This window comes from Dokdonella ginsengisoli (assembly GCF_042652785.1).
Lineage (GTDB): Bacteria > Pseudomonadota > Gammaproteobacteria > Xanthomonadales > Rhodanobacteraceae > Dokdonella_A > Dokdonella_A ginsengisoli.
Window position 1 is genome coordinate 677,067 of the sequence record NZ_JBHSHD010000010.1, and the last position, 115,343, is coordinate 792,409.

The 115,343-nt window shown below is 69.6% G+C and carries 81 protein-coding genes, 6 tRNA genes and 1 riboswitch (2 of these 88 cut by a window edge); of the genes, 55 read left to right on the forward strand and 32 right to left on the reverse strand.

Going from position 1 to position 115,343, the window contains the following annotated elements:
• The 3 genes in view from ACFO6Q_RS15230 to ACFO6Q_RS15240 are tightly spaced (at most 58 nt apart) and all read left to right on the forward strand, a layout consistent with a single transcriptional unit that may run on beyond the window.
• Positions 1-511, forward strand: partial view of a winged helix-turn-helix domain-containing protein gene (locus ACFO6Q_RS15230; protein WP_380021960.1) — the final stretch only. The gene continues 752 nt to the left of window position 1, outside the view; 511 of the gene's 1,263 nt are visible here — the last part of the coding sequence; its start codon lies off the left edge, out of view; its stop codon occupies positions 509-511.
• 58 nt (positions 512-569) lie between these two features.
• The gene (locus tag ACFO6Q_RS15235; protein WP_380021961.1) at positions 570-1,058 is read left to right on the forward strand and encodes an MgtC/SapB family protein; all 489 of its coding nucleotides are present in this window, start codon (positions 570-572) and stop codon (positions 1,056-1,058) included.
• A gap of 11 nt (positions 1,059-1,069) precedes the next feature.
• Positions 1,070-1,672 (forward strand): ParB-like protein, encoded by a 603-nt coding sequence (locus tag ACFO6Q_RS15240; RefSeq protein ID WP_380021962.1) that lies wholly within the window; start codon positions 1,070-1,072, stop codon positions 1,670-1,672.
• 22 nt (positions 1,673-1,694) lie between these two features.
• On the opposite strand, the gene ACFO6Q_RS15245 is transcribed toward ACFO6Q_RS15240, so the two are convergent.
• On the reverse strand, positions 1,695-3,005 hold the full coding sequence (locus ACFO6Q_RS15245; protein ID WP_380021963.1) for a DEAD/DEAH box helicase: 1,311 nt from the start codon (positions 3,003-3,005) through the stop codon (positions 1,695-1,697).
• A gap of 407 nt (positions 3,006-3,412) precedes the next feature.
• Here ACFO6Q_RS15245 and sugE point away from each other — a divergent pair, with 407 nt between their 5' ends.
• Positions 3,413-3,754 carry a quaternary ammonium compound efflux SMR transporter SugE gene (sugE, locus tag ACFO6Q_RS15250; protein ID WP_380021964.1) on the forward strand — a complete coding sequence of 114 codons (342 nt, stop codon included), beginning with the start codon at positions 3,413-3,415 and terminating at the stop codon, positions 3,752-3,754.
• Between the two features lie 39 nt (positions 3,755-3,793).
• Positions 3,794-4,213 (forward strand): RNA-binding S4 domain-containing protein, encoded by a 420-nt coding sequence (locus ACFO6Q_RS15255; RefSeq protein WP_380021965.1) that lies wholly within the window; start codon positions 3,794-3,796, stop codon positions 4,211-4,213.
• A gap of 43 nt (positions 4,214-4,256) precedes the next feature.
• Here ACFO6Q_RS15255 and ACFO6Q_RS15260 read toward each other — a convergent pair whose 3' ends face one another.
• From ACFO6Q_RS15260 to ACFO6Q_RS15280, 5 genes are all read right to left on the reverse strand, one after another.
• A complete protein-coding gene (locus tag ACFO6Q_RS15260; RefSeq protein WP_380021966.1) occupies positions 4,257-5,708 on the reverse strand; it encodes a catalase in 1,452 nt (483 codons plus the stop codon).
• A 143-nt stretch (positions 5,709-5,851) separates the two neighbouring features.
• Positions 5,852-6,844 (reverse strand): alpha/beta fold hydrolase, encoded by a 993-nt coding sequence (locus tag ACFO6Q_RS15265; protein WP_380021967.1) that lies wholly within the window; start codon positions 6,842-6,844, stop codon positions 5,852-5,854.
• Between the two features lie 10 nt (positions 6,845-6,854).
• Positions 6,855-7,739 carry a metal-dependent hydrolase gene (locus tag ACFO6Q_RS15270; protein WP_380021968.1) on the reverse strand — a complete coding sequence of 295 codons (885 nt, stop codon included), beginning with the start codon at positions 7,737-7,739 and terminating at the stop codon, positions 6,855-6,857.
• A gap of 79 nt (positions 7,740-7,818) precedes the next feature.
• Entirely contained in the window at positions 7,819-8,718 is a 900-nt protein-coding gene (locus tag ACFO6Q_RS15275; RefSeq protein WP_380021969.1) for an SDR family NAD(P)-dependent oxidoreductase, read from the reverse strand.
• Positions 8,715-10,214: a flavin-containing monooxygenase gene (locus ACFO6Q_RS15280; protein WP_380021970.1), complete on the reverse strand. Its 1,500-nt coding sequence runs from the start codon at positions 10,212-10,214 to the stop codon at positions 8,715-8,717. The genes ACFO6Q_RS15275 and ACFO6Q_RS15280 overlap by 4 nt, the downstream gene beginning before the upstream one ends.
• A gap of 93 nt (positions 10,215-10,307) precedes the next feature.
• Here ACFO6Q_RS15280 and ACFO6Q_RS15285 point away from each other — a divergent pair, with 93 nt between their 5' ends.
• Positions 10,308-11,354: an AraC family transcriptional regulator gene (locus ACFO6Q_RS15285; RefSeq protein ID WP_380021971.1), complete on the forward strand. Its 1,047-nt coding sequence runs from the start codon at positions 10,308-10,310 to the stop codon at positions 11,352-11,354.
• Here ACFO6Q_RS15285 and bla read toward each other — a convergent pair.
• The gene (bla, locus tag ACFO6Q_RS15290; RefSeq protein ID WP_380021972.1) at positions 11,351-12,301 is read right to left on the reverse strand and encodes a subclass B3 metallo-beta-lactamase; all 951 of its coding nucleotides are present in this window, start codon (positions 12,299-12,301) and stop codon (positions 11,351-11,353) included. The two genes, ACFO6Q_RS15285 and bla, sit on opposite strands and share 4 nt — an antisense overlap.
• 176 nt (positions 12,302-12,477) lie before the next feature.
• Here bla and ACFO6Q_RS15295 point away from each other — a divergent pair, with 176 nt between their 5' ends.
• Together ACFO6Q_RS15295 and ACFO6Q_RS15300 are read left to right on the forward strand one after the other, a co-directional pair.
• Entirely contained in the window at positions 12,478-13,140 is a 663-nt protein-coding gene (locus ACFO6Q_RS15295) for a PadR family transcriptional regulator (RefSeq protein ID WP_380021973.1), read from the forward strand.
• Positions 13,137-13,733 carry an O-methyltransferase gene (locus tag ACFO6Q_RS15300; protein ID WP_380021974.1) on the forward strand — a complete coding sequence of 199 codons (597 nt, stop codon included), beginning with the start codon at positions 13,137-13,139 and terminating at the stop codon, positions 13,731-13,733. Before ACFO6Q_RS15295 ends, ACFO6Q_RS15300 begins: the two co-directional genes overlap by 4 nt.
• A gap of 16 nt (positions 13,734-13,749) precedes the next feature.
• Here the strand turns inward: ACFO6Q_RS15300 and mutS are convergent, their stop codons facing one another.
• Positions 13,750-16,359: a DNA mismatch repair protein MutS gene (gene mutS, locus ACFO6Q_RS15305; RefSeq protein WP_380021975.1), complete on the reverse strand. Its 2,610-nt coding sequence runs from the start codon at positions 16,357-16,359 to the stop codon at positions 13,750-13,752.
• Between the two features lie 198 nt (positions 16,360-16,557).
• Between mutS and ACFO6Q_RS15310 the strand changes: the two genes are divergently transcribed.
• The 3 genes from ACFO6Q_RS15310 (at position 16,558) to ACFO6Q_RS15320 (ending at position 20,608) form a co-directional block, all read left to right on the forward strand.
• A complete protein-coding gene (locus tag ACFO6Q_RS15310) occupies positions 16,558-16,755 on the forward strand; it encodes a hypothetical protein (protein WP_380021976.1) in 198 nt (65 codons plus the stop codon).
• Between the two features lie 371 nt (positions 16,756-17,126).
• Positions 17,127-17,681, forward strand: coding sequence for an ECF-type sigma factor (locus tag ACFO6Q_RS15315; RefSeq protein WP_380022215.1), 555 nt, complete (start codon positions 17,127-17,129; stop codon positions 17,679-17,681).
• A complete protein-coding gene (locus ACFO6Q_RS15320) occupies positions 17,681-20,608 on the forward strand; it encodes a serine/threonine-protein kinase (RefSeq protein WP_380021977.1) in 2,928 nt (975 codons plus the stop codon). Before ACFO6Q_RS15315 ends, ACFO6Q_RS15320 begins: the two co-directional genes overlap by 1 nt.
• 177 nt (positions 20,609-20,785) lie before the next feature.
• On the opposite strand, the gene ACFO6Q_RS15325 is transcribed toward ACFO6Q_RS15320, so the two are convergent.
• Complete coding sequence (locus ACFO6Q_RS15325; RefSeq protein WP_380021978.1) at positions 20,786-23,203, reverse strand: hypothetical protein; 2,418 nt, start codon at positions 23,201-23,203, stop codon at positions 20,786-20,788.
• Between the two features lie 335 nt (positions 23,204-23,538).
• On the reverse strand, positions 23,539-25,962 hold the full coding sequence (locus tag ACFO6Q_RS15330) for a winged helix-turn-helix domain-containing protein (RefSeq protein WP_380021979.1): 2,424 nt from the start codon (positions 25,960-25,962) through the stop codon (positions 23,539-23,541).
• Between the two features lie 496 nt (positions 25,963-26,458).
• Between ACFO6Q_RS15330 and ACFO6Q_RS15335 the strand changes: the two genes are divergently transcribed.
• A complete protein-coding gene (locus ACFO6Q_RS15335) occupies positions 26,459-30,682 on the forward strand; it encodes a BACON domain-containing protein (RefSeq protein WP_380021980.1) in 4,224 nt (1,407 codons plus the stop codon).
• A gap of 89 nt (positions 30,683-30,771) precedes the next feature.
• On the opposite strand, the gene ACFO6Q_RS15340 is transcribed toward ACFO6Q_RS15335, so the two are convergent.
• Complete coding sequence (locus tag ACFO6Q_RS15340; RefSeq protein WP_380021981.1) at positions 30,772-31,239, reverse strand: hypothetical protein; 468 nt, start codon at positions 31,237-31,239, stop codon at positions 30,772-30,774.
• Between the two features lie 79 nt (positions 31,240-31,318).
• On the opposite strand from ACFO6Q_RS15340, the gene ACFO6Q_RS15345 reads away from it, so the two are divergent.
• A complete protein-coding gene (locus ACFO6Q_RS15345) occupies positions 31,319-32,788 on the forward strand; it encodes an ATP-binding protein (RefSeq protein WP_380021982.1) in 1,470 nt (489 codons plus the stop codon).
• Positions 32,785-33,480 (forward strand): response regulator, encoded by a 696-nt coding sequence (locus ACFO6Q_RS15350; protein WP_380021983.1) that lies wholly within the window; start codon positions 32,785-32,787, stop codon positions 33,478-33,480. The genes ACFO6Q_RS15345 and ACFO6Q_RS15350 overlap by 4 nt, the downstream gene beginning before the upstream one ends.
• Before the next feature lie 37 nt (positions 33,481-33,517).
• Here ACFO6Q_RS15350 and ACFO6Q_RS15355 read toward each other — a convergent pair whose 3' ends face one another.
• Positions 33,518-34,357: an intradiol ring-cleavage dioxygenase gene (locus tag ACFO6Q_RS15355; protein WP_380021984.1), complete on the reverse strand. Its 840-nt coding sequence runs from the start codon at positions 34,355-34,357 to the stop codon at positions 33,518-33,520.
• 243 nt (positions 34,358-34,600) lie between these two features.
• Between ACFO6Q_RS15355 and recC the strand changes: the two genes are divergently transcribed.
• From recC to ACFO6Q_RS15445, 18 genes are all read left to right on the forward strand, one after another.
• On the forward strand, positions 34,601-38,068 hold the full coding sequence (recC, locus tag ACFO6Q_RS15360) for an exodeoxyribonuclease V subunit gamma (protein ID WP_380021985.1): 3,468 nt from the start codon (positions 34,601-34,603) through the stop codon (positions 38,066-38,068).
• Entirely contained in the window at positions 38,065-41,619 is a 3,555-nt protein-coding gene (locus ACFO6Q_RS15365; protein ID WP_380021986.1) for a UvrD-helicase domain-containing protein, read from the forward strand. The genes recC and ACFO6Q_RS15365 overlap by 4 nt, the downstream gene beginning before the upstream one ends.
• Positions 41,616-43,436, forward strand: coding sequence for an exodeoxyribonuclease V subunit alpha (gene recD, locus ACFO6Q_RS15370; protein WP_380021987.1), 1,821 nt, complete (start codon positions 41,616-41,618; stop codon positions 43,434-43,436). Before ACFO6Q_RS15365 ends, recD begins: the two co-directional genes overlap by 4 nt.
• A 119-nt stretch (positions 43,437-43,555) precedes the next feature.
• Positions 43,556-43,783, forward strand: a riboswitch (cobalamin riboswitch).
• A 323-nt stretch (positions 43,784-44,106) separates the two neighbouring features.
• On the forward strand, positions 44,107-46,428 hold the full coding sequence (locus tag ACFO6Q_RS15375) for a ribonucleoside-diphosphate reductase subunit alpha (protein ID WP_380022216.1): 2,322 nt from the start codon (positions 44,107-44,109) through the stop codon (positions 46,426-46,428).
• 160 nt (positions 46,429-46,588) lie between these two features.
• Positions 46,589-47,599: a ribonucleotide-diphosphate reductase subunit beta gene (locus ACFO6Q_RS15380; protein WP_380021988.1), complete on the forward strand. Its 1,011-nt coding sequence runs from the start codon at positions 46,589-46,591 to the stop codon at positions 47,597-47,599.
• The gene (locus ACFO6Q_RS15385; protein ID WP_380021989.1) at positions 47,589-48,002 is read left to right on the forward strand and encodes an acyl-CoA thioesterase; all 414 of its coding nucleotides are present in this window, start codon (positions 47,589-47,591) and stop codon (positions 48,000-48,002) included. Before ACFO6Q_RS15380 ends, ACFO6Q_RS15385 begins: the two co-directional genes overlap by 11 nt.
• Before the next feature lie 66 nt (positions 48,003-48,068).
• A tRNA-Pro gene (locus tag ACFO6Q_RS15390) sits at positions 48,069-48,145 on the forward strand.
• A 29-nt stretch (positions 48,146-48,174) separates the two neighbouring features.
• Positions 48,175-48,251, forward strand: a tRNA-Arg gene (locus ACFO6Q_RS15395).
• 121 nt (positions 48,252-48,372) lie between these two features.
• Positions 48,373-48,449, forward strand: a tRNA-His gene (locus ACFO6Q_RS15400).
• Positions 48,450-48,582: 133 nt separating this feature from the next.
• A tRNA-Lys gene (locus tag ACFO6Q_RS15405) sits at positions 48,583-48,658 on the forward strand.
• 56 nt (positions 48,659-48,714) lie between these two features.
• Positions 48,715-48,796, forward strand: a tRNA-Leu gene (locus ACFO6Q_RS15410).
• Between the two features lie 118 nt (positions 48,797-48,914).
• A complete protein-coding gene (gene tig, locus ACFO6Q_RS15415) occupies positions 48,915-50,192 on the forward strand; it encodes a trigger factor (RefSeq protein WP_380021990.1) in 1,278 nt (425 codons plus the stop codon).
• Between the two features lie 23 nt (positions 50,193-50,215).
• Positions 50,216-50,851, forward strand: a complete 636-nt coding sequence (gene clpP, locus ACFO6Q_RS15420; protein WP_380021991.1) for an ATP-dependent Clp endopeptidase proteolytic subunit ClpP — start codon at positions 50,216-50,218, stop codon at positions 50,849-50,851.
• Positions 50,852-50,975: 124 nt separating this feature from the next.
• Positions 50,976-52,259 carry an ATP-dependent Clp protease ATP-binding subunit ClpX gene (gene clpX, locus ACFO6Q_RS15425; RefSeq protein ID WP_380021992.1) on the forward strand — a complete coding sequence of 428 codons (1,284 nt, stop codon included), beginning with the start codon at positions 50,976-50,978 and terminating at the stop codon, positions 52,257-52,259.
• 151 nt (positions 52,260-52,410) lie between these two features.
• Entirely contained in the window at positions 52,411-54,876 is a 2,466-nt protein-coding gene (gene lon / locus ACFO6Q_RS15430) for an endopeptidase La (RefSeq protein WP_380021993.1), read from the forward strand.
• Between the two features lie 379 nt (positions 54,877-55,255).
• Positions 55,256-55,528, forward strand: a complete 273-nt coding sequence (locus ACFO6Q_RS15435; protein WP_380021994.1) for an HU family DNA-binding protein — start codon at positions 55,256-55,258, stop codon at positions 55,526-55,528.
• Positions 55,529-55,589: 61 nt separating this feature from the next.
• Positions 55,590-55,664: transfer RNA gene (locus ACFO6Q_RS15440), tRNA-Val, on the forward strand.
• 220 nt (positions 55,665-55,884) lie between these two features.
• Positions 55,885-57,801, forward strand: a complete 1,917-nt coding sequence (locus ACFO6Q_RS15445) for a SurA N-terminal domain-containing protein (RefSeq protein ID WP_380021995.1) — start codon at positions 55,885-55,887, stop codon at positions 57,799-57,801.
• A 156-nt stretch (positions 57,802-57,957) separates the two neighbouring features.
• Here ACFO6Q_RS15445 and ACFO6Q_RS15450 read toward each other — a convergent pair whose 3' ends face one another.
• Genes ACFO6Q_RS15450 through gloB form a run of 3 tightly spaced genes read right to left on the reverse strand, consistent with a single transcriptional unit; the run spans position 57,958 to position 60,904 of the window.
• Positions 57,958-58,740 carry an enoyl-ACP reductase FabI gene (locus ACFO6Q_RS15450; protein ID WP_380021996.1) on the reverse strand — a complete coding sequence of 261 codons (783 nt, stop codon included), beginning with the start codon at positions 58,738-58,740 and terminating at the stop codon, positions 57,958-57,960.
• Between the two features lie 47 nt (positions 58,741-58,787).
• Positions 58,788-60,146 carry a transglycosylase SLT domain-containing protein gene (locus ACFO6Q_RS15455; RefSeq protein WP_380021997.1) on the reverse strand — a complete coding sequence of 453 codons (1,359 nt, stop codon included), beginning with the start codon at positions 60,144-60,146 and terminating at the stop codon, positions 58,788-58,790.
• A complete protein-coding gene (gene gloB, locus ACFO6Q_RS15460) occupies positions 60,143-60,904 on the reverse strand; it encodes a hydroxyacylglutathione hydrolase (protein WP_380021998.1) in 762 nt (253 codons plus the stop codon). The genes ACFO6Q_RS15455 and gloB overlap by 4 nt, the downstream gene beginning before the upstream one ends.
• A gap of 159 nt (positions 60,905-61,063) precedes the next feature.
• Between gloB and ACFO6Q_RS15465 the strand changes: the two genes are divergently transcribed.
• From ACFO6Q_RS15465 to dnaQ, 3 genes are read left to right on the forward strand one after another with little or no spacing between them, the layout of a single operon-like run.
• A complete protein-coding gene (locus ACFO6Q_RS15465; RefSeq protein ID WP_380021999.1) occupies positions 61,064-61,765 on the forward strand; it encodes a methyltransferase domain-containing protein in 702 nt (233 codons plus the stop codon).
• On the forward strand, positions 61,762-62,232 hold the full coding sequence (rnhA, locus tag ACFO6Q_RS15470; RefSeq protein WP_380022000.1) for a ribonuclease HI: 471 nt from the start codon (positions 61,762-61,764) through the stop codon (positions 62,230-62,232). Before ACFO6Q_RS15465 ends, rnhA begins: the two co-directional genes overlap by 4 nt.
• Positions 62,229-62,921 carry a DNA polymerase III subunit epsilon gene (gene dnaQ, locus ACFO6Q_RS15475; RefSeq protein WP_380022001.1) on the forward strand — a complete coding sequence of 231 codons (693 nt, stop codon included), beginning with the start codon at positions 62,229-62,231 and terminating at the stop codon, positions 62,919-62,921. Before rnhA ends, dnaQ begins: the two co-directional genes overlap by 4 nt.
• A gap of 25 nt (positions 62,922-62,946) precedes the next feature.
• On the opposite strand, the gene ACFO6Q_RS15480 is transcribed toward dnaQ, so the two are convergent.
• The 6 genes from ACFO6Q_RS15480 to ACFO6Q_RS15505 form a co-directional block, all read right to left on the reverse strand.
• Complete coding sequence (locus ACFO6Q_RS15480) at positions 62,947-63,657, reverse strand: PP2C family protein-serine/threonine phosphatase (protein ID WP_380022002.1); 711 nt, start codon at positions 63,655-63,657, stop codon at positions 62,947-62,949.
• A gap of 206 nt (positions 63,658-63,863) precedes the next feature.
• Entirely contained in the window at positions 63,864-65,132 is a 1,269-nt protein-coding gene (locus tag ACFO6Q_RS15485; RefSeq protein ID WP_380022003.1) for a ComEC/Rec2 family competence protein, read from the reverse strand.
• Positions 65,129-66,901: a gluzincin family metallopeptidase gene (locus ACFO6Q_RS15490; protein WP_380022004.1), complete on the reverse strand. Its 1,773-nt coding sequence runs from the start codon at positions 66,899-66,901 to the stop codon at positions 65,129-65,131. The genes ACFO6Q_RS15485 and ACFO6Q_RS15490 overlap by 4 nt, the downstream gene beginning before the upstream one ends.
• Positions 66,902-67,109: 208 nt before the next feature.
• Positions 67,110-67,430 (reverse strand): hypothetical protein, encoded by a 321-nt coding sequence (locus ACFO6Q_RS15495; RefSeq protein WP_380022005.1) that lies wholly within the window; start codon positions 67,428-67,430, stop codon positions 67,110-67,112.
• Positions 67,431-67,433: 3 nt separating this feature from the next.
• Positions 67,434-68,378, reverse strand: coding sequence for a hypothetical protein (locus tag ACFO6Q_RS15500; RefSeq protein ID WP_380022006.1), 945 nt, complete (start codon positions 68,376-68,378; stop codon positions 67,434-67,436).
• Positions 68,379-68,526: 148 nt separating this feature from the next.
• Positions 68,527-69,360 (reverse strand): hypothetical protein, encoded by an 834-nt coding sequence (locus ACFO6Q_RS15505; RefSeq protein ID WP_380022007.1) that lies wholly within the window; start codon positions 69,358-69,360, stop codon positions 68,527-68,529.
• Between the two features lie 425 nt (positions 69,361-69,785).
• Here ACFO6Q_RS15505 and ACFO6Q_RS15510 point away from each other — a divergent pair, with 425 nt between their 5' ends.
• The 5 genes from ACFO6Q_RS15510 (at position 69,786) to ACFO6Q_RS15530 (ending at position 79,189) form a co-directional block, all read left to right on the forward strand.
• The gene (locus ACFO6Q_RS15510; RefSeq protein WP_380022008.1) at positions 69,786-70,184 is read left to right on the forward strand and encodes a helix-turn-helix domain-containing protein; all 399 of its coding nucleotides are present in this window, start codon (positions 69,786-69,788) and stop codon (positions 70,182-70,184) included.
• Between the two features lie 66 nt (positions 70,185-70,250).
• Positions 70,251-72,584 carry a winged helix-turn-helix domain-containing protein gene (locus tag ACFO6Q_RS15515; protein ID WP_380022009.1) on the forward strand — a complete coding sequence of 778 codons (2,334 nt, stop codon included), beginning with the start codon at positions 70,251-70,253 and terminating at the stop codon, positions 72,582-72,584.
• A 469-nt stretch (positions 72,585-73,053) separates the two neighbouring features.
• Entirely contained in the window at positions 73,054-75,201 is a 2,148-nt protein-coding gene (locus ACFO6Q_RS15520) for an FG-GAP repeat protein (protein ID WP_380022010.1), read from the forward strand.
• A gap of 300 nt (positions 75,202-75,501) precedes the next feature.
• Positions 75,502-77,640, forward strand: a complete 2,139-nt coding sequence (locus ACFO6Q_RS15525) for a hypothetical protein (RefSeq protein ID WP_380022011.1) — start codon at positions 75,502-75,504, stop codon at positions 77,638-77,640.
• 91 nt (positions 77,641-77,731) lie between these two features.
• On the forward strand, positions 77,732-79,189 hold the full coding sequence (locus ACFO6Q_RS15530; RefSeq protein WP_380022012.1) for an NHL repeat-containing protein: 1,458 nt from the start codon (positions 77,732-77,734) through the stop codon (positions 79,187-79,189).
• Positions 79,190-79,353: 164 nt separating this feature from the next.
• Here the strand turns inward: ACFO6Q_RS15530 and ACFO6Q_RS15535 are convergent, their stop codons facing one another.
• Positions 79,354-80,178, reverse strand: a complete 825-nt coding sequence (locus ACFO6Q_RS15535; RefSeq protein ID WP_380022217.1) for an alpha/beta fold hydrolase — start codon at positions 80,176-80,178, stop codon at positions 79,354-79,356.
• Positions 80,179-80,995: 817 nt separating this feature from the next.
• Here ACFO6Q_RS15535 and ACFO6Q_RS15540 point away from each other — a divergent pair.
• The 3 genes from ACFO6Q_RS15540 to ACFO6Q_RS15550 all read left to right on the forward strand — a co-directional run bounded on the left by ACFO6Q_RS15540 (position 80,996) and on the right by ACFO6Q_RS15550 (position 83,761).
• A complete protein-coding gene (locus ACFO6Q_RS15540) occupies positions 80,996-81,544 on the forward strand; it encodes a Dps family protein (RefSeq protein WP_380022013.1) in 549 nt (182 codons plus the stop codon).
• Positions 81,545-81,568: 24 nt separating this feature from the next.
• Positions 81,569-82,057 (forward strand): hypothetical protein, encoded by a 489-nt coding sequence (locus tag ACFO6Q_RS15545; RefSeq protein ID WP_380022014.1) that lies wholly within the window; start codon positions 81,569-81,571, stop codon positions 82,055-82,057.
• A 117-nt stretch (positions 82,058-82,174) separates the two neighbouring features.
• On the forward strand, positions 82,175-83,761 hold the full coding sequence (locus tag ACFO6Q_RS15550; protein WP_380022015.1) for an MFS transporter: 1,587 nt from the start codon (positions 82,175-82,177) through the stop codon (positions 83,759-83,761).
• 63 nt (positions 83,762-83,824) lie between these two features.
• On the opposite strand, the gene ACFO6Q_RS15555 is transcribed toward ACFO6Q_RS15550, so the two are convergent.
• On the reverse strand, positions 83,825-86,890 hold the full coding sequence (locus tag ACFO6Q_RS15555; RefSeq protein WP_380022016.1) for a sensor histidine kinase: 3,066 nt from the start codon (positions 86,888-86,890) through the stop codon (positions 83,825-83,827).
• Positions 86,891-87,201: 311 nt separating this feature from the next.
• Between ACFO6Q_RS15555 and ACFO6Q_RS15560 the strand changes: the two genes are divergently transcribed.
• From ACFO6Q_RS15560 to ACFO6Q_RS15590, 7 genes are all read left to right on the forward strand, one after another.
• Positions 87,202-87,834, forward strand: coding sequence for a response regulator transcription factor (locus ACFO6Q_RS15560; RefSeq protein ID WP_380022017.1), 633 nt, complete (start codon positions 87,202-87,204; stop codon positions 87,832-87,834).
• A gap of 198 nt (positions 87,835-88,032) precedes the next feature.
• Positions 88,033-88,686 carry a hydrolase gene (locus tag ACFO6Q_RS15565; protein ID WP_380022018.1) on the forward strand — a complete coding sequence of 218 codons (654 nt, stop codon included), beginning with the start codon at positions 88,033-88,035 and terminating at the stop codon, positions 88,684-88,686.
• A 59-nt stretch (positions 88,687-88,745) separates the two neighbouring features.
• Positions 88,746-89,021: a DUF1427 family protein gene (locus tag ACFO6Q_RS15570; protein ID WP_380022019.1), complete on the forward strand. Its 276-nt coding sequence runs from the start codon at positions 88,746-88,748 to the stop codon at positions 89,019-89,021.
• Positions 89,018-90,892, forward strand: a complete 1,875-nt coding sequence (locus ACFO6Q_RS15575; RefSeq protein WP_380022020.1) for an amidohydrolase — start codon at positions 89,018-89,020, stop codon at positions 90,890-90,892. The genes ACFO6Q_RS15570 and ACFO6Q_RS15575 overlap by 4 nt, the downstream gene beginning before the upstream one ends.
• On the forward strand, positions 90,889-91,350 hold the full coding sequence (locus ACFO6Q_RS15580; RefSeq protein ID WP_380022021.1) for a DoxX family protein: 462 nt from the start codon (positions 90,889-90,891) through the stop codon (positions 91,348-91,350). Before ACFO6Q_RS15575 ends, ACFO6Q_RS15580 begins: the two co-directional genes overlap by 4 nt.
• Before the next feature lie 17 nt (positions 91,351-91,367).
• Positions 91,368-92,291 carry a glyoxalase gene (locus tag ACFO6Q_RS15585; RefSeq protein ID WP_380022022.1) on the forward strand — a complete coding sequence of 308 codons (924 nt, stop codon included), beginning with the start codon at positions 91,368-91,370 and terminating at the stop codon, positions 92,289-92,291.
• Between the two features lie 44 nt (positions 92,292-92,335).
• Positions 92,336-93,742, forward strand: a complete 1,407-nt coding sequence (locus tag ACFO6Q_RS15590) for an alginate export family protein (RefSeq protein WP_380022023.1) — start codon at positions 92,336-92,338, stop codon at positions 93,740-93,742.
• A gap of 160 nt (positions 93,743-93,902) precedes the next feature.
• Here the strand turns inward: ACFO6Q_RS15590 and ACFO6Q_RS15595 are convergent, their stop codons facing one another.
• Both ACFO6Q_RS15595 and ACFO6Q_RS15600 read right to left on the reverse strand, forming a co-directional pair.
• The gene (locus ACFO6Q_RS15595) at positions 93,903-95,870 is read right to left on the reverse strand and encodes a GmrSD restriction endonuclease domain-containing protein (protein WP_380022024.1); all 1,968 of its coding nucleotides are present in this window, start codon (positions 95,868-95,870) and stop codon (positions 93,903-93,905) included.
• 212 nt (positions 95,871-96,082) lie between these two features.
• Positions 96,083-96,577: a hypothetical protein gene (locus ACFO6Q_RS15600; protein WP_380022025.1), complete on the reverse strand. Its 495-nt coding sequence runs from the start codon at positions 96,575-96,577 to the stop codon at positions 96,083-96,085.
• Between the two features lie 79 nt (positions 96,578-96,656).
• On the opposite strand from ACFO6Q_RS15600, the gene ACFO6Q_RS15605 reads away from it, so the two are divergent.
• Positions 96,657-100,091: a two-component regulator propeller domain-containing protein gene (locus ACFO6Q_RS15605; protein WP_380022026.1), complete on the forward strand. Its 3,435-nt coding sequence runs from the start codon at positions 96,657-96,659 to the stop codon at positions 100,089-100,091.
• Positions 100,092-100,128: 37 nt separating this feature from the next.
• On the opposite strand, the gene ACFO6Q_RS15610 is transcribed toward ACFO6Q_RS15605, so the two are convergent.
• The gene (locus ACFO6Q_RS15610; RefSeq protein WP_380022027.1) at positions 100,129-100,845 is read right to left on the reverse strand and encodes a response regulator; all 717 of its coding nucleotides are present in this window, start codon (positions 100,843-100,845) and stop codon (positions 100,129-100,131) included.
• 221 nt (positions 100,846-101,066) lie between these two features.
• Between ACFO6Q_RS15610 and ACFO6Q_RS15615 the strand changes: the two genes are divergently transcribed.
• The gene (locus ACFO6Q_RS15615) at positions 101,067-102,755 is read left to right on the forward strand and encodes a sialidase family protein (protein ID WP_380022028.1); all 1,689 of its coding nucleotides are present in this window, start codon (positions 101,067-101,069) and stop codon (positions 102,753-102,755) included.
• Positions 102,756-102,820: 65 nt separating this feature from the next.
• Here ACFO6Q_RS15615 and ACFO6Q_RS15620 read toward each other — a convergent pair whose 3' ends face one another.
• On the reverse strand, positions 102,821-106,270 hold the full coding sequence (locus tag ACFO6Q_RS15620; protein ID WP_380022029.1) for a S8 family peptidase: 3,450 nt from the start codon (positions 106,268-106,270) through the stop codon (positions 102,821-102,823).
• Positions 106,271-106,730: 460 nt separating this feature from the next.
• On the opposite strand from ACFO6Q_RS15620, the gene ACFO6Q_RS15625 reads away from it, so the two are divergent.
• Positions 106,731-107,432, forward strand: a complete 702-nt coding sequence (locus ACFO6Q_RS15625; protein ID WP_380022030.1) for a DUF2238 domain-containing protein — start codon at positions 106,731-106,733, stop codon at positions 107,430-107,432.
• On the opposite strand, the gene phbB is transcribed toward ACFO6Q_RS15625, so the two are convergent.
• The 3 genes from phbB to ACFO6Q_RS15640 form a co-directional block, all read right to left on the reverse strand.
• A complete protein-coding gene (gene phbB / locus ACFO6Q_RS15630) occupies positions 107,407-108,129 on the reverse strand; it encodes an acetoacetyl-CoA reductase (RefSeq protein ID WP_380022031.1) in 723 nt (240 codons plus the stop codon). The two genes, ACFO6Q_RS15625 and phbB, sit on opposite strands and share 26 nt — an antisense overlap.
• Positions 108,130-108,321: 192 nt before the next feature.
• Positions 108,322-109,119, reverse strand: a complete 798-nt coding sequence (locus ACFO6Q_RS15635; protein WP_380022032.1) for a universal stress protein — start codon at positions 109,117-109,119, stop codon at positions 108,322-108,324.
• Positions 109,120-109,201: 82 nt separating this feature from the next.
• Positions 109,202-110,611 (reverse strand): MBL fold metallo-hydrolase RNA specificity domain-containing protein, encoded by a 1,410-nt coding sequence (locus ACFO6Q_RS15640; RefSeq protein WP_380022033.1) that lies wholly within the window; start codon positions 110,609-110,611, stop codon positions 109,202-109,204.
• A 177-nt stretch (positions 110,612-110,788) separates the two neighbouring features.
• Between ACFO6Q_RS15640 and ACFO6Q_RS15645 the strand changes: the two genes are divergently transcribed.
• Positions 110,789-110,911, forward strand: coding sequence for a hypothetical protein (locus ACFO6Q_RS15645; protein WP_380022034.1), 123 nt, complete (start codon positions 110,789-110,791; stop codon positions 110,909-110,911).
• On the opposite strand, the gene ACFO6Q_RS15650 is transcribed toward ACFO6Q_RS15645, so the two are convergent.
• Both ACFO6Q_RS15650 and ACFO6Q_RS15655 read right to left on the reverse strand, forming a co-directional pair.
• Positions 110,883-111,812 carry a ribose-phosphate diphosphokinase gene (locus ACFO6Q_RS15650; RefSeq protein WP_380022035.1) on the reverse strand — a complete coding sequence of 310 codons (930 nt, stop codon included), beginning with the start codon at positions 111,810-111,812 and terminating at the stop codon, positions 110,883-110,885. The two genes, ACFO6Q_RS15645 and ACFO6Q_RS15650, sit on opposite strands and share 29 nt — an antisense overlap.
• Positions 111,809-113,365 carry a thymidine phosphorylase family protein gene (locus tag ACFO6Q_RS15655; protein ID WP_380022036.1) on the reverse strand — a complete coding sequence of 519 codons (1,557 nt, stop codon included), beginning with the start codon at positions 113,363-113,365 and terminating at the stop codon, positions 111,809-111,811. Before ACFO6Q_RS15655 ends, ACFO6Q_RS15650 begins: the two co-directional genes overlap by 4 nt.
• A 175-nt stretch (positions 113,366-113,540) precedes the next feature.
• Between ACFO6Q_RS15655 and ACFO6Q_RS15660 the strand changes: the two genes are divergently transcribed.
• Positions 113,541-115,343 carry the 5' portion of a cation-translocating P-type ATPase gene (locus tag ACFO6Q_RS15660; RefSeq protein ID WP_380022037.1) on the forward strand. 798 nt of this gene lie beyond the right edge of the window, so only the first 1,803 of its 2,601 coding nucleotides appear in the window; the start codon lies at positions 113,541-113,543; the stop codon falls past the right edge of the window.

Sequence of the window (115,343 nt, forward strand, 5' to 3'; positions counted from 1 at the left end):
CCCGTTCGTCGAGGCGGGCGAGCTGCTGCGCGTCGAGGTCGAAGGCTGGAAGCAGCCCGGCTACGTCCATCCCGATCACGCGCAGGCCCTGGCCGCCGCCGCAGCCGGCCGCCTGCGCGCGACCCGCACCACGCTGCTGTCGCCGTTCGATCCGGTGGTGTGGGATCGCGAACGCGCCGCCGCGATGTTCGGTTTCGACTACCGCATCGAGTGCTACGTGCCGGCGCCCAAGCGCAAGTACGGCTACTACGTGCTGCCGATCCTGCACCGCGGCCGCCTGGTCGGCCGGCTCGACGCCAAGGCGCACCGCGCGGATGGCGTGTTCGAGGTGAAGGCGCTGCATCTGGAGGACGGCGTCGAAGCGGACACCACTCTGGCCGCGGCCCTGGCCGGCGCGATCGGCGAGTGCGCGCAGTGGCATGCGACGCCGCAGGTCGAAGTCGGCCGCTGCGAACCGAAGGCGTTCCGGCGCCTGCTGCGCGAAGCGATCGCGGCATCCGGCACGCGCTGAGGCCGCCTTCCGTGGCGCGGTCGCCGCGCTTGCGCGAGACTGCGCCGGACGAAGGAGGATGACGGCAGTGATCGACAACACGCTGACGATTGCGATGCGGCTGGGAGCGTCGGTGCTGGTCGGCGGCCTGGTCGGCCTCAACCGCGACCTGCACCACAAGCCGGCCGGCGTGCGCACGCACGCGCTGGTCAGCCTCGGCGCGGCGCTCGTGGTGGTGGTGGCGCTGCCGCCGGCCCTCGACGATCCGCACCGCTACGACGCGCTCAGCCGCGTCGTGCAGGGCGTGCTCACCGGCATCGGCTTCCTCGGCGCGGGCGTGATCCTGCGCAATCCGGACAAGCAGCACATCAGCGGACTGACCACCGCCGCGACGGTCTGGTTGACCGCGCTGCTCGGTGTCGCCTGCGGCGTCGGTCAGTACGTGCCGGTCGCGATCGCCTCGGTCATCGGTGCGATCGTGCTGCTGCTGGGTGGACGTTTCGAACGGGCGGTCCGTCGAAGCTGGCTGAAGGAGACGCCGCCGCCGGTTCGACCGCCGCAGGAATAGGGGAGGCGGCCATGGCCGAACTGCACGAATGCGAGATCGCCGGGCTGCGTCCGACGCAGATCACGGTCGGCATGATCGAGGTCGAGGACAAGCGCAAACATCTCGACGCGATGGGCCATCACGAACGCCGGGATTTCCTGGAAGCGCGGCCGATTCCCGCCGTGTCCGGGCCCGACGGCAAGCTCTACATCACCGATCACCACCATCTCGCTCGCGCCCTGTCCGACGGCGGCTACGACAGCGGCTATTTCCTGATCGAAGCGGATCTGTCGACCCTGGCGCCCGATGCGTTCTGGAAGACCATGCAGGAGCGCCGCTGGGCGCACCCGATCGACGCGCGCGGGCAGCGCCAGTCGACCGATGACATTCCGCATCACGTCGACAAGCTCGTCGACGATCCGTATCGCAGCCTGGCCGGCTACGTGCGCGAGCGCGGCGGCTACGCGAAGACGCCGACCGCGTTCGCCGAGTTCGTGTGGGCGGACTTCTTCCGCCCGCGCGTGGTCATCGGTGCGCAGCGCCGCGATTTCGACGTGGCCGTCGAACAGGCGCTGGCGCTCGCGCACGGCGTGGCGGCGCGCGAGCTGCCCGGGTACCTCGCCGAAGCGCGCTGAGCGCCGGCTCGACGCGCCGCGGTCAGGCCGGGCGCGTCTTCTGCCGGCCGCGACCGCCGCGCCGGCGCGGCTTCTTGCGCGCTTCCGGATTGGCTTCGGTACCGGCGGAGGCGTGCGGCCGGCGCGCGTGACGCTGCGGGCGGGCGCCGCTGGGCTTCTGCGTCGGCCGCGCCGTGCCGTCGGCACGCAGCGGCCGCGACGGCTCGAAGCCGGCGATCGGGGCGATCTCGATCTCCTGCTTGAGCAGGCGGCGGATGTCGCGCAGCAGGCCTTCTTCTTCGTGCGAGACCAGCGAGATCGCCAGGCCCTCGGCGCCGGCGCGGCCGGTGCGGCCGATGCGGTGCACGTAGTCCTCGGCCACCATCGGCAGGTCGTGGTTGATGACCATCGGCAACTGGTCGATGTCCAGGCCGCGCGCGGCGATGTCGGTGGCGACCAGCACGCTGACCTTGCCGCTCTTGAAGTCCGCCAGCGCGCGCGTGCGCTGGTTCTGGCTCTTGTTGCCGTGGATCGCGGCGGCGCGCAGGCCGGCCTTTTCGAGGATCTTGGCCAGCTTGTCGGCGCCGTGCTTGGTGCGGCCGAACACCAGCGTCTGGCGCGCGTCGTTCTGCAGCAGGTGCAGCAGCAGGTCGCGCTTCTTGTCGGCGTCGACCGGATGCACGCGATGGGTGACCGTCGCGGCGATGCTGTTCGGCTTGGCGACCTGGATCTCGACCGGCTCGCGCATGAAGTCGCCGGCCAGCGCCTTGATCTCCGGCGCGAAGGTGGCCGAGAACAGCCAGGTGGTGCGGTTCTGGCGCGGCAGGTGGCCGAGGATGCGGCGGATCGACGGCAGGAAGCCCATGTCGAGCATGCGGTCGGCTTCGTCGAGGATCAGCACCTCGATGTGCGACAGGTTCACGCTGCGCTGCTGGATGTGGTCGATCAGGCGGCCCGGCGTGGCGATCAGCACGTCCACGCCGCGACGCAGCGCTTCGACCTGCGGCTGCATGCCGACGCCGCCGAAGATCGTCGTCGCGCGCACGCCCAGGTGCTTGCCGTAGGCGCGCACGCTCTCGTGCACTTGCGCTGCGAGTTCGCGCGTCGGCGTCAGCACCAGCGCGCGCGGTGTCTTCGGCTTGGACGGCGTGCGCTGGGTGACGTAGAGCCGGTGCAGCAGCGGCAGCGCGAAGGCGGCCGTCTTGCCGGTGCCGGTCTGTGCGCCGGCGAGCAGGTCGTGGCCTTCCAGCGCGGCGGGAATCGCGGCGGCCTGGATCGGCGTGGGATCGGTGTAGCCTTGTTCGGCCAGCGCGCGCAGCAGCGCAGGCGCAAGCCCGAGGGTTTCGAATGACATTTGAGGAACTCCGTTGCAGGAGCCGCGCAGTTGCACGTGGTCTCGATCGCAGGGATCGAGGGCCATCGACGCCGGACGCGGCGCTCCGGCCGTGATGAGGCCGGAATCGCTTGCAGCGTTCCCAGGAACCGCGCTGCGAGCAAGACGATTGGCGGATCGCGACGGCCCGAGTGGCCGTGGATTCCGGGTTTGGCGCGACGAAGGCCGAACGGCGCGGAACGTCTTCGGAGGAGGCCTTGCGGCATCCGGCGAGCCTGCGTTCCAGAGGGAAGATCGCGAAAGCGGCGCAACAAACTGCGCGCAGCATACACGAGACGGCGCCCGTCGGCCATTGGCGGCGTGCGGCGTTGACCCTGGTACGGGCCGGACCTAGGCTCCGGGGCTTGCCCGGCAAAGGAGTACCGATCATGGCGGTTCCCACCCTCGCGTGGTTCTACCTGCTGCTCGCCGGCCTGGCCGAGATCGGCTGGGCGGTGGGATTGAAGTACACCGAAGGTTTCACGCGTCCGCTGCCGACGGTGCTGACGGTGGCCGGCATGATCGTCAGCTTCTACCTGCTGTCGCTGGCGATGCGCAGCATTCCGCTCGGTACGGCGTATGCGGTGTGGACCGGCATCGGCGCGGTCGGTGCAGTGATCCTGGGCATGGTGCTGTTCGGCGAGTCGCGCGACCTCGCGCGCATCGGCTGCATCGCCCTGATCCTGTGCGGTGTGCTCGGCTTGAAATGGCTGGGCGGTTCGGCGCACTGACGTGCCCGGTGCGCGCGGTTAACGGGAGTCGGAAGGTCGATGAAGGAAGCGCAATACGCGGACGCCGCCGGCAGCGAAGCGGTGCGTCTGGACATCTGGCTGTGGGCGGCGCGCTTCTTCAAGACGCGCTCGCTGGCCAAGCAGGCGGTCGAGGGCGGCAAGATCGAAGTCAACGGCGCGGCGGGCAAGCCGGCCAAGGCGGTGCACGCCGGCGACGTGCTGAAGATCGTGCGCGGCGAGGAGCGTTTCGAGCTTCGCATCACCGCGCTGAGCGGACAGCGCGGCCCGGCGTCCGCGGCGCGTACGCTGTACGAAGAATCCGAGGCCAGCCTTGCGGCGCGCCGCGAAGCGGCCGAGCTGCGCCGCCTGCAGGGGGCCGGCTACGCCAAGCCGCCGACCAAGCCCGACAAGCGTGCGCGCCGGCTGATCCGCGCGCTCGGCGACATCGACGCCTTGTGAGCGAAGGCGGCGGACGGGCCATGCGCCCGTCCGCCGCGATCCGTCAGGCGCTGCGGCGTGCCGCCAGCGCGTCGCGCACGCCCTGCGCGTAGGCCGGATCGGCTTTCCCGAAATGCGCCAGCTGGCGCTGCACGATCGCGTCCGGCACGCCCTGCATTGCCGCGGCGATGTTGCCGCACAGCTGGCGCTTCTGCTCGTCGCTCATCAGGCGGAACAATGCGCCGGGCTGGCCGTAGTCGTCGTTGCCGGCGCGGTGGTCGTAGCGATCCGCGTCGCCGTCCAGGCGCAGCGGCGGCTCGCGATACTCGGGCGCCTGCGCTGGGCCGCCGAACGAGTTCGGTTCGTAGTTCACGCTGCCGCCGCCGTTGCCGTCGAAGCGCATCTGCCCGTCGCGCGCGTAGTTGTGCACCGGGCAGCGCGGCCGGTTGACCGGCAGCTGGTCATGGTTGATGCCCAGGCGGTAACGCGCCGCGTCCGCGTACGAGAAGATGCGGAACTGCAGCATCTTGTCCGGCGAGTGGCCGATGCCCGGCACGACGTTCGCCGGCGAGAAGCTCGACTGCTCGACCTCGGCGAAGTAGTTCTCCGGATTCGCGCTCAGCTCGAGCACGCCGACCTCGATCAGCGGATAGTCCGCGTGCGGCCAGGTCTTGGTCAGGTCGAACGGGTTGTACGGCGTCTTGTCGGCGTCGGCCTCCGGCATCGCCTGGATGTACATCGTCCACTTCGGGAAATCGCCGCGCTCGATCGCCTCGTAGAGATCGCGCTGGTGCGATTCGCGATCCTCGCCGATGACCTTGGCCGCTTCCTCGTTGGTCCAGTTGCGGATGCCCTGCTGCGTCTTGAAGTGGAACTTGACCCAGTGCCGCTCGCCGGCCGCGTTGACCAGGCTGTAGGTGTGGCTGCCGAAGCCGTCGACGTTGCGCAGGCTGGCCGGCAGGCCGCGGTCGGAGAACAGGATCGTCACCTGGTGCAGCGACTCGGGCGACAGCGACCAGAAGTCCCACATCGCGGTGGCGCTGCGCAGGTTGGTGCGCGGATCGCGCTTCTGCGTGTGGATGAAATCGGGGAACTTGTACGGATCGCGCACGAAGAACACCGGCGTGTTGTTGCCGACCAGGTCCCAGTTGCCTTCGTCGGTGTAGAACTTCAGCGCGAAGCCGCGCACGTCGCGCTCGGCGTCGGCCGCACCGCGCTCGCCGGCGACGGTCGAGAAGCGCAGCAGCAGCGGCGTCTTGCGGCCGATGCCCTGGAACAGGCCCGCCTTCGAATAGCGGCCGATGTCCTGCGTGATCGTCAACGTGCCGTACGCGGCCGAACCCTTGGCGTGCACGACGCGCTCGGGGATGCGTTCGCGGTTGAAGTGCGCGTGCTTCTCGAACAGCTGGTAGTCCTGCACCAGCAGCGGACCGCGCGGGCCGGCGGTCAGGCTGTTCTGGTTGTCGGCCACCGGTGCGCCGGCGTCGGTGGTCAGGGTTTGGGGACGTGTGCTCATGGTGGCTCCGGCTGGCTGGGTAGGCGGGCGGTGCGCTGGCTGGCGGCGGCTGGCTGCGCGGGTCGGGGGCCACTATACGGAGCCGCGAACCGATGAGGAATTCGATTGTTCCGATGCAATCGATAGATACAGATTATCGAAAATCAGGCCGGCACCACGTTCGCCACCGGTGTCCGGACGGTTGCCGCCTCGCGCCGCTCCGCCGCCGCCTTGCGCAGCAGGGCGGCGACCGCATCGGCCTGCGTCAGCGGAATCATGTGGCCGCCGTCGAGAAGGTGCAGGGCCGCGCCCGGCACGGCGGCGGCCAGCGGCAGACCGTGCAGCGCGAGCGGACAGATCGGATCGTCCCGGCCGAAGACCACCTGCACGGGCAGCGACAGCGACGGATAGCGCGGCGCCATGGCTGCCAGCGCTGCCGGCAGCGCCACCATGTCCGCCGAGGCGGCGATGAAATTGCCGGGACGCGCACCGAGCGCGCCGCCGCCTTCGACATCGAAGCCCGGCGTGACCGCGTCGGGCGCGAATACCGCGGCGAGCATGCGCTCGTGCGCGAGCTGTCCCAGCGGCGTCGCCAGCGTCCAAGCCAGCACGCGGCGCAGCACGGGCGAGGGCACGTCCAGCCCCTTGAACGGTGCCGGCGGTTCGCGCACCTCGTGGCTGGCCGGCGAGAGCAGCACGAGGGAGCCCACGTGATCGGGGAAATCCAGTGCCAGCGCGAGCGCCAGCGCACCACCCATCGAATGGCCCACCACCAGCGGCTGGCGCAGGTCCAGTGCGCGCAGGAAGGCGGCCACGATTCTCGCCTGCTCGAACAGGTCCGGCTGGGCTGCGGACGCGGTGGTCGAGTAGCCGCAGCCGGGCCGGTCCAGCGCGACCACGCGATGGTCCGGCGCCAGACGCTCGATCAGCGCGTGGAAGTTGCGCAGGTTTCCGCCCAGGCCGTGCAGCAGCACGACGACGGGACCGCGGCCGCGATCGACGTAGTGCAGGCGCGCGCCGTCGACGTCGACGAACCGGCCGAGCGGAGGTACACGCGCCTGCGCGCGGCGCGCGACCGCCGCGGTGTAGGCGACCAGAGCCACGAGCAGGACGAGCAGCGCGGCGAGGATCGCGACCGCTGCGGCGACGAAACCCATCGCCGCGCGCTCAGCGCCACGCCGCCGCGCACAGCGCGTCGCAGGCGGCGAACGGATCGTGCGTGCGCTCCCAGGCCTCGAGCCAGTTGCCGTAGTTGTGGATGGTCGGTTCGTGGGTCGGATGGAAGCCGGGCCGGAAGTAGACCAGCAGCTTGCCCGTGAGCGAACCGTAGACGCCCTTGCGCGGGCCGTGGATCCACAGGAAGTTCTTCGCGTGCAGGCGCAGGCGCTGCCAGCGCGTGAAGCCGTCCGCGGCGAGCATGCGGTCGATGTAGCGGTAGGTGAAGTCGATCATGTTCTTCATCGCGAACAGCATCGCCGCCGCGCGCTTGAAGTAACCGACGCCGGCCACCTTCTGCATCACGTCGAAGGCGACGGACTTGTGCTCCATCTCCTCGATCGCGTGCCAGGCGAACAGCGCCTTGATGCGCGGCTCGGCGCCGTCCATCACCGAGGCCTTGGCGAAGTAGGCGAACGCCATCGTCGCGGTGAAATGCTCGACCGCAGCCGTGTTGGCCACGTTGAACTCCGGCGAGTAGCGCCGCGTCCAGGCGTCGAACTTCTCCTTGGCGTCGCGGATCAGGTCCTCCATCGGCAGGCCCTGGCCTTCGAGCATGCGGTTGTAGCGCGTGTGCGCCAGGCCGTGCTGGCCTTCCTGGCGCATGAAGTCGCGTACTTCCTGCTGCATCACCGGGTCTTCGACGCGGTCGCGGAACGCGCGCACGCTGGTGATGAAGTAGCGCTCGCCGTCGGGGAAGCCCGACTGCACGGCGTCGAAGAAGCGCGTCTTGTAGGCGTCGCCGCGGAACCAGTACCGCGGGATGGTCTCGTCGATGCGGAAATCCAGGTGCTCGCGGGGGACGATCGTCTCGTGGTGCGAAAGCGGCCTGTTCATCGTTCTGCTCCGGGGTGTCTTCGGTTCGTCGTTCCCGCGCCAGCGGGAATCCCTTTGCGGTTCGTCGAGGAGAGGAAGGTCAAGGTGGATTGCCGCTTTCGCGGGAGTGGCCGGCGACGAGGCGCGCATCGGCCCCGTTCGCCCGGTGCGTGCGCCGATGGATCGCCTGGATCAGCGCCGCATAGCCGCATGGCAGCAGGCGCTGGATCTTGTCGAGCACGAAGGCGTCCGGCCCGACCAGCACGCGCCGATGGTTGCGGCGCACCGCCTTCAGGATGGTCCGCGCCGCGGCGGCGGCGGTGGTGATGAAGTGCTTCTCGAATTCGCGCGCGGATTCGAGCGGATCGACGCCGAGCGCGGCGACGCTGGCGTCGACGCGCGAATTCCTCGCGATCGCCGTCTTGATGCCGCCCGGATGCACGCAGGTCGCCGACACGCCGCAGTCCATCAGGTCCAGCTCCTGGCGCAGCGATTCGGTGAAGCCGCGCACGGCGAACTTGGCCGCGTGGTAGGCCGAAGCGCCTGGCGAGGCGAGCAGGCCGAACAGGCTGGAAGTGTTCACCACGTGGCCGTCGCCGCTCGCCTTCAGGTGCGGCAGGAAGGCCTGCGTGCCGTGCACGACGCCCCAGAAGTTGATGTCCATCAGCCACTGGAAATCGGTCAGGCGCATCCCTTCGACCGTGCTGGCGAGGCCGACGCCGGCGTTGTTGAAGACGAGATTGACCCTGCCGTGCTCGCGTGTGGCCGCGTCGGCCCAGGCGAACACGGCGCTGCGGTCGGCCACGTCCAGCGCCGTCACGCTGATGCGTACGCCGCTGCCGGCGCGCTGCGCCAGTTCCCGTGTCTGTGCCAGGCCCGTCTCGTCCACGTCACCGAGCGCGAGATGGCAGCCTTCCCGTGCCAGCTGCACGGCCAGCTCGCGCCCGATGCCGGAGGCGGCGCCGGTGATCGCGGCGACCTTGTCGGTGAAGTGCTTCATGCCGCCGCCTTGCCGGGTTCGGCCGCCGTTTCCGGCGTGCTGCGCGAGAAGCGCAGCGCGCTGTGCGCGACCGGGCCGAACTTCAGGCCGAACAGGTCGAGCAGGTAGTTCTGCCGCAATCGCCACGGTGCCCGCGCCCCCTGCTGCGGAAACTGCGCAAGCGAGCGCAGCACGTAGCCGGAGGTGAAATTCAGCAGCGGCAGCGAAGGCTCCAGGCTCGCCGCCTCGGTCCTTGGCACGACCTGCGCGTGGCCGTGCCGGTCCATGTGCGCGAGCAACCGGCAGACGAACTGCGAGACGAGGTCGGCGCGCAGGGTCCACGAGGCGTTGGTGTAGCCGACGCAGAACGCGAGGTTCGGCACGTCGCGCAGCATCACGCCCTTGTAGGTGTGCGAGCGGCCGAGTTCGAGCGGCCGTCCGTCGACGCTGATGCGCGCGCCGCCGAACGCCTGCAGCTTCAGCCCGGTGGCGGTGACGACGAGATCGGCCGGCAGCACCTGTCCGGATTGCAGGCGGATGCCGTCCTCGACGAACGCGTCGATGCGATCGGTGACGATCGAAGCGCGTCCGGCACGGATCGCCTTGAACAGGTCGCCGTCGGGCACCAGGCACAGGCGCTGGTCCCACGGCTCGTAGCTCGGCCGGAAATGCGTGTCGAAGGCGTAGTCCGCCGGCAGGAATTTCTTCTGCGCGTGGCGGATCAGGCGCTTGAACGTCTCCGGCGCGCCGCGCGCGAAGGCGAAGAAGAACATCGTCAGGGCGATGTTCTTCGCCCGCGCGAGGCGATGTGCCGTCGCCGCGGGCAGATGCCGGCGCAGCCACGTCGCGGCCTTGTCGCGGGCCGGCAGGCTGGTGACGTAGGTCGGCGAGCGCTGCAGCATGGTCACGTGTGCGGCGCTCGCGGCCAGCGCCGGCACCAGGGTCACCGCGGTGGCGCCGCTGCCGATCACGACCACGCGCTGGCCGGCGTAGTCGATCGATCCGGGCCAGTCCTGCGGATGCACGACCACACCGCGGAAGTTCTCGCGCCCCGGAAATTCCGGCGCGTGGCCGCCAGCGTAGTCGTAGTAGCCGCTGCAGACGTAGAGGAAACCGCAGGTGTACTGGCGCCGCTCGCGGTTCTCGCCGGTTTCCACGTCCACGCGCCACTTCGCCTCGGACGAGGACCAGGCCGCGGCGATCACGCGCTGGCGGTAGCGGATGTGCCGATCGATGCCGAACTCGGCCGCCGTCTCGCGCAGGTAGTCCAGGATCAGGCCGCCGTCGGAGATCGACTTGTCCGCCGTCCATGGCCGGAACGAATAGCCGAAGGTGTACATGTCCGAATCGGAGCGGATGCCCGGATAGCGGAACAGGCTCCAGGTGCCGCCCAGTTCTGCGCGGCTTTCGAGGATCGCGTACGACTTGCCGGGCAGCCGGCTCTGCAGGTAGTAGCCGGCACCGATGCCGGACAGGCCCGCGCCGATGACGAGTACGTCGAGATGTTCGGCCGCCATGCGTCTTCCCTCGAACCGCAGCGTGGTGGCAGCTTGCTCCGCCGGGCACGGGCCGGCTTGACCCTGCGCGACAATGATTTGACACTGCGCGACATGACCACGATGGCGCGTGCCGCCGTTCTGCGCGGCTTTCCGGAGCTGGTGACCCGACTCGGCGGCGATCCCCGCGCGCTGCTGCGCAAGCATCGTCTGGATCCGCGCGTGCTCGAAAACGAGGATGCGCTGATTCCCTCGCGCGCCAGCATCGAGCTGCTCGAAGACAGCGCGCGCCTGCTGCAGTGCCCGGACTTCGGCCTGCAGCTCGCGCAGTTCCAGGACGTCTCCACCTTGGGTCCGCTGGCGATCGCGATCCAGCATGCGCGCAGCGTGCGCGAAGCGGCGGCCAGTGCCTCGCGCTTCATCTTCATCCAGGGCACCGACGTCGCGTTCACCCTGCAGCCGGCACCGGATGATCGCCACTGCGCCGAACTGCGCTTCGAGTTCCTCCAATCGCAGACGACGAGCTGCCGGCAATGCACGGATCTGGCCATCGGCCTGACCCATCGCATCATCAGCCTGCCGTTCGGCGGCAGTTATCCGCTCGACCGTGTGCTGCTGCCGCACGAGCCACTGGCGCCGGCCTCGACCTATGCGCGCTTCTTCGGCGCGCCGGTGCGTTTCGCGCAGGCCTACGCGGCGCTGCGCGTGCCGGTGGCGTTCCTCGAGCAGCCGCTGCCCGATTTCAACGAAACCCTGCGCGCGCTGGCGGTCAGCTATCTGGAGCGGAACTACGCCGACCGCGAGCACCCGCTGTCCGCGCGCGTGCGCCTGGTTCTGTCCAAGAGCCTGGGTTCCTCGCAGGCCGAGATCGCCGGCGTGGCGTCATTGCTGGCGATGCATCCGCGCACCTTGCAGCGCCAGCTGGCGGAGGAGGGCTCGACCTTCGAAGCGATCCGCGACCAGGTGCGCCAGCAGGCCGCGCTGCGCTACCTGGTCTCCACCGAGCTGGCGCTGACGCAGGTGGCGACCCTGCTCGGATTGTCCGAGCAGTCGGCGCTGACGCGCTGCTGCAAACGCTGGTTCGACAAGACGCCGTCGGAAATCCGCAACGAGGCGACGCAGCCGGCGGGCGCCGTGCGAAAGCAGGCATCGGCGCGCTAGCGCGCCTGGGGTTTCGGCTTCGCCCCGGCCGCGGCGGCTTTTTCCTCGGCGATGCGCGCATCGAGCATGGTTTGCGCGCGTTCCGCGTAGACGCGGCAGGCCTGCGCATCGATGAACGGATTCGGTTCGGCCTGCGCCTGCTGCAGCTTGCGATCGAGTCCGCTGACGTCCGGATGCGCCGTGATCAGGATGTCGCAGGGCAGGGCTGCGACCTTGCGGATGCTGGCGCGGAAACGCGCGCTCAGATCGCCGTGCGTGTCGTCGGCGAGGTAGTGGAATCCCGGTGCCGAGATCGAGTTCAGGCTGTCGGCGTAGACGAGATTCACGCAGCGGCCGTTCTCGCAGGATTTCCAGGTCCAGCTGGTGCTGCCGGGCGTGTGCCCGAAGGTGTCGTGCGCGGTGATCTCGACGCCGCCCAGGCGCAGCACTTCGCCGTCGCGCATCTCGCGCGTCGCGCCGGTGACCGGCGGCGCCTTGGCGCCTTTGCGGACGTAGCCGTACTGCGGATCGTCGGGCACCGCATGGCCGAGTTTCAGCCCCTGCACGCCGGACGCGCTCGCCACCACGGTCGCACCGCTGTCGCGCTGCAGGGCGGGGATGCCGCCGGCGTGATCGAAGTGCGCGTGCGAGTTGAGGATGTATTTGATGTCCTCGACCTTGAAGCCGAGCTGGCGGATGTTCGCCTCGATCAGCGGCACCGACTGCGGCAGCGCGCCGTCGATCAGGATCAGCCCGTCGTCGCTGCGGATCAGCACCGAGCTGAGGCCGGCGACGCCGACGTAGTAGGTGTCGCCGTGGATCTTCACCGGCGTCTGCGCACGGTTCCAGCGGTCGGACCACTCGCCGGGGATCGGCCGGGTGAGCGGATCGTCGGCCGCCGTGGCGGCCGCGGCGGTGCAGAGCAGGGCGAGACCGAGCGCCAGCGTCGAACCGGGCGAATGCGTCATCGAGGAAATCCGTCAGGGAAGGGATCGGCAGCCGCGTCGTTCGATGCGGCGAGGGGCGAGTCTGGCCGTTGCGGCTGGCCGCGCCGGGGACACGGGATGGCGAAATCCTGACGTTTCCGCTTGACTGTCGAAAAACATATCTTAAGATATATCGAAAGACAGTCAGGAGAGATCCCATGCGTCATCCGTTCTTTCACCGCGCCCGCGAATGCGCGGACCATTTCGAACAGGCCTTCTGGTTCGGCCGGCATCCTCGCGAACGCGGCTTCGGACCGTTCTCCGCCGGTTTCATGGGCGGCGGCCTCGGCGGGCACGGCTTCCGCAGCGGGCGCAAGCTCGGTTCGAGCGAGCTGCAGCTCGTGCTGCTGGCCCTGCTCGCGGCGCAGCCCAGCCATGGCTACGAACTGATCAAGGCGCTGGAGGAGCGCTCCGGCGGCTTCTACAGCCCCAGTCCCGGCATGGTGTATCCGGCGCTGACCTACCTCGACGAAGTCGGCTATGCCGAGGTCGAGGTCGAAGGCGCGAAGAAGCGCTACAGCATCAGCGCAGCCGGCCGCGAGTATCTGCGCAAGCACCAGCAGGCGGCCGATGCGATCCTCAGCCAGCTCGAGCGGATCGGCGCCAAGATGGGCCGCGTGCGCGACATCTTCTCCGGCGAGGCCGAGGACGGGGGCGACGAGGCGGACGAACGCGGCGGCGGTCCGGCCGAGGTCTGGTTCGCGCTGCGCGAGCTGCGCCACGCGCTGCGCGGAAAGCGCCACGCCGGCGCCAGGGAAGCGCGGCGCATCGCCGAAATCCTGCAGCGCGCGGTGGCCGAGATCACGGGGCGCGAGAAGTGACCGCCACGGCGGTCGCGCCGGCGATGCCGCTTGCGGGCGCCGGCACGTTGCGCGACGCGCGCGTCGAGTCGGTCGTCGCCGCGATGCGTGCGTCGCCGGACGACGAGCATGTCTCGCGGGGTTCGGAGGCGGGCGAGCTGATGTACCTGCTGTGCCGCGCGCTGCGTGCGCGCCGCGTCGTCGACTGCGGCGCGTCGAGCGGCCTGTCGACGCTGTATCTCGCCGCCGCCGTGCGCGACAACGGCGGCGGCTGCGTGCTCGGCGCGGAGATCGAGCCGCGCAGCATCGCCGCGGCGCGCGATCGCCTGCGCGCCGCCGGGCTGGAGGCCTACGTCGAATGGCGCTGCGGCGACGCGCGCGACACACTGCGCGATACCGGCAACGACATCGACCTGGTGCGGATCGGCTTGTGCGGCGCCGCTGCGCTGCAGGTGCTGCAACTGCTGGCGCCGCGGATGCAGGGCGGCGCCGTCGTTCTCGCCGACGGCGGCAGCAGCGACTATCTGGCCTGGGTGCGCGATCCCGCCAGCGGAATGCGCTCGATGCGCCTGTCGCTGCGCGAGACGATCGAACTGTCGATCAAGGCGGCCTGATCCGCCGGCTGCGCGGTCAGACCAGTTTCTTCAGGCGATAGAGCGCTTCGAGCGCCTCGCGCGGGCTCAGCGCGTCCGGATCGAGGGCGCGCAGCGCTTCTTCGGCCGGCGAGGGCATCGGCGGTGCGAACAGGCCGAGCTGCGGCGATCCCGCACGTGCCGGCGCCGGCGGCACCGTCTCCGCCGCCGAGGCGACGGGCGGACGTTCGAGCCCTTCCAGGTACTGGCGCGCCTGCGCGATCACCGGCTTGGGCAGACCCGCCAGCGCCGCCACCTGCAGGCCGAAGCTGCGGTTGGCCGGACCTTCCTTGACCGCGTGCATGAAGACCAGCTGGTCGCCCTGTTTCTGGTCGTGATACTCGACCGCGTCGAGGTGCACGTTGGCGATACCTTCGTACTCGGCGGCCAGCTCGGTCAGCTCGAAGTAGTGCGTGGCGAACAGCGCGAACGCGCGGTTGGTCGCGGCCAGCGCGATCGCGCTCGCGCGTGCCAGCGCGAGGCCGTCGTAGGTGCTGGTGCCGCGGCCGACCTCGTCCATCAGCACCAGGCTCGACGCGGTGGCGTTGTGCAGGATGTTCGCCGTCTCGCTCATCTCGACCATGAAGGTCGACTGGCCGCGCGCGAGGTCGTCGCCGGCGCCGATGCGCGTGAAGATGCGGTCGACCGGACCGATCGTCGCCGCGTCCGCCGGCACGTAGCTGCCGATGTGGGCGAGCAGCACGATCAGCGCCGCCTGGCGCATGTAGGTCGACTTGCCGCCCATGTTCGGGCCGGTCACGATCAGCATGCGGCGGCCTTCGTGCAGGTCCAGGTCGTTCGGCTCGAACGGATCCTCGCGCACGCGCTCGACCACCGGATGACGGCCGCGCACGATGCGGATGCCGCTTTCCTCCGACAGTTCCGGGCTGTTCCAGCGCAGCGCGTCGGCGCGCTCGGCGAACGTCGCCAGCACGTCGAGTTCGGCCACCGCCGCCGCCGCGCGCTTGAGCGCCGCCAGGCGTTCGATCAGGAAATCCAGTACCGCGTCGTAGAGCACGCGCTCGCGCATCAGCGCGCGTTCGCGTGCGGACAGCACCTTGTCCTCGAACGACTTCAGCTCCTCGGTGATGTAGCGCTCGGCGCCCTTCAAGGTCTGCCGCCGCGTGTAGTGCGTCGGCGCCTTGTCCGACTGCGCCTTGCTCAATTCGATGTAGTAGCCGTGCACGCTGTTGTAGCCGACCTTCAGGGTCGGGATGCCGGTGGCGGCCTTCTCGCGCTCCTCGAGGTCGATCAGGAACTGGTCGGCATTGGTCGACAGCAGGCGCAGCTCGTCGAGGTCGGCGTCGAAGCCGGGGCGGATCACGCCGCCGTCGCGCAGCAGCACCGGCGGCGTCTCCACGATCGCCGCGGCGAGGTGCGCGGCCGTGTCGGCGTGGTCGCCTATCTGCTCCAGGAGCGCGGCGATGAGAGGGCTTCGCTCTTGTTGGGAAGTGCGGCCAAGGATGGCCGCTTCTTGATCCTCGCGCTCATGGACGAGCGCACGAACCAGCTTCGGCGCCGAGGCCAGTCCGTCGCGCAGCGTCGAAAGGTCGCGCGGGCGCGCCGAGCGCAGCGCCACGCGGGCGAGGATGCGTTCCAGATCGCCGATGCCGCGTAGCACGTCGCGCAGGCCGTCGAAGCGGCGCTGATCGAGCAGCGCGTCGATCGCCTGCTGGCGCCGCCTGAGCACGCTGCGATCGCGCAGCGGCCGGTGCAGCCAGCGTCGCAGCAAGCGCGCGCCCATCGGCGTGATGGTCGAATCGAGCACGCCGAGCAGGGTGAATTCGTTGCTGCCGCTGGCGTGCGCGTCGAGTTCCAGATTGCGCCGCGTCGCCGCGTCCATCGCGATCGTCTCGCTGGCGTTCTCGATCGCGAGCCCGGTCAGGTGCGGCAGCGCGGACTTCTGCGTCTCCTCGACGTAGCCGAGCAGGGCGCCGGCGGCGGCCACCGCCAGCGGCACTCCCTCCACGCCGAAGCCGGACAGGTCGCGCGTGCCGAAGAAGCGCGCCAGCTCGCGCTGCGCGGTGGTCGCCTCGAAATGCCAGGGGCCGCGCTTGCGCAGGCCGGGCAGGGAGGTGACGAACTTCGGCCAGGCGACGTCCTCGCCGACCAGGGTCTCCGCCGGCGTCAGCCGCGCCAGCTCGGCGGCGAGCGCCTCGGCGTCGCCGGCTTCGCTGAGCAGGAAGCGGCCGGTCGACAGGTCGATCCAGGCCAGGCCGAACCCGCTGCGCCCGGCCGCGATCGCCAGCAGCAGGTTGTCGCGCCGCTCCTCCAGCAGCGCCGCGTCAGTGACCGTGCCGGGCGTGACCACGCGCACGACCTTGCGCTCGACCAACCCCTTCGCCGCCGCCGGATCACCGATCTGCTCGCAGATCGCCACCGATTCGCCCAGCCGCACCAGCCGTGCCAGATAGCCTTCTGCGGCGTGGTAGGGCACGCCGGCCATCGGAATCGGCGCGCCGGCCGAAGCGCCGCGCTGGGTCAGGGTGATGTCGAGCAGGCGCGCCGCCTTGCGCGCGTCCTCGTAGAACAGCTCGTAGAAATCGCCCATGCGGAAGAACACGAGCGTGTCGGGGTAGTCGGCCTTCGCGGCAAAGTACTGGCGCATCAAAGGGGTATGCGACGAGGATTCAATTTTTTCCATTAATATCAGTATATTATGGTTTATTTCGATGGATTCTCTGAACGATTCTAGGGCATTCTCAGCCATGCTCTGTACGCCCTCGCGGACGCGCTCCGGCTCTTTAGTAGGTTCCGAACCTATCTGGCGGGTCGCACGTCAACTCGCTGGCATCGAGCAGTCCTTGTGTCGGTCTGGTTGCCAATGAAGGCCGCGCGCCATTCGCCGATGCACTCCGGGCAAGGCTGGCGACACGCCGATTCCGAAGAAATAACGGAGATGTCCGCCGACGCCGCATTGCTGGTAATCGACGCGCAGAAATCGTTTCGCCATCGCCCGTACTTTCTTGAGGAACAGGTGCCGGCCTATGCGGAACGTCGGTAGATGCCGATCGACGACGCCGAAACTGAAGATGTTGCAGTGAGCGGGTGCTGGCCGGCATCGCCGAACCGGCCGATGTCTGATGACGGCGGACGACACGCCACGTCAGCGTGTTCGCCGCGGCGCCGCCACGCGCCTTGTTGCTCGCCCTCGGCAGCTCACCAAAGCGGGGGCAGTTTACCTCCGTGCTACCATCGAGAAACCGTACGTTTCACGGCCACGAATCTCCCAATGGACCGAGTACTGCCGACCACGGCGTCGGCGGGTGCGTGTCTGCGGGGTATGCGCCAGGGCCGAAAAGGCTTCACTGGCGTCGCCGAACAAGGAACGGTTGCGGTTACGGCGCCCTCGGCGTGGTCCAGTCCGTGTCCAGCATGCCCGACGATTCAATCACCCTGCTGCTGCATCGTTGGCGATCCGGCGACGTAGAAGCGCTCGAGCACCTGCTGCCGAAAGTCTATGCCGACCTTCGCGCGCTGGCGCGCCATCAGCTGCACGGCAATCGCGGGAGCACCCTTCAGCCGACCGCGCTGGTCCACGACATGCTGCTGCGTTTCATGCAGGGCAACAAGGTGTCGCTCAACGACAGCGCTCATTTCTTCAAGGCGGCCGCGCGCACGATGCGCAATCTGATCGCCGACCGCGCGCGCCGCGCACAGACCGACAAGCACGGCGGCGGCTATCAGCGCACGGATCTGCTCGATGCGCTGCAACTGCCGGTTCCGGCGGACACCGATCTCGAACTGCTCGATGCGGCGTTGACGGACCTCGAAGCGATCAAGCCGGATCTCGCGCGCATCGTCGAGCTCCGTTACTTCGTCGGCCTCAAGGTGCACGAGGTCGCCGCACTGCTCGGCGTCGACGAGAGCACGGTCTACCGCGATTGGGCATTCGCCCGCGCGTGGTTGCGTGAGCGGATGCATTCGTGATGGACGCCGCCTCGTTGCGGCGCGATCGTCGGGCATACGCCGCATTCGGCGAACTGTTCGCGCTGCCGCCGCCTGCGCGTGCGGCACGTCTGGCCGAGATCGGGCAGCAGGACGACGACCTGGCGCAGGCGCTCCGCCGCCTGCTCAGCGCGGCGGACGACGAAGCGAACGCCGCTGCCGCCGAATGCGACCCGAATCGTGATTCGCTCGGCGAGTCTTTCGCATCGGCACCGCCCGATCGCTCCGGCGCTCTGATCAGCGGGCGTCTGCGCCTGCTGCGCCGACTCGGTGTCGGCGGCATGGGCGAGGTCTACCTCGCCGAGCGCACCGACATTCAGCAGCAGGTCGCGCTGAAGCTGGTTCGCGGCGACGTGTCCAACCCGCCCGGCCGCGCTCGCCACGAACGGCAGATTCTGGCGCGGCTCGGACATACGCACATCGCCGGCCTCATCGACGCCGGCATTTCCGATTCCGGCGAACCCTGGTTCGCGATGGAGTACGTGGAGGGCGAGCCGATCACGGACTGGTGCGATCGTCGCCGGCTCGATCTGCGCGCGCGAGTGCGGCTGTTCGGCCAGATCTGCGCCGCAGTCCAGTTCGCGCACAAGAATCTGATCCTGCACCGCGATCTGAAGCCCTCGAACATTCTCGTCAATGCCCAGGGCACGCCGAAGCTGCTCGACTTCGGCATCGCCAAGCTGTTCGACGCCGAGGATGGACGGGAAACGCAAACCTTCGCGTTGACGCCGGCCTACGCGGCACCGGAGCAATTGCGCGGCGAGCCGGCGACCACGGCGAGCGATGTCTACCAGCTCGGCCTGGTGCTGTACGAACTCGCCGGCGGCGTCAGTGCGCAAGACGCGCGCAAGGCTCTGCCGCGCCATGCCGACCCTGCCTTGCTGCCGCGACTCGACCAGGCTCTGTCGACGCTCGCCGCGCGCGATCGTCCGCGCGCACTGGCGGTCGCGCAGGCGCGCAGCACCGGTTTCGACCGCCTGCGTCGCCAGCTGAAAGGCGATCTCTCGCGCATCCTCGCCAAGGCAGTCGCCGACGATCCGCATCTGCGCTACGCCAGCGCGCAGGCGCTGGCCGACGACCTCCACCGCTGGGCCGGTGGCCTGCCGGTCGAGGCTCGGCAGGGCTCGTACACGTACCGGTTCGAGAAAGCGCTGCGCCGCCATCCGTTCGCGGCGACGGCGATACTCGCGTTGAGCCTCGGTATGGTCGCGGCCAGTCTGATCGCGTTCGACAGCGCGCATCGCGAACGCGTGCAGCGCGACCGTGCCGAGCAGCAGCGGCGCGCCGCGGAAGATCAGCGCAAGCTGGCCGAGGAACAGCGTCGACACGCCGAGGAGCAGCGTCGCCATGCCGAATCGCTGCTCGGTTTCATGCGCGACGTGTTTCGATTGGGCGATTCGAGCGCATCGCACGGCGTCACGGTCGAGAGCGCGGCCGAGATGCTGCGTCGAGCCAGCGCCGGCCTCGAACGACGCACGGACGTCGACGACACCACCCGTGCCGTCTTGCTCACGCAGATCGCCGATGTCTACCAAGACCTCGATCGAATGGAACTCGCCCTCGGCCCGGCCGAGCGCGCGCATGCGCTGCTGTCTCCACAAAAAGACCGGTATCCGTCGGAGTACCTGCTCGGCGTGCAGGTCCTTGCCGAGGTCTACAGCCACCTCGGCCGCAGCCAGGACGTCGTGACGCTCGTCGACGCGGCCTTGCCGCTGGCGGGCAAGGCGCTCGACGACAGCAACCCGTGGCGCGCGACGCTGCTGGCCGCACGCGGACACGCGAAGTTCGTGCTCGGCAACGAGTCCGATGGCATGGCGGACGAGAATGCCGCGTTGGCGGAACTCGCCGAGGCGGGCGATCGCAACAGCGCCGCCGTCGCCAACACGTTAGTCACCGCTGCGGTCGTCTTCGACGCCGGCGGCGAGATGCGGCGCGCGGTCGAGCTGAACGAGCGCATCGTCGCGCTGGCCAAATCCGATCCGACCGCGGTCGAGCAGACCACGTTGCTGGCCACGCAGGTGAACCTCGGCCTGCTCCATTATCGGCTCGGCGAAATGCAGGCTGCGCTGGACAGCGCGGAACCGGTGATCGAACGTGCGCAGGCCCTGTTGGGCCCCGGTCACGCCATCGCGCGTTTCGCGCGCGTCATCGTCGCGCGTGCCAGGCTGGCGATGGGCGACTATGCGCGCGCGCGCGAACAGATCGAGCAGGCTCGCGCGCTGGCGCCCGCCTCGGGGGGCGACCCCAACGTACGCATCATCACCGATACCGCGCGACTGCGGCTGGCGCTGTATTCCGGCCAGTTTCAATCGGCCCAGACGCAGGCGCGGGAGCTGGTCGACTTCGCGCGTTCCTCCGGTCGCACCGAGCAGCAACGGGCCAATCAGACGCGTCTGCTCGGCGAAGTCTTGTTGCAGCGGCGCGACGCCGAGGGCGCCATCGAGACATTGCAGCGCGCCCGCCGATCGTTCATCGAGATCGGCGGCCAAAAACAGGTGGAAATGGGCGAGATCGAAGACAGCCTCGGCCGGGCCTATTCGCTGCGCAGGGATTGGAGTCAGGCGCGCGTGCACCTGCAGGATGCCGTTGCGTTCTTCCGCGAAATCCAGGGCGAAGACAACCCCAACACCTTGCGCAGCGAAATCCATCGGGTGTGGGTCGATGCGCTGGCGACGCGCGACGTGGCCGGGCTCGATCGGCTCGCCGAGAAGCGTGCCGCGCTGATCGCGGCGCTCGGCGACGAGGCCAGGCCGCAGGTCTGGCAGCTCGATCTGTTGGTCGACGATCTCGCTCGAACGCTGGGCCGGCCCGGCATCGAACCCGCCCGGCGCGCGCACGCCGAGGCCGAACTCGCCCGGATGACGGGGCGCCGCGTTCCTCCGCGCTTCGTCGGGCTCAACGCGTTCTGATTTGCGCGTCGCGCGCCGAGGTTTTTCGAGAGGGTCCTGCGTGAGGCGCGAGGCGGGGAGCCTGCGATGCCCGAGGGCCGGACATGCCGCGTATTGGATGGCGCGCCGATGCGGCCCGCCGTGGCGCCGTGTCGAAAAAGGGGCGCGCCGCCGAGCGGCGCGCCCCGTATACCCGCGTCAGCCGCCGTCGAAGCCGTCGTCGAAGATCGCGTCGCCGGGTGCCAGGACGGTCACGTTGACGGGGACTTGGATCAGCGATGGCATCGGCCCCTTGGTCGCGAGACACACCTGGGTCGTGTACTGACCGGGGCTGAGGCTCGTCGCGTCCACGCTGACGACGAGGTCCTGCGCGGCTCCGGCCTCGATCGAGCCGGCCGCCGGCGATACCTGGAGCCACGGGCTGGTGGTCGGATCGGCGCAGCCGATGCCGGACGCGCCGGGGTCCAGATGCGGCGCGATCAGGATGTGCGACCAGTTTCCGGCGAAGTAGCTTTGCCCGGACGTGTCGGCGACGAACCCCATGAACGTCGCATGCGATTGCGGCGAGGCGTTGGCTCCAGGAAAGAACACCGGCAGTGCCGGGAAGTCCTCGACCGAATACTCGACGACGAGATCCTTGCCGACGGTATCGTCGACCGTGCCGCTGACCGGAATCCGCAGCGTCGCGTCCGGGGTGCCATCGACGGTCACGGTCGCGCTGCCGATCGGCGTCAACTGCGCGGGATCGAGCGTGTCGACCGGCATCTCGTGAGGCGCCGTGTAGAGGTTGACGGTCAGCGGCATGCCGGCCGGAGAGCGCTCGATGCCGATGGTCACGGCGTCGACCGTCGCCGTCGCGCTGACCTGCGGGTGCTCGTCGAAATAGAAGCGCCGGTACCAGCGCGTGCCGCTCGTGCCGGTGATCTCCTGGCATGAACCGTCGGCGCATATCGGCAGCACCTTGCCGACGCCGGCGGCGGGTGAGTCGTCGCTCGTCTGGGTCAGCGTGCGACCGTCGTCCAGCGCGAAACGCAGCGACGTTCCGCCGCCGTCATTGGCCAGCCGCAGCGTGGCGGACGTGTTCGCGCCGGCGGCGAGCGAGATTGCCAAGGAGGCCGGCGTGATCGCGGACTGCGCGGGAAAATCGAAAACGTCGACGACCCCGCTCGCGCCGTAGAAGCCAATCGAGGTGCTGTAGCACGCCGCCAAGATCGCCGTTCCGTCGATCGCCACGCCGCCGCAACCCGTCCCGTCGAGGTAGTTGCCGTCGTAGTCGAGGGTGCCGCCTTGGCGCTCGATCGTGTCGGACAGACTCCAGACGCCGTTCGATCGGCTGAACGCGTAGACAGTGCCGGGCGTGGTGGTCTGGTTGTTGGTGCCGCCTTCGTCCTCCGTGGCTGAATTCGTGAAAGGTGCGCTGACGACCACAAGATCGCCGCTCAACGCCACCTGAGATCCAAACCCATCGCTTTGCGCGTTGTTTTCGGGCTCCAACACCTGTGTGGGCGTCCAGCCCTCGGCCGATTCCGCGAAGAGGCAGGCGACACCTAAGGTTTCCCCTGTAGTCGCCGCGTATGACGCAGTGACGAGCGCCGTGCCGCCGTCCAAGGCAACGGAACCACCGAAGCCGACGGAGGCGCCCGGCAGACTGCCGCAGGCATCCAGACGTTGCCCCTGGGTCCAGGTTCCATTCGATTCGGTGAAGAAGTACGTCGCGCCCCGATAGGCTTGGCTGCCGTCGGACGACGAGGCTCCTCCGGCGCTGATCAGCGCGATCGATCCGTCGATGGCCACGGACCGGCCGAAGGCATCGCCCCAGCCATTGGGATCGTTGGGAGCGGCATGGACCTCGAGCACCTGCGTCTGGCTCCACACGCCATTGCTTTCGGAAAACGCATAGACCTTGCCGTCGTTGCCTGGGAACCTCGCGTTTGCAATCAAGGCCTTGTCGCCTTGCAGCGCCATGCTGTGACCGAAAGCGTAGCCGTTGACCGCGATCCCGTCGGTCAGCACTTGCGTCTGGCTCCAGCTGCCATTGGACCGCTTGAAGACGTACACCTTGCCGGGATTGGGGCGATGGAAATTGGCGACGAACAAGGTATCGCCGGAAAGGGCCACCGCCGTGCCGAAGCGGTCGTCCTTGACGCCGTCGTCGGCGACCAGCCGCTGAACCTGTCGCCACCGTCCGTCGATCTTCTGGTAGATGTAAACGGCCCCATTTCCGCGGGCGGTTGCAGTGCTGATATCGGACGGGTCCCAGCTGTCGAGGCTCGCGCCTACCGCCAAGGTATCTCCGGACCGTGCGATCGCGCGACCGAAGAAGTTGCCGGAGGCCTCGGGATTGACTGGAAAAACTCCGTCGTAGCCTGCGCCCGTCAGCGCCTGAACTTCCCGGCGGCCTGACGGCGTACCTTGCGGAGTCAGCGATGAGGTCGTCGCGACGAGGCTTGCGATCCAGGGCGGTTGGCGCAGAGCGGCGAGCGCCGGCGAGGGCGGCATGTGGGCGAGCGGCATCGTCGGCGGCAAGCGGGTCGTGGCCGGCGCCGCCGCTGCCGCGGCCGCCGCACTCAGGCAAAGCGGCCACGCCAGGGCCAGAAGGGTGTCGAGCGTTTTCATGGGGTCCTCTCCGGGTTCTCGGCTGAAACAATCGAAGGCCGACGCGCGTGCCGAACACGGCCACGGGGCCGACCTTTCGCCGTAAACGAGAAATCGCGAGGAAACCTCGCACGCGACACGAACGTCGTGTCGTCGGATGCGCTCGTGGTGCATGTGCGGAACGGATACGTGGTCGGTCCCGGTATCGGCTGCCCCAGCACCGGTTCAGGTGCAAATTCGGTGAATCGTCGGCGTCCCGGCCGATCGCTGCGGCGCCTCGCACGACCTCATGGTCACGGCCGAAGCGATCAACTTCGATCCCGGACGCTCCACGATGCACAGCACCGCTCGATTCATCAATGCGCCGGAACGTCCGCTCCCGCCCGCGGCGGTTCGCTGCTGATGTCGGCCGGCAGCGGCCGTTCGCCGGCGAGCGACCGCGCATGCGCGAACGCGCTGCGCCAGGCTTCGGTGTGGCCGAGGGCGTGATACAGACGCGCCTGCAGCACGGCGGCGTCGTAGTTGCGCGCGGCGTAGCGATCGACGAGGCCGACCACCGGCACCGCGCGCTCGAGCTCGCCGCGCGCGATCAGCGCGTCGGCGTAGGAGATCGCCACGTCGGCGACGTCCAGCGGAACGCCGTCCTGGTTGGCCATGGCGAGCGCGTCGGCGTAGAGCGTGCCGGCCTCGTCGGGGCGATGCGCGCTTTCCGCCTGCTCGGCCTGCGCCAGCCGGGCGTGGACGAGGTAGCTGCGGTTGCCGGACTGGTCGGCCCAGGCGGCGAACTGCGCGACGGCTTCGGCGGCGTCGCTTTCGCGGCCGAGGCGGCGCAGGGCGCGGATGGCGATGGTCCAGGCGTCCTGCCGCGTGGCGGCGAACTCGGGTGCCAGCAGGGTTTCGACGACCGGCCCGGCCAGGTCCAGCGCGGCCTGCGGGCGGTCGCCGGCCAGTTCGATGCGCGCGCGCTCGGTGTCGCTGATCGCCCAGATCTCGGCTTCGCGCGCGTGGTCGACGGCGCGCGAGAGTTCCTCCAGCTGGGTCAGCGCCTCGCTCCAGCGGCCGACGTCGGCGAGCGCCTGCGCGCGCCGGACCTGCACCAGATGGGTGGCTTCGATGCTGGCGAGATGGCCGAGCAGGGACAGGCTGCGCTCGCTGGCGGCCAGTCCTTCGTCGGGTTCGAGCAGCAGGCGATGCGCCAGCACCTGGTTGGTCACCGCATTGGCCTGCTCGCCGGCGACGCCGAGCCGCTCGAAGTGCTTTTCCGCGCGCACGAAGCTGGCCAGCGCGTCGGCGGGGTGGCTGCGCAAGCCGTTGAGCGCGCCTTCGTTGAGCTCCACCAGGGCGATGCCGAGCGTGTCGCCGGCGAGCTGCATGGCGATGCGCGCCTGGGCGAAATCGGCCAGCGCGGCGTCGTTGCGGCCGAGCACGGAGCGCGCTACGCCGCGCCGCATGTAGGCCTTGCCGAGCTGCGCCGGCGCATCCAGCCCCTTCAGCAGCGCCAGCGCCTCGCTCGTTTCCTGCTCGGCCTCGGTGGCGCGGCCCATGCGGATGTGCGCGGCGGCCAGCTGGCTGACGATGCGCGCGCGCAGCAGCGGATCGGTCTCGGCGGGAACGCCGGGCAGCAGGGCCAGCAGCGCGTTCGCCGCGGCCTCGTTGCGGCCGGCGGTGAAGTCGATCGCGGCCTGGCGCAGCCGTACTTCCGGCGTCGCGCGCATCGCCTCGGAGGTACCCGCCAGCAGCCGCCGCGCGCCTTCGACGTCGTCCACGAGCAGGGCGGCGTCGACGCGCGAAAGCAGTTCCTCCGCCGGCCCCGCCGGCAGTTCGCCCGCGGCGTCGGCAGCCGGACCGAACGCGCCGAGCAACCGCTCGGCGGCGAGCCGCGCCGCACCGATCGGATCGTCGGCCCGGCCCTGGAACTCGCGCGTCGCGCCATTGCGTTCGCTCAGTTCCAGATGCGCGATCCAGCCGGAATCGGACTTGCGCAGCATCGGCGCCACGATCCAGCGCGGGTCCAGCGCCGCCTTCAGCGCGGCCGGCATCGCCTTCGGATCGGATACCGAGCGCATCACCGGAATGACGTTCTCGCTCGGCGCGACGATCTGCCCGGCCTTGCGCAGGCGCCCGGCGACGAATTCCATCGCGCCCAGCCGCAGCCAGTCCCACTCGCCGGCGGCGTCGACGACCACCGGCAGCACCGCGACGGTGCGATCGGCTTCGGGCGGCACGGTGGCGGCCGGTGCGACGGGCGCGGCCGGTATCTTCTCGTGGGCGGCGCGCAACCACAGCAGCAGGCCGGCGGCGACCAGCGCCAGCAACAGCACGGCGGCGACGGCGAAGGCGCGACGGGAGGGTTTCTTCGCCGGCGCGGCCGGAACACTCGCGTCCGCCTGCGGAACGTGCGCCGGCGCGGTGTCCGACGCGGGTTCGGGGACAGGCGGCAGGTCGGGGCGGGCGGGAGCGTCGTCGTCCTCGACCGTCTCGGCGACCCAGCGGTAGCCGAAGCCGGCGACGGTGCGGATGGCCTGCTGCGTCTCGCCCGAATCGCCCACCGCGCGGCGGGCGCGCAGGATCACCTGGGCCAGCTGGGTGTCGGCGACGTCGACCTTGCCCCACAGGCCGGCCATCAGCTCGTCGCGCCCGACGGCGCGGTCGCGGTGCTCGATCAGGTAGGCGATGCAGTCGAACACGCGCGGCGACAGCTGCAGCAGGCGGCCGTCGTCGGACAGTTCGCGTGTCGCAAGATCGATGAGCCGGGAGCCGAAGCGAAGACGTCGTGCCACGCGCAGCAGGGTAATCGGCGGGCGCGGAACTGACCAGAGCGGGCCGGCAACGGGCCGTCGATCCGGCGCCGACGGCGACCCGGGCCGCGCCGGCCGCCGATGCGCCCACGCGCCGCAACTGCCTGCACGCAGGGGAATTTTCCCGTCCGCCACCGCCGCCGGAATCGCGCGTAAAACCTCCTGAAACACGCCGTAAGCGTCTTTGCAACACGGATCTCAAGCTGCGTGCCGGCTGCATTGCTAGCGTGCCGGCGTCGACAATGCAGTGTCGACGCGGCTCGGCGAAGGGCGCCGGGCGGACCCGCATGGACGGATTCCTCCGCGCCCTGCCGTCGGCGTCGTCGGCGTTTTTCCTGAAATCCTTCGCGGGAGCGGGGAAACATTTCTCCCATGTCGGCCCGGGAGGCCGCCCGGCTTCGCATGCGTCTCGCATCGCGGCGCCGGACGACTCCCGCGGCCGATGAAATACGGCCACAAGGCGATACGCATGAGATCCATGAAGAAACCCATCCGCGGCGCCGTTTTCCGCGCCATGCTGCTCACCGTGATCAGCGGCCTCGCCGGGCTGCCCGCGGGCGCCGCCGCCGGGCCGCAGGCGCTGGCACGGGCCGCCGCGACGTCGCTCGCGGCGGCGGTGCCGTTCGCCGTCGAGCAGAACGAGGACCAGAAGATCGTCGCCGCCGACGGCACCGAGCTGCAGCGCTTCGGCGAATCGGTGGCGCTTTCCGGCGACACCGCGATGGTCGGCACCAACGACACCCACACCGGCCGCAGCGCGGTCTACGTGTTCACGCGCTCGGGCGGCAGCTGGGTGCAGACCCAGAAGCTGCTCGCCGCCGACGGCGCGGCGGGCGACAACGCGCGCTTCGGCGCCTCGATCGTGGTCAGCGGCACGACCGCGGTCGTCGGCGCGGACGGCGCCGCGGTCGGCGGCAATCCGAACCAGGGCGCGGCCTACGTCTTCCGCAAGAACGGCGCGAGCTGGAGCCAGGTCGCCAAGATCGTCGCGGCCGACGGCGCCGCGGACGACAACTTCGGCAACTCGCTCGCGCTCTCCGGCGACCGGCTGCTGGTCGGCGCGCACCACGCGCACGTGAACGGCAACGCGAGAGGCGCGGCCTACCTGTTCGAGGGCACGAACGACGTCTGGACCCAGGTGCAGAAGCTGCGCGGCGTCGACACGCGCGACAACGACGCGTTCGGCTACCGCGTGGCGTTCTCCGACGCCAGCATCATCGTCAGCGCGCAGCTGGCCAACCTCGACTTCCCCGGCGCGCTGTACTTCTTCAAGGAGTCGGACGGAACCTGGCTGCAGAAGCAGAAGCTGGTCGGCGAGCTGTACTCCGGCCTGGGCTCCTCGCTGGCCGCGCGCGGCAACCGCCTGGTCACCGGCGCGCCGACGCTCGACGCGCAGGGCGTGGTCTACGTCTACGCCGAACTGGACGGCTTCTGGAGCCGGACCCACACCATCCATACGCCCGAAGGCGAATCGTTCGCCAACTTCGGCTATTCCATCGGCCTGACCGACACCTCGTTCGTGGCCGGCGCGAACGCCGCCACGGTAGCCGACCAGTCGTGGGCCGGCGCGGGTTACGTCTTCACCGAGTCCGACGGCGACTGGCAGTACGTGCAGAAGCTCGTCGCCAGCGATGCTGCCGCCAACGATTCGATGGGCTCGGCCGCGGCGATCGACGGCACCACCGTGCTGCTCGCCTCCGGTGCGGCCAGCCCGGGCGGAAACTTCCTGCAGGGCATGGGCTATTTCTTCACCAGCCAGACCGGAGCGAACCAGCCGGCCGCCGTGGTCGCGCCCGGTGCCGTCGCCGCGACGCTGCACCAGGGCGACTCGCGCAACGTGTCGCTGGCCATTTCCAACACCGGCAGCGCCACGCTGGACTACGCCGTGAGCGAAGGCGGCTGCGCGCAGCCCGGCGACGTGGCCTGGCTCGGCCTCGGCGGTGCCACCGGCAGCGTGCCGCCGGGCACGACGGCGCAGGTCGCGATCGCGCTCGACGCCGCCGCGCTGGGCGAGGGCGACCACGCGGCGACGCTGTGCGTGGCCAGCAACGACCCCGCGCAGGCCTCGATCGACGTGCCCGTCGCGCTGACGGTGATCCCGCCGGCCGCGGCCCCGCCGTCCATCGTCGCGCATCCGTCGGCGCTGAACTTCTCGGTCTTCAGCGGGGCCTCGCAGTCGCTGGCCCTGACCCTCGGCAACGAGGGCGGCAGCGACCTGGACTTCAGCCTCGTCGAGCAGCTGGCCAAGGCCGATCCGCCGAGCTACCGCACGGCGCGCGCGCGCGTGCAGCGCGACGGTGCCGGCGCGAGGCTGAACCGCGCCGTGCCTTCGTCCGTGACCGGCGGCGAACCCGTCCTGCTGGCCGAGACCGCGATCTCGCAGATGGCCGACAACCGTCCCGGCGACCAGGGCCTGTCCTGCGGCATCCTGGGCGAGAGCACGGCCGACAACAGCTGGTGGCGGCGCTTCTACTTCGCCGAGCACGCGCAGGTCGGCGCCAGCGCCAACGTGACCAGCGTGACCGTGTCCTCCGGCAGCATCGGACCGGCCGGCCTGCCGATCACCATCAACCTCTACACGATCGCCCATTCCACGCCGGTCGACACGATCCCGACCGGCGGCCTGACCCTCATCGGCACCGCCAGCGGCACCATCGACAGCGGCCTGGTCTCGGTGACGATTCCGGTGTTCGGCTCGATCGACGACACCGCCGGCAAGGACCTGGTGGTCGAGTACCACACCGACGGCATCGGCAACTTCCAGGGCCAGTTCTTCCCCGGCGCCAACGACACGCCGGAGACGCATCCGACCTTCATGTCCTCGGCGCAGTGCGAACTGGACGAGCCGGTGACCGCGGCCAACCTCGGCGTGCCGGACTTCCACCTGACCATGGTGGTCAACCTGGAAGACGTGGCGCCGCCGGAATGCCGCCATCCGGGCGAGGTCTCCTGGCTCTCGCAGGGCCCGGCCGCGGGCAGCGTGGCACCGGGCGGCAGCACCGACGTGACGGTCACCGCGAACGCCACGGGCCTCGCCGCGGGTTCCTATTCGGCCAACGTCTGCGTGGTGAGCAACGATCCGCTGCGGCCGGTGATCGCCGTCCCGGTGAGCCTGACCGTCGCCACGGGCGGCGGCGGCGCGCCGGTCGCGGTGCTGGCGCCGGAGGCGCTGACGCTTTCGGTCCCGGCGGGCTCGACCGGCAGCACGCCGCTGAGCATCGGCAACCTCGGCGGCAGCGACCTCACCTACGCCATCGCCGAGACCGTCGCGCGCGCCAATCCGCCGAGCTACCGCAACGTGCGGCAGCCCAAGTCCGCGGCGGCCTTCGCCGGCGCCACGCTGTCGCAGTCGCCGGCACCGAACCGCTCCGGCGCGCCGCTCGTGCTCGACTCGACGATGATCTCGCAGATGCTCGACAACACTCCGGGCAGCGAGGGCGTGTCCTGCGGCGCGCAGGGCGTGACCGCGGCCAACAGCTGGTGGCGGCGCTTCTACTTCAGCGAGCACGCGCAGGTCGGCGCGCGCGCGGACATCACCAGCGTGACGGTTTCCTCCGGCGACGCCGGTCCGAGCCCGATGCCGATCACGATCAACCTGTACACGATTCCGCACGCCACGCCGGTGGACACGATCCCGACCGAGGCGCTGGTCCTGATCGGCACCGCCAGCGCGACGATCGAAAGCGGCCTGGTCTCGCTGACCGTTCCGGTCAGCGGCGCAGTGGAGGACACGGCCGGCAAGGACCTGGTGGTCGAGTACCACACCGACGGCCTCGACGACGGCAGCGGCCAGTTCTACCCGGGCGCCAACGCGACGGCCGAGACGCATCCGACCTTCTTCTCCTCGGCGCAGTGCGGCTTCCCCGTGCCGACGCGGGCGGCGGCGACCGGCTATCCGGACTTCCACCTGACGATGGTGGTCGAGCTGGCCGACGAACCCGCGCCGGCCGACTGCAGCAATCCGAGCGACGTGACGTGGCTGGCCGCATTGCAGCCGTCCGGAACGCTGGTGCCGGGCGCGTTCGCCGACGTGGCGATCAGCGCCGACGCCGGTGCGCTCGCCGAAGGCAGCTACGCGGCGAGCCTGTGCGTGGCGACCAACGACCCGACCCATGCGCTGGTCGCGGTGCCGGTCAGCCTGACCGTGACGCCGGCCGTCGTCGTCGACAGCCTGTTCTGCAACGGCTTCGAACCCGGCGAGAGCGGCGCCTGCGCCGCGCCGCCGGTGAACGAGAACATCGTGCTCAGCGGACCGGTCGATCACGCGATCGCGATCGACCGCGAAGGCACCTCGATCGACTGGATCACCGGGCACATCGAGGATTCCGACGTTCCGGGCGCACACTTCAACGCCTACGACAACGACGCGCAGCTGGCCTTCTACTGGCAGACCGGAGCGCCGGACATCGCCGGCGTCTCCAGCTCGGCGTCGACCTCGGATTTCCTCGTGCTGCATTCGGGCGCGGTGGTCGGTCCGGCGTCGGTGTGGTCGACCGTGCACAACCCCGGCCCGGCGCAGTGGGCGGCGGACGCCGATGGCTATCTCGGCTTCCGCTTCAACTGCTCGAGCCTGCCCGAGCCGCCGGCCAGCGGTATCTGCTATGGCTACGTGCACCTGCGCACCGGCGCGCCGCGCGGCTTCCCGGCGACGATCGTCGACTACGCCTACGACCGCAGCGGCGCCGCGATCACGATTCCCTGATCGCCGCGTCGCCTGCGGGCGGAGGAAAAACGAAGGGAGCGCCTCGCGGCGCTCCCTTTTTTTTCGTGCGCGAAACGGCTTCGCCCGGCTCAGGGCGTCGGCGGCGCCGGCGGCGCGTCGGGGCGCTCGCCGCGCGGACCCTGCGGTGGTCGCGGCGGCAGCGGCTCGGGCCCGCGCGAGGTGGCCCACTGCGCATAGGCGCGATAGCCGTCCTCGCCGAGCGCGCTGCGCAGCTTCTGCGCGGTCTGGTCCTCGATGCGTTCGCGTTCGGTGCGCTCGCGCTGGTCGATCGCCTCGCGCTCGCCGCGCAGGCGCGAGCGCAGCGCATCTTCCGCGTCGCGCCGCTCGCGCAGGATGCGGCGCACCTCGGCCTGCTGCGCCGCGCCGAGGCCGTCGACGGTGGCGAGCCTCTCGGCCGAAGGAATGCCGGGCCCGGGAGGCGGCCCGCCGGGGCCGCGCGGCATCGGCCCGTGTGGCCCGTCCGGGCCCGCCGCCCACACCGTGCCGAGGCCGGCGAGGGCGGCCAGGGCGAGTGCCGGGAAGATACGTCTGTTCATGCGCTTGCTCCGTCGGGGATGGTGACGGGCAGCCTGCGCCGGCACTGCGCAGACGAGGCGCAGGGATCGTGGAGAAATCGTGGAATCGCCGCTGCGGGCTTGCGCCGCCGCCGGCGGCCTTTATCGTAGCCGCATGCGCCTGCGGCTCTGGCACCGGTTGTTCCTCGCGTTCGCCGCACTCAGCGTGCTGGCGCTGCTGGCCTTTGCGCTGTGGCAGCAGCGCGCGTTCCACGAGGGTTTTCTCGCCTACCTCGACCAGGCCGCGGTCGAGCGCCTGCAGCCGTCGCTCGAGCGGTTGGCCGCGGCGTACCGCGAGCAGGGCGGATGGGGGTTCCTGCGCGGCGATCCGCGCCGCTTCGACGCGCTGCTCGATGGCCGCCCCGACGCACCGCCGGAGCCGCGTCCGCCGCCGTTCGGGGACGGGCGGCCGCCGCCGCGCGGGCCGCGGCCGCCGCCGGACGCTCCGCACCACGTTGCGCTGGTCGACGCCGACGGACGTCCCGTCGCCGGCGATCCGCGTGTCGACGCGAACGCGCACGTGCTGCCGATCGAGGTCGACGGCCGCACCGTCGGCTACCTGCGCGTGCAACCGCTGCCGCGGATCAGCGGCGCGCAGGATCTGGCCTTCGCGCAGGACCAGGCGCGCGGCGCGCTGCTCGCCGTGCTGGTGGTGCTGGTCGGCGCGTTCGCCGCGGCGTTCCTGCTGGCGCGCTGGCTGCTGGCACCGGTGCGCGCGCTCACCGACGGCACGCACGCGCTGGCCGCCGGCGATTTCGCGCGCCGCGTCGATGCCTCGCGCGGCGACGAACTCGGCGCGCTGGCGGCCGACTTCAACCGGCTCGCCGCCAGCCTCGAGCAGCATCGCGAGGCACGCCGGCGCTGGGGTGCGGACATCGCGCACGAGCTGCGCACGCCGCTGAGCATCCTGCGCGGCGAGGTGCAGGCGCTGCAGGACGGCATCCGCGAACCGGGCGAACGCGCCTTCGCCTCGCTCGATGCCGAATGCGCGCGCCTGGGCGCGCTCGTCGACGACCTCTACCAGCTCGCCCTGGCCGACGCCGGTGCGCTCGAATACCACTTCGCGCCGACCGACCTGGGCGCCTTGCTGCACGAGGTGGCCGAACCGCAGCGCGCCTCGTGCGCCGACGAAGGACTGCGGCTGGAACTGTCGATCGAGCCGGTACCGCCGCTGTCCGGCGATGCGCGCCGGCTGGCGCAGCTGGTCGACAACCTGCTCGCCAACGCACGCCGCTACACCGACGCGCCGGGAACCGTGCGCCTCGCGCTGACGCAAGAGGCGGGTGGCGTGCTGCTCGCGATCGAGGACAGCGCGCCGGGCGTGGCGCCGGAACATCTGCCGCGGCTGTTCGAGCGACTCTACCGCGTCGAGGCCTCGCGTCGTCGCGCCGACGGCGGCGCGGGGCTCGGCCTTGCGATCTGCCGCGCGATCGTCGAGGCGCATGGCGGTGGCATCGCCGCCGGACCGTCTGCGCTGGGTGGGCTGCGCGTCGAGGTGCGCCTGCCGCTGGCCGCAGGTGCCTGGGCATGAGCGCCCAGGTGCACGTGCTGATCGTCGAGGACGAGCCGAAGATCGCCGCCTTGCTCGGCGAATACTTCCAGATGGCCGGCTGGCGCAGCAGCGTGCTCGACTCCGGCGCGCGCGTGGCCGGCTGGGTCCGCGAATTCGAGCCCGACGCGGTCGTGCTGGATCTGATGCTGCCGGTGCGCAACGGCTTGGACGTCTGCCGCGAGGTGCGCGCGTTCTCCAACGTGCCGATCCTGATGCTGACCGCGCGCGTGGAGGAGATCGATCGCCTGCTCGGCCTGGAGCTCGGCGCCGACGACTACATCTGCAAGCCGTTCAGTCCGCGCGAGGTGGTGGCGCGCGTGCGCGCCGTGCTGCGCCGCGTCGCCGCGGCGGCGCCCGGCGCGGCAGCGTCGCATGCGCCGTCGATCGAGTTCGACGACGAGGCGTTCGAGGCGCGTTGCGACGGGCAGTCGCTCGGCCTCACGCGCGTGGAATTCCGCCTGCTGCGCAAGCTGCTGGAGCGGCCCGGACGCGTGCTGTCGCGGGCGCGGCTGCTGGACGCGCTGTACGAGGACTACCGCATCGTCAGCGACCGCACCGTCGACAGCCACGTGAAGAACCTGCGGCGCAAGCTGCAGGCCCGCGGCGTCGATGGCGTCGCCTCGGTGTACGGCGTCGGCTACCGTTTCGAGACGCCGGTCGACGGTGAGTGATCCGCGCCGTGCCTCGCGTCCGGGCGCGGCGCGGCCTTCACTCCTCGAATCCGTCGGCGAAGACCAGATCCGAAGCGGTCGCGCCGACGGCGAGGCCCACTTCGAGGAAGGCGGCGTAGCCGTCGGCGACGCTGCCGCTGGTCGCGGCGAGCTGGTGCACGCCGCCGTCGTCGCCGAACACCCCGTCCGATTCCAGCGTGATGCGGCCGAGGTTGGCGGCGCTGCCGGGATACAGCGCGGACTGCGCGTACACCTGCGCGCAGGCCGCCTGCGGCAGCGCCAGCTGCGAGATGCGTCCGGCGTTGTGGCCGCTGGTGGCATCGGCGAGCGAGGCGAACACCTCGAAATGGATGTGCGGCCAGCGGCCCGGGTAGCAGCCGGGGAAGACCGTCGTGAAGCTCACGCGGCCGGCGGCGTCGGTAACCTGCACGCCGCGCAGGTAGTTCTGCCCGGTCACGCCTTGCGAGTACATCGAGTAGCGGCCTTCGGCGTCGCAGTGCCAGGCGTAGACCGCCAGTCCCTGGATCGCGCCGCAGCCGTCCGGCGTGCTGAGGAACTGCAGCGCCACGGTCAGTGGTGTTCCTGCGGCGGTGGCGGGGCTGGCGATGCCGACGCTGGAACGGATGTCCGGGCGGACGATGCCGCTGGCGGCGAGTGCGTTCGGACCGTTGGTGCCGTCGCCGGGGTAGGGGCCTTCGGTCTCCTGCGGGATCAGCGTGCAGGCGAGCGGGCTGCGCGGCAGCACGGCGCACAGTCCGGCGCCGCCGAGCAGCGCGAGCAGCCGGCGCCGTTCGTGCAGGACGCGCAGCGTCTGGGCCAGGTTCGCGTCGGGATCGGCGAGACGTGGCAGGTAACGGGCGTGGCGGATCGTCTTCATCGATGTTCTCCTGCGGCGGGACGACGGACCGGATTGGACCGGACCGAGCGCATGGCCACGCTAGCGCGCGAATGTGCAGAACCGGTGCAGCGGCCGCGCGCGTTGCTGAACGGCGACGTCGCCCCGATGTACGCTGCGTTCCGCCGTCGCGATCGTTGAGATCGGTTTCGGTCATTAAAAAGGAAGCAATCGCGCGGCGCCTTCCGTCGGGGAACGCCGCCGCGCGTGGAGGAAAATCCCCGGATGTCCGAACCCCTGCGCGGCCTGCTGGTCTATCGCGCCAGCCGCGTCGAAGCGCTGCTCGATCCGCTGCTCGCGCTGCTGCGTGCGGCGCCGCCTGCGCATGCGCTGGCGCCGCACGAGCTGATCGCGGCGCATCCGGGCATGCAGAAGTGGCTCGGGCGGGAGCTGGCGATCCGCCAGGGGCCGCGCGGCATCGCCGCCAACCTGCGCATCGAGCTGCCCAGCCAGTGGCTGGACCGGCTGGCGCGCGAGGTGCTCGGCGAGGAGGCGATCGCGCTGCGCCCGTACCGGCGCGAGCTGCTGCGCTGGCGCATCCACGAGCGGCTCGATGCACTCGGCGACGCCGATCTGTCGGTCTATCTCGGCGGCGACGCCGCCACCCGCGATCGCCGCCGCTTCCAGCTCGCCGACCGGCTCGCGCGGCTCTACACGCAGTACCTCGTCTACCGGCCGGACTGGCTGAAGGAATGGGCCGAGGGCCGCCCCGGCAAGGTCGCCGGCGGTTTCCTCGCGCCGCTGTGGCGCGCGTTGCGCGCCGACATCGGCGTGCCGCACCGTGGCGAGCGCGTGGCGCAGCTGATCGCCGCATTGGCGCGCCACGAACTGGAAGCGACCGAGCCGCTGCACGTCTTCGGCGTCGCGCACCTGGCGCCGGCGGAACTGGCCGTGCTGAAGGCGGTGTCGCGCCGGCGCCTGGTCGCGCTGTACGTGCCCGATCCGTGCCGCGTCCACTGGGGCGGCCTGCGCAGCACGCGCGCGCTGCTGCGCGAACAGGTCGAGCGCGATCCGGCCGGCGAGGCGACCGAGAGCCTGTTCCTCGAGCAGGGCCATCCGCTGCTCGCCGCGTGGGGCCGCATGGGACAGCATTTCGTGCTCGCGCTGGACGACGTCGGCGCCGAGGTCGACACGCGCCATTTCGAGGACGAGAGCGAACGCGAGCCGGCGTCGCGCCTGGAAGGCGTGCAGGAGAGCATCCGCCAGTTCCGCCCCGAGCTGATCGGCGAACACGCGCAGCCCGCGCGCGCGGACGCCACGCTGCGCGTGCACGCCTGCCACACGCGCCTGCGCGAGCTGGAGGTCCTGCGCGACGCGCTGCTCGACGCGCGCAGCGCGCGGCCGGAGCTGAAGCCGTCCGACATCGTCGTGATGATGCCGGACATCCACGCCTACCTGCCGCTGCTGCCGGCCGTGTTCGGCGAGGCGGGGCGCCATCACGGCCCGCTGCCGTACCACTGCGCCGACGTCGCCGTGGCGCGCGCGCATCCGCTGTTCGAGGCGTTCCGCCGCCTGCTCGACCTGCCGCAGTCGCGCCTGACCGCACCGGAAGTGGCGGACCTGCTCGCCACCGCGCCGATCGCGGCGCGCCTGGGCCTGCGCGGCGGCGATCTCGACGTGCTGGTGCGCTGGCTCGAGGCCAGCCGCGCCGCCTGGGCGCTCGACGGCGCCTTCCGCGCGCGCTTGGGCGTGCCGCCGATCGCCGAGCACACGCACGCCTGGGCGATGGACCGCCTGCTCGCCGGCTACGTGTTCGGCAGCGGCGACGACGAGGAGGTCGCCGCCGTGACGCTGCCGGACGGCAGCGCGATCGCGCCGGTCGATGGTGTCGACGGACCGCAGGCCGCGTTGCTCGGCGCGCTCGACAGGCTGCTCGCCGAACTGCGCGAGATCTGCGCCGACGGTGGCCGGCGCCTGCGCGCGAAGGAGTGGGCCGCGCGCCTGGAGCAGCGCATCGACGCGCTGTTCCTGGTCGAGCCGGGCGACCACGAGGGGCGCGAGGCGCTCGGCACGCTGCTGCAGTTCGTGCGCGCGGTCGGCGACGAGCCGGGCGACGGCGGGCTCGATCCGGAACTGGATTTCAGCGTGGTGCGCGAGCTCCTGCAGTCGCGCCTGGACGGCGTGCCGGAGCGGCAGCGCTTCCTGCTCGGCGGCGTGACGTTCTGCGGCATGGTCCCGCAGCGCGCGATTCCGTTCGAGGTGGTCGCGGTGCTCGGGCTGAACGACGGCGAGTTCCCGCGCGCGGCCAGCGACGGCGGCCTCGACCCGATGAGCCGCCATCCGCGCCTGGGCGACCGCGACGTGCGCAGCGACGACCGCTACCTGTTCCTCGAAACGGTGATGTCGGCGCGCTGGCGCCTGCACCTGAGCTACATCGGCGAGGGCGTGCGCGACGGCAAGCCGCGCAATCCGGCCTCGCCGCTGGCCGAGCTGATGGCCGCGCTCGACGCCGCCGCGGAAACGGAACGCGACGCCGCCGGCGAGGAGGACGCGCAGGCGCGCTGGAAGCGTCTGCGTCCGTGGTGGGTGCGCCATCCGCTGCAGCCGTTCGACGCGCGCTACTTCGACGGCGCCGATCCCGCGCTGTATTCCTTCAGCGCCTCGTTCGCCGGCATGCGTGCCGATCGCACGCGGCCGGCGCCGCGACCGTTCGTCGACTGCGCCGCCGAAGCGATACCCGTTCCGGACGGCGCGCCCGTCGCGCTGGCGGAGGTGCTGGCGTACTACCGGGACCCGGCGCGGCAACTGCTCGAAGGAGCCCTCGCACTGCGGCTGGATGCGCTGGCCGAGGATCGCCTGCGCGAGAGCGAGCCGCTGGAGCCGAAAGTCGAGGCGCTCGACCAGATCGCCGCGCGGCTGTTCACCGAGCTGGCAGCGCGCGGCGAGCGCGCCGCGCCGCAGGCGCCGCCCGACTGGGTGAGACTGACCGGCATGCTGCCGCCCGGCCGCCTCGGCGCGCAGGCCTGGGACGCCGAACGCGACAAGGTCGACGCGCTGTTCCGCGCCGTCGCCGCGCCGGATCACCCGGCGCATGCGCTGTTCGCCGGGCCGCTGCCGGAACGCCGCTCCGTCGCCGTCGAGCGCGCGATCGCCGGCCACGCCGTGCGCGGCGAACTGCACGGCGTGCACGACACGGACGAAGCGCGCTGGGTGCTCGACGTGCGTCCGGGCAGGAGCGAAGCGGGCCTCGGCTTCCGCGAACGCATCACGCTGTTCCTGCGCTGGGCGCTGCTGCGCCTGGCCACCGATCCGCCGCGCGCGGTGCGCCCGGCGCTGGTCGCCAAGGCGCCGGAAGGAAGGGGAGCGGCGGACGCGTGGACGCGGCACATCGCCGCGTGGGACGCGCGATTCGTCGCCGCCGAGGCGTCCGCGCAGGCGCAGCTCGCGGCCGATCTGGAACGCCGCGTCGGCGGCCTGCTCGATTTCTTCCTCGCCTCGCAGCGGCGGCCGCAGTGGTATTTCCCGAAGACGTCCTGGGCCGCGCTCGGCGACGACCCCGGCGCCGCGTCCCGGGAGTGGACCGGCGGCGACTTCGGCATCGGCGAGCGCGACTACGCGCCCGGCTACGCATCGCTGCTCGCCGGCGAACGCGATTTCACCGACGCGCCCGACCAGGACGAACTGCGCCGGCACGCCGCGCACCTGCGAACGCTGATCCAGCTCGACGCCGTCGCCGTGGAGGAACGGTCGTGAGCTCCGCCGCGAAGCACGCGAACTGGCGTGCGCTGGCATTGCTGCCCGGCGGCCGCAGCCTGATCGAGGCCAGCGCTGGCACCGGCAAGACCTGGACGATCTCGGTGCTGTACCTGCGCCTGCTGCTGGAGCAGGGGCTGTCGCCGAAGCGCATCGTCGTCACCACCTTCACCGACGCCGCCGCGCAGGAACTGCGCGAACGCATCCGCGAACGCCTGCTGTGGGCCGAGCGGCTGGCCGACGGGCGCGCGGTGGAGAATGCCGATCCGGCGCCCGACGAGGACTGGCTGCGCCGGCGCTGGTCCGGCTCCGCGGACGCGACACGCGGCGCGCGCGCCGATCTGCACCGGCTGCGGCTGGCGCTGGCCGAACTCGATCTGGCGCCGATCGGCACGCTGCACGGCCTGTGCCGCCGCATCCTGGCCGACTTTCCGTTCGAGTGCGGCGCATCGTTCGACCCGGGCGAACTCGTCGCCGGCGACGACCTGATCGAGGACTGCGCCAACGACCTGTGGCGGCGACTGTTCCAGGGCGAGCCGGACGCCGCCGACGCTTCGGGCACGTACCTGCCGCGCAGCCTGGGCGAACTGAAGCAGGCCCTGCGCGCCGCGCTCGCTCCTGGCGTGACGGTGCGCGTGCCCGACGCCGATGCCCTGCGCGCGGGCCTGCCGCCGGACACGCTGCAGACCTTGCGGGCCTTCGCCGAGCAGGACGAAAACTACGCGCCGACCGACACCGGCAAGCCGAACGCGCGGCTGAAGAACGCGCTCGGCTCGCTGCTCGGCTGGCTCGCCGATCCGGCCGCGCCGATCTCCGATACGCACCGCAAGACGCTGTCCGAACCGCGCGCGCACCTGAAGCCGGAAGCCTGCGCCAAGCCCGGCGTCGGCGTCGCGCTCGAGCTGATTTCGCGCGTGCTGCAGATCCGTTCCGAACTCGCGCAGGCCGCCAGGGCACGCAGCTGGAAGGCGTGGGCGGAGTGGGCGCGCGCCGACATCGCGCGCCGGCTCGCGGTGGCCGGCCAGCTTACCTTCGACGCGCTGATCGTGCGCGTGCACGAAGCGCTGCACACGAACGGCGAGGCGCTGGCAGCACGCCTGTTCGAGGCGTGGCCGGTCGCGCTGGTGGACGAATTCCAGGACACCGACGCGCTGCAGTACGGCATCCTCGACCGCATCTATCGCGACGCGGACGGCACGCCGCGCGGCCGCCTGGTGATGATCGGCGACCCCAAGCAGGCGATCTACCGCTTCCGCGGCGGCGACATCGACGCCTACCTCGCGGCGCGCCGCAGCGCCACCGACGCGATGACGCTGGACACCAACTTCCGTTCCTCGCAGGCCCTGGTCGCCGCGCTGAACGCGTTCCACGCGCAGGCGGGCGAGGTGCTCAGCACGAATCCGCAACACGAGATCCGCTACGAGTCGGTGCAGGCGAACGGGCGCGGCGATGCGTACACGATCGACGGCGTCGCCTGCGAGCGGCCGTTGCAGATCCACTTCCTGCGCGAGGGCGACGTGCCGGAGTCGCAGGCCGCACGGCGGGCCGCCGCGCTGGAAGCCTGCGCCAACCAGATCGTCGACCTGCTGTCGGGCGGGCACGCCATCGGCCGGCGCCCGCTGCGGCCCGGCGACGTCGCCGTTCTGCTGCCGAGCCACGGCGACATCGCGGACCTGCGCGCGCGGCTGCAGGCGCGCGACGTTCCGTGCGTGTCTTCCAGCCGCGACGACGTGTTCCGCTCTGCGTGGGCGCGTGAACTGCAGATCGTGCTGCACGCGGCGCTGCATCCGCGCGACGACGGCGCCGTGCGCGCCGCGCTGGCGACCCGGCTCGGCGGGCGCAGCTGGGACGAGCTGCGCGTGCTGAACGCCGATCCCGACGCCTGGCAGCGCGAATCCGCCGTATTCGGCGAGCTGGACGCGACGTGGCGCTCGCGCGGCGTGCTCGCGGCGGTGCGCGCGGTGATCGAGCGCGCCAGCGCGCGCCTGTTCGCGCGCGCCGACCGCGAGCGCGCGCTGACCGACCTGCGCCATCTCGGCGAGCTGTTGCAGGCGCAGAGCGATGCGCTGCCCGGCCGCGACCTGCTGCTGGCCTGGCTGGCCGACCAGCGCGAAGGTCGCGGCGGCGAGGGCGAGGCGGCCGAGGAAAAGCAGCTGCGCATCGAATCCGACGCCGCACGCGTCGCGCTGATGACCTTGCACGCGAGCAAGGGCCTGGAATTCGAGGTGGTCGTGCTGCCGCTGATGTGGGCCAGCAGCGGCCGGCCCGGCGAGATCCCGCTGCTGCACGATCCGGCCAGCGGCCGCCGCGTGATCGCGTTCGGCGACGCGGCGGAGCGCCGCCACGCGCAGGAGGCCCAGGACGAGCGCTTCCGCCTGCTCTACGTCGCGCTGACCCGCGCGCGGCAGGCCTGCCACGTCTACGCCCTGTCTCCGGAGCGTCCGAAGCAGAGGGGCGGCCGCAAGGGCGTCGATCCGGAACGCTCGCCGCTCGATGCGATGCTCGAACGCCTGCTGCGCGACGGCGATCCGTCGGCGCTGCCGCACGTGGCGTGGTCCGAGGCGCCGTGGTCGTGGCCGTGGCGGCACTGGATCGCCACCGAGGCCGCGCCGCCGGCGCCGCGCACGGTGCGCCGCGAGCCCGCCGATGCGCCGTTCGAGTACCGCTACAGCTTTTCCGCGCTGTCGCACGGTGCCTACGCCGGCGCGCTGGAGGAGCGCGCGGCCAGCGACGAGGACAGCGCCGTCGCGCCGGGCGACGATGCGCCGCTGCCGGCCGAAGCCGAGCATCCGCAGCTGGCCTGGCTCGCGCCGGTGGCCGGGCCCGAGTTCGGCAATGCCGTGCACGCGATGTTCGAGCGCCGCCGCATCGGCCAGCCGATGGCGCAGCAGCATGCGCTGATCCGGCGCGCGTTGCGCGACGAGCGCGTGCGCCTGCGCGAGCGCTCGATCGACGAGCTGGTGCCGCATCTGGCCGCGCGCATTCAGGCCGCGCTCGACGCGCCGCTGCTGCCTGCACGCGACCCGGCGCTGACGCTGGGCGGACTGCCGGCGTGGGCGCAGCGCGCCGAGATGGAGTTTGATTTCCTGCTCGACGAGGTGTCGCTGCGCGAGCTGCGCCGCGTCTGCGACTTCGTACCCGGCAGCGCGATGCAGGACCTGCACGGCCTGATGAACGGCAAGATCGACCTGGTGTTCGAGCATGCCGGCCGCTTCCACGTGCTCGACTACAAGACCAACCGCCTCGGCGACGGCAGGCGCCTGTCCGCCTACGCGCCGCAGCGCCTCGAGGCGACGATGACCGACTCCCACTACCGCTTCCAGGCGCTGCTCTATACGGTCGCGGTCGACCGCTACCTGCGCCAGCGCGTGGCGGGCTACCGGCGCGGCGAGCACCTGGGCGAGGCGATCTACCTGTTCGTGCGTGCGGTCGGCATCGCGCCGGAGGCGCCGCGCGCCGGCCTGTGGACGCACCGCTTCGACGAGGCGCTGCTCGACGCCGTCGATCGTCTCTTCGCCGGGCGCGTCGCGGCTGCGCGGGGGACGCCATGAGCGCGTATTCGTTCGTGCGGCTGCCCGGCGAATCGGCGGTCGAGGCCTGGCGTCCGCTCGATCGCGCGCTGTATCGCTGGGTGGTCAGCCACGGCGGCGATGCACTGCTCGCCGCCACGGCGGCCTGGGCGAGCCTGGCCGACGGCAACGGCGATGCCGCGCTGGCGCTGCCCGATGGGCGCCACGGCATGGAGGCGCCGACGCCGGCGCAACTGGTGCAGCTGTGCGCCTCGCCGCTGGTCGCGACGGCGGTGGAGCAGGGCGTCCGTCCGTTCGCGCTCGACGGCGGACGCTTCTACCTCTGGCGCAACCACGCACACGAGGTCGCCGCCGCACGACTCATCCGCGAGCGGCGCTCCGCCGTGTCGACGGCGCCCGGCGCGGTGGAATCCGAGGCCGATCTCGATGCGCTGTTCCATGGCGACCGCAGCGCCGCCGTCGCGCCGCAGCGCGAGGCGGTGCGTCGCGTCGCCGGCCGGCGGCTGTTCGTGCTGACCGGCGGGCCGGGCACCGGCAAGACCACCACCGTGCTGCGCATGCTGCTGATGCTGCAGCGGCAAGCCGCCGCGCCGCTGACCCTGCGCATCGCCGCGCCGACCGGCAAGGCGGCGCAGCGTCTGGTGCAGGCGCTGCGCCTGGGCAAGGCGAGGCTGCGCGACCATCCGGTGGCGCCGCTGCCGGAGGACTGGCGGCCGCTGCTCGACGCGATTCCCGACGGCGAGGCGACCACCGTGCACCGCCTGCTCGGCTACCAGCCGTGGCGCAACGCGTTCCGTCGCGACGCACGCGATCCGATCGCCGCCGACGTGGTCGTCGTCGACGAGGCCTCGATGGTCGATCTGGCGATGCTGCGCAGCCTGCTCGAGGCGGTGCGCCCGCAGGCCACGCTGATCCTCGTCGGTGACGCCGACCAGCTCACCTCGGTGGCCACCGGCTCGGTGCTGCTCGATCTGGTCGCCGCACTGGAAGCCGATCCGCGTGGCGACCTCGTGCGCCTGACGCACAGTTTCCGCGCCGAGCGCCAGCTGGCGGCGGTGAACGAGGCGGTGCGCGCCGGCGATGCCGGTGCGCTGGATGCGGCGCTCGCCGCGTCGGACGGACGGGCCGCGCTGCGCCGCGTGGAGGACGAGCGCGCGCTGCGCGAGCAGGTCGCGCGCTGGGCGCGCGAGCTGGCCGCCGTCGTCGCGTTGCGCCCGGCGTTGCCGGCGCAACGCGACGGCGCGCCGGACGAGGACGCGCTGCGTCGGCGCGCCGAGCTCGTGCGTTCGGCGCTGGACGCGCTCGCCGATCGCCAGCTGCTGTGCGCGCTGCGCGAAACACCGTTCGGCGCGCTCGCGCTCAATGCGCTGCTCGAAGCAAACCTACGCCGCCTTTGGAGCGTCGACGCGCAGGCCGAGTGGTATCCGGGCCGCGCCGTCATCGTCACGCGCAACGACTATGCCGCTGGCCTGTTCAACGGCGACGTCGGTCTGTGCCTGGCCGACGCCGCCGGCAACCTGCGCGTCTGGTTCGAGGGCGCCGAAGGCGAGGGCGACGCCGGGCTGCGCGGCTTCGCGCCGCACGGTCTGCCGGCGCACGAGAGCGCGTTCGCGATCACGATCCACAAGAGCCAGGGCTCGGAGTACCGTCACGCCGCGGTGCTGCTGCCGCCCGATGCCGAACACCGCATCCTGTCGCGGCAGCTGCTCTACACCGGCGTCTCGCGCGCCAAGCAGTCGATCGAGATCTGGACGGCGCCGGCCGCGCTGCAGGCGGCGCTGGCGACCGAGGTGCGCCGCGCCGGCGGCCTGCAGGAGCGCTTGGTCGCGCCGGGCTAAGCCCCACGCGAGGCGCCAGGCCGGTCGCAACGGCGCGAGCCTGCCGGCCGTCGGTCGCGCCCTCGAAGTCAAACGAAAAATCCTGTGTCCGATGGATTGAAGCGGGCGGCCGAATCGAATATCTTGTGCCGGTCGATGGTGTCCAACACAACATCTGGGCCGTCGCCGGGGCCGTAACCCCGGCCGACGAGGGAATCCGGTGCGAATCCGGAACTGCCCCGCAGCGGTGATCGGGAACGAACGACGCGAATCGCACTGAGCCCCCTGGCTTGGGAAGCAGCGTCCAGTAGGCGAGGCGAAAGCCTCGGGCCCGTAAGTCCGAATACCGGCCACGACCGTCGTGCCGCAAGGCACGGCGTTGGCTCGAAGGTCCTCGCGGGAAGGGCCGGCCGGAAGTCGCCGCGCGTCGTCCGTACGGACGCGGCCCCGCTTTCGACCCGCTCGTTCCGCAAGGTTCCTCGTTCGCTCGCGGGAGCGGAGGCCGGCGGATCGCGGGAAGTCTCATTCCGTGCGCCGCCGTGCTCGTCTCCTTGCGGGTTCACCGCTCGTGCAGGAGAACGCCATGACCACGTCCGAACTCGCCACCGAATCCCGCGTCGCGCCGTCCGTCGCGGACAAGCCCGACCAGGGCGGATTCCGCCTGACCGCCCCGCACGCGGGGCCGGCGGCGATGCAGGTGACCAAGCGCTCCGGCGCGAAGGAGCCGGTCGACCTCAACAAGATCGTGCGCGCGGTGTCGCGCTGCTGCGAGGGGCTGGCCGACGTCGATCCGATGCGCGTCGCGCTGAAGACCATCAGCGGCCTCTACGACGGCGCCGGCACGCGCGAGCTCGACGAGCTGTCGATCCGCACCGCCGCCTCGTTCATCGCCGAGGAGCCGGAATACTCCAAGGCCGCCGCGCGCCTGCTCGCCGGCTACATCGACAAGGAAGTGCAGGGGCTGGGCGTGTACTCGTTCTCGCAGTCGATCCGCGTGGGCTTCGACGCCGGCCTGATCAACGAGCGCGTGCTCAACTTCGTCGAGGCGAACGCGCGCAAGCTCAACGACGCGATCGACGCGCACCACACGCTGCGCTTCGAGTACTTCGGCCTGCGCACGCTGTATGACCGCTACCTGCTCAAGCATCCGACGCGGCGCCAGGTCATCGAGACGCCGCAGCATTTCTGGCTGCGCGTCGCCTGCGCGCTGAGCGAGAACGTGGCCGAGGCGATCGAGCTGTACCAGCAGTTCGGCGCGCTCGACTACGTGCCCAGCTCGCCGACCCTGTTCAACGCCGGCACGCGCCACGAGCAGCTGTCGAGCTGTTTCCTGCTCGACTCGCCCGAGGATTCGCTGGAGGCGATCTACGACAAGTACCGCGACGTCGCGCTGCTGTCGAAGTTCTCCGGCGGCATCGGTCTGGCCTGGCATCGCGTGCGTTCGGAGGGCTCGCTGATCCGCTCGACCAACGGCCTCAGCAACGGCATCGTGCCGTGGCTGAAGACGCTCGATTCCTCGGTCGCCGCGGTCAATCAGGGCGGCAAGCGCAAGGGCGCGGCCTGCGTGTACCTGGAGCCGTGGCATGCGGACATCGAGTCCTTCCTCGAGCTGCGCGAGAACACCGGCGACGATGCGCGCCGCACGCATCACCTGAATCTGGCGAACTGGGTGCCGGACCTGTTCATGCGCCGCGTCGACGAGAACGGCGCGTGGTCGCTGTTCGACCCGAGCGAGGTGCCGGAGCTGCCGGACCTGTGGGGCGCCGCGTTCGAGCAGGCCTACGTGCAGGCCGAGGCACGCGGGCTGGCCAGGAAGACCGTGCAGGCGCGCGACCTGTACGCGCGCATGATGCGCACGCTGGCGCAGACCGGCAACGGCTGGATGACCTTCAAGGACGCCTGCAACCGCGCCTGCAACCAGACCGCGCGCGGCGAGAACACCGTGCACCTGTCGAACCTGTGCACGGAGATCGTCGAGGTCACCGGCGCCGGCGAGACGGCCGTGTGCAACCTCGGCTCGATCAACCTCGCCCAGCACCACGACGGCGTCGCGTTCGATTTCGACAAGCTCGCGCACACGGTGCAGGTCGCCGTGCGCCAGCTCGACCGGGTGATCGATCTGAATTTCTATCCGATCGCCACGGCGCGCGCGTCGAACCTGCGCTGGCGCCCGGTCGGCCTCGGCCTGATGGGGCTGCAGGACCTGTTCTTCGCGCTGCGCCTGCCGTTCGACGGCGATGCCGCGCGCGAGCTGTCGGCGCGCATCTCCGAGGAGATCTACTACTGGGCGCTGCGCACCTCGCTGGAGCTGGCGCGCGAGAAGGGCGCGCATCCGGCCTTCGCCGAAACGCGCGCGGCGCAGGGTGAGCTGCAGTTCGAGGCCTGGAACGTGGTGCCGCGCGACGGCGCGCGCTGGCAGGCGCTGCGCGAGGAGATCCAGGCGCACGGCCTGCGCAACTCGCTACTGATCGCGATCGCGCCGACCGCCACGATCGCCTCGATCGCCGGCTGCTACGAGTGCATCGAGCCGCAGCTGTCGAACCTGTTCAAGCGCGAGACGCTGTCCGGCGATTTCCTGCAGGTGAACCGCTACCTCGTCGACGAGCTGAAGCGGCTGGGCCTGTGGACCGCCGAGATCCGCGACGCGATCAAGCTCGCCGAAGGGTCGGTGCAGTCGATCGCCGAGCTGCCGGCCGAACTGAAGGCGATCTACCGCACCGTATGGGAGCTGCCGATGCGCGCGCTGATCGACATGGCCGCCGACCGCGGCGCATTCATCGACCAGAGCCAGTCGCTGAACCTGTTCATCGAGAGCCCGAACATCGGCCAGCTGTCGAGCATGTACATGTACGCGTGGAAGAAGGGCCTGAAGACGACCTACTACCTGCGCTCGCGGCCGGCGACGCGGATCGCCAAGGCGACCGTCGGAGCCGCTCCGGCGAAGGCGTACAGCGATGCGGAGGCGGTCGTGTGCTCGCTGGAGAACCCGGAGATGTGCGAGGCGTGTCAGTGATTTCGTTCGTTCCTTCTCCCATCGGGAGAAGGTGGCCCGAAGGGCCGGATGAGGGATGCAGGCACGCAGGCCCTCACGAACTCGCCCTCACCCGACGCGCCGAGCGCGTCGACCTCTCCCGCGAGCGGGAGAGGTGAAATCACCCGTCCAAGGAATCTCCATGAACACGCCACACCTTCTCGACCCCGGCTTCGACCTGACCCTGCGGCCGATGCGCTATCCGCAGTTCTACGAGATGTATCGCGCCGCGATCAAGAACACCTGGTCGGTCGAGGAGATCGATTTCCAGATCGACCTCGGCCACCTCGCGCAGCGCATGTCGCCGGCCGACCGGCACCTGATCGAGCGCCTGGTCGCGTTCTTCGCCACCGGCGACTCGATCGTCGCGAACAATCTCGTGCTGAACCTCTACAAGCACATCAACGCGCCCGAGGCGCGCATGTACCTGTCGCGCCAGCTGTTCGAAGAGGCGCTGCACGTGCAGTTCTACCTGACCCTGCTCGACAACTACATCCCGCAGCCGGAGCGGCGCGCGCAGGCGTTTGCGGCGGTCGAAAACATCCCGTCGATCCGCGCCAAGGCCGAGTTCTGCCAGCGCTGGATCGATTCGATCCACGCGCTGGAGCGGATCTCCAGCGACGCCGAACGCCGCCAGTTCCTGCTCAACCTGACCTGCTTTGCGACCTGCATCGAAGGCCTGTTCTTCTTCGGCGCGTTCGCCTACGTGTACTTCCTGCGCTCGCGCGGGCTGCTGCCGGGCCTGGCCGCCGGCACGGCCTGGGTGTTCCGCGACGAATCGGCGCACATGGGCTTCGCGTTCGAGGTCATCCGCACGGTGCGGCACGAGCAGCCGGAGCTGTTCGACGAATCGTGGGCGGAGCAGGTCGGCACGATGATCGCCGAAGCGGTCGACTGCGAGACGGCGTTCGCCGAGGACGTGCTCGCCGGCGGCGTGGTCGGCATGTCGGTGAAGGAAATGCGCCAGTACCTGGAGTACGTCGCCGACCGGCGCCTGGAGATGCTCGGCCTGCCGCGGCGCTACGGCGCGCGCAATCCGTTCCCGTTCATGGAGCTGCAGGACGTGCAGGAGCTGACCAACTTCTTCGAGCGCCGCGTGTCCGCCTATCAGGTCGCGGTCGAAGGCGAGGTCGGTTTCGATCATGCGTTCTGACACGGCGGGGCAGGGCGGCGGAGGCGAGGTCCGCTGCGTCGAGATCGTCTTTCCCGACCACTGCAATCACCTGGGCAGCCTGTTCGGCGGGCAGGCGCTGGCCTGGATGGACAAGGCGGCGTTCCTCGCCGCCAGCCGCTTCGCCGGCCGCACCGTGGTCACGGCGCGTTCGGATCGCATCGATTTCCGCGCCGCGGTGAAGCTCGGCGACATCGTCGAGCTTCGCGCGAACGTGGTCGGCGTCGGCCGCAGCTCGATGACCGTGCGCGTCTCGCTGCTGCGCGAACCGACGCCGGGCGCCGAACGGCAGCTGGCGACCTCGGGCGAGTTCGTCATGGTCGCGGTCGACGAGCACGGGCGCGCGGTGCCGGTCGGCCGCGCCCTCACGAGCACGACGGATTGACGAGGCTGACGCCGGTTCGTAACATCCCGCGTCTTCCCGAGGCGGCTGTACTGACGGAAGCGGCGGCGGGGTATAGCGCAGTCTGGTAGCGCGCCTGCTTTGGGAGCAGGATGTCGGGGGTTCGAATCCCTCTACCCCGACCAACCCGGCGCGCGACCCAGCGGCTGACGATGCGCCCGTAGCTCAACCGGATAGAGCATCGGCCTTCTAAGCCGACGGTTGCAGGTTCGAGTCCTGTCGGGCGTGCCAGCTTCGCGACGCGATCGGCGTGGCGCAGGCGGGGTGTCGCAGTGGAGCAGGGCAAGCGTTCACGAGAGGCCGGATGCCGATCGGAGAGCGCCCAAGGATGGAGCAGCAAAGGTTTTTCGTGGTGGGCGTAGCTCAGTTGGTTAGAGTACCGGATTGTGATTCCGGTTGTCGGGGGTTCGAATCCCCTCGTCCACCCCAATTTTTTTCGTTATACTTACCAGTTCCGGTCTGCGCGTCGAAGGCATCCCCAGCCTTCCACTCTCAGTCCCTCCCGCAAGGGAGTGCGAACGAGGGTTGCGCGGTGCGTTGCCACGTTGTTTGATACACACGGGGGCCGTTAGCTCAGTTGGTAGAGCAGGAGACTCTTAATCTCTTGGTCCTAGGTTCGAGTCCTAGACGGCCCACCACATTCCACTGCGCGGCGCCGAGCCTGCGCGCTCGCGGGTGAAGAGTGTCGATCCGGGCGAAAGTGGCGGAACTGGTAGACGCGCTGGATTTAGGTTCCAGTGGGGCAACCCGTGAGAGTTCGAGTCTCTCCTTTCGCACGACGCCTGGACGCCGCCTCCCGCCCCGCGGAGCGCCTGCGTCCGGCACGCCTTTGGAATCCCCAGTTCGAGCGGTGCGGCCGGGAGTCGCCCGCGTCCAGTCATTGAGGTAGACCCGATGCAAGTTTCGATCGAAAACGTAGGCTCCCTTGGTCGCAAGCTGACCGTCCGCCTTCCGGCCGCGCGCCTGGAGGACACGGTCCGTTCGCGCATCCAGGAAATGGGCCGCACCGCGCGCCTCAAGGGCTTCCGTCCCGGCAAGGTGCCGACCAAGGTCATCGAGCAGCGTTTCGGCGGGCAGATCCGCAACGAGGCCCTGTCGGAGATGATCGGATCGAGCTTCCAGGAAGCGGTCAACCAGGAAAATCTGCGCCCCGCCGTGCAGCCGTCGATCTCCACCAGCGGTCGCCCGGAGAACGGCGAGATCGAATATGTCGCGACGTTCGAGGTGCTGCCGGAGATCGGCAAGATCGACGTCAGCGCCCTGGAGATCGTCAAGCCGACCTCCAGCGTGACCGCCGCCGACGTCGACCAGATGATCGAAACGCTGCGCCAGCAGCGCCGCAGCTGGACGCCGGTGCAGCGGGCGGCGCAGGACGGCGACATGGTGCTGTTCGAATACTCGGCGGAAGGCGAGGGCGTGCGTCACCCCGAAGCCGGTTCCGACCGCGTCGGCGTGGTGCTCGGCGCGAACGCGTACTCGCCGGAGCTGGAGCAGCAGCTGGCCGGCAAGTCGACCGACGAGGAATTCAAGGCGACGGTGCAGTTCCCCGAGGCCTTCCGCATCGCCGCGCTCGCCGGCAAGTCGGCCGAGGTGGCCGGCAAGGTCGTGCGCGTGCAGGAGCCGCAGCTGCCGGACGTCGACGAGGCCTTCGTGGCCAGCTTCGGCGTCAAGGACGGCGGCCTCGAGCGCTTCCGCGAGGACGTGCGCAGCAACCTGGATCGCGAACTCAAGGGCGTGCTGATGGGGCGCCTGAAGGCCGGCGTCATCGAGAAGCTGGTCGACGCACATCCCGAGCTCGACCTGCCGCAGAGCATGATCGAGAACGAGGCCCGCCAGCTCGCCCGCCAGGCCAATGCGCCGGGCAACGAGGCCTTCGTGGCCTACCTGCCGGTCGCGCGCCGCCGCGTCGGCGCCGGCCTGCTGATCTCCGAACTGGCCCGCCAGAACGAGATCCGCCTCGACCCCAAGCGCGTCAGCGAAGCGCTGGCGACGATCGCCTCGACCTACGAGGAGCCGGAGAAGGTCGTTGAACTCTATACGCGTGACCCCCAGTTGATGCACGCGCTGCGCAACCGCGTGATCGAGGACCAGGTCGTCGAGTGGATCGCCGACCACGCCAAGCACAGCGAACAAGAACTGAGCTTCAACGAAGTCATGCGACCCGGCGCCTGAGCGCCGGGTACCCAGGAGTACCCATGCCGAGCCAAAATTCGCCGATCCACGGCCTCAATCTCGTCCCGATGGTCGTGGAGCAGACCTCGCGCGGCGAGCGCGCCTACGACATCTATTCGCGCCTGCTGAAGGAGCGTCTGGTCTTCGTGGTCGGTCCCATCGACGACTACATGGCCAATGTGATCGTCGCGCAGCTGCTGTTCCTCGAGTCGGAGAACCCCGACAAGGACATCAATCTCTACATCAACAGCCCCGGCGGCGTCGTCACCGCGGGCCTGGCGATCTACGACACGATGCAGTACATCCGCTGCGACGTCAGCACGATGTGCATCGGCCAGGCGGCCAGCGCGGCCTCCCTGCTGCTGATGGCCGGGGCCAAGGGCAAGCGCTACGCGCTGCCGAACTCCCGCGTGATGATCCACCAGCCCTCGGGCGGTGCACAGGGCCAGGCCACCGACATCGAGATCCAGGCGCGCGAGATCCTCTACCTGCGCAACCGCCTGAACCAGATCTACGTCAAGCACACCGGCCAGCCGCTCGAGCAGATCGAGCGCGACATGGAGCGCGACCGCTTCATGAGCGGCGAGGAGGCGAAGACCTACGGTCTCATCGATTCCGTGCTGGAGAGCCGTCCGGGCGAGGCTGCCGTCACCCCTTGAGGACTCGGCGGCGCTTCCCGAGCGGATTTTTCACCTTCCTGAAGGCCGACGCGGACCCGGCTGGCAGCCGGTTGCGCTGTGCTATTCTCGGTCCGCACTGTGCGGCACTACTCCGAGGCGGAGCATGACAGACGAGCGGCAGAGCCGATCGGGCGACAACGGCAAGATTCTCTATTGTTCCTTCTGCGGCAAGAGCCAGCACGAGGTACGCAAGCTGATTGCGGGCCCGTCGGTGTTCATCTGCGACGAGTGCGTCGAGCTCTGCAACGACATCATCCGCGAGGAACTGGAAGAGAAGGCGGCAAGCGCGCGCAGCGACCTGCCCAAGCCGGCCGAGATCCTCGACGTGCTCGACCAGTACGTGATCGGGCAGGCGCGCGCGAAGAAAGTGCTCGCGGTCGCGGTCTACAACCACTACAAGCGCCTGGAATCGCGCGGACGCAACGAGGACGTCGAGCTCGCCAAGTCGAACATCCTGCTGGTCGGCCCGACCGGCTCGGGCAAGACCCTGCTCGCCGACACGCTGGCGCGCCTGCTCAACGTGCCGTTCACGATCGCCGACGCCACCACCCTCACCGAGGCGGGCTACGTCGGCGAGGACGTCGAGAACATCATCCAGAAGCTGCTGCAGAAGTGTGATTACGACGTCGAGAAGGCGCAGACCGGCATCGTCTACATCGACGAGATCGACAAGATCTCGCGCAAGAGCGAGAACCCGTCGATCACGCGCGACGTTTCCGGCGAGGGCGTCCAGCAGGCGCTGCTGAAGCTCATCGAAGGCACCGTCGCCTCGGTGCCGCCGCAGGGCGGCCGCAAGCATCCGCAGCAGGAGTTCCTGCAGGTCGACACGAAGAACATCCTGTTCATCGTCGGCGGCGCGTTCGCCGGGCTCGAGAAGATCATCCTGCAGCGCTCGGAATCGACCGGCATCGGCTTCAACGCCGAGGTGCGCAGCAAGGATCGCCGCGCCGACACCGGCAAGCTGCTCGCCGACGTGCAGCCGGAAGACCTTATCAAGTTCGGACTGATTCCCGAGTTCGTCGGCCGCCTGCCGGTCGTGGCGACGCTCGAGGAGCTCGACGAGACCGCACTGGTCAAGATCCTGACCGAGCCGAAGAACGCGATCACCAAGCAGTTCAAGCGCCTGTTCGAAATGGAGGGCGTCGAGCTGGAGTTCCGTCCCGACGCGCTGACTGCGGTCGCGCACAAGGCGATCAAGCGCAAGACCGGCGCGCGTGGCCTGCGCACGATCCTCGAGCAGGTGCTGCTCGACACGATGTTCGAGCTGCCGTCGCTGGAGCACGTCAGCAAGGTCGTCGTCGACGAGGCCGTCATCAACGGCCAGGCCGAGCCTTACCTGATCTATCGCGGCAACATGCAGACGCGCGCCGCGGCGTCTTCCGAGTAGCGCCGGGGAGAGCCGTTCGCGTGCCTCGAAGCGAACGTCCTCCTTGCAATCGCGCCGGGAAATCCTCACTTGACGATACGGCAGCGTGGGTACACGCTGCCGTTCGCGTTTTCGCGTTGTCCACGTCCCATCTTTCCGATCCTGCAGGCCGATGACCGACAAGCCCATCCAATCCGCCCAGTCCTCTCACGATCTCGTCGAGCTGCCGGTGCTGCCGCTGCGCGACGTGGTGGTGTTTCCGCACATGGTGATCCCGCTGTTCGTCGGCCGCGAGAAGTCCGTGCGCGCGCTCGACATCGCGATGGAAAGCGGGCGCAAGATCCTGCTCGTCGCGCAGCGCAGCCCGGACGTCGACGAGCCGGCCGCCGGCGACCTGTATTCGATCGGCACCATCGCCAGCGTGCTGCAGCTGCTGAAGCTGCCGGACGGCACAATCAAGGTGCTGGTCGAGGGTTCCGACCGCGCCGAGATCGAGACCTTCGGCGAGCGCAACGGCCTGATGGTCGCCCACGCGCGCGTGCTGGACGCTGCGTACACGCGCAGCGAGCGCGAGGTCGAGGTGATCGGACGCCAGCTGGTCAGCCAGTTCGAGCAGCTGGTGAAGCTGTCGCGCAAGATCCCGCCGGAGCTGATGTCCACGCTGGCCGGCATCGAGGATCCGTCGCGCCTGGCCGACACCGTCGCCTCGCACATCGCGGTGCGCGTCGCGGAGAAGCAGAAGGTGCTCGAGACCGTCGACGTCGCCGACCGTCAGGAGCTGCTGGTCGGCATGGTCGACGGCGAGATCGACGTGCAGCAGATCGAAAAGCGCATCCGCGGCCGCGTCAAGACGCAGATGGAGAAGAGCCAGCGCGAGTACTACCTCAACGAGCAGATGAAGGCGATCCAGAAGGAGCTCGGCGACAGCGAGGACGCGCCGAACGAACTGGAAGAACTGGCGCGCCGGATCGGCGCGGCCGGCATGCCCAAGCCGATCGAGACCAAGGCGCGCGCCGAGCTGAACAAGCTCAAGCAGATGTCGCCGATGTCGGCCGAAGCGACCGTCGTGCGCAACTACATCGACGTCATGCTGAGCGTGCCGTGGAAGAAGAAGACCAAGGTGCGCCGCGACCTCAATCGCGCCGAGGAAGTGCTCGACGCCGACCATTTCGGGCTCGAGAAGGTCAAGGAGCGCATCCTCGAATACCTCGCCGTGCAGCAGCGCGTGAACAAGATGAAGGGGCCGATCCTCTGCCTCGTCGGGCCGCCCGGCGTGGGCAAGACCTCGCTCGGCCAGTCGATCGCCAAGGCGACCAACCGCAAGTTCATCCGCATGTCGCTCGGCGGCGTGCGTGACGAGGCCGAGATCCGCGGCCATCGCCGCACCTACATCGGCTCGATGCCCGGCAGGATCATCCAGAACCTGGCCAAGGCCGGCACCAAGAACCCGCTGTTCGTGCTCGACGAGATCGACAAGATGTCGATGGACTTCCGCGGCGATCCGTCCGCGGCCCTGCTCGAAGTGCTCGATCCGGAACAGAACCACACGTTCAACGACCACTACCTCGAGGTCGACGTCGACCTGTCGGAAGTGATGTGGATCGCCACCGCGAACTCGCTGAACATTCCGCCGGCGCTGGCCGACCGCATGGAAGTGATCCGCATCCCCGGCTACACCGAGGACGAGAAGGTCAACATCGCCGAGCGCTACCTCGTGCCCAAGCAGTTGAAGGCGAACGGCCTGAAGGCTTCCGAGCTGTCGATCGCCGAAGGCGCCATCCGCGACGTGATCCGCTACTACACGCGCGAGTCCGGCGTGCGCAGCCTCGATCGCGAGATGTCCAAGATCTGCCGCAAGGTCGTCAAGGAGCTCAGCCTCGCCGCGGTCAAGGCGGCGAAGAAGGGCAAGGACGCGGACGAGCGCAAGCGCAAAGTCAGCGTCACCTCGAAGAACCTCGACGACTACCTGGGCGTGCGCAAGTTCACGTTCGGCCGCGCCGAGCAGCAGAACGAGGTCGGCCTGGTCACGGGCCTGGCGTGGACCGAAGTCGGCGGCGACCTGCTCAGCATCGAAGCCACCGTGGTGCCGGGCAAGGGCAAGCTGATCCACACGGGCCAGCTCGGCGACGTGATGCAGGAGTCGATCCAGGCCGCGCTGAGCGTCGTGCGCGCGCGCGCCGACCGGCTCGGCATCGATCCGGAGTTCCACCAGAAGCTCGACATCCACGTGCACGTGCCGGAAGGCGCGACGCCGAAGGACGGCCCCAGCGCCGGTATTGCGATGTGCACCGCGCTGGTGTCCGTGCTGACCAAGGTGCCGGTGCGCTCCGAGGTGGCGATGACCGGCGAGATCACGCTGCGCGGCCGCGTGCTGCCGATCGGTGGCCTGAAGGAGAAGCTGCTTGCGGCACATCGCGGCGGCATCACGACGGTGATCATCCCCGAGGAGAACCGCAAGGATCTCGCCGACATCCCGAAGAACGTGACGCAGTCGCTGGATATCCATCCGGTGCGCTGGATCGACGAGGTGCTCGACCTCGCGCTCGAGCGGCCGCTGGCTCCGGCCGCGCGCTCCGAAGGCGAGGCGCCGATCGCCCGCGAGGACGCCGCAGTCGAGACCCCGGCACGCCCGCACTGATCCGGTCATCCGGGCCGGCGTCGCCATCGACGCCGGCCCGGATCATCACGGTTGATCGCAGCGATCGAAGCCGCTGTACGAATCGCATATCCGGCGCGTGACGAATTTCCGACCGATCGCTGCTTCCGACTGTCAAGGGAGAGTGCGGGAAATTCACCTTTCCCAAAGTGCCCGAAAGCCCTGAAAAGCGCGCCACGCCTTGTATTGCGTGCCCTCGGACCCGCTGGTATAAAGGGCGCGCCGCGATCCAGGGGATGGAATATCCGAGCGATTGCGGGGTTGCGAAGCCGACGAATTCGAGGTGGAAGGACCTCTCGAACGCATGCTTCGACTCGATCAAATTCACTGCGGAGCGACTGCTCCGAGATGGGAGTCATAAATGAATAAAGGCGACTTCGTTACCTCCATTGCCGATGCGTCCGGCCTGACCAAGGCCGATGCCGAGCGCGCGGTCGAAGCGATGTTCAAGGTGGTCAAGAAGACTCTGAAGGCGGGCGAATCGATCTCGCTGGTCGGCTTCGGTACCTTCGTGGTGCGCAAGCGCGCAGCGCGTACCGGCCGCAATCCGCGCACGGGCGCGACGATCAAGATCAAGGCTTCGAAGGTTCCGGCGTTCAAGGCCGGCAAGGCGCTGAAGGACGCCCTCGGCTGATAGCCGACAGCCCCGCTTCGTCGGATCCGGCGAGGTCGACCGGGTCTTCTGAAAAACGATCGGGTGCTTAGCTCAGCGGTAGAGCGTCGCCCTTACAAGGCGAGGGTCGGGGGTTCGAAACCCTCAGCACCCACCAAGCGGTACCGGATGCGCTCTGGGGTGCGCGCCGGATGGCCGGAACGGGACGAAGGTCCCTGAGGCCGAGCGTCAACGCAAGGGCGCCCACGTGGCGCCCTTGGCTTTCATGGACTTCTCGCGCGCGCTGGGTTCGCCTCCCGCGACCGCGTAGAATTCGCGCCCCGGACGAGTCGCCCCGGCTCCGACCGCGCCACCTTCCAGAACAGGTCTTCGTACTCATGCTGCAACTGCTCCGCGGAAAGAAATCCAGCCTGCTGGTCAAGATCATCCTCGGCGTGATCGTCATCGGCTTTTCGTTCTTCGGAATCGAGTCGTATTTCATCGCCAACGTCGACACCAGCGTCGCGCGCGTGGGCGGTTCGGAGATCAGCCAGGACCAGTTCCGCGAGCGCTTCAGCCAGTATCGCCAGCGCATGGTGCAGATGATGGGCGGCGCCGGCGACGTCTCGTTCCTCGACCGGCCCGAGGTCAAGCGCCAGCTGCTGAACACGATGGTCGACGAGCGCGTGCTGCTGGAGGCGAACGACAAGCTCGGCGTGGCGATTCCGGCGGAGCGCATCCGCAACGAGATCCTCGGCATCTCCGCGTTCCAGAGCGAAGGCAAGTTCGACGCCGACCAGTACAAGATGCTGCTCGCCTCGCAGGGCCTGACCGCGGCCGGCTTCGAGCAGCGCCTGCGCGACGACCTCGCCACGCGCGAACTGCCGCTGCAGGTTTCGGCGACCGCGCTGGTCACCGACGCCGAAGTGGACGCCTACCTGCGCCTGAAGGACCAGCGCCGCGACTTCCACTACGTCAAGCTCGACAAGCCGGCGCTGGAAAGCGAGGAAGTCGCCGATGCCGACATCGAGGCGTACTACAAGGACCACTCCGCCGATTTCATGACGCCCGAGCGCGTCGCGCTGGACTACGTCGAACTCGACGGCTCCAAGCTGGACATCGACCAGACGCCGGACGACAGCGTGCTGCAGGAGCGCTACGAGAAGGAGAAGGCGCGCTTCGTCACGGCCGAGCAGCGCCTGGCTTCGCACATCCTGGTCAAGGTCGGCGGCAAGGGCGGCCCCGAGGACCAGAAGCAGGCCCTGGCCAAGGCCGAGGCGATCGAACAGCAGATCAAGGGCGGCAAGTCCTTCGCCGACGTCGCCAAGCAGGAATCGGAAGACCTCGGCTCGAAGAACCTCGGCGGCGACCTGGGCTGGCTCGACAAGGGCACCACCGACGAGGCATTCGAGACCGCGCTGTTCGCGCTGCAGAAGGGCGAGATTTCCAAGCCGGTCCTGACCGGCGAGGGCTACCACGTCATCGAACTGCGCGACCTGCGTCCGGGCAAGACCCGTACGTTCGACGAGGTCAAGCCGGAGCTGGCCAAGCAGTACGCGGAATCCGAACGCGATCGCGTCTACGCCGAGAAGGCCGGCCGTCTGACCGATCTGACCTACCAGAATCCGGCCTCGCTCGAGACCGCGTCGAAGGAACTCGGCCTGAAGGTGCAGAAGTCCACGCTGTTCGCACGCCAGGGCGGCGGCGACGGCCTCGCCGCGAATCCGGCGGTGGTCAAGGCGGCGTTCTCCGACAGCGTGCTGGTGCAGAACAACAATTCCGATCCGGTCGAGATCGGCCCGAACCACGTCGTCGTGGTGCGCATCGCCGAACACAAGCCGGCGACGCCGATCCCGCTGGACCAGGTGAAGGACGCCGTGCGCGGCAAGATCCTCGCCGAGCGCGCCAGCAAGCACGCCAGGGAGCGCGCCGATTCGCTGTTCGCCGAGTTCGACAAGGGCGGCAGCCTGGAGCAGCTGGCGACGGCGCAGAAGCTCAAGCTGGAGGAGCAGAAGGGCGTCGGGCGCGACGCCGCCGTGCCGGACAGCATGCTGGTGAAGGCCGTGTTCGCCATGCCGCGTCCCGCGGACGGAAAGCCGGCGCGGAAGCTGGTCGAACTGGGCGCCGACAATTACGCGCTGGTCCAGCTCGACGGCGTCGTCGACGGCGATCCGTCCAAGCTCGACGCGAAGACGCGCGAAGCCACCCGCACCACGCTGACCGAAGGCGCCGGCTTCGCCACCGTGCGCGAGTTCGTCGCCGCGCTGCGCAAGAACACCAAGGTCACGGTGTCGGAGAACCGCCTCGACGAGTAACCGGGCGCCGCTGCCGAAGCTGTGCAAATGCGAAGGGGCCGATCCTGCGATCGGCCCCTTCGTCTTTGCGGAGGTTGCGATGTGCGGACGTTCCGAGGGCATCGCCCCGGATGTTCCGCACCGTCGCCGCGCGTCGCGGCGACGGTGCGGCGTCGCTCAGATGCCGGTCATGCCCAGCGTGTTGTAGCCGGCGTCGACGAAGGTGACTTCGCCGGTGATGCCGGAGGCGAGATCGGAGCAAAGGAAGGCGGCCGTATTGCCGACCTCGTCGATCGTCACGCTGCGGCGCAGCGGCGCGTTCTCCTCGACGTGGTCGAGCATCTTGCGGAAGTTGGCGATGCCCGAGGCGGCCAGGGTCTTGATCGGACCGGCCGAGATCGCGTTGACGCGCGTGCCTTCCGGGCCGAGGTTGTAGGCGAGGTAACGCACGTTCGCCTCGAGGCTGGCCTTGGCCAGGCCCATCACGTTGTAGTTCGCCAGCGCACGGTCGGCGCCGAGGTAGGTCAGCGTCAGGATCGAGCCGCCGCGTCCCTTCATCAGCGGGCGCGCCGCCTTCGCCATCGCGGCCAGACTGTAGCTGGAGATGTCGTGCGCGACGGCGAAGTTCTCGCGCGTCAGGCCGTCGAGGAACTCACCCTGCAGCGCCTCGCGCGGCGCGAAGCCGATCGAGTGCACGAGGATGTCGAAGCCGTCCCAGTGCTGGCCCAGGTTCTCGAACAGCGCGGCGATGTCGTCGTCGCGCGTGACGTCGCAGGGCAGCACGATGTTCGAGCCGAACGCGGCGGCCGCCTCGTCGACGCGATCCTTGAGCTTTTCCTCGACGTAGGTGAAGGCGAGCTGCGCCCCTTCGCGATGCATCGCGTTGGCGATGCCCCAGGCGATCGAACGCTGACTCAGAATGCCGGTGATCAAGGCGCGCTTGCCGTGCAGGAAACCCATCTGTCCTCCGAAACTGCGTGGCGTGAAAACGGCGCAGTGTAACCGAGTCAGTCCGCCGTCGGTCCCAGGCGCAGGCGGTCGCCCAGGTGCAGGGTTCCGTGCGCGCGCGGATTCCAGCGGCGCAGATCCTTCAGCGACAGGCCGTAGCGGCGCGCGATGGCCGACAAGGTGTCGCCGGAGGCGATGACGTGCGTGCGCGGACGGCGTGCCGGTTCGCTGCGCGTATCGGCCAGGGGCTCCGGCTCGCGGCCGGGCAGCAGCAGGCGGGTGCTGTGGGTGACCGTGGAGTTCTCGTCGATCGAATTGGCCAGCGCCAGCACGGCGACCGGCACGCCGATCTGCGCCGCCCAGCTGCCGAGGCCACCGCTGCGCGCGGCCGGCTGCTCGCACCAGTCGCTCCAGTACGCTACCGGCACGCTGTCCGCCGCCGCCAGGAAGCGATCCGCGTGCGTGGCCGGCAGCAGCAGCCGGGGCTTGGCATCGGCGGACATGCGGTTGCGCCGGTAGCCGGCGTTCCAGCGCCGCAGATCGTCGATCTCGACGCCGGACAGGCGCGCCGCCAGGCGCAGGTCCATGCCTGCCTTCAGATCCACGCTCTGCAGGCGGTCGTCGGTGCTCGGCTCGGGCAGCTCGATGCCGAAGCGCTGCGGGTCCTCGACGATGCAGGCGAGGGCGAGCAGGCGGTCGAGGTGCTCGTGCGTGATCGGATTGAACGCGACCTTGCCGAGTTCCTCGGCCGACAGCGTGCGCGGATCGCGCTCGCCGAGCAGTTTCTTGACGCGGAATTCGCCGCTGTTGAACGCCATGTTCGCCAGGCGCCAGTCGGCGAATTCCTTGCGGTAGCGTTCGATCAGGTCGAGCGCGACGCGCGTGGAGGCGAGCGGATCGAGGCGGCCGTCGTAGTCCTTGTCCACCGCCAGGCCCGAGCCGCGCGCGGTATCGGGCATCAGCTGCCACATGCCGGCCGGGCGATCGCCGCGCGGGGCGACCGGCTGATAGCCGCTCTCGACGTACGGCAGCATGGCGAATTCGCCGGGCAGGTCGCGCTTCTCGATCTCGTCGACGACCAGCAGCAGCACCGGCATCGCCCGTTCCCAGCTGGCCGTGAATGCACGCGAGCCGCGCGCGTAGCTGCGCGCCCAGCGCTGCACGCCGGGGCGGTAGTCGCAGGCCTGCATGGCGAAGCGGCTGCGCAGCCGCGCCCACGGCGACTCGGGCGCCGCGGTGGCGCCGTCGAGCGACGGCGCGCGGATCGGAACGTCGGCGACGCGCGGCGGCGGCGGAGCGGGCGAGGGCGGCGGGGCAGGGACGGGGGGCCGCAGCACGGGCGCGCTGCAGGCGGCGAGCACGGCGACGCCGGCGCCGAGCAGCCCGGTACGCAGGCGCGCGACCGTCCGCCGGCTCACGCGGCGACGGCCTTGTAGTCGTCCTTGCGCCGGCGCAGATCAGCGAAGCGCGCGACGCGGTCGGTGCCGCCGAGCGCGTCGACCAGCGCGGCGCAGTCCACGCGCAGGAACGGATTGCAGGCGCGCTCGTCGTCGAGTGTCGAGGGCAGGGTCGGCGCGCCGTGCGCGCGCAGCTGCGCCGCCTGCGCGCTGCGCGCCTGCAGCGCCGCGTTGTGAGGGTCGACGCTGCGCGCGAACGCGCAGTTCGCCACCGTGTATTCGTGGCCGCAGCACACGCGCGTGTCGCCGGGCAACGCGGCCAGGCGGTCGAGCGAGGCCAGCATCTGCTCGGGCGTGCCTTCGAACATCCGCCCGCAGCCGACGCTGAACAGGGTGTCGCCGCAGAACAGCAGTCCGTTGCCATGGTAGGCGACATGACTGCGCGTATGGCCCGGGACGGCGATGACGGTGAAGTCGAGATCGGGTTCGGCCAGCCGCACGCGGTCGCCGTCGCCGACGCGCACCGTGGCCGCGGCGATGCGCTCGTCGACCGGCGCGTAGACCTCGGCGCCGGTCTGCGCGGCGAGCGTCGCGGCGCCGCCGATGTGGTCCGGATGATGATGCGTCAGCAGGATCGCGCGCAGGCGCAGGCCCTCGCGGGCCAGCGCGGTGTACACGGGCGCGGCTTCGCCGGGATCGACCACCACGGCCGCACCCGCCGCGTCGGCGAGCAGCCAGATGTAGTTGTCGGCGAGCGCGGGGAGGGCGATCAGACGCATGGGCGGCGCGAATATAGCCAGCGGGGTGGCGTGGGAGGTTAATTCGGCATTAGGGCGTTCCGTCCCCGACGCCCCGATCGCCACTGCCGGTGTACGACGCACGGCCTGCGCAGTCCGTGAACGGGTTACACTTCCGCAGGTTTCCTCCTTCCGAAGTCCGTGATCACCGGCCCCGACAGCCTGTTCGCCCTGCCCGACGTCGTCTGCCTGCTGCGCGACGAGCTGGAGCGCGCCTCCGAGCACGCGGCGCGCCAGCCGAACGGACACGCGCTGGTGCTGCAGGCCTGCGCGGCCAGCCGCGACCTCGAGGTGCGCACGCGCCATCTGCACGCCGTGCGCGTGCATGCCGAAGGCGACCGCCTCGCCGGCGACGCGGTCTGCGCGCCCGATGCGCTGCCGTGGGAGGACGAGGCGTTCCGGCTGATCGTCGTGCAGCACGTCGCCGACGTGCTGCCGTCCGAGGGGCTCATCGACGAACTGGCGCGCCTGCTCGCGCCTGGCGGCGTGCTGCTCTGGTTCGGATTCAATCCGTGGAGCCCGTGGCTGGCCTGGCTGCACTGGCAGGCGCGGCGCGGGCTGCCGCTGCCGCATCCTTCGCAAGCCGATTTCGCGCGGCGGCGCCTGTTGCGGCGCCAGCTGGCGCCGGTCAGCGTCGACTATCTCGGAGCGTGCTGGCCGCAGCGCGGAACCGCTTCGGCGCTGCACGATCTGCGCCTGCTGATGCCGCTGCGCGGCGCCTATCTGCTGACGGCTTCCAAGCAGCGTGCGGTGCTGACGCCGCTGCGTCCGCGCCTGGTGCGCCAGCGCGAGCGCGTCGCGATTCGTCCGCTGGCCTCGCCGAGCCATCGCGCCTGCGCATGACGGAAGCCGCCGCGGACGCCGGATGCGTCGAGCTCTATACCGATGGCGCCTGCCTCGGCAATCCCGGACCGGGCGGGTGGGGCGCGCTGCTGCGCTTCGGCACGCGCGAGAAGGAACTCTCCGGCGGAGAGCCGCTGACCACCAACAACCGCATGGAACTGATGGCCGCAATCGCCGGGCTCGAAGCGCTCAAGCGCCCCTGCGCCGTCGCGCTGACCACCGATTCGCAGTACGTCAAGCAGGGCGTCGAGCAATGGATGGCGCGCTGGCGCGCAAACGGCTGGCGCACCAGCGACCGCAAGCCGGTCAAGAACCAGGACCTGTGGGAGCGCCTGTCGGCCGCGATCGCGGACCACCGCGTGACCTGGCACTGGGTCAAGGGCCACGCCGGCCACGCCGAGAACGAGCGCGTGGACGTGCTCGCGCGCGAGGCGGCGCTGGCGTTCAAGCAGGGAAGGAGCGCATGAGACAGATCATCCTCGACACCGAGACCACCGGCCTGGAAGCCCAGCGCGGCCATCGCCTGATCGAAATCGGCTGCATCGAGCTGGTGCAGCGGCGGCCGACCGGCCGCACCTTCCACACCTACCTCAATCCGGAGCGCCTGATCGACGAAGGCGCGCGCGCCGTGACCGGCATCGAGGACGACTTCCTGCTCGACAAGCCGCGCTTCGCGGACGTCGCCGCCGAGTTCCTCCAGTTCGTCGACGGCGCCGAGGTGATCGCGCACAACGCGGCCTTCGACGTCGGCTTCATCGACGCCGAGCTGGCCCGCATCGGTGCCGGCCGGTTCGCCGAGCGCGTGCAGGTGCTCGACACGCTGGCGCTGGCGCGCGAGAAGTTTCCGGGGCAGCGCAACAGCCTCGACGCCCTGTGCAAGCGGCTCGGCGTCGACAACAGCCATCGCGAACTGCACGGCGCGCTGCTCGATGCGAACCTGCTCGCCGACGTCTACCTGGCGCTGACGGCGGGGCAGGGACAGCTCGGCTTCGCCAGCGAAACGGCGGTGACCGAGACCCAGGTGATCGCCGCCACGCTGAAGATCCTCGTGCGGCCGCGCATCCTGCGTGCCGCCGAGCGCGAGCTGGAAGCGCACGAGGCGAGGCTCGCCGCGATCGACAAGAAGAGCAACGGCGCCTGTCTGTGGCGGCAGTGACGCCGCCGAACGGCGCGGGAGAACCTTAGCGGGCGCGCACCAGGATCACGGTGACGTTGTCCGAGCCGCCGCCGTCGAGCGCTGCGATGACCAGGTGGTCGACGCATTCCTGCGCGCTCAGGTCCTGGCGGGCGACGATCGCGGCGATCGCGGCGTCCTTGACCTCCTCGGTCAGCCCGTCGCTGCACAGGAGCAGCTGCATGCCCGGACGCAGCACTCCGCGCACGCTCTCCACGCGCAGCGCCTGCGGGTCGGTCACGCCGAGCGCCTGCGTCACCACGTTGCGGTGCGGATGACTGCGCGCCTGTTCGCTGGTGATGGCGCCCTGGTCGACCAGCTCCTGCACGTAGGAATGGTCCTGCGAGAGCTGCTTGAGCGTGCCATCGCTCCACACGTAGACCCGGCTGTCGCCGACCCAAGCCACCTCGAAGTCGCCGGCACCGTTGGGAATGCGCAGCGCGGCGATCGTCGTGCCCATCGGCAGCGACTCGGAGCGCCGCGTGGAATGGCGGATGATCTCCTCGTCGGCGAGCTGGATCGCCTGCACCAGCTCGACACCCTTGCCGACCTCGCGCACCAGCGTGTCCCGCGCCAGCGCGCTGGCCACCTCGCCGTGCTCATGGCCGCCCATGCCGTCAGCGACCAGCCAAAGCCCCAGCTCTCCGTCGGCGTAGTAGGTGTCCTCGTTGTGCTCGCGCCGCAAGCCGACGTGGGTGCTGTGTCCGTATTCGATCATGCGCGGCACTGGGCTCCGGAAGCGGCATAGGATGCCGCTTGGTTTGCGCTGGGCGCAATACAACAAGTTTGTCAGGGGGTGTGAAAAGTATACCTTGAATGTTTGCAATGTATATTATGTCAAATATTGAATCGAACTCCGGGCGGCGATGCGGACGATGTATCGTCGGGTTCTGGCACGGAATCCGATCGACTCGCACTGCCCGCTCAGCACGGCAATTCGACGTCTATCCACTTGCCGTCCGCTTCTCGGCTGAATCCCTGGGGAAGTTTCGAGGCTTTCCCGTCGCTGCGGACCACGTCGATGCCGCGGCCATCGAACGCGTCCATCAAGGCGGTCAATGGAATATTGTTTCGATAGTTTCCTTTCCCGGCCTGGGTCGAAACCATTGCCGGGATATTGCGCTTCAAGATCTTTTCGACCAGCGTCTTGGGAGTCGCGTTGTGGCTGCCGTGGTGGCCAACCTTGATGAACGTCGCTCCGCGCAGCAAAGCTCGCGCGTCGTCGTGAGCAAGTATCCGCTTCCACGTGCCCCATTCGGCGTCACCGGGGAGCAGTAGCCTGGCCTTGCCGATGTCGAGAACGAGGACGAGACTCGTCGAATTGATCATGTTGTCGATGCTTGCCGCCGCCGCCACCGCGTCCGCAGACGTTGCGAGCGAGTCCAGGCTCTTCACCGTGCGGCTTTCCAGGAAGAATCCCGACTCTCTTTCAGCCACTTGCCATGCGAGGCCAAACGGTGCCGCTGCCCCGGCGCTCGAGGGCATCATGGAAGCTGCGCGCAGCGCGATCGCGCGATAGCTTTCGCCATCGGTCGACGGATCCAGCTCCTGTATCAGCGAGGGATCTCGGGGAGGACCTAGCACATGCGCTCGAACGCCGGGCAACGCCGTGGATTCGAACGTTTGCGGAAATGCTTTTGCACTTGGGAGGAAACGCGGGCGAGCGCGATCGCGTTTCGCGAAACCTTCGTGCAGTCGGTCCAGCGCGTTCTGATTGGACCAGCCACCCTCGGCGCCGTGAACTCCAGGCATATCGACGCCGGCATTCCACAACATGAACTCGACGCTTTCCCGGTCGCCGTCGTCCAAATTGAAGGACGGCACGGAAGCGGCCAGGTCGAGGGCAAACTGCCTTTGTTTCCTCCACAGGCTGGCTGCAGCTGAGTTTTTTCGATCTTCCACCCACGGCATCCAGACTTCACCTACATCGACCTCGTCCCAGATATCGGAGTTGAAGGCGAAGATGTGGTCCTGGTGCCGATGCGTTGCAATCACGACGTCGATGCGGGCGCTACCATTGTCGTCGCGCACATCCTCAACGACACGCTGCGCCAGCTCGTTTCCGCTGAAGGCCCCCTTCCCCTGCGAGTGGAAGCCCGCGTCGACGAGAATCGTTCTGCCGTCGGGAGTGCGGATCAGAAAACAGTCTCCGAAGCCGACGTTGTACATCCGCACCTGCAAGAAGGTGCTCATCGCCATCTTCTCTGATCCATGGCTTTGGCAGAGTGGGCCTCGACGATTCGCTTTGGGCTCGGCTTGCTCGTTGCCCAGCTGTCGACATTCTCCGTGTCGAATGCGCGGACCCAATCGGTGAGCGCCTGTTCGCGTTCGGCGTGGAAGGGTTTGACGATGAGATAGCGGACCTGGCCGCTGAAGTTCGCCACCATGGTCGTTCCGGCCCGGTAGCAGAGCCCTCCGAGGTCGCTACTTTGTTTCTTCGTCTGCACGAACTGCGCAACCATCTCGACCAACAGCTCACCATTTGCCGCGGTTCGGTGGACAGGATGAAAGCCGCGAAGGGCAATCTGGAGGTCGGGGTCAGGATCGAGTTTCAAACGGTTGCGATTGCGCACCGCCCACGCGTGCAAACTGACTGCAACGGTTCGCAGCACCTTCTCAGGCTCCTCGCCTTCATCTTCGTATCCGTCACCGGACTCCGAAACTTCGTCAGAATCGCTCTTGTCGACCGGTTGCGCGCGGCTCTGCGGCAGTCGACGTCTTGATCTCGCCATTTGAGCGCTGCGAGCACCTCGTACACCCCGGTCCAGTTCCTGTACTCCGAACGCCAGTAGCTGGTGGACTAGGCCTGCGAGCTTCGGATCGGGCGACGCCTCGGTATCGTCCTCCGACTCCAAGAGAAGCGATTCGGCCGTCAGTGAGCCGACCGCCTTCGGGCGGATGCCGCGCTGCCTGAACGCCTCGATCATCGCAGCTCGCAGTCCGGAGTCGTCGGCGCGATTCAACTCGAAATCCGCCGTAACCATCGCGCGCAGAAAATCGCTGAAGGTCGGGTCGACGGGAGGGAGATAGTCCGTCGCACGGATGCACATCGACAGCACCGCCTGCGCAACCTTCACGCATTCAGTCGTCAGCCTGTTGACGAGATCCGGATGCAGCTCACCGGCAGGCAACGTTCCACTGCCGCCTGTGGCGATGCGAAGCAGGTCGCGCGTTTTCTTGACGTAAGTGCTGACGAAACCCTCGTAGGCGGCTGAAACCAGGACCCATCCCAGCGCATGAGGTTCCTTGGTGCGCAGGAGAAGCGCAGGGTCGGGCTTGCCGGCTATGCGCCTGAGAGGACCGCCTCTCCCGGCGGCAGCTCCGAACTGCGCACCGACATCGAGAAGACGGCTGGCAGGATCGAGCAGATCGCCTCGGCAGTCTCGAATGGCGGGCGCAACGACTTCGGGGAACGTTAACCGCTGAAACAAGGCGACGATGTCTGCAAACGCCTCATGCAGGGCCGGGACTTCCGGATTGGTCGGCTCGTCGTAGTGAACATGGAGACGGCTCAACGCTGCGTGAGCCACTTCATGGGCGATTATGTCGTGAGATAGGCAAGTGAAGATCCACTGCCCCGGAAGATTCGGCCCCGGGTCTTCTTCGTCAGCGGGAAAGTAGCCGAAGAGAACAGCGTTGAGCCGTTTGTCGAAGTAGGCGTTTCGCGCCTGGAAGGCGTGAGGTATCAGGCGCAGCCGCTCGCCTCTGCGGAACCTCAGCCTCCGACCCAACGCGCGATCGAAGTTCTCGAGCACCTTTGACGCGACCGCATAGACCATCTGCTGATGAAACTGTGGATCCTGCTCCTGCGGCTCGAGCCCCTGGCTCATGGCAATTTCGTCGTTGCGCAAGTCAACGGCGCGGAAATAGCGTTGCGTAGCCGCGTCGTAGTCGACGACTTCGAGGCGGTCGTCCCAGAAACGCCGCTCCTCTCGCTCGATGTCGCGATAGGGAATCTCCACGGTTATGCGATGGTCTCCGGCGCGAGAGAGCATCGGATCAAACGCGAAAATCCGCAAAGGTCTCCGCTCGGGCCTGGTGCAGTACGGGGACTTGTGCATGCGCTTCCCTCAATTTCCCATGTTCTCGATCGGGCGATCTTCAGTTTCAACGCAACGCTGCGACATCCTCGGAAAGCCCTGGCTCTTTCGTCGGCGCCGCGCAGTCACCTCACACCAGCAATGCCAAGAGCCGAGCGATCACACTTAGCCCGGAGCCGACTGCATCGAGCAACTGAACCGCGGTCTTCTGCGCCCTGAGATCCCGTTCGAGTTCTCCGGCCGCGGCATCGAGTTCCGCCGCGCTTGCTTTGCCTGCTTCCGAAAGGTCGCTGAACGTCTTCGTCACGAGAGCGTCGGCACTTCTTCGCAATGCACGCATCTGCTCGGCCCGCTGAACCCTTCTTCTCTCGCTCAGCGCGTTGCGGTCGAGCGCTCTAACTCGCGCGTGGACCAGCAGCAAGTTGCCGATCGCCTGGGAGAAACTGTCCATACGCTATTCCCCTTCCTTCGCTGGTGCGTTCGCGCGGCGAATGTCATCAATGGCCTTGAGCGATGCCGCGATATCGTCGAGTACCATCTGCGCCGACTCGAGCGTACCCTGCCCCGTGAGGATTGCCCTCCAAACGTCCTGCAACCCGGAGCTTGCGGTCTCCAGGGCCTGCAGCGGTGCTATTGCCGGCCCCGGAAGAAGTGAGGCGCGTAAGGAAGCCTGCCATGCGGCGGCGTCTTCTACTTCACCGCTCAGGTAACTGGCTCGGACGTCGCGCTGGAACACGAGCTCTCTCTCGGCGATGTCGATCGCTTCGATCGTCGCCTTGCTCGCCTTCAGAACACCGTCCTGTATGTCGATCGCCCTCGCAATATCGTCGGCATCGGCTTCGAGGCGAGCTCGCAAGCGGGCCGCTTTGATCGCATCGCCGACGAGCCCGGCCATTGCCGACCACGCATCTTTCTGTGCGTCGCTCAACTTTGCGTCGGGCTCGAGCACCGCGCTCAGGTCGTTGATCCTGTCGATCAACCGTCCAGCCGCTCCAGCTGCTGCCGAATTGCTGTCATAGTCCGCTAGCGCTTTGAGTTGTCCAAAATAGCGAGAAAGTGCCTCGGCATGTGCCTGCAAGGCGAACATGCGGTCGACAAAAACCGCGTACTGGCGATAGGTCTGGTCGAAATCGGACATGGCATCCCGGCAGGCCTGGGACCGCTCGGCCTCATCCATGACCTCGCCCGCCGTGCAATGCGCGAGATCCTGACTCTCCTCGAGAAGGCTCTCCGTCGACCACGCCAGATATCGATCACGCGTCAGCGGTATGACCTCTGCAGAAGCCGCACCATAGGCAATGCCCGCCTCTGCCAGCTTGGAAGCCTGGGAAACCGTTCCGCGCGAGGCGCATCCGGTCGCGAGCAGAGAAAATGCCGCTATCAAGAATATTCGGCTCATCGGCTGCCTCCGTGATTCCTCTCTGTGTCGCACAAGTGATGGCTGAGCAACGACCGCGAAGAAGCTTCGCAGCCGGAGATGGCTAACACCGCCATGAGAATGGCATACGAATTATTTCTTCGGCCGGCCAATACATGGTAATCAACGCTCATAAATCAGCGACGAAATTTATTATGGAGCGACCAAAGAAAGCGCCACGGTACAGCTCGTTGGTGACGGACCTGGGCGGAATCCCCGAACCGTCATCGAGCGTGCCCTCGACCCAGATTCGATACACAGGACCTGCCTCGACAGCAATCCCACCGTACGGGGGAAGACGGTCAAGATCCGCGAAGAAGACCTCTTTCAGACGTTTCAGGATGTTTTTCCTGACACCCACGATCCCCGCAATTCCTCTTGAAAGTGGCGCGCCATTCCCGGCGTTCGGAATGCCGACCTTTTCTATGTGAATCTGAATGTCGCCCACTGCCATCTTTCTGTTCACCTTCACGGACACCCATGCTCGATCGCTGGGTGGCTTGGGCTTTTCCTGCTCCGGGTCCACGGGCGAGCGAAGCCCCAGAGCCTTGAAAAGCTGATTCACCGCGGCGCTTCCGCCGGCAAGCACACAAGCCGACAGAAACCGTGAAATCTTTGCATCCCCTGCAGATTCAGACACAGTGGACGCCCCCCGTGCTATGCGCACGATGCGATCGAAGATGTCGTAGTCGAAATGGACAACCACGAAGTATCCAATGGCAACTATTACGACAGTCTTTACCGCATGGCCATTGAAGAACTCCCGATACAGGCGCCATTGAAACAAAAGCGAGAGCGCGGATTCCATGACCGTCGCAACAACAAACAACCCAGTGAGTTCGCCAAGCAACTCTCCGAACACATCAGATGCCTGCTTGCCAACGTCGGGCTCCACGGGAATCGCCCAGCCAGAACCGGGAAGCAAGGCCAGTACCAACGCACCGCAAAAGATGGCTCTGTTCACGATAATATTCATATATTTTTCACAAACTTCTGAGGTACGAAATTCTTCCAATAAAGAACCGAGGCCAGTGGATGCGCAGCGTTGTGTCCTTCACTGCAGTTCGGGGACACGCATCGAACGACGCCTGCCCACAAGCGAGAAGCGGCCATCGCAAATCCCCTTATTCGCGCCCGCACTGTGACTGGCGCCTCATCGCTCACGCGTCCCCTTGTCCCGACTGACGACTCAATCCACGAGAACCCCTGAGCTAAAACTACCGAAAGTCGAATAGGCCAGCCATCCGCTCGATGTTTAGAATCACTCGTGGCGAGGCTCGCATCGCTCGGGAACGGCGCAGGCGGTTTTAGCCATACAGCAATAGTGAGAAGATGTCGTGAGCTTCGCTGAATCTTCAGCTTTTCTGTTGTCGAGGAAGGGGAACGACAATGGTGACGACGACACGCAAGCGTCGAGTGGGTGATCGCGCTTTTACCGGGCCGCTACCGATCCGCATCAAGCATGCGCGGCGGGTCGCGGGCGTTACCCAGGCCCTTCTCGCGCGTGCCGTCGGCGTGGGGCCCAGCGCAGTCGCCCAATGGGAATCCCCCGGCGGCTCCTCGCCTACGGTCGCTCACCTGGTACAGATTGCGGTGAGCTGCGGCGTGTCTTTCGAATGGCTCGCCACCGGGAGAGGCCCTGTCGCGGTCGCCGCAGGCGACGTACCCGCGATCGAACCCGCTTCGTTCGCGGTGGACTTCATGGAAGAACGCATGCTGACCGCGTTCCGGCGAGTCCCGGCCAGAAAGCGCGAATGCTTCCTCACATGGATGGAAGAGTTCTTCTAAGCACGAGCGGGCGCGTTCGCGGTCCGGACCGGCGCCGCTCCCGGCAGCGCCGGCTAAGCTACGCGCATGACCCACGTCGTCTATGAGTTCGGTGACTTTCTCCTCGACCCGCTCACGCGGGAGCTTCGCCGGGGAGGCGTCGCCGAGAACCTTCCGGTCAGCACGGTCGACTGCCTCATCTACCTCGTCCGGCATCGCAATCGGTCGGTCGGACGCGACGAACTCGCCTCGGCCGTGTGGGGGCGGGTCGACGTCAGCGAAGCCTCGATCACGCAGGCGATCATGCGGCTGCGCCGCGTCGTGGGCGATGCCTCGTGCATCAGGACGACGCCACGCCTGGGCTACCGATGGGCCTTCGAGCCCACCAGCGAGCACTCGCCGGAAACGCAGGCCGCCATCGATCCGCCCGTTGCGACGACGGCAGCCGTCCCTGTGCGAAGACACAGGATCCGCGGCATTGCCCTGGCCGCCGCGGCGACGCTGATCCTCGCGATTCTCGTCGTGACGGCATGGTCGCTGCCCGCGCGCCGCGCCGCCGAGCCGCCCGCTGTTTCGCCCTCCTCCCCCTCCTCCTCCGACCTCACGCCACTGGCCGCGATGGTTCTGCCGGCTGGCGTGGAGGCGGCGGGCGACTGGGCGTGGCTGCGCCTGGGCCTGATGGACCTGGTCGCCAATCGCCTGCGCGACGGCGGCCTTACGACCACCCCGAGCGAAACCACGGTGGGCTTGATCAACGCCAGGCGACTGGACGTCGACAAGCTCGAAGTGGATCCGTCGTTCGCGCACGTGGCTGCCTTGTTGATCAAGCCCAAGGTCTCGCTGACCGACGGCGTGTGGAGCGTCGAGCTGTCCGCACGGGAACCCGCCAACGCGCGGCGCATCGCCACCGCGCAGGATCGCGATGTGCTGGTCGCCGCGCGCCGCGCCGCGGACACGCTGCTGCTCGCCCTCGGCCGCACGCCGGCCCTGCAGACCAGCGCGCCCGAGGGCGTGGAAGAACTGGCGCAGCGGATCGCCGCCGCCGGCCTCGCCGGCCAGCTCGATGCGGCCCGCGCGATCGCCGAGCGCGCCACGCCGCAACAGCTTGCCCGCCCGGAAATCGCCCTCAGCCTGGCCTACGTGGATTTCTACAAGGGCGACTACCCGGCCAGCCGCGCGCGCTGCGAAGCCCTGCTCGACCAGAATCCGGCGGTGCGCGACCCGCGCATGCACGCGCTCGTGCTGAATCAGTTGGGCGTGATCGATTTCCGCGAGCAGAAATTCGCCGAGGCGGGTGCCGCTTTCGACCAGGCGCTCGAGCTCCTGAAGTCGGTGAACGATCCGAAAGCCAAGGCGGCCGCGCATACCGGGCGCGGCGGGGTCGACGTGCTGGAGGGGCGCATCGATGCCGCCACCGCCCAGATGGGCCAGGCGCGGCTGTTGCACGAGGCGAGCAACGACGTGTTCGGCATGGCGAGGGTCGACCTGAATCTCGGCGCCATCGCCATGTACCGCGGGCAGCCACAGGCGGCGATACCCATCTTCGAGCAGACCGCCGAGCGTTTCGAAGCCCTCTCCGTTCCGGAGGCTCGCGATTCCGCCCTGCGCTCCCTGGTCGAGGCGTACGCGATGCTGCTGGAACACGACAAGGCGCTCGCTGCGGCCGAGCGGCTCGGTCGCGAGGATGCGCAGGCCCCCAATGCTCGGGAGCGCTGGTGGAACGTTCTCAGCCGTGCGGTGGCGCTGTCGGGTGTCGGCCGCCTGGACGAAGCCGTCGCCCTGCTCGGGCGCCTGAAGAAGGACAGCGATCCCGGCGCCGACGCGGCGGTTCGCAGCGAGGCCGACGCAGCGCTGGCCGAGATCGCCTTCGCGCGCGGCGACTACGGCGAGGCCGAACGAAATGCCTCGGCGGCGCTGACGCCCGCCTTGGAAGCCGCGAACGACCAGGACTATTTCGCGGTGTGGTTCACCCGGATACGAGCCATGCAGAGCCAGGGCGACCACGCCGCTGCCGCCGCGGAATCGGTCCGCCTGAAGCCATGGGCGGCGCAGTCCCCCAACGAACGCCGCGCCCTCTACCTGCGGCTGCTGCAGGCCGCGCAGGACCGGCTCGAAGGCCGCCACCAGGCCTCGCTCCTGGGCTTCGCCGAAGCGCTGGCGCAGGCCGAACGCTCGGGCATTCCCGAGGACATACTCGCCGTCGCGAGCCCGTACGCGGAGGCTCTCGTGGACGCCGGGAAGACCGACGAGGCCTCCGCTCTGGCCGGGCGAGTCGCGCCATGGGCGGAGCGCGACATGCGCAGCGCCCTCATCGCGGCGCGGGTCTATGACGCGGTGCAAAACCCGGAGGCCGCCCTGCGTTCCCGGCATCAGGCGCGCAGACTCGCCGGCGAGAGGCCGATTGCGTTCCCGGCGCGGTGACCGACGGCGACGGTGACGTCGCCAAGCGCGACGTCCGCAGGAAACACCGTCGAATCAGCACCTTCTACGCCCGAAATACTCCCTTTCTACTTCCTCGTTCACGGCCGATGCGGGAACTGCCGCACCCGTTGCGTCATGGTGGGGTTCTCCGATGGCCGGAGAACGCTTCACCCGGACGGTAGCGTGCACGACACCCCCGGCGAAGCCGATACGGATCTCGGCGCGCTGCAGCACCTGGAAGAAATGACTCCTTATCCACCGCGGTACCGGCACCGGTCGTGCTGACCGCCGCGAAGCATCGGGAAGCGCCATCGGCCTCCCGCCCCGCCCTCTCCTTTCGAGCCCCGGTGCCCGGCGCCGGCGAAGGGATCGGCGGCTTCGCGTCTCCACGTAACCTTCGAGGAACCCATCCCGCATGAACGGCTTTGCTTTCGTATCGCGCCGACGTCTCCTGCAAGCACTGCGCTCCATGGCCTGCGTGGCCCTGCTGGCCGGTGCGATCCCGCTGTGCGCCGCGGCTCCGCAAAAACCCGCCTTGTCGAAATCATCGGCGCCGGCCGACCTGCGCGCGGCCATCCGCCGCACGCTCGGCGAGGACGGATGGGTGCAGATGCAGGATTTCACCGAAGCCGATCCCGGGTTCGATCCGGAATTCGGTGTCTCCGTGGCGTTGCACGGCACCACGGCCATGGTCGGCGCGCAGCAGGCCAAGATCGGCGACAACAGCGGCCAGGGCGCCGTGTACGTGTTCGAGAAATCCGACGGCGTGTGGACCCGCACGCAGAAGCTCGTCTCCGACGACGGCCAGGCGAACGACCTGTTCGGCGACGCGATCGCATTCAGCGGCGACACCGCGCTCATCGGCGCCTATGGTGCGACGATCAACGACAACTTCGCGCAGGGCGCGGTGTACGTGTTCACCTTCGCGGAAGGCACCTGGACCCAGACGCAGAAGATTTTCCTCGACGACGGACAGTCGAACGACAACTTCGGCTACTCGATCGGACTGAGCGGCACCACCGCCATCATCGGCGCGGACGGCGCGAAGGTCGGCACCAACGAATTCCAGGGGGCCGCCTTCGTCTACGACGGCTCCTCCGGAAGCTGGACCAGGACCCAGAAGCTCACCGCCGGCGACGGCTGGATCGGCGACATCTTCGGCTACTCGGTCGCGCTTGACGGCGACCGCGCGATGATCGGTGCGTACGGCAACAACGGCTACCAGGGCGCGGTGTACGTGTTCGGCGGGAGCGACGGTGCGTGGACCCAGACGCAGAAGCTCCTCGCCGGCGACGGCTCTCCCAACACCTACTTCGGCTACGCGACGGCGCTGTCCGGATCGACCCTGCTGGTCGGCGCGTGGGGCGGAAATCCCGGCGGCAACGACATGCAGGGCTCGGTCTACGTCTTCACCGGATCCGACGGCACTTGGACCCAGACCCAGCAGCTCACCGCCAGCGATGGCCTGCCCCACGACAAGTTCGGCCACTCGGTCGCGCTCCAGGGCACGACCGCCCTGATCGGCGCCGACGGATGGAGCAACAGCAGCGCGCAGGGCGCGGTCTATGCCTTCGACGGCTCCTCCGGCGCGTTCGTCGAGACGCAGCGGTTCGTGGCCAGCGACGGCGCGCCGAGCTTCCAGTTCGGACTCCCGGTGACGCTCGACGGCGATACGGCACTGGTCGGTTCCTGGCTGTGGCGATCCCCGGAAGGCACGGTGCCGGGCAAGGCCTATTTCTTCCAGTACCACGGGACGCCGCTGCCCACCTACACGGTCGGGGGTTCGGTCAGCGGCCTCGCCGGCAGCGGCCTGGTGCTGCGCCAGAACGGCGGCGACGATCTGCCGATCGCCGCGGACGGCGACTTCACCTTCGCCACGCCGGTCTACGACGGCAGCCACTATGCGGTCAGCATCGCCGCACAGCCCCGCGATCCGGCCCAGACCTGCTCCGTCGCCAACGGCAACGGCACGCTCGCCGGCGCGAACGTCGCCAACGTGGTCGTGACCTGCGTCGACAGCGTCATCGACTACATTTTCGCCGACGGTTTCGAAAGCGGCGGCTCCGCCACGCTGGCACAGACGACCGATACCGCGCCGGTCGCCCAGAACTCGATCGCATGCAGCCACGACTCCGGCGGCACGACCGCCGAGAACCAGTACTGGCGCCGCTACTACTTCAGCGAGCACGGCGTGACCACGATGGCCAGCGTCACCAGCGTCGACGTGGCGGTCGAGCAGACCATCGGCGCGCCGAACATGACCGTCACGCTGTACACGATCCCGCATTCCGTGACCGTCGACACGATCGATCTCGGCCAGCTGACCCAGATCGGCCAGGCCGTCGTCGCCTCTCCCGCCGATGCCCTGCTGGCCACGGTCAACGTGCCGGTCACCGGCACCGTCACCGACCCCGTCGACAGCGACCTGGTGGTGGAAGTCTCCACCGACGACGGCACCGAAGACGGGACGACCTTCTACATCGGCTCCACGACGTCGGCCCAGACGCATCCGAGCTTCATCAGCTCCGCTTCGTGCAACATTCCCTATCCGACGACGACCGCCAACGTCGGCTATCCGGACATGCACATCATCCAGGCGGTCAACATCACCGACTGAGCGGGCCGGCTCGGTCCCATCGCGCCCCGGCGGCGCGATGGGCTTGCCGGCACGGCGGCCTTGCCATGCCTCCGGCTCGGCCCGCGAGCGGACGGACACCGCTCGCCGCCGGGTGGCCGCACTCGCCGCTCCTCCGACGGGACTTCGGAGCCCGGGATGCGCCGCTCCCCGGCTCCGGGGCCGGCTTAACGACTATGTCATAGCGATGTCACGCCCGTTTGATGCGCCGATCGGGCCGAGCGCTACTGTCGCCGACGGTCGTCGCTCGGCCCCTTCCTCATTGAATAGGCGCATCTACCGGTGAATGTTCCTGTGTACTCCTTGCGCGCCCGGCCACTGGCCGCGGCAGTCGCACTCGCTGCCTTGCTCGCCTCGGCTGGCGGCTCGGCGTCGGCCGCCACGGTCCGCCTCGCCGCCCACGCCGCAGCGCCCACCGGCGACGGCGTCGCACTGACGGTCGGCCTCATGCTCGACGACGGCGATCCGGATGCCTGCGGCACGGCCCAGACGCTCGCCGCGCACGTCGGGGACTCGGTCAACTTCTGCTACACCATCACCAACGCAAGCCCCCTCACGCTCGGCTACCACACGCTGACCGACAGCGTCGACGGCACGATCTTCTCCCTGCTCCCGCACGAGCTCGCTCCGGGCGAGAGCTTCCGGTTCAACCGGCTCGTGACGGTGCGGGAGGACGCGGACACCTACGACGCGACCTGGACCGCGCAGGACTATGCGCCAGGTTACCGGCCGGTGGAGGCGACGCCCGCCTTCGTCGACGTGCGCGCGACCGGCACCCCGCTCGGACTGGCCGATGACGGCGTCGCCGGAATCACGCTGCCGTTCGCGTTCTCCCTGTACGGCGTGTCGTCGACGGACCTGGCGGTCGGCAACAACGGCGAACTGGTGTTCGGAACGCTCGAGGCATTCAGCGCGGCGTTCAACGACACCTTGCCGTCGACGTTCGCCATCCTCGGCCAGGGCGCGCTGGTCGCGCCGTTCTGGGACGATCTGGGCCAGGCCAACGGCGACGTCTACTGGGAGGTCGTCGGCACACCGCCGAACCGGCGCACGATCATCCAGTGGGATCGTCCGCACTTCCTGTTCGACGACGGCGGGCATGCCAACGTCGAGGCGATCCTGGGCGAGGACGGTTCGCTCTCGTTCCAGTACGCCTCGACCGTATTCGGCGATCCGGCCAATCCCGCCTGGGACAACGGCGGCAGCGCAACCGTCGGACTGCAGAACGCCGACGCTTCGATCGGCAACCTGTATTCGTTCGATACGCCCATCGTGACCTCGCCGCTCGCGATCGACTGGATCGCCACGACCCCGACCGCGTTCGCGGCGAATGCGACGGCGACGCTGGACGTCAGCCCCGCCCTTCTGCCGGCGACGGCCAGCGTGACTCCGGCGCAGATCGACGCGAACGGCACGCCCGGCGGCGCGCCGGTGAGCGTGCCGGTGCAGATCGCCAACGCGGGCGACGCGGAGCTCGCGTGGAATCTGCTCGAAGCGCCGGGCGGCGCGTCGACGCGCGCCGGCACGCCCACCGATCGCACCGCGACCTCGCCGGTCGCGCGCAAGATCGCCGCGAACGACGCCACGCGCGACCGCTTCCGCTCGCGCGCACCGACCGCGCCGGCCGTGCGCGGGCAATCCACACCCGGCTGCGACGAGGCCACGCCCGGCATTCTCGTGCACGACGACGGCACGCCCGAGGACGGCTATCGCGACGGCTCGGGCCTGTTCTCGATCAATGCCTACGTCGACCGCTTCACTCCGAGCGCCTATCCGGCGACGTTGACCGCCGCGTGCGTTTCCTTCCTCTCGCTCGGTCCGACGGCCCAGGATTTCCAGCTGATCATCTACGACGACGGCGGCTTCGACGGCAGTCCCGGCAACCTGATCGCCTCGGTGCCCGCGACCGCCACCGGCATTCCGGACACGGCGACGGCCGCCTTCGTCAAGGTCGACCTCGGCGCCCTGGGCATCAGCATCCCGAGCGGCAGCGTCTACATCGGCGCGCAGTGGAATCCGCTCGATCCGGGAGACATCTTCATCGCCGCCGACGTCGACGGCGATCCGGATGCCGGTCACGGCTACCACATGCGCGGATCCGATCTCGGCCTCGGCTCGTGGGATCCGACGATCGACCAGTTCGCCGACTATCACGCGCTGCTGGTGCGCGCGGTCGAGGCGCCGGACTTCTGCGCGAACCCCGCCGACGTGCCATGGCTGACCTTGAGCGAAACCTCGGGCAACGTCGCGGCGCACGACAGCGGCACGCTCACGGCGACGCTCGATCCGACCGGGCTGGCGAACGGCAGCTACGCGGCGACGCTGTGCATCGCGAGCAACGATCCGGCACATCCGCGCCTGGTCGTGCCGGTCCGCTTCGAGGTCGGCGACGCCATCTTCGCGAACGGTTTCGATCCGTAGACCACACGATCACGTGCCGGGCGCCGTTGCGCGCCCGGCACGCCTCCATTCCACCCCTGCCCCGGGGTCGCAAGACACTCAGGAGTTCATGATGCGCAAACTCGCACTGACGCTCGGTTCGTTCGTGGCGTTCTGCTCTTGCCCGCCGGCGTTCTCGGGCACTGCCGTGGCGACCAACGGCGTCGTCGGCGTCTCGATCGGCACCGACCTGACGGTCGATCCCGGCTTCGGGGACCAGGGCTACACCGTCGTCAACTACAACGACGACGGCGGCACCTGGGACGAAGCGGTGCGCGTGCTCCCCGCGCAGGACGACGGCCTCTGGCTCGTCGGCTTTCACCGCACCGACGCGAGCGCCGACCGGCTCGCCATTTCCAAGCTCGATGCCGACGGCAGGCTCGATCCCTCGTTCGGCACGGGAGGAAAGACCCTGGTCGACACCGGCATCAGCTTCGTTCGCGACGCCATCCGCGTGGACGACCGCTTCTACGTCGTCGGCATGCACCTGCTCACGTCGAACGGACCGGGCGTGATGGCGGTCGCCTGCGTCGACGTCGACGGCGCGTACTGCCCCGGCTTCGGCGACGACCACGGCACGGTCACGATCGCGCTGAACGCTCCCGGCTTCACCAGCGAGGCCCTGCGCGTCCTGCATCGAGACGGGAAGCTGTACGCGATCGGCAACACCGACCCCGGCGGCGAACGCGGCCACTCCAGCGCGATGGCGATCGCCAAGCTCGAGGCCTCGACCGGCGCGCTCGACGCGACGTTCGGCGACGGCAGCGGCCCGCTGCCAGGCACGGTCGTCTTCAATCCCGACGTCTATCCGGACGGCAACGACTTCGCCTACGCCGCCGCGTTCGCCAGCGACGGAATGATCCTCGTCGGCGGTGCCGCGCAGAACAACGACAACCAGGGCAGCGACGGCTACGTGCTCGCGTTCGATCCGGCCAGCGGTGCGCTCGACACGTCGTTCGGCACGGACGGCTATACGTTCTTCTCGTTCGACACCGGCGTGCACTTCGACCAGGTGCTGGTGCGCAAGATCCACGTGTTCGACGACGGCCGGATTCTTCTCGCCGGCGAAGCCAACCACGACGACGAGTTCTTCAACACCTTGACCGACGTGCTGCTCGCCTCGCTCGAGCCCGATGGAACGCCCACGCCCGATTTCGGCGTCGGTGGCGCGACCCGCGTCAACGTCGGCTTGAACGCCGTGGTGCTGGACATGGGCGTCCGCTCCAACGGCGACATCGTCGTTTCGATGTCGTCGAACGGCATTCTCCCCAACCCCTACACGCCGGCCACCCAGCAATCGATCGCGCAGTTCGACACCGCCGGCAACGGGCCGACGGCGACGGTGTCCATCGAGTACCCCTCGCAGGTGACCCCGCAGGGAGGCCCGACCTGCCTCTACGTCGACGCCCAGGATCGTGTCCTGGTCGGGGGATTCCGTCTGTGGGACTTCAACTTCCCGGTGCCAGACTCCGACCACACGCTGACGCGCCTGGTGAGGGACGGCATCTTCGCCAGCGGCTTCGAATCTTGATGCGCTGAGCGGGCACTGCCGGCCGGGATCGCCGGGCGTCTTCCACGGACTGTCGCGGAAATCGCTCGCAGCATCGGAGCGGCCGGGCCGAGGCGCCGGCCGCCGGACGACAACCGGGCGCGACGCTCCTGCGGCGTCGCGCCCCGGATGCACGACGGCGCCGGCTACGCCTTGATGAAGGCGAGCAGGTCGGCGTTGATCGTGGCCGCTTCCGTCGTCGGCATGCCGTGCGGAAAACCCTTGTAGGTCTTCAGCGTGCCGTTCTTCAGCAGCTTGGCGCTCAGCGGCGCGGAGTCGGCGTAGGGAACGATCTGGTCGTCGTCGCCGTGCATCACCAGGGTCGGCACCGCGATCTTCTTCAGGTCCGCGGTGAAGTCGGTCTGCGAAAAGGCGACGATGCCGTCGTAGTGCGCCTTGGCGCCGCCCTGCATGCCCTGCCGCCACCAGTTCTGGATGATGCCCTCGGAGGCCTTGGCCCCCGGGCGATTGAAGCCGTAGAACGGTCCGGCGGCGACGTCGCGGTAGAACTGCGCGCGGTTGGTCGCGACCTGCGTCTGGAATCCGTCGAAGACGTCCTTGGGCAGGCCGCCGGGATTCGCCTCGGTCTTGACCATCAGCGGCGGCACCGCGCTGATGAGCACTGCCTTGGCGACGCGGCTCTCGCCGTGACGCGCCAGGTAGCGCACCACCTCGCCGCCGCCGGTCGAATGGCCGACGTGGACGGCGTTCCTGAGATCCAGATGCGCCGTCACCGCGGCGAGATCGTCGGCGTAGTGGTCCATGTCGTGGCCCTGCGCCACCTGGGTCGAGCGTCCGTGGCCGCGCCGGTCGTGCGCGACGACGCGGAAGCCGTGGCTGACGAAGAACATCATCTGCGCGTCCCAGTCGTCGGAACTGAGCGGCCAACCGTGCGAGAAGACGATCGGCTGCCCGCTTCCCCAGTCCTTGTAGAAGATGTCGACGCCGTCTTTGGTGCGAACGTAGTTCATGGGCGGGTTTCCTCGTGGCTTGTCGTGGGAAGCATCGGTGCCCGGTTGCACGGATCCGGCCGCCAGCGCCGATCCGGCAATGCCCAGGGTCGCCAGGCCGGCGGCGGCCACGCCGCCGATCATCAGTTCGCGGCGTGCACGATCGAATTCTCGGCTCTCGTTGCTGGACATCGTGGACTCCTTCGGCTGGGCGGCGGGACTTCACCGTCGCGCACCGGCGCGACGGTGCCGGCGGGCACGGCGTGAAACGTACGGGGCGTCCGGACCCGGCCGCTGCGCCCCCTTCGCGGGAAAGGGGCGATCGCAGGGCCGCCCCGATCCGGCTCTCCGCCGGATAGTGAGCGCGAGCAAGCCTCAGTAAAACCCTGAAAAGTGGAAAAATAAATTACCCGATCGGGGAATGCGCGGAAGATCGCGCCTTGCACGCGCATGCGCCGGATGGCGCCGGCCCGCGCGCTCCGCGCCGTCGGCCTGCTTCGCGCCGTACGCGGCCCAACCCGTCACTTACCCGATCGGGTAGGCGCGTGATACCTGATCTTGGATTGGCGCGTCCGCCTCATCGGATGCAGCATCTGCAGCGTGCGGCACGAGGCGCATCGGTTCCGCGCCGGCCCCGATCTCCACCGCGCTGCATTGCACGCGGCGCGGCGGTCGACCAGCGGCGATGCGGCTCGTGCTCGCCGGCGCCTTCGACAGGGGATGGTCTTTCGTGATTGCGGCTCGCCGCCGTGCCCGGGCTTCGTCCGGACACCGCAGCGGGCCCGCTCCTGACCGTCCGCCGATAGGCCGCGCCACACCCGTCCCACGGAGAACCTCGATGGCCAAGTCCAGCCCAAGCAAGCGTGAAGAACTCCGCAAGCGCCGCGGCGCCCGCCTCGCCACGCCCACCGACCTCGGCGCCGAAGCTTCGCGCGACATCGCCGGCGGCCTCAACGCGGTGCTCGCCGACGTCTTCGCCCTGTACCTGAAGACCAAGAACTTCCACTGGCACATGAGCGGGCCGCACTTCCGCGACTACCACCTGCTGCTCGACGAGCAGGCGGACCAGCTCTACGCGATGACCGATCCCATCGCCGAGCGCGTGCGCAAGGTCGGCGCGACCACGCTGCGTTCGATCGGGCACATCGCCCGGGTGGCGCGCGTGCGCGACAACGACGCCGATTTCGTCGACGCGCTGGACATGCTGGCCGAGCTGCGCGACGACAACCAGCAGCTGACCGCACGCCTGCGCGAGGTCCACGGCGTGTGCGACGAACACCAGGACATCGCCTCGGCGAGCCTGATCGAAAACTGGATCGACGAATCGGAACGGCGAGTCTGGTTCCTGTTCGAAGCCAGCCGCCGAGGCAGTTCCCCCGCCGCCTGAATCCCCCGCCCCAGGAGCCGTTCCATGGATCCGATCCTTCTGCTGGTCCCGCACGTCGCTCTCAGCCTCATCGGCATCGCCTTCGGCTTCGTGCTGATGCGCGATTTCCTGCAGGCACGCTTCCGCGCGAGCGTGGTCTGGATCTTTCTCGTTTCCACGACGCTGACCAGCCTCACCGGGTACCTGTTCTCTCGCGACCAGGTGCTTCCCTCGCACGTGGTCGGCGCGATCTCGCTGCTGGTGCTGCTGCCGACCTGGCTGGCCTGGCGGCCGTATCGCCTGGCCGGCGGCTGGCGGACGACGTTCGTGATCGGCGCGGCGATCAGCCAGTGGCTCAACGTGTTCGTGCTGGTGGCGCAGCTGTTCCAGAAAGTGCCGGCCCTGCACGCGCTCGCGCCGACGGGATCGGAGCCGCCGTTCGGCATCGCCGAAGGCCTCGTGCTGCTGGCGTTCATCGCGGCCACCTTCGTCGCCTGGCGCCGCAACCGCGTCACGCCCGTGCGTTTCCAGTGATGCCGCCGTGTCCGTGAAGCGGCCGTCCGCGCCCATGCACGCTCCGTTCGACCGCCGGCTTCGAGGAAGTCCTGCCTCCGCACGGGCTCCGCACGGCCCGCGCAGGTCGAGGACTTCATGACCGACGCCGCGCCCGCTTCCGCCGGCAGCAGCTTCGCCCCGCTGCGCCGGCCGGTGTTCGCCGTGTTGTGGGCCGCCACCGTGCTCGGCAACATCGGCAGCTTCATGCGCGACGTGGCCAGTTCGTGGCTGGTGACCGACCTGTCGGCCAGTCCGACGGCGGTGGCGCTGATCCAGACCGCCGCGACGCTGCCGGTCTTCCTGCTGGCCATTCCGGCCGGCGTGCTGTCGGACATCCTCGATCGAAGACGCTTCCTGATCTTCGTGCAGCTGGTGCTGGCGGCGGTGAGCGGCACGCTGCTGCTGCTGTCGCGGACGGGCTCCTTGACGGTGGAATACCTGATCGCGCTGACCTTCGTCGGCGGCATCGGCGCCGCGCTGATGGGGCCCACCTGGCAGTCGATCGTGCCGGAGCTGGTGCCGCGCGAGGACCTCAAGGGCGCGGTGGCGCTGAACTCCCTCGGCATCAACATCGCCCGCGCCATCGGACCGGCCGCAGGCGGCCTGATCCTGGCGAGCTTCGGCGCGGCCGTCACCTACGGCATGGACGTGCTGAGCTACGTGTTCGTGATCGGTGCCCTGCTGTGGTGGAAGCGGCCCGCGGTGGCCGACAGCGGCCTGTCGGAGAACTTCCTCGGCGCCTTCCGCGCCGGCCTGCGCTACACGCGCGCCAGCAAGGAACTGCATCGCGTGCTGCTGCGCGCGGCCGCGTTCTTCCTGTTCGCCAGCGCGGTGTGGGCGCTGCTGCCGCTGGTCGCGCGGCAGATGCTCGGCGGCAGCGCCGGCTTCTACGGCGTGCTGCTCGGCGCCGTCGGTGCGGGAGCCATCGCCGGTGCCCTGGTGATGCCGCGGCTGCGCCGGCGGCTCGACGCCGATGGCCTGGTGCTGCTCGCCTCGCTGATCAGTGCGGCGGTGATGGGCGCGCTGGTGTTCGCCCCGCCGCAATGGGCGGCGGTGGGCCTGCTGTTGCTGCTCGGGATGGGATGGATCGCGGCGCTGACCACGTTCAACAGCGTGGCGCAGGCGATCCTGCCGAACTGGGTGCGAGGGCGCGGGCTGGCGGTGTACCTCACCGTGTTCAACGGCGCGATGGCCGCCGGCAGCTTCGGCTGGGGACTGGTCGCGCGCGAAGTCGGCGTGCCCTCCACGCTGGTCGTCAGCGCCGTCGGCCTGGCCGTGGTGGCGCTGCTGTTCCATCGCGCGCGCCTGCCGGCCGGCGAGGCGGACCTGCAGGCCTCGCGCCACTGGCCGGAGCCGTTGCTGGCCGAGCCGGTCGCGCACGATCGCGGTCCGGTGCTGATCCAGGTCGAATACCGCATTCGCCAGCAGGACCGTGCGGCTTTCCTGGAAGCGATCCGGCGCCTGTCGCAGGAGCGCCTGCGCGACGGCGCCTATGCCTGGGGCGTCGTCGAACACACCGGCGACACCGAGCGCGTGGTGGAGTGGTTCCTGGTCGAGTCGTGGGCCGAACACCTGCGCCAGCACCATCGCGTATCGCACGCCGACGCCGACCTGCAGAACGAGGTGGTGCGCTTCCACATCGGTCCGGACAAGCCGGAAGTGCATCATTTCCTGGCGCTGTAGCGATCGACTCGCCCATTGCGAGGAAGAAGCGCGCGGGTCGGGCGCGCTGCCGGACGTTGCGGCCTAGTGCGGATCGGAATCCGGGCGCTGCTCCCGCACGTGCCGGCGCCAGGAGAACCTGCCCGTCTCCGGATACGCGGCGCGGCAAGGCACGCTGAGGACCACTTCGGTTCCGGCGGGAGCGCGCGGCCGCAGCACCAGGCGCGAGCCGAGCTTCTCCGCGCGCTCCCTCATGCCGACGATGCCCCAGCGCTTGAGGCGGGTGGCTGACTGCATCGCCGCCGCGTCGATGCCGCGGCCGTCGTCGAGGATGTGGACGTTCAGCGCGTTGCGCCGGTAGGCGACGTGGACGTCGACGCGCGTGCCCTGCGAGTGCACGAACGCGTTGCGCACCGCCTCGCCGACGATGTCGATGATCTCGTCGACGGCGCTCGGCAGCATGACGCGCGGCTGCCCTTCGGTGGTGAGATGGAACGCCAGCGGATGGGTGCTGGCGAGGTTCTCGCCGATAGCGAGTATCGACTGCGCCAGTTCCGTGTGCCTGGGGTCCTCGCCGCGCAGGGCGATGATCTTGTCGCGCCCTTCGATGACCATCTGTCGCGCCTGCTCGATCGCCGCTTGCAGCACCTTGCCGCGGCTGTCGTCCGCAGGCAGGCCGACCACGACCGCCTGCAGCCGGAGCAGCAGCCCCTGCACGCCCTGCAGCAGCGTGTCGTGGATGTCGCGCGCGATGCGCTCGCGCTCGCGCATGCGCTCGGTCAGCTGCAGGCGCGCGCGCTCGATCGCCAGGCGCACCCGCCAGAAATACAGGATCGCGGCCAGGCCGAGCACCGCCAGCACCCAGATCGCGTAGAACCACTTCGTCTCGAAGAAGCTCGGCTCGATGACGAATTGCGCGCTCGCGCCCTGCGCGTTCCACACGCCATCGTCGTTCGCCGCAGCGACCTGGAAGCGATAGCTGCCCGGCCGCAGGTTCGAATAGGAAGCTTCGCGGCGATTGCCGGCGTCGCGCCAGTCCGCGTCGACGCCGTCGAGCTTGTAGCGGAAGCGCACGCGATCGGGGATGGCGAGGCTGGTCGCGGTGTACTCGATCTGCAGGTTGTTGGTGCCCTGCGGCAGGCGCGGCGTCGCGGTCAGCGGATAGCGCGCACCGTTCGCGCTCAGGCTCAGCACTTCGACCGGCGGCGGCAGCAGGTTGCCGCTCAGCCGCGCCGGATCGAGCCATGCCGGCGCCTGGTTGGTCAGGAACCAGATGCGATGCGCAGCGTCGACCGCCGCCGACGCGACCGGCGCCGCCTGCACGGCGACGCCCGGCAGGCCGTCCCGGTAGTCGAACAGGCGATACGCCGGGCGATAGCCGGGGCGCTCGAACGCCGCCGCCACTTCGCCCGCGTCCAGGCGCACCACACCCTTGATCGCGTTGAGCCAGAGGTCGCCGGCCGCCGTCTCGACGATGCCCGAGATGCCGCACAAGGCCTCGTCGTCGCCGGCGACCAGGGACTGGATGCGGCCTTCGCGCAGGCGCGCCAGCCCCAGTTCGCCGCCGATCAGCACGTCGCGGCCGGCGGCGTTGATGGTGGTCACGTTGCCGACGCGCAGCCCGCCGGCATGCACGTGCGCCGCGTCGCCGTCGAGGACGGCGATGCGATCGTCCGGATAGCCGATCCACAGGCGTCCCGCCGCGTCGCTCGCCAGCGCCGTCGGTGCGACCGCCGGCAGCGCGATCGCCGCGTCGAGCGGCGACCAGTTTCCGTCACGCAGGCGGTACAGCCCGCGCTCGGCCAGGGCGAGCCAGAGATTCCCCCGCCCGTCGAACGCCATCGCATTGACCTTCGTCGGCGCCGAAGGCAGCGGCAGCGCGACCGGATCGGGCACGCCGCCGCGCAGCCGGAACAGGCTCTCCCTACCGATCAGCCAGAGCGTGCCGGTCGCATCGAACAGCGCGCCGGAAATGTCGGGCAGGCCGCGCGCCATCGCCTCGCCGTCGACGCCGTTCATGCGCCACACAGCGCCGCCGTTGACCAGCCACGCCGCGCCTTCGCGATCGACCGCCATGGCGTAGGTGGACGCCGTGCCCGGCACGATGTTGCCGGGCACCAGCAGGCGGTTGCGGTGGAAACTGACCAGGCCGATGTTGGTGCCGACCCAGATCGTGCCTTCGGCGTCTTCCAGAAGCGGCACGGCGCGATCGGAAACCAGGCCGCCGTTGCGGTCGACGACTTCGGCGACGTCCTGCGGCGTCAGCGAACGACCGCTCGCGGCGCGCGCCGCATCGGCGACGCGGTACACGCCGCCCTTGCCGGCGTCGCTGCCCCACAGATTGCCGTAGCGGTCGAACAGCAGGCGATAGGACTCGGCATAGCGGGTTTCCTGCGGCGCGGCGGCGACGCTCGACAGCCGGCCGCCTGCGTCGAGGCCGGGCAGCGCGCGCGTGCCGCGTGCGCGATCGGACAGCCACAAGGTGCCGTCGGGAGCTTCGGCGGCGACCGCGTACGTGGTGACCGTCAGCCCGGTGTCCTCGAAGCGGTTCGCCCCGCTGCGCAGGGACATCAGCGTCTGGCCCGTCGTCACCCACAAGGTTCCATCGCGCGCGACGATCGCCCAGTCGGCGCGCGGCGCCGGATACCCCCAGTCGGAACCGGCGATCTTCCACTCGCGTCCGTCGAACCGGGCGAGGCCGCCTTCGGTGGCCGCCCATGTCGCGCCGTCCGGCGTCTGCGCGAAGGTCAGCACCATGCCGCCGGGAAACGCCGTGCCGGGCGGAAAGCTGCGCACGTGTCCATCGCGAATCACGCTCGCGCCGCCGTAGTAGAAGCCGACCCACAGGGTTCCATCCGGCAGCAGGTTCAGCGCCGTGATGTTGTTGGATCGGAAACTCTCGTCGGCGGGCGGCTCGAAGCGCTCGAAGCGCACGCCGTCGAAACGGTACAGGCCGTTGCCGGTGCCGAGCCACAGCCAGCCGTCCCTGCCCTGTGCGAGCGCCCAGATGTCCGCCGGCGCGCCCTGCTCGGTGGTCCACGACTTGCGCCGGAATTCGGACGCCGATGCCGCGGGCACGGCCAGCCAGACCAGCACCGCGAGCAGCGCGAATGCGCAGCGCCGACGAAATCCGCTGCGGGACGTGCGCACGCGCGATGCCGATCGTTTCGATGCCGTGCGACGGTTTCGTTTCACGCACGCCCCTGGCTTTTCGCGCATCGCCCCCGAGATTCCCCGCGTCGACCGTTCGCCGGCGAAGAGGTCCGCACCGGCGTCGGCAGCATATCGCCGCAGGTCTGCCTCAGAAAGCGGAATCCGATGAACACAGAATCACCCGATCGGGCATTGAACCGCGCTGCCGTGCGAAGGATAGTCGCGCGCACGGCCGGCGATCGGCTCGTCGCCGCGACGGGCGGCAGCCGGCATCGCCGCCCCGGCTGCAACGGAGCGGAGAATGCGGCATGAGTGAGCACGGCCGGCGCATCCAGGTGCTGATCGCCGACGACCATCCGGTGATGCGCGACGGCATCGCGGCGGCGATCGAGAGCGGCGGGGACATGCACGTCATCGCGCAGGCCTGCGACGGCGCGGAAGCGATCGTCCGCTTCCGCGAACTGCGCCCCGACGTCGCCCTGATCGACCTGCAGATGCCCGGCGTGGACGGCCTGCAGGCGATCGCGGCCATCTGCGCCGAATTCCCGACGGCGCGGGTCATCGTGCTGACCTCGTATCCGGGCGATGCGCGCGTGAAGCGCACGCTGACCGTCGGCGCCAGCGCCTACCTGCTCAAGAGCGCGACGCGCGAGGAGATCCTCGCCGCGATCCGCACCGTGATGAGCGGACGCCGGGTGGTGGCTTCCGACGTCGCCGGCGAGATCGCCTCGCACGCCTGGTCGGAGATGCTCAGCGATCGCGAACTGAGCGTGCTGCGGCTGGTCGCCACCGGCAACACCAACAAGCGCATCGCCGACATCCTGTGCATTTCCGAGGACACGGTGAAAGCACGGCTGAAGGCGATCATGAACAAGCTCGGCGCGACCGACCGCACGCACGCGGTCACCCTGGCGCGCAATCGCGGCTTCCTGGACGGCTGAGCGGCTGCGCCGCCCCGCTACCCGATCGGGTAGCGCAGATCTACCTCGATAGGGCTTCGCAGCGACGCGCGCATCGCAAGAATGAGGCATCCGGCGCAGCCGTCCTGCTTGGAGCAGACGGCGATAGCGCACCGGCGCTCGATGCCGTCCCTGCGCCGGCGCGACGCCGCGACCCGCCCCTCGTTCCAGGAGAGCCGCATGGCCATCACCGCCACCCCCGTTCCGAGCATCCAGCTGCTGACGCCGAAGGATCACGCGCTGATCCTGATCGACTTCCAGCCGCAGATGGCCTTCGCCACGCATTCGATCGACACCGTCACCCTGCGCAACAACGCCGGCCTGGTCGCTCGTGCCGGCGCGAGCTTCCAGGTGCCGGCGATTCTGACCACGGTCGCCGCGCGGAGCTTCTCCGGCCCGATGTTCACCGAAGTGACCGACGCGTTTCCCGGACAGGCGCTGCTCGACCGCACCTCGATGAACACCTGGGAGGACGCCGCGGTGATCGGGCGCGTCAACGAGATCGGCAAGCAGCGGCTGGTGCTGGCCGGCCTGTGGACGTCGGTCTGCATCGTCGGCCCGGCCCTGTCGGCGCTGGCGCAGGGCTACGAGGTCTACGTGATCACCGATGCCTGCGGCGACGTGTCGGCCGAGGCGCACGAGCGCGCCGTCCAGCGCATGATCCAGGCCGGTGCGCGTCCGATGACCTCGCTGCAGTACCTGCTCGAGCTGCAGCGCGACTGGGCGCGCACGGACACCTACGAAAGCACCACCGGCATCGCCCGCGCCTGCGGCGGCTCCTACGGCCTGGGAATCACCTACGCCAGGGCCATGTTCGACGCGCACGGAGGCTGAGCGCCGCACCCCGGCGGCGCGCTGCCGCCGTCCAATGCATTGGAATTCGGGACACGCCGATGAAACCCTACCTGTTCTCGCTCGCTGCCGGCCTGCTGGTGGGCATCGTCTACAACCTGCTCAACGTCCGCTCGCCCGCTCCGCCGGTCATCGCCCTGGTCGGCCTGCTCGGCATTCTTCTCGGCGAGCAGCTGCCGCCGCTGCTGAAGAGCCTGTGGCAGCGCGAGGAAGTCGCGTCGCGCTGGATCGGCGAACAGGTGAAGCCCCACGTCTTCGGCGAACTGCCGCGCGCGAAGCGTACCGCGCGCGACGACGACAGCGAGAAGCGCTCGTGAACGCCGCCACGCCGGCTGCCGATCTGATCCTGCACTCAGGCCGCATCACCACGCTGGATCGCCGCCTTCCCGAAGCCGCCGCGGTGGCGATCGGCGGCGGCAGGTTCCTCGCCGTCGGCCGCGACGAGGACGTGATGGCATTGGCCGGTGCGGATACGCGCCGGATCGACCTCGGCGGCCGCCGCGTCCTGCCCGGGCTGATCGACAACCATCTGCACATCATCCGCGGCGGCCTCCATTTCAATCTCGAACTACGCTGGGACGGCGTGCGTTCGCTGGCCGACGCGATGGCGATGCTCAGGCACCAGGTGGCGATCACGCCGCCGCCGCAATGGGTTCGCGTGGTCGGCGGCTTCACCGAGCACCAGTTCGCCGAGAAGCGCCTGCCGAGCATCGACGAACTCAACGCCGTCGCGCCGGATACGCCGGTGTTCCTGCTGCACCTGTACGACCGCGCCCTGCTCAACGCGGCGGCGCTGCGCGCGGTGGGCTACACGAAGCAGACGCCCGAGCCACCGGGCGGCGAGATCGTGCGCGACGGCGCCGGCAATCCGGTCGGGCTGCTGCTGGCCAAGCCGAATGCGGCGATCCTCTACGCCACGCTGGCCAAGGGCCCGAAACTGCCGTTCGACTACCAGCTCAACTCGACGCGTCATTTCATGCGCGAGCTGAACCGGCTCGGCGTCACCGGCGCGATCGATGCCGGCGGCGGCTTCCAGAACTATCCGGAAGATTACGCCGTGATCGAAAAACTCGCCGCCGATGGACAGCTCACCATCCGCCTCGCCTACAACCTGTTCACGCAGAAGCCGAAGCAGGAGAAGGACGACTTCCTCAACTGGACGCGCACGTCCACGTACAAGCAGGGCGACGACTACTTCCGCCACAACGGCGCCGGCGAGATGCTGGTGTTCTCCGCCGCCGACTTCGAGGACTTCCGCCAGCCGCGGCCGGACATGCCGCCGCAGATGGAAAGCGAACTCGAGGACGTCGTGCGCATCCTGGCCGGCAACCGCTGGCCCTGGCGCATGCACGCGACCTACGACGAGACGATCTCGCGCGCCCTGGACGTGTTCGAGCGCGTCGACCGCGACGTTCCCCTGCGCGGCCTGAACTGGTTCTTCGACCACGCCGAGACGATCTCCGAGCGCTCGATCGACCGCATCGCCGCGCTCGGCGGCGGCATCGCCGTGCAGCACCGCATGGCCTACCAGGGCGAATACTTCGTCGAGCGCTACGGCGCGGCGGCGGCGCAGGCCACCCCGCCGGTGGCGCGGATGCTGGAGAAAGGCGTCAGGGTTTCCGCCGGCACCGACGCCACGCGCGTGGCGTCGTACAACCCGTGGGTGTCCCTGGCCTGGCTGATCACCGGCAGGACCGTCGGCGGGCTCGGCCTCTACCCGCGGCGCAACTGCCTGGACCGCGACACCGCGCTGCGCATGTGGACGGAGAACGTCACCTGGTTCTCCAACGAGGAAGGCCGGAAAGGCCGCATCCAGGCGGGCCAGCTGGCCGACCTGATCGTGCCGGACCGCGACTTCTTCGGCTGCGCCGAAGACGACATCGCCGACACGACGTCGCTGCTGACGATCGTCGGCGGACGCGTCGTCCACGCCGCCGGCGATTTCGCGCCGCTGGACGAAGCCCCGGTACCGCCGGCGATGCCGGACTGGTCACCCGTGCGCACCTACGGTGGCTACGGCGCGTGGGCGCAGGCGCGTGCGACGACGGCGCCGGGCGCGCACGCCGGCGGCGCTCATGCCTGCGGGATTCACGGCCACGGTCACGCGGCGGCCTGGTCGGATGCGCTGCCGGCGGGCGATCTGAAATCGTTCTGGGGCGCGCTCGGCTGCGCGTGCTGGGCGATATGAGCGCCCTCTTCGTGCAGCGGCTCGCGGCGAGGTTCTGCGTTCCCGCCGTGCACTGGCTGGCCCTGCTCGCCCTGTGCGCGGCGTATCTGCAGGGCGGCGTGCAGAAGGCCTGGGATTTCGGCGCGGCGACGGCGGAAGCGGCGCATTTCGGCCTCGCGCCGGCGGCGCTGGTCGCCTTCGCCACGATCGTGCTCGAACTGGGCGCGTCGCTGATGATCCTGCTGCGCCTGCATCGCTGGCTCGGCGCCCTGCTGCTGGCCGGCTTCACGCTCGCGGCGACCTTCATCGCCAACCGCTTCTGGACACTGCCGATGCCGGAGCGCTTCATGGTCACGAATGCGTTCTTCGAACACCTCGGGCTGACCGGCGCGTTCGTTCTCGTCGCCTGGCACGACCTGCGCGAGCGCGCGGGAAGCGGCGACTGGAAGCGCGTGGACGAGACCGCCCGTCCGCAATGACACGTGAGGAAACTTCGATGCACGCCCGGACTCCGTTTCCGACCCTGGTTCTGCGCTTCGCCGCGGCGACGGCCGCTACTCTGACGATGATCGCCGCGGCGCCGGCGCGGGAGGCCCGCGTCGCGACGCCGATGGTCGCGGTCGGCGCGCAGTACGACACCACTCACGTCTACGTCGCGCCTGCCGACGTCGATCGCTTCGCCGAAAGCTTCCTCGCCACCTTCGGCGGCCGCAGCACGAAGCAGGTGGTCGCCACCGTCACGCCGACGCCGAGCAGCACGACCTCGCAACTGCTGCAGACGCCGGTCGGAACGGTTTCGCTGTTCGGATTCACAACGCCGGTGCCCTACCCGTTCGGGCTCGAGCGGACCGGCTATCTGGTCACCGACATGGACGTGGCGATTCGCGCCGCGCGCGCGGCGGGCGCCGACGTACTCGTGGCGCCGTTCCCCGATCCGATCGGCCGCGACGCCGTCGTGCAGTGGCCGGGCGGCGTGAACATGCAGCTGTACTGGCACACCAAGGCGCCTTCCTATGCGCCGTTCCGGACCGTGCCGGAGAATCGCGTCTACCTGTCCGCCGATCGCGCCGACGCCTTCGTGCGCAGCTTCCTCGCCTTCTCGCACGGCAAGGTCGTCTCCGACCAGGCGCGCGCGCCCGGCGCGGAGATCGGCCGGCCCGGCCAGATCTACCGGCGCATCCGCCTCGAATCGACGTTCGGCAAACTGACCGCGCACGTCAGCGACGGCCACCTGCCGTATCCGTACGGCCACGAGCTGACCGGCTACGAAGTCGCCGACCTGAAGGCGACGCTCGACAAGGCGAAGGCGAGCGGCGTGGAGGTCCTGGTCGAGCCGTTCGAGAGCGACAGACGCGAATCGGCGATGGTGCGCTTCCCCGGCGGATACGTCGCGGAGATCCACGCCGTCCTGCAGCGCTGACCGGAATGCCGCCCCGTCGCATTCGCGCTCGCCGTTGGCGCCGCATGGCATGCCTCGCCGCGGTAGCGGGCTGCCTGGCGCAGCCGGCGCCGGCGAAGGCGCAGGACGCCGAAGACGGCGAGCCGCAGCAGGCCGCGACGCGTCCCAGGCCGACGGGCAACCGCTGGCAGGAAGACTGGTCCGCGCTGGCCGATCCCGCCTTGCGCACGCAGCCAGGCGACGCCCTGAAGTACCTCCCGCTGGATTCCGGCGATCCCGCCAGCTACCTGTCGCTCGGCCTGAACCTGCGCGAGCGCATCGAAATCAACGACGCCGCTTCGTTCGGCCTTCGCGGCACCGAGGACGACACCTACCTGCTGCAACGGCTGCAACTGCACGCCGATGCGCGCTTCGCCGAACACTGGCAGGCGTTCGTCCAGATCGAGGACGTGCGCACCGTGAGCAAGCGCGCGATCGGCGGCGCCGATCGCAATCCCTGGGATCTGCGCCTCGCCTTCGCCGCCTACGTGCGCGAGTTCGACGCCGGCACGCTCAAGATGCGCGTCGGCCGCCAGGACTTCGCCTTCGACCTGCAGCGCTTCGTCTCGCTGCGCGACGGACCCAACGTGCGACAGTCCTTCGACGCGATCTGGGCCAACTGGGAAACCGGGCTGTGGCGCTTCATCGGCTTCGTCAGCCAGCCGGTGCAGTACGCGGACGCGCGCCCGTTCGACGACACCTCCGACCGGCGCTTCCGTTTCAGCACGCTGCGCGTCGAACGCAAGCTGTGGGGCCGCGACGAACTGTCGGCCTACTACTCGCGCTACAGCCGGGACGATGCGTCCTATGCCGACGCCGCGGGCCGCGAAGGCCGCGACGTGTTCGACCTGCGTTTCGCCGGCACGGTCGGCGGCTTCGACTGGGACGTGGAAGCCATGCAGCAGCGCGGCGAGGTTGGCGCGAAGCGCATCGAGGCCTGGGCCTGGGGTGCCCGCGTCGGCTATACCGCAACCGGGACCGGCTGGCGTCCGCGAATCGGCCTGCAGGTCGACGCGGCCTCCGGCGACCAGCGCCGCGGCGACCGCACGCTCGGCACCTTCAATCCGCTGTTTCCGAACGGCTACTACTTCACGCTCGCCGGCTATACCGGCTACGCCAACCTCGTGCACGTGAAGCCGACGCTGACGATCAGCCCCGCCATCGGCTTGAAGCTGACCGGCGGAATCGGACTGCAATGGCGCAAGACCACCCGCGACGCCATCTACGTGCAGCCGAACATCGCCCTGCCCGGAACCGCCGGGCAAGGCGGACGCTGGAGCGGTGCCTACGTGCAACTGCGCGCCGACTACGCCTTCGACGCGAACCTCAGCGGCGCGATGGAGGCCGTGCACTACGACGTCGGGCGCGCGATCCGCACGGCCGGCGGCCGTGACGCCGACTATCTCGGCGTGGAATTGAAATTCATGTGGTAGACCTTCGAAGTTCGAAATCTCGACCTCCGATCCGGTTCCCCCGATTCAGTCGCGCGGCATGCGCAGGCCGCGCGGCAAGACGGCAATGCGCCGGGGCGAACTCCTCCTGGTCGCCGTTGACGGGCTGCAGTGAGAGTACGTCGCCACGAAAGCCCTTCTTTCATGGTGTTGACAGCTGAAGAGGGTTGGCTTCCTGGAGAACGTCGGCTTCCACGTATCTCTTGAATGAAGGTACGTCCATGAAGCAGCGGAAACCGGCTTGGCTGGCCAGACTGAAGACGGCCGCTTCTTCATCGAGCAGCAACGCAACAGGCTGGCTGAGTTCCTCCTGAATTCCGCTTGGCCAAGCCAGATCGAATACCGCCTTCTGCTCTCCCGTCTGAACATCCACCAATTCGTAGGCCACCTGTCCTTCAGGCAAACCCTTCGAGCCCATCCAGTCGTTGAGCGCCGCCAACTCGGCCTCCTCCTCGCCGGAAGCGGCTTTACCGACCGCTTCGGCGATGACGGGCGCGGACGGTCCTGCCAGCCACCGCGCGTCGCCGTGCAGGAGTTCCTCGAGCCGCTTGTTCAACTCGGCTGCCAGCAATGCCTTGCGTGCCTCGAGAAATTCTCGATAGCGATCGATCTTCCACAGGTCGCGGTCCATGGGTATCCATTGAGAGGCCAAGGCGCCTGGGTGCCTTTTTTCGATTTCGGCGAAATAGATCTCCGGGAGTGCGTCGCTGATGTCGAGATTGGTCCCCTTGGTCAGGAAACAGAAGTTGCCTAGGGCATTGACCTCAGGCTTCTTGAACTTCCGCTTGTACAACTGGGCCTTGGGGAAGATATGGTGCACCTCCAGTTTGTTCATCTTGCCCAGCAGATTTGCTCTCAGCGCAATTCCGGAACCCCAGTCCCTCGCTTCGCCCACGCGGGTCAGCATGTACAGCACAGGATAGAAGCGTGCCCCCGAACTCCAGCCGGTGAAGTGCGCGGGTTCTGTGCGCAAGCCTCCGTGCCAAAGTCGCAACTGCTCCAGAAGCCTGTCCAGTCCTCCTTCCTCCACGGCAGCCAGATCCTGGTCGATGTAGGACTCGACGGAACCGGAGAAACGCCCCCACATGCCCGCCTGGAAGTACCAGAACAGCAGTTTGTCGCGCTCCTTCTCATCGAGCGGGCCCAGTTTCTTCTGCTGCCGCTGATCGAGATAGCGAACCATCACCGGTACGGCGAAACGGGCGAACAGCACCCGATCGTGATCCAGTCCCAGGCGGCCGGCGATCATGTTCAGGCTGGTATCGATGTGCTTGGCGGCCTTGGCCAGTGCGTCCCTGATTTCTCCGGCTCCTTTCTCGTGAAGATGCTGGAATTTTGCTTCGCCGGTGAGAACCGTATTGATCGAGCGCAGCAGCCAGTCCAGGGTGAAGGCATAGTCGGCCCGGCTCCATTCCTTCAGCCTCGCCTTCATGCTGTCGCGCCCCTCGGGCCAGTCCGCACAAATCTTGGCGAGAGCCAGGTCACCCTTCGAGAGCTTGGTGCCGCCGCTGTTCACCCGGTTGAAGATGTCCACCACGACGTCCAGGGACTTGTCGGCTCCGGTCACTTCTTCGATGTGCAAGTCGATGTCGGCAATGCCGAGCACTCGGCTCAGGCGCGCAACGTAGTCCCCGATCCCGGCGGCCAGCTCGGGTCTGCTTGAAAGGCGGGTGATGTGCGCCCCCATTCCGGCGTTGCCCTGCTTCATGAGGTCCGACACGTCTACCCAGAGTGGATCGTCCTTCATCTTGATGGCTTGATGGAACTCGAAAGTCTGGCTTTCGAGATGAAACCGCAGGCCGGTGAAAGCGCCGCTGTTGCCGTCGAAGAACTTCGGCGGTTTGCCTCGAATGACGCCGTAGAGCGACGTCATCCGTTGCTGTCCGTCCAGCAGAAGCTTAACGATGCCGGAGGCGAGTTCTCCGTCGCCTCGATGTTTGGCAGTGCTCGAATCGGTAGCCCAGACCAGCAATCCGCCGACCGGATGCCGGCGATAGAGGGAGTCGAACAGTCCGCGCACCTGTTCGGAATTCCAGACGTATCCGCGCTGGAACTCCGGCAGAGCCATGTGGCCGTTATCGATGTGGTCGAGAATCGTCGAAATCTTCATGGATGACGAATGCTCCTTGGATATTTTGCGGATCTCTTTTTTTTGAATGTTCTCGACAGGCGGGATGGATCTCGTTCACTCGACATGGCAGGAGCGAAACGCCCGGCTCACCGAATCGGCACCAAGGTCTCCGCACGGAACACCGGCTCGGCGAGTTCTTGACCGTGCCCGCCCCGACCACGCTGCGATCTTTCAGGTTCGGACGATCTCCCTCAAAGCCGCCGCCGCCCGTTGCATCGCACCGGCCTGCCCCGCTCGAGCACTTGCTCGTAACCTTTCGTCGGCGTGCGCAGCACGCGCACCACCGTGCCCTGCATGCAGACTTCGTCCGTTTCCAGCATCACGGGCTTGGCCGCAACGGGCTTGGCCTGATAGGCGGCGATGGCCGCCTTGCGATCCGCCTCGCGAACCCCGGCGGCGAGTTCGCTGGTGAAGGTCTCCAAGGCCCGCGTCGCACGCCATTCCTGGATCGTGTAATACGCGATCGGCACGAACGCCACGATGCAGGCGGCCGCGATGATCGACCGGCCGAGAATCCTTGCGTTGTATTCCCCTGCCATCGGAAAGCCCCCGGTTCCAACACCGCGCGCAAGGATATCCGGCCGACGCGCATCCGTCCGCCGCGACGGCACCGCCCCCACCAACGACAGTGGCAGCCGCCGCTCTCCGGATGGTAGATACGCCCCTTCCCGGCGGACCAGCGGCATGCGCGGCCACGCTCGACACCATTTCTCGACGATGCGAACGAAGGCGCTCCTCCGCCACCTTGCCGGCTTGCTGCTGCTCGTGTGCGCTTCCGTTGCGCACGCCGCGCCCGACGAGGCCGCCGGCCACGCGCCGTATCGCAGCTACGGGCCCGCCGACGGACTGCCGTCGGTGTACATCCGGACCCTGCTGCAGGATCGGCCGGGCTTCGTCTGGGTCGGCACGGATACCGGCCTGTACCGCTACGACGGCCAGCGCTTCCAGGCGTTCGGCTTGCGCGACGGCCTGCGCTCGGCGTCGGTCGGGCATCTGCTCGAGGATCGCGACGGCACGCTGTGGGTCGGTACCCGCGGCGGCCTGCATCGCTGGAACGGTGAATCGTTCGTGGCGGCCGCGACCGACCAGGATCCGTCCGAGGCGGCGATACGCGCACTCGCGGAAAACGCGGAGGGCGTGTGGATCATCGCGGGCGCCGCCGACCGGGGGCCGTTGCTGCGCGACACCGACGGACGCTTCGCCGCCGTGCCCGACTGGCCCGGCGGCGCGGCGACCGCACTGGCCGGCAAGGCCGACGCGCGGTCGCTGTGGGTCGGCGTGTGGGACGGATCGCGCGCGCACGTGCTGCGGCGGAGCGACGGACACTGGCAGCGCATCGCGCTTGCGGCCGGCACTGAGCACGAACGCATCGATGCACTGTTCGAGGACGCGCAGGGTCGCCTGTGGGTGCGCCAGCCGAACCGCCTGTCGGCGAAGCCGCGTGACGGCGAATTCGCCGCGGCTGCCACGCCGCTGCCGGTCGATGCGCAGTCCGGCGCGCTGCTGGCCGATCCGCGCGGCGGCTTCTGGCTGCCGACCGAGGCCGGGCTGCTGCATCACGACGACGACCACTGGCAGCGCGTGCAGGGACCGGTCGCCTTGTCGGCGCAGTGGTGCCGCATGGTGCTGGTGGATCGCGAAGGTTCGCTATGGTGGGGATCGGCCGGATTGCACCGCCAGCTCGGCGGCGGCGCGTGGAGCGCGTACACCGCGCGCGAAGGTCTGCCCGGTGACGTGGTCTGGGCCGTCTTGCGCGACCGCGCGCAACGCCTGTGGGTGGCGACCAATTCCGGCGCGGCCGTGCTCGCCACGACCGGCTTCCGCCGCGTGCCGGGCAGCGAAGGCAAGGACCTGCGCACGATCGCGCAGGCGCCCGACGGACGCCTGTTCCTGGCCGGACGCATCGGCGCGGAACTGCTCTCGCTCGATCCGCGCGACGACACGCTGACCCGCCTGCCGTTTGCCGGTCTCGCGGCGAGCGCGCGCGTCCTGCGCCTGCATGTCGACCGCGCCGGCACGCTGTGGGCGGCGACTTCCGACGGGCTGTACCACGCCGAAGCCGACGCCGTGCGGCCGCAGTTCGCACGCGTCGGCACAGCCGACGCGGCTCCCGATGGTCCGGTTCCCGACGGCCCGCTCGCCGACGTGCGCGAGGACGCGTCCGGCCGGCTCTGGATCGCCGGCCAGCGCGGCCTGTGGATGCGCGACGGCGAGCGCTGGCGGCGCTTCGGCCGCGCCGACGGCCTGCGCCGCGACTTCGTCGCACACGTGCTGCCGACCTCGTCCGGCGATCTGTTCGTCGGCTACGGCGATCCGCTCGGCGTGGCGCGCGTGCGCTACGAGCAGGGCCGCCTGCGCGTGCTGCGCCATCACGACAGCGACAGCGGCAGCGCCGACGCGGTCTACCTCGTCGGCGAGGACGCCGCGCGACGCCACTGGCTGGGCGGACCGCAGGGCATCGATCGGCTCGCGGGGGAATCGCAGCGGCATTTCGGCCTGGCCGACGGACTCGTCGGCGAGGACGTCGCCAGCGGCGCCTTCCTCGCCGAAGCCGACGGGCGCGTGTGGATCGGCACCAGCGCCGGGCTCGCGCGTTTCGACGGCGCCGCGTACGAGCATGCGCCGCGCCCGCCGCCGCCGAACGTCGCGCTGATGGACGTGCACTTGGGCGCCGCGCGCTGGTCGCCCGACCAGCCCGAGCCGCGCGTCGCGCACGACCGCAACGTTCTCGAAGCGCGCCTCGCCGGCCTGGGCTATCTCGCCGGGCACGCACTCCAATACCGCGTCCGCCTCGCCGGCCTGGAGCCCGAGGCGCACGTGACGACGAGCCCGAACCTGCGCTTCTCCGGACTGGCGCCCGGCTCGTACCGCCTCGAAGCCGCCGCGCGCAGCGGACCGGACGGACCCTGGGGTCCGCCGTCGACGCTGGCGTTCGAGGTGCGACCGGCGTGGTGGCAGACCTCGGTGTTCCGCGCCGCTCTGGTGCTCGCCGCCACTCTGCTCCTGCTGCAACTGCTGCACTGGCGCACCGCGCTGCTGCGCCGTCGCAACCGCCAGCTCGACGCGCAGGTCGGCGAGCGCACCGCAGCGCTGCAGGTCGCCGTCGAGCGCCTGCGCGACGAAGTCGGACAGCGCGCCGCGGCCGAGCGCGCGCTGGCCGCGGCAAACGTCGAGGAACGCCGGCGCACCGAACGCTTCAGCCTGATCGCGCACATCGCCTCGATCCTGTCGTCCAATCTCGATGCGGACGCGCTGGCGCAACGGGCGGCCTCGTCGCTGCGCGAGGTGCTCGGCTGCGAGCAGGTGGACATCCCGCTCGCCGACGGCACCGGTCGTCTGCGCCCCGCCGCTGCGACGCCGGCCGCGGCGCACGCGCTCGACGTGCCGATCCTGCTCGGCGAGGAACGGCTCGGCGCGATCCGCGTGCGCGGCGCGCGCCCGTTCGACGATCTGGACGCCAGCAGCCTGGCCATCGTCGCCGACTGCCTCGCGGTGGCGATCGAGAACGCGCACCTGTTCGGCCGGGCGCAGGAGGTCGCGGTGGTCGCCGAACGCCAGCGCGTCGCGCACGACCTGCACGACAACGTGATGCAGATCCTCGCCTCGATCCGCATGCGCGCGCAGACGCTGGCGCGGCACGGCCGCGGCCAGTCCGAGGCCTCGACGCGCCACGCCGACCGGCTTGCCGAACTGGCACGCATCGCCGTCGCCGAGATGCGCGCCTACGTCGAACAGCTGCGTCCCGACGAGGCCAACGACGAGCCGGGCCGGCACGACGGCAGCGCCGGCTACCTGCACGACCGCTCTCTGCCGAACGCGGTGCAGCGCCTGCTCGCCACGGCGGTGCCGGACGGCGTGCGCGTGGTCTGCGACTTCGAGCAGTTCCCGCCGCAGGCGTTCGAGCACGAGGAAGCGCTGTTCCGCGTCTGTCAGGAAGCAGTGTCGAACGCGGTGCGCCACTCCGGCGCGAGCACGCTCGAAGTCAGCGGGCGCATCGCCGGAGCTGCCGCGCGCATCCGCGTCGTCGACGACGGCTGCGGCCTGCCCGAAGGCGTGCTGCGCCAGGGCATCGGGCTGGACAGCATGCGCCGGCGCATCGCCGCGCTCGGCGGCCGCGTGCGCATCGGCGCGGGCGCGCGGTGCGGAACTGAAGTGGAAGCGGAACTGCCGCGAGCCGATCGCGCCGCGTCAGGGACATGACCGCAGCGTCACGATCGCGCCCGTGCCTGTGCGTGCGTCAGCGGCCGTCGTTGCCGCGCAGCCCGCGCGCGTGCAGCGCCGCCTGCAGGCGGTCGGTTGCGCCGATCTTCGGGAACAGCTGGCGCAGGTAGCTCTTCACCGTGCCTTCGGTGATGCCGAGCGCGTTGGCGATGCGCTTGTTGCTCAGGCCCTGGCCGAGCAGCGCGAGCACCTGCCGCTCGCGCTGGGTCAACGTCTCCTCCTCGCGCGAACCGCGCCGCAGCAGCTGCAGCAGTCGCGCCTGCACGGGACGGTGGATCCAGCTCTCGCCGGCGGCGACGTGGCGGATCGCCGCCAGGATCTCGTCGCGGCTGGCGTCCTTGAGCAGGAAGCCGTGCGCACCGGCGCTCAGCACCGCGTGCACTTCGTGGTCCTCGAAGAAGCTGGTCAGGATCATGATGCGCAGCTCCGGCCGGGCGTCCAGCAGCGCGCGCACCGCGTCGGGCGCCGGCAGGCCGGGCATGCGCAGGTCGAGCACGACGACGTCGACGGCGTGCCGGCCGACGAAGGCGAGCGCGGCCTGCGCCGAATCGACCTCGCCGGCGACGACGATGTCGGCTTCCTCCTCGAACAGCGAGACGAGGCCTTCGCGGACGATGGCGTGATCGTCCACCAGCAGCAGGCGCGCGCGTGGCGTCGCCGCGGCGCCGGCATCGGCGAACGGCGCCGTCGTGGTCGAATCGTGAGCGGCCAGAACGGGATCCTCCGTGCGCATCGCGCGCAGTATAGGCCGGCGCGCCGAGCGCGCCTCCCTGTCTTCGGAGGGGGCTGCGCCCCTCTCCGATGAAGCCCTCCGGCGGAGACCGCAGCGTCCTTTCGCACGAACGGTACGGTTCGCCTCCACCGACGGATGGTCCGCCGACGATGCCGAACCTAGCCTGCCGTCATCGCTGCACGACGTGCACGCGACGCCCCGTTTCCAGCACAGGACCCTCCATGCGATTCCATCCTCTCGCCGGCGCCGTCTGCGCCGCCATCGTGGCCGGCTCGGTCACCGCTTCGCCGCTCAAGTCCCTCGATCATCCCATCAACGATCCGGCCCTGGATTCGATCCAGCAGATCGCCGGCACGCGGCCGTTCGTGAAGACCACCGACGCCGAGCCGACCATCGCCGAGTACGGCGCCTCGCTCGTCTCGGTGTTCCGCACCGTCGGCGCCGAGGTCGCCGCCAACGAGCAGGGCCAGCCCTACCTCGTCAGCAACAAGCGCCTGGCCTATTCGCACTCGCAGGACGGCGGCCGCAGCTGGCGCAGCGACTACCTGCCGCCGCTGCCCGGCAGCACCACCACGCTGGGCTACGGCATGGTCGCCGCCGACCGCACTGGCCGCTTCTACGCCAGCGGCCTGGGCGCCGACGCGGATGGACGCACCACCGTCACCGTGAACCTCTCCGTCGACGGCGGGCGGCGCTTCGCCGCCGCGGTGCCGGTCGACGCCGCCGGGCGGCCGGACCGCCCGTGGCTGGCCACCGGGCCGGCGCCGGGCGCGCGCTGGCGCGACAACGTGTACCTGAGCTGGGTGAGCTTCGACGACAGCGTCGGCTCCAGCGTGCTGCGCTTCGCGCGTTCGACCGACGGCGGCCACACGTTCACCACGCGCACGGTGTTCGCGCCGGCGCCCGATCCCGATCCGAACCATCCGCAGAACACGGTGCAGTTCCCGACCGTCGCGGTCGATCCGCACGACGGCCGCATCTACGTCGCGTTCCTCCAGTTCGGCTTCGTCTCGCACGACTACCTGCGCATCCTGAAATCCGACGACGGCGGCGAGACGTTCCATCCGCTCGCCTTCAACCGCGCCGATGCGCCATCGCCGCAAGTGATCCCGGTGGTGCAGCCCGGCACCTACACCGAATGCGGCGCGACGCGTTTCGATCCGCCCGGCGGTCCGCCGCAGTTCGCGGCCAACACGGTGCTGACCCTGCACAGCGGCCCGGACATCGGCGGCTCGGTCAGCGGCGCGCCGCGCTACGTGCACGCCACGCGCATCAACCTGCAGCCGATGCTGGCCGTGTCCAAGGGCGTGATCCACCTGGTGTGGTCGAACTCGACCAGCCAGGTGTTCGGCGAGGCCACTTCCGGCGCGGACATCCTGTACATGCGTTCGGACAATGACGGCGCGACCTGGAGCGAGCCGCAGGCGGTCAACGCGGGCGCCGGCGGCAGCGGCCGCAGCGTGACACCGGCGATCGCGATCGGCTCGTTCGGCGGCGAGGCGGCATTGCCGCTGCTGCCCTCGCCGCGCAACGTGCACATCACCTACTACACGCAGGAGCCGGACGGCACGCTGAGCTTCAATCTCGCCCAGTCGCGCGACCGCGGCCAGAGTTTTCCGGACGCGAGGAAGCGCCGTCTCAACGCCCGGCCGATCGCGCTCGCACCGACCAGCGTGCCGCTGCCGACGGCCGCCAATCCGTACCAGACCACGAACTACGACCGCCTCGTCGCGCAGTGTTCCTCGCTGGGCGAATACACCGGCCTGAGCGTGGGCCTGGGCGTGGTGCACGCCGTGTGGGGCGATTCCAGCGCGACGATGCGCCAGCCGGTGGATCCGCTCGATCCGCTCTCTGGCCAGACGCACGCCAAGGAGAACGTGCACTTCACCGGCCGTCCGGCGATCTTCTGACGAAGCGCGGCGCCACCGGAAAGACGGAGCCCGGGCCGCCGCCGCGGCCCGGGTTCCGCTTCGACTCAGTCGGCGCCCGGCTCGAAACCGTCGGCGAAGATGCGGTCGAAGCCGATCACCTGCGCGGCCTCTTCGGGCAGGTTCGCATGGTGCAGCAGCAGCAGACCGCTGGCGCCGTTGGCGGCGAGATTGGCCGCGTCGAGGGTGCCGTGGATCACCGAGCCGTCCTGCTCGAACAGCAGCGCCGCCGGACCGCCGTCGGTCACCGGAATCACGAAGCCCGGCGCGTTGCCGTCGTAGGTGAACGGACCCGGCACCCGCGAATGGGTGCCGTTGGCGGTACCGCATTGCGTCGGGTCGCGGTCGATGCGCGCGCACAGGTGGTTGAACGACGGGCACACCGCCACGGCGTAGTCCAGCTTGCGCTCGCCGTCGGCCAGGCCGAGGTTGGCGGCGGTGGCGCTGATCAGCAGCGTGTTGCCGTCGAACAAGTCGCCATCGCGCCTGTCCGGCGCGGAGAAGTTCGGCTGCGACACCAGCCTCAGGTTCTCCGGCGGCGTGAACATGCCGGTGACGTACACGTCCATCGGATCGTTCGACTTGTCGTCGATGAGGGCTGCGTAGTCGCCGGGCGTGGTCGTGAACAGCACGCGATCGTATTCCCCGTCGCGATCGGTATCCACGCAGACGTTGATCGACTGCGCGTTCGCCGTCGACCACGGGCCGAACGTGGCCAGTCCGAAGACGAAGCGGTCGTCGGCGTAGGTGGCGCCCAGGTACTGGATCTCCTGCGAGGCGCGCACGTCGTCGGCGTGACGGGTGCCGGTGTACTGCAGCTCGAGCACCGAGACCATCGACTGGCGATCGTCGGCTTCCGTCTCGCAGTCGGTGCCTTCCAGCGTGCCGGTGCACAGGCCGGTGCCGGCGATCTCGAGCGAGAGCTGCGCATCGTCGCCGCCGAGGCGGCCGGACAGGCGCGAGTGCGGCCGGTGCGCCATGTACACCGGCACGCGCGCCACTTCCTGCCCTGCGCTGGACACGATCAGGTCGGCCGATTCCTCGGCGATGTACTCGCGCGGCAGCGCGCCGATCTCGACGGCCGTGTCCGACGAGCCGGTCTGCGTGGCGGACACGCTCGGGTCGCGGTAGCGTTTCATCTGGCTGCCGGTGGCGACCATGCGCACCGGTACCAGCACCGACCCGCCGGCCGGCACCGCGACCTGCGAGGTCGCCCCGGCCAGCGAGAACGCCACGCCCGGCGAATCCAGCCGCGTCGACAGCGCCAGGTCCACGGTCTGTGCGGTCGACGTGCGGTTCTCCAGGCGGATGTCGCGCGTGACGTCGGCCGCGTCGACCACGTCGTCGTCGAAGGTCAGCGACACCAGTTCCGGGGCGGCGTCGTTGAACGCGACGATCGGCGAGACCGAGGCCGCCGCGTCGATGCGGCCGGCGCCGGTGCGGCTGGCGCCGTGGACGTCGAGCGTGCCGTTCGGACCGGTGGTGAGTTCGTGCCGCGCCGAGTTCATCGCGATGGCCTTGATCTGCGCCACCGAAGCGTCGGGGTTCTGCTGGCGCAGCAGTGCGGCCAGGCCGGCAACGTGCGGCGCGGCCATCGACGTGCCGCTCAGGCGAAGGCTTCGCCCGGCCGCGGTGTAGCCGCTCGGATCGGCGCTGACGCAGCCGGCCGGCGGAGCGTTGGCCGGAGCGGTGCAGATCACGCCGGTGAGGGCCGATTCGATGTTGGTACCCGGCGCGGAGAGATCGGGCTTGAGGATCGCCTGCCCGGGCACGCCGCTGGGTCCGCGCGAAGTCGAGGCGCTGACCGTATCGGCGCCGTTGGACAGGGTGACGTCGATGCCGCCGGCGAGGCTGGCGCGGAACGCGTCCGCATCGGCCAGGGCCAGGTTGGCCGAGGGGATCGTCACTTCGGGGATCGTCGTGTCGTCCGACATGCCGGTCACCTGGCCGGCGTCGCCGCTGGTCGCCACGTTGCCGATGATCGCGCCGACCGCGCCGTTGAGCTGCGCGTTGTAGGCCTTGAGCTTGAACGCGCAGCCGCCGCGATCGATGAAGGCGATCCTGCCCTGCACCGCCGCCGCGTTGGCGAACGGCGTCTGGCAACCGTCCTGCGCGGTTCCCGCGGGCGTGCCGCCCGGCGGCACCGTCTCCGTCGAGCCGTCGTCGACCGCGACGACCGCGGCCGTGACGCCGGCCGGCGGCACGGTCGGACCGAACAGCGCCGAGCCGGTCGTCTTGATGCCCGCCAGCGCCTCCGGCGCGTTCACCACGACCGGGCCGCTGACGCCGCTGTCGAGCGTGTTCGCCACGCTGATCGCGTGGCGCGACGCGGCCGGAGAGCCGTTCACGAAATAGGTGTCGCCGTCGTTGCCGGCCGAGATCACCACGATCATGCCGGCCTCCACCGCGTTGTCGGCGGCCAGGCTGGTGTCGTCGTCGGGCTGGCCGAACGACGAGCCGAGCGAGAGATTGACCACGTCCAGGTGATCGGAGACGTCGTCGTCGCCGTTCGGGTCCTGCGCCCAGTCCAGCGCCTTGATCGTCAGCGTGGTGGTGCCGCCGCAGCCGAACACGCGCAGCGCGTACAGCTCGGCGCCGGGCGCGACGCCGGGTCCGATGCGCAGGCCGGCGAAGTCGGTGCCGGTGTTCCACGGGCCGGCGAACGGCGTGCCGTCGTCGCGCACGCCCAGTCCACCGGCGATGCCGGCCACGTGCGTGCCGTGGCCGCCGCAGTCCATCGGGTCCGGATCGGGATGCGGCGTGGAGGTGGCCGTGGTCCCGGCGTTGTAGTCGTCGCCGGCGAAGTCGGTGCCGCCGACCACCTTGGCGGTCGGGAAGGACGGCGCGCCGCCGATGGCGTCGCTGATCACCGTGCGGTCGTTGGCCTGGTAGTCGGCCAGCAGCCCGCTGCCGCCGAACATCGGATGCTGGTAGTCGATGCCGGAATCGATGATGCCGATGCGCACGCCGGTGCCGTCGGCGCCGGCGGTCGCCAGCGGCGTGCCTTCCCACAGCTGCGGCGCGTTGATGAACGGGACGCTGGTCGACAGGCTCGGCTTGTGTTGCGGCAGCGGGCGCACGGATACCACGCCGGGCAGGCGGCCCAGCGCGGCGATGTCGCCGGCGTCGACGTTCAGCGCAATGCCGTTGAGCACGCGGCCGACGCGATAGAGTTCCGTCGCGGCGATGCCGCTGCCGGCCAGGCGATCGGCGAAGCGCACCTGCGCGGCGCGGTTGGTGGACACGACGCCGCGGGAAACCTGCCCCGCCGCGCTGCGCGCGACCAGCCCCTTGCCGCCGCGCGCGAACGAGCGCGCGTAGGCGACCGAGGCCGGCGTTCCCTCCAGCGTGACGAAGACGTCCACGCGACCGTGGCTCTGCGAGGCGGCGAGCCTCCCGCCGGCGGCTGCGAGCGACGGCGGCGGATCGAGCCGCGCGGACGCGGCGCCCGCCGCGCCGGCAAGCGTGACGGCCACGGCCGCGGCCAGCGCCGTCAACGGCTTCGTTGCGACGGCCCGCTTCGCGGCGGCCGCCTCTGTATTGAGTGATTTCATGAAGAACCTCGAGAGCTGAACGATGGTTCGCACGACGCCGCCGCAGCGGCGGTCGTTCCTGAAGGGAAATTTCGCTCCGGGCGACCGCAATCCCGCCGCATGGCCGGTCCTGCGGCTTGCATCGCGGAATGGATATTTGAAAATGAATAATCCGAATGAATGGACGAATAATCCATTTCCATTCCGATGCGGCATTCACCCGTAATGCAAATTTCCCATTTCGAATCTAGCGAGCGGTTCGGCCGCGGACCACTGTGCAAATCCGGCCCGGGGCACCAGCGCGCTGTACGGGATTTCGCATCGCCGGCGAGAAGCCGGGACGATCGGGCGCGGACGATCATGCGCGGACGGCGGAGGCGGCACCGCTACAATCGCCATCCACCTGCCGCCGCGGTCCGCCCGGATGCCTGCAATCGACCTGCCGCCCGCTGCCGCCCACTCCGCCCCGCCGGCTGACGGGCGCCGCCGCGGCTTCGCCTATCCGGCGACGTTGCTCGGCCTGTTCGTCCTGCTCTGGCTCGTGCTCGCCATTGCGCCGTGGTACCGGCAGGACTGGCTGCTGGAAAACGTGCTGGTGTTCGTTGCGATCCCGCTGCTGGTCGTCACGGCGCGGCGGCAGCGCTTCTCGAATTTCGCCTATACGCTGCTGTTCGTGTTCTTCTGCCTGCACGAAATCGGCGCCCACTACACCTATTCGATGGTGCCGTACGACCAGGCCTTCCAGGCGCTCACCGGCCGTTCGCTGGACGCGCTGCTGGGCTTGCAGCGCAACCACTACGACCGCCTCGTGCATTTCTGCTTCGGCTTGCTGCTGCTGCCGGCCACGGCCGAGCTGCTGGAGCAGCGCGCCGGCCTTCGCGGCGCCTGGGCCGCGGTGCTGCCGGTGCTGGTGATCGAGGCGCTGTCGGCGATCTTCGAGCTGATCGAATGGGCGGCCGCGACGGTGTTCGGCGGCGACCTCGGCCAGGCCTATCTCGGCACGCAGGGCGACGTCTGGGATGCGCAGAGCGACATGGCGCTGGCGCTGCTGGGCGCATCGATCACCCAGGCGCTGCGCATCGCGTGGCGCCGCCGCGGCCTCAGCCGGTCCACTGCCCGCCGTTGATCGAGAACGTCGCGCCGGTGACGAAGCCGGCGTCCTCGCGCGCCAGCCAGGCGACCAGCGCGGCGATTTCCTCGGCGCGGCCGAGCCGGCCGACCGGAATCGAGGCGATCGTCGCTCTCAGGATCTCCTCGGGCACCGCGGCGACCATCTCGGTGTCGCAGTAGCCCGGCGCGACCGCGTTCACCGTGATGCCGCGATGGGCACCTTCCAGCGCCAGCGAGCGCGTGAAGCCGAGCACGGCCGCCTTGCTCGCCGCGTAGTTGGTCTGTCCGGCCTGGCCGCGCTGGCCGTTGACCGAGCTGACGTTGACGATGCGGCCGTAGCGGCGTTCGCGCATGCCCGGCACGACCGCGCGGCACAGGTTGAACAACGAATCGAGATTGGTGCGCATCACCTGGCTCCATTGCTCGCGCGTCATCTTGTGCAAGGTCGCGTCGCGCGTGATGCCGGCGTTGTTGACCAGCACGCGGATCGGGCCGAGATCGGCTTCGACGCGCGCCACGCCGGCGGCACAGGCGTCGAAGTCGCCGACGTCCCAGCGGTACGCGGCGATGCCGGTTTCGCGCCGGAACGCCGCGGCGGCGTCCTCGTTGCCGTGGTAGACGGCCGCGACCGCATGCCCGCCGGCCTGCAGCGCGAGCGCCACCGCGCGGCCGATGCCGCGCGTGCCGCCGGTGACCAGTGCGGTGCCGCTCACGGCACGAAGCCCGATGCAGGCACGGGCCGCAGCGAGCGCGCGTCGCGCGCAGCGGAAGAATCGGCTTCGGTCGGCATGGCGGCTCCCGTGGAAAACCCGTTCCGTACTGTGCCGCGGCCGGCGCAAGACCTCTTGATCCGGATCATCGTCGACGACGGACGCTGCCGGTTCGTGCCGATGCCACCTTGCGCATCAGCCTTTCATCAGCACGGGAAACGCCGCGTTGTGCAGCACCTCCCGCGTCGCGCCGCCGAACATCCATTCGCTGAAGCGGCTGCGGCCGTAGGCGCCCATCACCAGCAGGTCCGCATCCAGCCGTTCGGCCTGCTCGAGCAGGGTGCGGCCGGCGTGCGCGTCGGGTTCGCGGCAGGCCATCACGTCGTGGTCGATGGCGTGGCGGCCGAGGTACGCGGAGAGATCGAACGGCGGATCCCAGTTGGCCATGTAGGGGTTGCGCGCGGCGCCGGCCAGCACGACGACGTGCCGCGCGCGATGCAGCAGCGGCAGTGCGGCGCGCACGGCGCGGATCGCCTCGGGCGAACCGTTCCAGCCGATCAGCACGCGCTCTACGCGCACGTGCCGCGTCCACTCTCCCGGAGCGACCACGCACGCGCCGCCGCTGGCGAGGACGAGCTGGCCGATCTGCGCCGCGCTTCCCCAGGCCAGCTGCGGATTGCGCTCGAGCACGAAGAGGTCGAGCCAGTTGCAGGCGTGCGCCAGGACGTCGGGCAGGTAGCCCTGCACGACCTGCCACGCCGCCCGCGCGATGCCGCGCTCCTTCGCATGCTCGCGGAAGACGCGCCGTTCGGCGCAGGCCGCATCGACGGGCGCGGCGCGCACGTCCTCGGGCAGCGATGCGAGCAGCGGTGGCGCCGGAGGAACGTGGAATCCGGTGAACGAGGCGTTCGCCCAGGCGGCCAGTCCGGCGGCGTATTCGACACCGGGCGTCCAGGCCGCGGGATCCTGCACGTTGACGGCGATCTCGAGCACGGGCGATTCCTCTCCGGCGCCGGGTTTCGTCGGCGACATGGCCGATGGTGCCCGCCGGCACGCCGCCGCCTGTTGATCCGCGTCAAGCGGAGGCGACCTCGCGGTCGAGACCGGTACCGTCGAGACCGGCACCTTCGAGATCGGCACCGTCGCGGTAGTCGGGTACGACGGTGGTCCAGCCCAGCTCGCGCTCGACGTGCTGGCGCATCGCGTCGGCCGCCACCGGCTCGCCGTGAGTGACGAAGGTGGTGCGCGGCGCCGCCTGGAAGTGCCGCAGCCACTGCACGATCTGCGCATGGTCGGCATGCGCCGACAGCGAAGTGCACACGGCGACCTCGGAGCGCACCGGCACGTCCTGTCCGTGGATGCGCACCGAGGCAGCGCCGGCGAGCATCGACGCCCCGCGCGTGCCGGCGGCCTGGTAGCCGGAGAACAGGATCGTGTTGCGCGCATCCGGCGCGAATGCCTTGAGGTGATGCACGACGCGGCCGCCGGTGGCCATGCCGCTCGCCGCGACGATGACCATCGGCCGCTGCAGGGTGTTGAGGTGCCTGGATTCCTCCACGCTGTTCACGTACTTCGCCACGTGGCACATCGCGGCGCACTCGCCCTCGTCCAGGCGGTGCTGGTCGCGGAAGCGCCAGTACAGGCCGGTCACGTCGACCGCCATCGGACTGTTCAGATAGACCGGAAGATCCGGCGGGATGCGCTGCGCCGCCTTCAGGCGCGCCAGACAAAGAAGCAGGGACTGCGCGCGTCCGACCGCGAACGCGGGCACCACGACCACGCCGCCGCGGCGGATCGTGCGCGTGACGACGGATTGGATCTCGTCCAGCGGATCGACGGCCGGATGCAGGCGGTCGCCGTAGGTGGATTCGACGACGAGGTAGTCGGCCGCGCCGATCGGGCTGGGCGGCCGCATCAGCGGATCGTCCGGCCGCCCGAGGTCGCCGGAGAACACGATCCTGCGCGTCGCGTCGGCGAGCGTCACGATCGCCGCGCCGAGAATGTGGCCGGCCGGATCGAAGCGCGCGGACAGTCCGCCGCCCAGGTCGATGTTCTCGCCGCTGCCGATCGGGCGGAACCGGCGCAGCGAGGCCAGCGCGTCCTCCTCGGTGTACAGCGGCAGCGGCGGATGGTGCTTTGAAAATCCGCGGCGGTTGGCGTAGGCAGCGTCCTCCTCCTGCAAGCGGCCGCTGTCGGGCAGCAGGATCCTGCACAGCTCGAACGTGGCCGGCGTGCAGTAGACCGGGCCGCGGAAGCCGTTCCTGACCAGCAGGGGCACGTAGCCGGAATGATCCAGGTGCGCATGGGTCAGCACGACCGCGGCGATGCTCGCCGGCTCGACCGGCAGCGCCGCGCGGTTGCGCAGGCGCAGCTGCTTGAGCCCCTGGAACAGTCCGCAATCGACCAGCACGCGCGTGTCGCGCGACGTCAGCAGGTATTTCGACCCGGTGACCGTGCCGGCCGCGCCGAGGAACTGGATGCGCATCGTCGGATCCCTGGTGTGCCGCCTGGCGCGGCCGCTGCGGTCCAGCGTAGGCCCGGACGGCGCGGGCCGCTTGATCGACGTCAAGCGCGCCGCACGCGCGGTCTTGATCGCGGTCAAGCCGGCAGCCACGCGCGGCAGGCACGCTGGCACTCCCCATCCGCAGCGGACGAAACCATCATGAGCGTGGAAACGACGACCCTTCTGCTCCTCCTCGGCGGCGCGCTGTTCCTGCTCGTCCGCTACGGCCGGCGCGCGCCGGCCGCCGTCCGGGTCAGCGTGCGTCCACGTCGCCGCCGCTGACCGGCGAGGTCTTCCCGGCGAGCAGCTCGCGTATCGCGGGAACCAGTTCGGCCGCCAGCCCGATCGCATTGGTCGCGTGCGGGACCGCATCGGTGCTGACCACGCGTGCCGCTCCGGCTTGCAGCAACGCGCGATCGCAAGCGTCCGCGAACAGGCCGTGCACGACGACGCAGACCGGATCGGCGCCGCCGAGCCGGCGCACGCGGGACACGGCCTGGATCAGCGTGCCGCCGGACGCGGCGATGTCGTCGAGCAGCACCGGCGTGCGTCCCGCCGGCAGCGCCGCGCCGGGGATCGACACCTCGACGTCGCGGTCGCCGCGGCGATGTTTCGCCAGCACCACAAACGGCGCCTGGATGCGCGCGGCCGCCTCCTGCACCCACTGCCGGCTCTCCTCGTCCGGGCCGATCAGCAGCGGAGCGGCGACGTTGGCGCGGATCCATTCCGCCACCGGCGGCATCGCCGACACGCGGCGGGTCGGCATGGCGAAGATTTCCGCCAGGCTCGCACGCCGGTGCAGATGCGGATCGACGGTGACCAGCCAGTCGAAGGTCCACGACAGGAATGCCGCGTAGTGCGTGGAACTGACCGCCTCGCCCGGATGGAAACGTGCGTCCTGGCGCATGTAGGCAAGATACGGCGCGACCAGCCCGACCCGCCGCGCACCCAGTTCGCGCGCCGTGCGCGCGGCGAACAGCAGCGGCAGCGCGAGATCGTCGGGATCGCGCAGCGAGCACAGCACGATCACTTCGCGGCCGCGGCAATCGCCGTCCAGGCGCACCAGCGATTCGCGGTCCGGAAAACGATGCCGGAGGACGCTTCCGGTGATCGCATCCAGGCCGCAGGCCAGCTCGCCAGCCAGGTCGAGCCCTTCCGCGAAGGCGAGCAGCAGCGGCTTCACGGCGCGTCCTCCACCACGATCATGTCGGTGTGACGCGCGAAATAGCCGCGCGCGTAGTCGAGTTCGCCGCGCGTCTGCGCATGCAGCGTCAGCAGCGGTTCGCCCGGCGCGACGGGCTGGCCGACGTGGGCGTGCAGCCGGAGTCCGGCCGCCGGCGCGCGCGGCGCACCGGCGAGCTTGGCCAGGCGCGCCAGCCGGCGGTTGTCGAACCGGCTCACGATGCCGCTGCGCGGAGCGGGCAGCTCGATGCGCTGCGGTGCTTGCGGCGGCTCGCTCAGGCCGCCCTGCGCCACGCAGATCGCCTCGAACTTGCGCCAGGCCGAACCATCGCGCAGCAGCCGGCAGGCGCATTCCCTGCCCTCGCCGGCGCGCACCGCAGGATCGAATTCGAGCGCGACGCCGGCGAGCTCGAGCGCGCTTGCGCGCAGGTCGTCGGGTGCGTCCGGCTCGCCGCGCAGCACGGCCAGGACGTCGCGCGCCTCCAGCGCCGGGCCGATGCCGTTGCCGACCGGCTGCGTGCCGTCGGTGACGCGGAGCGTCGCGTGCAGGCCGGTCGCCCGCGCGACCGCCAGCAGGCGTGCGCCCAGCGCTTGCGCGGCCTGCACGCTGCGGATCTTCGCCGTGGGTCCGACCGGCAGGTCGAGCACGACGTGAGTCGCCCCCGCCGCCAGCTTCTTCGACAGCACGCTGGCCGTCAGCTGCGTGTCGCTGTCGACGTCGAGCGGGCGCTCGACGCGGATCAGCGTGTCGTCGGCCGGACTCAGGTTGGCCGCTCCGCCCCACACGAGGCAGCCGCCCTCGCGCTCGACCACGCGGCGCATCGCGGCCAGGTCGAGATCGACCGGCGCGAGCACGGCCATCGTGTCCGCCGTCCCCGCCGGCGAGGTGATCGCGCGCGAGGACGTCTTCGGAATCAGCAGGCCGGCCGCGGCGACGATCGCCACGACGATCGGCGTGGTGCGGTTGCCCGGCAGGCCGCCGACGCAATGCTTGTCGACCACCAGCGCGCGCGGCCACTGCAGGCGATCGCCGACGCGGACCATCGCGCGCGTGAGCGCGACGGTTTCCTCCAGGTCGACGCGGTCGCCGACTCCCGCCGCGACGAACGCGGCGAGCTCGATGTCGGACAGGCGGCCGGCGACGGCATCGCGCAGCAGGCGCAGGTACTGCTCCTCGTTCAGCGCGTGGCCGTAGAGTCGGGCGCGCAGGTCGCCGGCCGATTCGGCCTGCGGCGGATGGGCGAAGGTGGCCAGCGCTCCTTCGCTCGCGCCGAGGCGCCGCCACGCCGCCTCGGACAGGCCGGCGACGTCGGCGGCGAAGCGCTCGCCGGTGAGCACGTTCAGCGTCGCGACGATGGAGCGCCCCTGCGAACTCACGACCACGCGCGAGAGCGATTCGAAGCCCTCCGAACGGCACACGCCGCAGTCGCGGTGCATGTAGACCACCGACTCGCGGTAGGTGTCGATGCCGATGCGCGTCAGCCGCAGCGGCGAAACTCCGGGCGAAGGGAAAGCGCCGGCCGCGCAGCGGCTCGCATCGCTGGAAAGAACCATGGGAAGAATCCGGGCGCGCACGCGCCTCTCGGCCGATGTCGGCGGACACGTTAGTTCCGCCGCGCGCGCATCGATTGATCCGCATCAACGTCGACGTGCGCGGCGCGCGCCGGATCGAAGCGCTCGCTTGATGCCCGTCAAGCGGCGCGTCTTCGCCTGCCTGTACACAGGCGCAATGAAGATCCAAGCCGCTGTCGAGTGCGATCCCGCCGCTGGCCCGGGCCTGCATGAGGAGGAAGCCCTTCGCCGCCTGCGGCGGATCGGCCCGAACGAGCTGCCGCAGGCCCCGCGGCGCGGGATCGGGCGCATCCTGCTCGGCGTGCTGCGCGAGCCGATGTTCCTGCTGCTGATGGTCGCGGCGGCGATCTACCTCGCCGTCGGCGGCATCGGCGAAGGGCTGCTGATGACCGCGTTTGCCGGCCTGTCGATCCTGCTCGTGGTGATGCAGGAGGCGCGCAGCGAGAGCGCCCTCGAGGCTCTGCGCTCGCTGGCGGCGCCGACGGCGCGCGTGATGCGCGACGGTCGCGAGCGGCGCATTCCCGCGCGCGACGTGGTACCCGGCGACGTGCTGCTGCTCGCCGACGGCGAGCGGATCGCCGCCGACTGCGTCCTGCGGCGCGCCGAAGGGCTGAGCGTGGACGAGTCCTTGCTGACCGGCGAGTCGGTGGCGGTGGCCAAGCGTGCCGCCGCGCCGGGCGGCGGCGCGCCGGACGAAACGGAAGACGGCGACGCGACGCGCGTCTTCGCCAGCACGCTGGCGGTGTCCGGGCGCGGCGTGGCCGAGGTGGTCGCCACCGGTGCGCGCACCGAGGCCGGCCGCATCGGCGCCTCGCTGGCGTCCATCGAGATCGAGCCGACCCTGCTGCAGCGTTCGCTGGGGAGGATCGTGCGCTGGTTCGGCGCGCTGGCCCTGGTCGCCAGCGTGGCGGTGATCGTGCTGTACGGCTGGCTGCGCGGCGCCTGGCTGGACGGCGTGCTGTCCGGCATCGCCTTCGGCATGTCGGCGCTGCCGGAGGAATTCCCGATGGTGCTGGTCGTGTTCGTCGCGCTCGGCGCGCGGCGTCTGGCGCGCCTGCACGTGCTGGTGCGGCGCACGGCGGTGATCGAGGTGCTCGGCGCGTGCAGCACGCTGTGCCTGGACAAGACCGGCACCCTGACCGAAAACCGCATGCGCGTGTGCGCCCTGTCCGCCGGCGGCGCGCGGCAGGCGCTGGACGGCGAAGACGGCACGCCCGGCGGCGCGTTCGCCTCCCTCGTCCGCGTCGCCGCGCTGGCGTCGGCGCGGGGCTCGATCGACCCGATGGACCTGGCCGTGCACCGCCTGACCGCGGTCGGCGCGCCGGCGCCCGCGTCCGCGTCCGCGCAGCTGGTGCGCGAGTTCGGGCTGACCCAGGAGCAGCCGATGGTGGTGCGAATCTGGCGCATCGACGGCCGCCTGCACGCGGCCGCGAAGGGCGCGCCGGAAGCGATCGCCGCCCTGTGCCGCCTGGAAACGGCCGAGCGCGAGGCGATGCTCGGCGAGATCGCGCTGCACGCGGCGAGCGGATCCCGCGTGCTGGCCGTGGCCGAGGCCCGCATCGGTGACGGCGACCTGCCGCAGGCTCCGCAAGCGCTCGCCTTCCGCTTCCTCGGGCTGCTGGCTTTCGCCGATCCTCCGCGCGCCGGCGCCCGTGCGGCGATCGACGCGGCGCGCCGTGCCGGCGTGAAGGTGGCGATGATCACCGGCGACCATCCGCTCACGGCGCTGGCGATCGCGCGCGAGGTCGGCATCGACGTCACCGCGCCGCCGCTCACCGGCGCGCGCATCGACGCCGCCGACGAGGCGGAGCTGGGCCGGCTGGTGCGCGACGCGCGCGTGTTCGCGCGCATCCGCCCCGAGCAGAAGCTGCGCATCGTGCGCGCGCTGAAGGCGAACGGCGAGGTCGTCGCCATGACCGGCGACGGCGTCAACGACGCGCCAGCGCTGAAGGCGGCGCAC

Excerpts from the sequence above, each read along its gene's own strand:
- ACFO6Q_RS15240 (WP_380021962.1), top strand. The coding sequence starts at position 1,070 with ATGGCCGAACTGCACGAATGCGAGATCGCCGGGCTGCGTCCGACGCAG.
- ACFO6Q_RS15480 (WP_380022002.1), bottom strand. The coding sequence starts at position 63,657 with ATGATCGAATACGGACACAGCACCCACGTCGGCTTGCGGCGCGAGCAC.
- ACFO6Q_RS15270 (WP_380021968.1), bottom strand. The coding sequence starts at position 7,739 with ATGAACAGGCCGCTTTCGCACCACGAGACGATCGTCCCCCGCGAGCAC.
- ACFO6Q_RS15655 (WP_380022036.1), bottom strand. The coding sequence starts at position 113,365 with ATGGTTCTTTCCAGCGATGCGAGCCGCTGCGCGGCCGGCGCTTTCCCT.
- ACFO6Q_RS15265 (WP_380021967.1), bottom strand. The coding sequence starts at position 6,844 with ATGGGTTTCGTCGCCGCAGCGGTCGCGATCCTCGCCGCGCTGCTCGTC.
- ACFO6Q_RS15255 (WP_380021965.1), top strand. The coding sequence starts at position 3,794 with ATGAAGGAAGCGCAATACGCGGACGCCGCCGGCAGCGAAGCGGTGCGT.
- tig (WP_380021990.1), top strand. The coding sequence starts at position 48,915 with ATGCAAGTTTCGATCGAAAACGTAGGCTCCCTTGGTCGCAAGCTGACC.
- ACFO6Q_RS15495 (WP_380022005.1), bottom strand. The coding sequence starts at position 67,430 with ATGGACAGTTTCTCCCAGGCGATCGGCAACTTGCTGCTGGTCCACGCG.
- sugE (WP_380021964.1), top strand. The coding sequence starts at position 3,413 with ATGGCGGTTCCCACCCTCGCGTGGTTCTACCTGCTGCTCGCCGGCCTG.
- ACFO6Q_RS15235 (WP_380021961.1), top strand. The coding sequence starts at position 570 with ATGACGGCAGTGATCGACAACACGCTGACGATTGCGATGCGGCTGGGA.
- clpP (WP_380021991.1), top strand. The coding sequence starts at position 50,216 with ATGCCGAGCCAAAATTCGCCGATCCACGGCCTCAATCTCGTCCCGATG.
- ACFO6Q_RS15275 (WP_380021969.1), bottom strand. The coding sequence starts at position 8,718 with ATGAAGCACTTCACCGACAAGGTCGCCGCGATCACCGGCGCCGCCTCC.
- ACFO6Q_RS15610 (WP_380022027.1), bottom strand. The coding sequence starts at position 100,845 with ATGCGCACGGAGGATCCCGTTCTGGCCGCTCACGATTCGACCACGACG.
- ACFO6Q_RS15245 (WP_380021963.1), bottom strand. The coding sequence starts at position 3,005 with ATGTCATTCGAAACCCTCGGGCTTGCGCCTGCGCTGCTGCGCGCGCTG.
- ACFO6Q_RS15515 (WP_380022009.1), top strand. The coding sequence starts at position 70,251 with ATGACCCACGTCGTCTATGAGTTCGGTGACTTTCTCCTCGACCCGCTC.
- rnhA (WP_380022000.1), top strand. The coding sequence starts at position 61,762 with ATGACGGAAGCCGCCGCGGACGCCGGATGCGTCGAGCTCTATACCGAT.
- ACFO6Q_RS15450 (WP_380021996.1), bottom strand. The coding sequence starts at position 58,740 with ATGGGTTTCCTGCACGGCAAGCGCGCCTTGATCACCGGCATTCTGAGT.
- ACFO6Q_RS15520 (WP_380022010.1), top strand. The coding sequence starts at position 73,054 with ATGGCCTGCGTGGCCCTGCTGGCCGGTGCGATCCCGCTGTGCGCCGCG.
- ACFO6Q_RS15585 (WP_380022022.1), top strand. The coding sequence starts at position 91,368 with ATGCACGCCCGGACTCCGTTTCCGACCCTGGTTCTGCGCTTCGCCGCG.
- ACFO6Q_RS15580 (WP_380022021.1), top strand. The coding sequence starts at position 90,889 with ATGAGCGCCCTCTTCGTGCAGCGGCTCGCGGCGAGGTTCTGCGTTCCC.
- recC (WP_380021985.1), top strand. The coding sequence starts at position 34,601 with ATGTCCGAACCCCTGCGCGGCCTGCTGGTCTATCGCGCCAGCCGCGTC.
- dnaQ (WP_380022001.1), top strand. The coding sequence starts at position 62,229 with ATGAGACAGATCATCCTCGACACCGAGACCACCGGCCTGGAAGCCCAG.
- ACFO6Q_RS15280 (WP_380021970.1), bottom strand. The coding sequence starts at position 10,214 with ATGGCGGCCGAACATCTCGACGTACTCGTCATCGGCGCGGGCCTGTCC.
- ACFO6Q_RS15340 (WP_380021981.1), bottom strand. The coding sequence starts at position 31,239 with ATGAACAGACGTATCTTCCCGGCACTCGCCCTGGCCGCCCTCGCCGGC.
- clpX (WP_380021992.1), top strand. The coding sequence starts at position 50,976 with ATGACAGACGAGCGGCAGAGCCGATCGGGCGACAACGGCAAGATTCTC.
- ACFO6Q_RS15570 (WP_380022019.1), top strand. The coding sequence starts at position 88,746 with ATGAAACCCTACCTGTTCTCGCTCGCTGCCGGCCTGCTGGTGGGCATC.
- ACFO6Q_RS15320 (WP_380021977.1), top strand. The coding sequence starts at position 17,681 with ATGGACGCCGCCTCGTTGCGGCGCGATCGTCGGGCATACGCCGCATTC.
- ACFO6Q_RS15590 (WP_380022023.1), top strand. The coding sequence starts at position 92,336 with ATGGCATGCCTCGCCGCGGTAGCGGGCTGCCTGGCGCAGCCGGCGCCG.
- ACFO6Q_RS15375 (WP_380022216.1), top strand. The coding sequence starts at position 44,107 with ATGCAGGTGACCAAGCGCTCCGGCGCGAAGGAGCCGGTCGACCTCAAC.
- ACFO6Q_RS15530 (WP_380022012.1), top strand. The coding sequence starts at position 77,732 with ATGCGCAAACTCGCACTGACGCTCGGTTCGTTCGTGGCGTTCTGCTCT.
- ACFO6Q_RS15645 (WP_380022034.1), top strand. The coding sequence starts at position 110,789 with ATGAGCGTGGAAACGACGACCCTTCTGCTCCTCCTCGGCGGCGCGCTG.
- recD (WP_380021987.1), top strand. The coding sequence starts at position 41,616 with ATGAGCGCGTATTCGTTCGTGCGGCTGCCCGGCGAATCGGCGGTCGAG.
- mutS (WP_380021975.1), bottom strand. The coding sequence starts at position 16,359 with ATGCGCCAGTACTTTGCCGCGAAGGCCGACTACCCCGACACGCTCGTG.
- ACFO6Q_RS15285 (WP_380021971.1), top strand. The coding sequence starts at position 10,308 with ATGACCACGATGGCGCGTGCCGCCGTTCTGCGCGGCTTTCCGGAGCTG.
- ACFO6Q_RS15550 (WP_380022015.1), top strand. The coding sequence starts at position 82,175 with ATGACCGACGCCGCGCCCGCTTCCGCCGGCAGCAGCTTCGCCCCGCTG.
- ACFO6Q_RS15565 (WP_380022018.1), top strand. The coding sequence starts at position 88,033 with ATGGCCATCACCGCCACCCCCGTTCCGAGCATCCAGCTGCTGACGCCG.
- ACFO6Q_RS15435 (WP_380021994.1), top strand. The coding sequence starts at position 55,256 with ATGAATAAAGGCGACTTCGTTACCTCCATTGCCGATGCGTCCGGCCTG.
- ACFO6Q_RS15445 (WP_380021995.1), top strand. The coding sequence starts at position 55,885 with ATGCTGCAACTGCTCCGCGGAAAGAAATCCAGCCTGCTGGTCAAGATC.
- ACFO6Q_RS15500 (WP_380022006.1), bottom strand. The coding sequence starts at position 68,378 with ATGAGCCGAATATTCTTGATAGCGGCATTTTCTCTGCTCGCGACCGGA.
- ACFO6Q_RS15260 (WP_380021966.1), bottom strand. The coding sequence starts at position 5,708 with ATGAGCACACGTCCCCAAACCCTGACCACCGACGCCGGCGCACCGGTG.
- bla (WP_380021972.1), bottom strand. The coding sequence starts at position 12,301 with ATGACGCATTCGCCCGGTTCGACGCTGGCGCTCGGTCTCGCCCTGCTC.
- ACFO6Q_RS15350 (WP_380021983.1), top strand. The coding sequence starts at position 32,785 with ATGAGCGCCCAGGTGCACGTGCTGATCGTCGAGGACGAGCCGAAGATC.
- gloB (WP_380021998.1), bottom strand. The coding sequence starts at position 60,904 with ATGCGTCTGATCGCCCTCCCCGCGCTCGCCGACAACTACATCTGGCTG.
- ACFO6Q_RS15385 (WP_380021989.1), top strand. The coding sequence starts at position 47,589 with ATGCGTTCTGACACGGCGGGGCAGGGCGGCGGAGGCGAGGTCCGCTGC.
- lon (WP_380021993.1), top strand. The coding sequence starts at position 52,411 with ATGACCGACAAGCCCATCCAATCCGCCCAGTCCTCTCACGATCTCGTC.
- ACFO6Q_RS15595 (WP_380022024.1), bottom strand. The coding sequence starts at position 95,870 with ATGAAGATTTCGACGATTCTCGACCACATCGATAACGGCCACATGGCT.
- ACFO6Q_RS15485 (WP_380022003.1), bottom strand. The coding sequence starts at position 65,132 with ATGAGCACCTTCTTGCAGGTGCGGATGTACAACGTCGGCTTCGGAGAC.
- ACFO6Q_RS15545 (WP_380022014.1), top strand. The coding sequence starts at position 81,569 with ATGGATCCGATCCTTCTGCTGGTCCCGCACGTCGCTCTCAGCCTCATC.
- ACFO6Q_RS15380 (WP_380021988.1), top strand. The coding sequence starts at position 46,589 with ATGAACACGCCACACCTTCTCGACCCCGGCTTCGACCTGACCCTGCGG.
- ACFO6Q_RS15295 (WP_380021973.1), top strand. The coding sequence starts at position 12,478 with ATGCGTCATCCGTTCTTTCACCGCGCCCGCGAATGCGCGGACCATTTC.
- ACFO6Q_RS15335 (WP_380021980.1), top strand. The coding sequence starts at position 26,459 with ATGAAGAAACCCATCCGCGGCGCCGTTTTCCGCGCCATGCTGCTCACC.
- ACFO6Q_RS15625 (WP_380022030.1), top strand. The coding sequence starts at position 106,731 with ATGCCTGCAATCGACCTGCCGCCCGCTGCCGCCCACTCCGCCCCGCCG.
- ACFO6Q_RS15560 (WP_380022017.1), top strand. The coding sequence starts at position 87,202 with ATGAGTGAGCACGGCCGGCGCATCCAGGTGCTGATCGCCGACGACCAT.
- ACFO6Q_RS15535 (WP_380022217.1), bottom strand. The coding sequence starts at position 80,178 with ATGAACTACGTTCGCACCAAAGACGGCGTCGACATCTTCTACAAGGAC.
- ACFO6Q_RS15600 (WP_380022025.1), bottom strand. The coding sequence starts at position 96,577 with ATGCCGCTGGTCCGCCGGGAAGGGGCGTATCTACCATCCGGAGAGCGG.
- ACFO6Q_RS15640 (WP_380022033.1), bottom strand. The coding sequence starts at position 110,611 with ATGCGCATCCAGTTCCTCGGCGCGGCCGGCACGGTCACCGGGTCGAAA.
- ACFO6Q_RS15510 (WP_380022008.1), top strand. The coding sequence starts at position 69,786 with ATGGTGACGACGACACGCAAGCGTCGAGTGGGTGATCGCGCTTTTACC.
- ACFO6Q_RS15355 (WP_380021984.1), bottom strand. The coding sequence starts at position 34,357 with ATGAAGACGATCCGCCACGCCCGTTACCTGCCACGTCTCGCCGATCCC.
- ACFO6Q_RS15315 (WP_380022215.1), top strand. The coding sequence starts at position 17,127 with ATGCCCGACGATTCAATCACCCTGCTGCTGCATCGTTGGCGATCCGGC.
- ACFO6Q_RS15540 (WP_380022013.1), top strand. The coding sequence starts at position 80,996 with ATGGCCAAGTCCAGCCCAAGCAAGCGTGAAGAACTCCGCAAGCGCCGC.
- ACFO6Q_RS15325 (WP_380021978.1), bottom strand. The coding sequence starts at position 23,203 with ATGAAAACGCTCGACACCCTTCTGGCCCTGGCGTGGCCGCTTTGCCTG.
- ACFO6Q_RS15615 (WP_380022028.1), top strand. The coding sequence starts at position 101,067 with ATGCGATTCCATCCTCTCGCCGGCGCCGTCTGCGCCGCCATCGTGGCC.